We start from the raw sequence: 113,473 nt of genomic DNA, 5'->3' as shown, positions 1-113,473 counted from the left end.
CGCAATATCCAGATTCTCCAGAGCTTTTCTGAAACCTCTTTCCTTCCGGTTTGAACTGTAGGTCTGTCCGGGCTTGACAAAGAGAAATGATCGACGGCCGGACTCATAGAGTTTCCGGACAGCATCTTCAATGCCTTTTCCCTCTTCGCATATAACCGAATATATATTGGGACCCGAAACTTTTTCATTGACGATGATAAGTGGAACGGTTTCCGTCACTTCCCTGATAATGCCTTTCAAATGGGGATTTCTGAAGACGGAACCCACGAGGACCATGGCATCGACCTGTTTCTGCCTGAGCAGGGATATGTAATTTCTCTGATCGTCCAATTCGCCTCCGGTATTGCAGAGAATGACATTGTACTGATAAAGACTCAATTCCTGCTCGAGCGAATGAATTACTGCAGCGAAATACTGGTCACGAATATCTATGGTCAGTATTCCGATCGTCTTGCCGGGAGAGCCGGATAGCCCCCGGGCAAAGGCGCTCGGTACGTAATTCTCCTCTTTCATCAGTTTGTGTATTCGGTCCCGGGTTTTCTCGCTCACTTTGGGGCTGTTATTGAGAACCCTGGAAATGGTTGCTGTTGAAACGCCGGCTTTTTCAGCCAGTTCATAGATGGTCATGCCGTATTATAGCATCAAAATCCCGATGTGGTACCGATTACATAAAAAAAAGAACTTTATCGATAAATGAAGGGAAAGACAGCTTTTGTATCAAATATCTTGCCAAAAATAATGTAACCGCTTACAATATGATGCAAGATATTGGGGTTATCCCGGAGGTAATATGATACTGGAAAAATATTCAATTGGAACGGGCGACCGTTTCGGAAAAGAGGCATCGGCTCAGCTCAGCGCAGTCATGGAGGCGAAAAAGAAAGGGGTCGATCTGGCCATTGTCTGGAATAAATCATTCCGGGAACATGAAATCATTCACACAAAGCCACTTTCCGTCAGAGAGGCCGCCGATCGAGCTGTTGAAGTCGCTGGTTGGGATGGTGCCTATTATGTCGATGCGGATCACATAAATCTTAAATCAGTCGATCTCTTTGTCGATTCTTCCGATTTCTTCACGCTCGATGTGGCCGATTATATCGGGGAAAAAGCAACAGATGAATCTATTGAGGAGTTTGTCAAAAAGAACCGTTCCTATGCAGGCTCACTTGATATTCCCGGACTCGATGGTCCGGTTACCGTTAAAGAAGAAGATATTCGCAGCGTTGCGGAGAAATATCTCTACGCCATTCAGGAAGCGGGTAAAATCTACCGGCACCTTGTCTCGGTAAAAGGGGAGGGTCGTTTCGTAACGGAAGTGTCCATGGATGAAACGGAAAATCCTCAGACTCCCGAAGAGATGATATTTATTCTGGCAGCCATTGCCCGGGAGAGAATCCCGGCGCAGACCATCGCTCCGAAGTTTTCCGGAAGGTTCAATAAAGGCGTCGATTACGTGGGAGATCCCGATGTTTTCGGCAAAGAGTTCCGCGATGATATGGCGGTTATCGCCTGGGCTGTAGAAGAGTTCGGTATGATGCGCAACCTCAAGCTTAGCATCCATTCAGGCAGCGATAAATTCTCCATTTATCCCCATGTGCGAAAAGCCATGGAGGAAATTGGCGGAGGAATCCATATTAAAACGGCCGGCACGACCTGGCTTGAAGAGCTGATCGGGCTGGCTGAAAGCGGCGGAACGGGGTTGGAAATTGCCAAAGAGGTCTATGAGAAAGCCTTCGGACGCTATGACGAACTGGCCGCTCCCTATGCCACGGTTATCGATATAGATAAATCCCGGCTGCCTGCGCCTGTAGACGTCAATAGCTGGACTGGAAGACAGTATGCCGATGCTCTGCGCCATGATCAGAGCTGTTCCGAATATAACCTGAATTTCCGCCAGTTGCTCCACGTGGGATACAAAGTGGCATCGGAAATGGGCGAGCGCTATCTCGATGCCCTGGAAGAGCACAGGGAAGAGGTCGCCAGAAACGTTAAGGAGAATCTTCTGGACAGGCATATCGCACCGCTTTTTCTATAGTCAGCCTCTTAATCGGGAGAATCGTAGGCGATATAAATCGGTTCACAATTCTCCCTTTTCAGGCAGTAATTCCCTTCAATCCTCTTCTTTTTTAAGAGAGACATTTCTATTTCGAGGCAGAACGATTCGATTCCCTCTATGGCAAAAGATGACAGACTGGTTCCCGATCCGGACCAGTCTGTCCTGTTGCTTATTGTGCCGCTTATTATATATCCCCTTCTGCAGAAGGCCTCATATTCGACGGTATTGAGAACCCGGTTGAAACCGGTCAGTTCCGTCCTGTAGGTTATTGTGCCGCCTTCCGCGCCCCGGATCACTTCTGTTCCGGTTTTTCCCAGACGGTTGAACAGGCTCAGTGATTCATCGACAATCTCTTCGATATCGGTGATGAGCTCGCGGTCGCTAATGGCACACAGGGCTCCGCAAAGAGAAAACAGGAATAAAAGAATGATCATTCTTTTCATGCTTTAAAGGTACATTGTTAATTCCGAAATCACAAGTGTTAACCATTTTGACCCTATTCATCGACGGGAGTATAATAACTGTATGAGTCATCAATCAGATAGAGATATAGAAATATTAAAAAACCTTTTCACAGCTGTGGAATCATTTCTCACATCCGATAGGGGAATGCCCTATTCCGACCGGAAGGAACCGGAAGAGCTCAGCGAACTCCTGGAACTTGATCTCGAAAGGGGGATAGAGGATCCGGAGACCTTGAAGCACTGGGTGGAAACGTATTTCCGCTATGCCGTCAAAACCCATCACTTCGGTTTTAATAACCGTATGTGGGCCGGAGCCAATATTTCCTCTATCGTCGGAGAAATAGCCGCTGCCGTATCCCAGACCGATGCGGGCAGTTATGAAGCGGCTCCCGTTTCCGTTCTTATGGAAAAATATATGATCCGGCAGATGCTGGATCTTGCCGGCTTTTCACGGGGCGAGGGACAGATGACCACCGGATCCAGCAACGCCAATATGATTGCCATGATGTCGGCGCGAAATCTCTTATCCGATCATATGAAATCGTCCGGTCTCTTCGGACATCAAAAACTCTATGCCTTTGTCAGCAGCGATGCCCACTATTCTCTCGACAAAGCTGTCAACATTCTGGGAATCGGACTGGATCAGCTTGTGAAAATCCCTGTGGATGATCACGGGAGAATGGATCCGGTCATGCTGCAAAAAGAAATGGATCGAGTCGTTTCCAGCGGAGGAAAACCCTTTTTCGTTACGGCGACCATGGGAACCACGGTCCGCGGTGCTTATGATCCCCTGCCTGAACTGGTGAAATTGAGAGAACAATATCATTTCTGGCTCCATGCCGACGGGGCCTGGGGCGGAGCAGCCATTTTCAGTTACAGATTAAAGGAAAAATACCTTGCCGGGCTGGAACAGGCTGATTCATTTACCATGGATTTTCACAAAATGCCCGGCACATCTCTAATCTGCAATGTCCTGCTTTTTAACAATCGTCCGGGAATCATGGACTTCGTCTGCAATGTGGGAGATAAAAGTTACCTTCACCGGAAGGAGAGGGAAGGGGAAGAGTACAATCCCGGAGCGTACTCCCTCCAGTGCGGCCGGCGGGTCGATAGCCTGAAGTGGTTTCTCGACTGGAAATTCTATAAGAAAGAGGGATTTGCCGGTCGGATTGAAAAATATCACCGTCTGGCGGAACTGGGGGAACAGATTGTAAGAGAAACGGAAGAACTGGAAATGGTGGTTCCCCGTGAATCCTTCAATCTCTGCTTCCGTTATAACGCGGAAGGCGATAAAAACAGTTTCAATGAGTTGCTGAGAAAGGAACTGCACAAAAGGGGCATTACTCTGATTGCCCAGGCTTTCATAGCCGGAGACGTCTCACTCCGCCTCCTGATGACTCATAAGGATATGGAGGAGGAGCATCTCCGCGGTTTATTCAGGAAGATCGTATCAACCGGCCGTAGCCTGGACCGTCTCTCTCAATTGTGAGATCTTGTGATTCAGAATTCTGAATACGATAAAAAGTCCCAGTAGTCCTCCTGATATATTGGCGATGAGAGACGCTGTAAACACACCGCTTTCCATAAGGACCCGTGAACCGATCAAGGCCAGGGGGATATTGATAATAAAGGATTTTGTAATCGTCACTCCCGCTGAGTGGAGCGGTTTGTTCATGGCGTTCAGGCTCTGGCTGGAGATCATCAGTATTCCGAAAAAGCCATACCCCAGGCCCATTATTTTCATGTAGGCCGCTCCGGCGTTTCTCACAACCGGATCGCTGCTGAACAAACCGATAATCGATTCGGATGCGAAAAGGAAAAGGACAAAAACGATGACTCCCCACAGAAGGGAAGCCATGGCGGAAAAACGGACGCCCTCCTTAATTCTTTCAATCTTCTTCGCCCCCCAGTTCTGCCCGGCGAAAGGGGCCATAACCGTACCGAATGCGGCGGGTATGGCCATTATGAGAAATTCAAGTCGACCGGCAGCACCGAACCCGGCCACCACTTTATCACCGAATCCGGCGAGAATACGGGTCAGAACCCCCAGCGTAAGGGGATTTATGGCCTGAACCAAAGCCGCGGGCACGCCGATATAAGCGATCTGCTTCCAGTTTGAAAGAACTTCCGAATGGTGGGGTATTTCAAAAGAAAGAAGCTTTTCTCTGAGTCCCAGAATGCTTAGTGAAAAGAAAAAAGTCGTTAAGCGGGCAATGACTGTTGCCAGCGCCGCGCCGGAAATTCCCATAGCGGGAAAAGGGCCTATTCCGAAGATCATTAATGGATCCAGTATGACATTGATGAACACCGATGTCATCATAATCAGACTCGGGGTGAGCGTGTCTCCCGTCGCGCGGATGACATTGTTGCCGACCATGGGGATGACGACAAAAGGTACCCCGAAATACCAGATGGTCATGTAATCTTTAATCAGGCCGAGAGTTCTGCCTTCTGCTCCCAGGATGGAGAAGAGGGGGACTATGGTCAGAATTCCGGCCATTCCGATAATGATGACAACCAGGACAGCCAGTACCAGCCCGTCTGTTGTCAGCCTTTTGACAAGATGGTTCTTTCCGGCTCCGATCGCCCGGGAAACATTGGAGGACAGGCCCACTCCCAATCCCAGAGCAATGGAATTGAGAATCATGACTACGGGAAAAGTATAGCTCATGGCCGCCAGTTCCATGGCGCCCAGCCGACCCACGAAATAGGTGTCCACGGCGTTGAAGGCCGACATGGCGATGAAGCCGAAGAGCATGCCGGCTGCCATTTTTATCAGAATCGGGGGAATCGGGCCTTCGGTCATAATTCTTCTAGCTTTTTTCAATATTTCCTTCCTTGAGATAGTCGGCCGCGTTTTTCAACATGATCTCCATTGTTTCGAAAAACCCGTCCATCCGTTCCGGAGGAATATTCCGGCTCATCAATTGGGTCCATCTGCCGGTCCGTCTCTTGATTTCCGGCACATTCGCAAGGGCTTTTTCGCTTAATTTTACGATATAGGCTCTTTTGTCATCGGGGTTCACCGATCTCTCGACCATCCCGTTTTGCACCAGGGGGCGGATCATTTTGGAGACAGTCGCCTTGTCCACAATTAATATCCGGGCCAGTTTGTCCTGGGACAGACCTTCGGGATGTTTTGACAGAGTCAGAACGATTTTAATCTGTCCCGAGCCGTGGAGATCCAGATCGGACAGAGTCTCCTTCAGATAGATCTGTGTGTATCGGTAGAGTATGGATACGACATTGCCTACGGATTTAAAGTTAGCCATGCAACTAAAATAGCAGAGAAATAGTTGCATGGTCAACTATTTCTCTGCTTCTTATGACATCTTTTCCTTCAGTTTGAGCAGAATTCCTTCATAGGTTGTTCTGTCGATTGCATAGAGTCGGATGATGCCCATGGACAGAACTATGAAAATGACGGGTATTACCGTCAATGTGCTGAGAATGCCCCTCAGGGTCTGATCGGACTGAACCGGGATATTAGCTGCATAGCCGGACCACTGGAGAACCGAGGCCACCGTTATTCCCGCTACGGCCGTGGCCAGTTTCTGGCTGAAGCTGTAGACCGCATAGGAAATGCCCTCGGCCCTTTTGCCCGTTACCAGTTCACCGTACTCTATCGTATCGGGAATCATGGCCCAGCCGACTGTCGAAATCGCCGCGATCCCGAAACTGCTCAGAGCTCCGAAAAGGAAGATCAACGCCGTCTGATCGTAGGGGATGAAGTGAAAGATGACTGATCCGGCCACGCCTATGGCCGAACCTATCAGATATGTTCCCTTCTTATCCCATTTTTTAGTGGCCAGGGGGATCATAAGATTGGCCGCCAGCATGGAAAGCACGACAATGCCCAGAAAGAACGGGAGCATGCCGCTGTCGCCCATATTGTAGGTGACGTAGTAAATCGCCGAAGTTTCGCGGATGAATACGGCCATATTACCGATCAGAGACGCGGCGGTTACGATGAGCAGCTGCCTGTTTTTCAGAAGCAGGGGCCATATCTCGCCGAGTTTGTAGGACTCATCTTTTTTCCGGCTCTCTGATGCCGCTTTCCCCGTCAGCCTGAAACAGAGAAGAAAAAAGAAAAGGGCCAGCAGGGAGAAGATAGCCGTTACGGAGAAATAGCCCCGGGATGGTGTGGCGAATGACGATACCAGAGGCTCAGTCGCGACCGAAACGATAATGACGCCGATGAGCATGAAGATCATCCTTATGGAGGAGAGGTCTGTCCGCTCCTGGGGGATGTCGGTCAGAGAAGCGGTCAGGGAGGAGTAGGGAATATTGACCAGCGTGAAGAGCATGCCCCAGAGGATGTAGGTGCCCGCGGCATAGGCGACCTTTCCCCCCATCGGCAGATCCGGAGCGTAGAACATGGCGATGGTCGCCAGCCCCAGGGGCAGGGAGCCGTAGAGAAGGTACACTCTGGCTTTTCCGTGTTTCGATCTGGTTCTGTCCATAAGCAGGCCCATGACCGGGTCGTTTACCGCATCCCAGAGCCGGGCGATGAGAAAGATGATACCGGCCGCCATGGCCGATATGCCCAGCACGTCGGTGTAGAAAAAGAGAAGGTAGATGACTGTCATCTGAAAGAGAAGGTTCCCCGCCAGATCACCCATGCCGTAACCGATTTTAGTGGATAATTTCAATTCGCCCATAACTCACTTCCTGTATCCCGGGAGATAGCGGTCCATCATCCCCTGGGTTATTTTTTTGCCGGAGCACAGTTCTCCGTAGAAGCGGCCGCTTTCGCGGATTCTTCTCTCCTGTGTTTCGTAATCCACTTCGATGAGGCCGAAACGCGGGCCGTAGCCGTCATTCCATTCCAGATTGTCGAGCAGCGACCAGTGATAGTACCGCCTGACATCGACTCCCTCATCGAGCAGCTTACGTATCTGGGCCATATGGTCATAGATAAAACGGGCTCTTTTGGCGTCGCGGGCATCGGGAATGCCGTTTTCCGTTATGTAGACGGGGAGGCCGTACTTCTCAAAGGTTTTCCCGACCGTGCGGTACAGCCCCTCGGGGTAGATTTCCCAGCCCAGATCGTTCAGGCGATCATCAGGCAGGTTTTCCTCCACCCGGACTTCTCCGAAAAGCGTCGCCGGATTCAGGCTCGAGTGAATCAGATGGCGTGAGTAGTAATTTATGCCTATGAAATCGCAGAAAAGGCCTTTGCCCCGGGGATGGCCCGAGCCGACGGGAAAAGAGAGCCGTCCCTCGACCATGCCTTTTAAAAACAGGCTGTGGAACGAATAGTCCATGAGCTTCAGGCTCAGTCCGGCCAGAGGATTGCCGTCCCCTTTTTCGAACCATGCCAGATGAATGGCCATGCCCACTCTGGTTCCCTTCCAGCCTCTCTCCTCTCTCATGCGGTGAATCAGTTCATAGGCTTCCAGATGGGCGAGTATCAGATTCCGCGAAGCTTTGAAATAGGACCGGATATCGTCTTTATGCCCCGGCGGGTATTTCCCGTCCATATATGTGTCGTTGACAAAGACATTCGGCTCGTTGATCGTGCAGTACTCCCCGATCAGCTCTCCCAGGGTTTCCACGACTTTCGATGTGAACCGGATAAAGAATCCGACGCTTTCCGTCGAAGCCCAGGCCCCTTTGTCTTCAAACCACTGGGGGTGGGAGAAGTGGTGGAGGGTTACCAGAGGCTCTATGCCCGCCTCTTTCAGCAGGGTCAGTTCTCTGCGGTAGTGCTCTATGCCCTCGTCGGACCAGACGCTTTCATCCGGTTCGATCCGGCTCCACTCCAGGCTCATCCGGTAGATTTCCTGATTCATTTCCTTCATCAGGGCGATATCTTCTTCCACTCTATTCCAGTGGTCCGCCGCAGTGAGGGAGCTGGCTCCCCCCTCGATCTTTCCTTTCAGCGACCAGTGGTACCAGTTGCTGTTTTTATCCCCGCCTTCTATCTGGGTGGCCGCCGTGGCGCTTCCCAGAAGGAAATCCCGGGGCAATTCAATCTCTTTCATCTGTTCTCCTTCAATGCGTCGATGTACAGGCTCACCTGATGGGCGATGAGTTCCACGCCCCGGTATCCCGTCTCTCTTATGATGCGGCTGTCCCGCGCGGCCACTCTCTGGGCAAAGCTCCACAGCACATTTGATATGGTGGCAATTGTCAGGGGTATATCGATCTGGTCCCGTATGGATTTGTCGCCGATCCCCCGTTCGAGCATTTCTCTGAGCAGGTCATCGGATTCCAGAATGACGCCCTCGAATCTCTCCCTCTCCTCCTCCGATGCGACCGATTCCTTTTCCCCTTTGAAATAGAAGTCGAATTCTCCCAGGTATCTCATGACATCGAGACGGTCGGACATATATTCGATCAGTTTTCCGAGAAAGGTTTCCAGCCGGTCCAGACCGGACCCCTGAAGCCCGGAGGCGACCTCCTTCTGGTAGCTGTTCCACTCGTCGATCAGGCCGATGGTCGTCTCGAAAGCCAGGTCCTCCTTGGTGGCGAAATAGCGGTACAGGGTTCTTCTGGTCAGTCCCGCTTCCTCCGCAATATCGTCCATAATCACATCAAAGAGCCCTTTTTTCAGAAAGATCTCCCGGGCTTTCGACAATATTGTCTCTCTGGTTTTCTCTTTCTTTTCCATTATTCCCCCCTCTTCTCCATGACGATTTCAACCCCGCCGTTATGCATCATGAAGATCCTGATGCGGTTCTCCTCTCTTTCTATGGAATAGCTTCCTCTGCCGACGGATATCCGCGGCTCGAAATCTCCGGAACCGGGAATATCCAGATCCAGTACACTCGGCCGGAGAGCATCGAGATCGGGATCGGAGATCAGCTGCGCTATATACCCCTGCAGGTCGAAGCGATTCGTATCGAAGCCACCGATATTCCCGTCGAGAAAAACCTTCAGATCCCAGCTGTCGTCGGTGTAGGACCATATGGATTCATCCGTGTTCACCCGGAAATTATTTACATAGAAAACCAGCTCTCCGTCCATTTCCTCTGTCAGGGCGAAGGCTCCCGGTGAAAGTTCCCCTCCGATTTTCCATTCCTCTCCCTCAATCTCCATGGCAAAGCTTAAAAGAGAGAAACCCGCAAGGTTTATCAGATAAAAGTTCTTTTTCATGCATTCCTCAAGATTAATCTAAATGTCACAGCGTGTGACATTTAGATTAATCCGGTTTGCCCTCTTTGTCAATTCCATTTGTACCGAACAGTATATGGGCTGGTCCGGTGAAGTAAGCTATCTTTGATTTATGAAAAAGCTATTAGTTCTTATTATCGTTTTTGTGCCTTTAAATATCTTCTCTCTGCAGCTGTCGGAAGAACTGGCTGTGGGGTACTACAATGATCTGGGAGTGACTCTCGGGCTTCGCCTCGACGATTCGGAAAGCGATTTTCCACTTTTTATTCAGGTCAGATCCGGGGCGTCCTATCAATTCGAACCGGGTAATGCTGAAGAGGCGAGGAAGATATTTATAAATGACAACCAGGGCGGAAACATTCAGGAGTACGGCCTGTCTCTCATGGTCGCTCTCGACGCCGGCTGGAAGATCCCCGTCAAGGATAACCTGACCGCCGAACTGACCGTCTCGGGACTCATCAACCATTATCAGGCTCATTTTGCTTTTATCGGAAACAATGAAGCTTTTTCGGTTAAATCGACCGGATGGGGCGTCGGATTGGGAGGCGGATTGAGAATGGGCTTTTCCCGGAGCCGCACATCCATAAGCGTCAAGGCGGGGCTGGAGTTTTTCCCGAAAACCCGTATCGACGCTCACGGTACTTTTTACTACAACCCCGACGGACTCGATGACAGCCCCCGGCAGGATTATACATATGATGATGCGGACAGCGCCATCAATCAGCCGTTCTTCAGACCCTATGTCCAGGTGGGGTTCCTCTTCCCCGTTGGATCATGATCAGCGCTGTTTCTAAAGGACTCTCAGAATTCTGGGAGTCTCTTTCACCGAAGTTTTATTCTTTAAGAGCAATATCAGTACTATGGCCAATGAGAACCCTGCGGCTCCGGCTATGATACTGTTGGTTGCTGTCCATTTGAGCAGATGAGCTGCCGGTATGTATAAAAGGGCAAAGAGAAGCGGCGGGAGAAGCAGTATGCGGAAAAAAGCGAGCAAAGCCGCTGAGGAGGGTATCTCCATTTCCACTGTATTTCCTATCCTCAATGAGAGGTTCTCCGGATTTTCAGCCCGGACAAGCCGTGTCTTCCCCTTCTGGCTGCAGTGGTCGCAGCTTCCCGATCCGCAGGAATGGCCTTCTCCGGATTCAGAAGTGAAAGCCTCAACAAAAATATCTTTATCGGAAATGTTCCGGATAATTCCTTTGTTTATCATATAAACCCCGTAATTTACGTTTGTTAAAAAACTACTATTGTTCTACTCTTTAATATAGTAAAATCGATAAAAATTATGAAATTTTCCATACACTAAGGGGGAATAAGTGTTTCAGAAACAGAATATGATGAGGAAGGTGCTGTACTCGCTCATACCGGTCTACCTTTTCTCCATCTATCTCTACGGATGGCGGGCACTGGCCATCGCTGCCGTTGTCTTTCCGCTGGGAATTGCGACGGAATACATCTTTACCAAACGGAATAATAAAAAGGTTTCGGAAGCCGTACTGGTAACCTGTACCCTTTTTACGCTTGCCATGCCGCCGCTCATACCATTGTGGATCGCCGGAATCGGAATAATCTTCGGCGTTATGTTCGGAAAGGCTATTTACGGCGGATTCGGACGGAATGTCTTCAATCCCGCCATTACAGGGCGTCTCTTCATTTACATTACTTTTCCCCTGCTCATGACGACCAGCTGGATGACTCCCGGCCGGTTCGGAACTCTGGGAGCCGATGCCGTTTCGAGCGCAACGTCTCTTGAGCTTATGAGATCGGGACAGATCCCCGAATTGACTGATCTTCTCTTCGGTATAAGGATGGGAACTCTCGGCGGCAGCGCTGTGATTCTGATCGTCCTGGCCGCTATTTATCTACTGGCAACCAAAACCGCGAGCTGGAGATCCATGCTGGCCATGTTGGTCTCTTTTCTGGGGCTTCAGGCCATTCTTTATTATGCCGGCGTTATTCAGGCACCGCCTCTGCAGAGCCTGATGTCGGGAAGCGTTCTCTTCGTCGGAGTTTTTATGGTGACCGACCCCATCTCATCTCCGAAGAAAAATCTGGCGCTCTTTCTCTACGGCATTATCATCGGCGTGTCCGTCGCGCTGATCCGCGATTTCTCTCTCTTCCCTGAAGGAACCAGTTTCGGTATCCTCATGGGGAATATGTTTGCGCCGCTTCTCGATGAACTGGCTTCCAAAACCGGTAAGAAGAAGGTGAAAGCATGAAGAAAGATAGTTTGATTTATACGGTTCTCGTAACCGCCGTCGCAGCCTTTATATTCGTTTTTCTTCTTTCCCTGGCTAATTCTGCAACCAGCGAAAAAGTGGCTGAAAATCAGCGTATCCTGGAGGCTAGAGCCTATCTGACCGCGGCAGGGATCGTCGTCAGTGAAGAAATGGATGTTGAAAAAGAACTTAAATCGGTTTTCCCTCAGTTTGACAGCTCCAAACCCTATCAGGAAACGACTCTGAACGGGAAACAGCTGATCGTTGCGCCTTTCCAGGGCAGCGGTTTGTGGGGAACCATTACGGGTGTCCTGGGGATGGATGCCGATTTTTCACGGATTGTCGGAATGGAAATTCTCTCCCACTCGGAAACTCCCGGACTGGGGGGACGTATCGATGAAGCCTGGTTCAAAGACCAGTTCAAGGGAGAATACGCTGTAGACGGCATCGTCATCCGCAAAGGCGGAGGAAAAGGCGATACGGACAAAGACAACGGAGAAGTGGACGGTATTACCGGAGCTTCGAGAACAAGCGACTCGCTCCAGCAGATAATCAACAATCAGATTGATAAGATGAAGTCCGCTAAAGGAGGTATGAACTGATGAACGGTGACTCTCCATCACAAATACTCAAGGAAAACGTGTGGACCAATAACCCCATATTCATTCAGATTCTGGGGATCTGTTCCACTCTTGCGGTAACCAATAACCTGACCAATACGCTGATCATGACCCTTGGGGTTATGTTCGTGGCGGCTTTTACCAATATTACCGTTTCCCTGCTGAAGCAGGTGATTCCCCGGAAAGTGCGTATGATCGTGCAGACGCTGATCATCGCTTTCTACGTTATCATCGTGGATATTCTGCTCCGGGCTTATCTGCCGGAAATCAGCAAATCACTCGGGCCATATGTCGGTCTGATCATTACCAACTGCATCATCATGGGAAGAGCTGAAGCTTTCGCCCAATCCCACGGGCCGATCATTTCCGCCTGGGACGGACTGACCTCCGGACTGGGATACATGTGGGTGCTTATGCTCATCGCTTTCGTGCGGGAACTTCTCGGTTTCGGAACTGTGTTCGGCTATGCCGTTCTGCCGGAAACCTTTACCCCCTGGACCATCATGGTTATGGCTCCCAGCGCTTTCTTTCTGCTGGGATCGGTTCTCTGGTTCGCCAAAGCGATCATACTGAAAAAGGAAAGGGGGAAATAATATGGCTCCGGAAATACATCCAATAGTACTGCTCTTCGCATCGGTCTTCACAAGCAACATTCTACTGGCCAACTTCCTGGGAATGTGTTCCTTTATCTCCATTTCCAAGGATATGAAGTCGGCTAACGGCCTGGGGCTGGCGGTGACCGTGGTTCTGACCATCACCTCCATGCTCAACTGGGTGCTGTTGAAATTCGTCATCATCCCGCTCGATCTCATCTACCTGCGCTATATCATCTTCATTATCGTTATCGCCGCGACGGTTCAGATTCTGGAAATGGTTATCGACCGCGTTTCGCCGGCACTCTACCTGTCTCTGGGGATCTTCCTCCCTCTGATAACTGTAAACTGCGCTATCCTCGGTGTGGCTCTCTTTATGCAGATACGGGAGTACAACTTCGTCCAGACCGTGGTGTTTTCCTTCGGTTCGGGTATAGGCTGGTGGCTCGCCATAATGGCCCTTTCGGCCATAAATAAAAAGATAGAGAAGGCCCCGGTTCCGCCGGCTCTCAAAGGCCCGGGAATCACCCTTATCACCATCGGCTTCATGGCTATGGCATTCATCGGTTTTTCCGGAATGCTGAGTGTGCAGTAAGGAGGCTTGAGAGATGATGATAATCATAGCACCAGGAGCTGTCGCTCTAATCGCTGCCATACTGGCTGCGGCCATTTCCATCGTCGATAAGGTCGTCAACAACTACGGCGAGGTGGAACTGGATATAAACGACGGCAAAAAGAAAATCAAACTTGACGGAGGGGAGTCTCTCCTCTCTTCTCTGGCGGGACAGGAAATTTTTGTTCCTTCCGCCTGTGGTGGGCGAGGGACCTGCGGAGCCTGCAAATGCCAGGTGACCAGCGATGTGGGGCCTTATCTCCCGACGGAAACTCCCTTTATGACAAAGGAGAATCTCGCCGACAACATCCGCCTGGCCTGCCAGGTGAAGATCAAAAGCGATATTTCCATTAAAATCCCCGACGAGCTGTTTAATATTAAGAAATATGATTCCATCGTAAAATCCATAGTCGATGTGACCCATGATATCAAAGAGGTTACCTTCGATCTTCAGGGAGAGGAGATTAACTTCGAGGCGGGCAAATACGTCCAGCTGGTCGTTCCTCCCCACGGAAAGATAAAAGGGTCGACCCAGAGGGCTTATTCCATGGCTTCGAAGCCCGGAGAAAAAGATATTGTCAGACTGCTTATCAGACTGGTTCCCGGCGGTATCGCAACGACCTGGGTCCATACGGAACTGAAGGAAGGGGACAGGGTTGAACTTGTCGGACCGTTCGGAGACTTTTTCCGGACCCCGACCGATACAACCATGGTCTGCGTAGCCGGAGGATCGGGTATGGCTCCCTTTATGTCTATTCTCTTCGATATGCTCGATACCGGTGAGCTGGACCGCGAGGTTTGGTACTTCTTCGGAGCCCGGACCGTGAAAGATATGTTTTATCTCGATGAGCTGAGAGAGCTTGAGAAAAAAATGCCTAATTTTCACTTCGTTCCCGCACTCTCCGAACCGGAGGAAGGCACGCCCTGGGACGGCGCGACGGGACTGATTACCGATGTCCTGGATAAATATCTGAAAGAGGAAATCGGTACCGATAAGAAACGGGAAGGCTATCTCTGCGGAAGCCCCGGTATGATCAATGCCTGTAACAATGTCTTTACGGCGAACAAAGTATCGCTCGACGATATCTTCTACGATAAATTCTGATGGAGGTCCTGTAGATGAAAATGACACCGGCCATGACAATGGCTCAGGAAAATATGCAGCCGGGAGTAATCACCGAAGAGGGATTTCTCGGAGACGAAACCATTCCCGTCGTGGATATGATTGCCCGGGACGAAGGAGAGATGCGCGATGCCGGGCTTTCCTTTGTCGATACGGCCAAGAGACTGGCTTACTTTATGGAAGAAGGCCAGAAGGGGCTGGGCGAACCGGTTACCATTGATGATAAATGGCTGATCAGGGTCGTCGACCCCCGCGGACAGCTTCCCTGTCCTTTCAAAGACGGCTTCTTTCATAAGATGACAGCTCAGATCACCCGAAAGGAGACCAATGAGTCCGTCGTCGTAACCGATCTTTCCATTCATCTTTTGCGGGAGCACCATTTCATCGAAGGAAAGGGGTCGAGATTCCGCCTGGAGCCTCAGGTCATGAAAAGGGTTCTCTTTGACTGATTTTATGAAGAATATCCGGGGAAATATTGCTCCGGGTATTTTTTTTCTATTTTTTATTGTCAGCCTGCTTCAGGCTGAAGCTCCTGTAAAACTGGATAATCTGGAAAGCAGGACAAGCCTCGACGGAGATTGGGAGACATTGCCGGGAGAGAGCAAAAGGCAAAGGGAAAAATTGTTATTCAGAATAATAGCAATACGCTATTTTATATCGGATTTATGTTCCTTGTTCCATTCATGAAGAAAAACCTGATAAGCCGCTACAGCACCCTGAATTTCTGAATTCTTATATTCGCCGCGACCCGTCCAATCGAGATCTTCATAGCGGTATAGTGATTCAAGTTCTCTTTTAATATCATAAATAGAAAAACCGGAGAGAATACTTCTGTTTCTCAGGTTATTGTACGTATCGGTATAATTGTTTTCATAAATAATAGTTTCCGTATCCATATTATTTTTCCTGTGCTGGTATTGATAACTATTATTACATATCGTTATAAATAATTTCAATAGAGTATTCCTGATTGAGGTGAAAAAACTGATTGGTCCGGTCAGATATTATCTTTCGTTGAATCCCAGTCCGTCGAAGATTTTAGGAATGCATTTTTCAATGCGGGAAATCCTGGTTGCCGCTTGTTTAGCCGAGGCAAAGTGGAGAAGGTAGCTTTTCTGCCGGCCCGGAGTGAGAGCTTCAAAGGCGTCCCTGAAGGCATAATCTTCATTGAATTTTTCCAGGAGTTCTTCGGGGTAAGGAAAGTCTTCCGGTTTACTTTTAGGGATCTGTTTTCCCGATTTTTCAATTTCAACAGCTTCAAGGATGTACTCCTTCAGTATGGGCTTCAGTTCGGCTATCCGGGCTGCCGAGACAAACCGGACCTGACGTGATTCCCTGGAGTTTTTCGTAGGTTGCGTCAGGATTTTATGGTGGTCATTCAACAGCGCGCCTTTGAAGAAGTTCAGCGCGCAGTATTCTTTGAAAGCGCTGACTATCAGTATGTTTTTATTCTGATAAGTATAGCAGGGCTGACTCCATTTCAGTTCTTCTTTCAGGCCGCAGTCAAGAACAATTTCCCTGAGGGCTTTGAGCTCCCCGTTCCATCTGTGCACTTTGCACTGAGGCGTATTGTAATATTTACATCTGCCGCAACCATCCGACAGGTATGCGTCAACTTCCGGTATTTTTATTTCCATTATATAAAAAATCGTTATTTTCACTCCGGCTGTCAATTCAAACCTTGTAAACTTTTTTACCTTATTAATCAGGTATGTGCATTTATACCAGTTCTTCAAGCCATTGTTCTTGCTAAAGGATGAAATACTATATATTTCATTATCTTAAAGGAATATTATAGATTCATAGGGAGGACGCGACTATGGAAGGAAAATTGGAAAAAATCATCCTGCGCGAGCAGCAGAATGAAATTAACGCCTATTATATCTATGGAAAACTGGCTGAAGGTCTGGATGATGCTCATAACAAAGCTATACTGGAAAAAATCAGCAATGACGAGTATAAGCACTATAAATATTTTAACAAAAGGACTGGAGTGGAACTGCGTCCGAATAAATTATTCGTCGGATTCACTATATTCATATGCAAAATTTTCGGACTGACTTTTGGCTTGAAACTTCTGGAAAAAGCTGAGCAGAGAGGACAGGATGCCTACGGGGAAATCCTGGATGATATACCTGAAATCAGGACCTTTATGGAAGATGAAGAGAGGCATGAGATGGAACTCCTCCAGATGATCAACGAGGAGAGGCTGGAATATGTCGGTTCTGTGGTTTTGGGGCTTAACGATGCCCTTGTCGAACTTACGGGGGCTCTGGCCGGATACACTTTCGCCTTCGGGAATTCTAAAATCATTGCGTTGACGGGGTTGATCACGGGCATTTCTGCGTCTTTCTCCATGGCTGCTTCGGAATATCTCTCAAGCATGCATAACGGAGAGGAAAATGCATTAAAATCTTCAGTTTACACAGGAATTTCCTATATCTTTACTGTCGCTTTTCTGACGGCTCCCTATTTTCTGTTCGCCAATCCGTTTTTCAGTCTGGTCGTTACGCTCTCAATCGCAGTCCTGATTATATTAATATTTAATTATTATATTTCAGTGGCCAAGGATACGCCATTCGTTAAACGATTTCTTGAGATGACATTAATCAGTCTCGGCGTTTCGGCTATTTCATTCGGAGTCGGAATCCTTGTAAAAAATGTTTTTGGCCTTGAAATTTAATAGGATTTTTCAGGGTTAATTCTTCTGCCGGTCAATTTCCTGAAACCCAGGAAAAACGAATAGGCTCGTCGTAACCAAATCCTGACGAGATGGGTTGGAAAGGGGAGGTCGTGGTCGACGAAGCGGTCTGGAAGTTTTCAGGCTAAGAGAGTTTCCAGTCTTTAAGCTGATTTTCTATATAGTCTTTCTCCGCTCTTTTTCCGGGACTTGTTCCGTGAATGGCCAGCATGCCAGCCACCTCACCGCCATGTGATTTTACAGCTTCGGCTACAAGAGGGAGCACCGAGTTCTGAGCTTTCTTTCCCGGATCGGCCTGGAGAGAGAGGATATAGACTTTTTTTCCTGAAAAATCGGCTTGATCTATAAAGCTGTTCATCGCCGGATTGCCATTTCCTGCCCACACGGGAGACGCCAGAATGACCGCTTCGGCATCGGATATTCCACTCCAGGGATCGCCTTTCAGTTTCGGAAGCTTTTTTGAAGCGGAGTTGAATCCGCCGAGGATGAAGTTGTTCAGGTACTTACCGGCTTCAAGTTGTACTTTCTTCCCTTTGGTCACGTCCGCCAGGTAATCCGCGGCGATACCGGTGCTGCCGTCTCTTGTGTAATAAACTATTGTGTAATTCATAATATTTCTCCTGTTGGTTTATTCTCTTATGATAATTTGTTTCTCTAATTCAATCCAAAAAAATTGCTTTATCAAAAAAACGGGAAGCCCTATTTCAATGAAATAAACGGCTTCCCGTTCCATGTCAGTTTTTCCCGGGTTCCGGAGACTCTTTCGTTATATCCGGCCGATCGGGAAAAACGGATTCGCTATCCATCATTTTCCGCAGCTCCTTCTTGCGCCGGCGGTCTCCCCGTTTGCCCCCGTCTCCGCCGTTTCCCGAGGGAAAGCCCTTGAACAGTATGGAGCTGAGGATAAGAAGTCCCCAAGCCTGCCAGTAGGTCACCTCGCCCAGGCCGAAAATATCGGGCATCAGCCAGTTCCACAGCAGCATGACAACCCATCCGAAGAGGAAGCCCAGAATCAGAAATCCGATTCCCATCAGCACGCCCAGGAAAACTTTCATTCCCATCCGCCGTTCTTCCCACCAGGAGTCGGCATCGCAGTGTGGGTTGCGTTTTTTTTCTTTTTCCCAGTCTTTCTGCAGTTCCTCGCGGATTCCCTTTCTTATTTCGCCTTTAATTTCGTCTTTGATTTCATCCATCATACTAGTACCTCCGGTTTAATTTTCAATCCAATGTTTCAGAGCCTTTGAGAGGTTTTCCACGGCATAGCGTTTGCGCGCTTTTAGCGTGTCGATGCTCTCTCCTGTAGACTCGGCCAGTTCCTTAAAAGTCATTCCTCCGAAAACCTGGGCTTCCACCACTTTTCTCTGTTTCTCCGGCAGCGTTTTAATCGCCGAATCAAGAGCTTCGACCATACAGCGCCGCACATAGCCGTCCAGGGGATTCAGTCCGACTCCGGTGATAACTTCCCGTATGGTTTCCTCCGCCACATCGGTTTCTCCGGCATATTGCTTCACTTTGTCGTGCCTCCAGGCATCGATCAGCCTCCGGGTCACCAGTGAGTTGAGCCAGGCCGGCAGATTTATAATGCTGTTCAGCCGGTCCAGCCTCCCCCAGGTTTCGGTGTATACGTCATGGATCAGGTCTTCCGTTTCCTCAAGAGATTTTCCCGCGGCCCGGATTCTGGCCATCAATCGGGGCTTTTCGCTTTCATAAGCCCGGGAAAGGCGCTCTTTTGATTCATGTTGTTTCAAATTCTTTTTCTGATCCATTACACTTAATATGACGGACCTAAAGTGTTCCGGGTGTAAATAATTTAATTTTTTGAATTTTTTTGGCTATTGTTCACCAATTTAGTAAATTATATTGCGAGGAGCAGCTATGAGTACATATTATCAAGATCCCGATCCTGCTGAAACGAAAGACTGGATTGATTCGCTTAGAGGTTTGATTGACGCCGAGGGTGAGAGAAAGGCAGATTATCTTCTCAACACGCTCGTTGATGACGCAAGGTCCAGGGGAGTTTCAACCTCTCCGGGTGTAGTTTCTTCCTACGGCAATTCATTACTCCCCGATGAAGAGGAAAAAATACCCGGCGATTCCTTAACCGCCATGAAGGTCGCGGCTTATATCCGCTGGAACGCCATGGCCATGGTGGCCCGCGCCAATAAGGACGGGAAGGGGCTTGGAGGACATATCGCCACCTACGCCTCGGTCGCTTCGCTTTACGAAGTCGGCTTCAACTGGTTTTTTAAAGGCCCCGAATCTCAGTACGGGGCGGATATGGTTTATTTTCAGGGACACAGTTCCCCTGGCGTATACGCCCGTGCTTTTGTTGAAGGGCGTCTCGATGAAGAGCATTTGAAGAATTTCCGTTCCGAAGTGAACGGCCACGGGCTTTCGTCCTATCCCCACCCCTGGCTGATGCCCGATTTCTGGCAGTTCCCAACGGTCTCCATGGGGCTCGGGCCGATGGCCGCTATTTATCAGGCCCGTTTTATGCGTTATATGGATAACCGGGGTCTGAAAGAGGAAGGCGATCGCAAGGTCTGGTGTTTTATGGGTGACGGAGAGTCCGACGAGCCGGAATCGCTCGGGGCTCTTACCCTTGCGGCCCGGGAAAGTCTGGACAACCTTATATTTGTTGTAAACTGCAATCTGCAGCGGCTCGACGGCCCGGTCCGGGGCAACGGCAAGATTATTCAGGAACTGGAAGGCCGATTCCGCGGAGCCGGTTGGCATGTCATTAAAGTGATCTGGGGAACCGAATGGGACAATATTATGAAGCGCGACAAAGAGGGGCTTCTTCTTAAGAAATTCGGATCCATGGTGGACGGCGATTTTCAGACTATCGCCGCCCGGGGGCCGGCCTATCTGCGAGAAAAGATTTTCGGCGAAGATCCGAAGCTGGCCGAACTGGTCAAGGATTTGAGCGATAAAGAACTCTGGCAGATGTCCAGAGGGGGCCACGACCCGAGAAAAGTCTACGCGGCCTTCGCTGCCGCATCGAAACACAAGGGACAGCCGACGGTTATTCTGGTCAACACGATCAAGGGCTTCGGAATGGGGCAGAGCGGCGAATCGGTAATGGTCGCCCATAATGTCAAGAAGATGGATCTGGAATCGCTTAAGACGTTCCGGGACAGATTTCATGTGCCTCTGAAAGATGAGGAGCTGATGGATCTACCCTTTATTAAACCTGAAGAAGGAAGTCCCGAAGATCTGTTCATCAAGAGGCAGAGAAGTCTTCTCGGCGGTCCGGTTCCTTTCCGGGATACGACCCATTACCCGCTAAAGACTCCCAAGGCAGAGAGCTTTAAAGCTCTGATGGAATCGTCGGGAGAAAGAGAGCTGTCGACGACCATGGCATTCGTCCGCCTTCTGGGCAACCTGGTGCGGGACAAGGAGATCGGGAAACGGATTGTTCCCATCATTCCCGATGAAGCAAGAACCTTCGGAATGGAAGGGCTGTTCCGGCAACTGGGAATCTATGCGCCAACAGGACAGTTATATGAACCCCAGGATGCGGAAACCATGTCCTGGTATAAAGAGGACCCGAAAGGGCAGATTCTGGAAGAGGGGATTACCGAAGCCGGGGCCATTTCGTCATGGCTTGCCGCGGCGACGGCCCACAATAATTTCGGCTTTCCCATGATTCCCTTCTACACCTTTTATTCCATGTTCGGATTTCAGAGGATCGGCGATCAGCTCTGGGCCGCAGGCGACAGCCGGGCAAAGGGATTTATTATGGGCGCCACTTCGGGGCGGACGACTCTCAACGGAGAAGGGCTCCAGCATGAGGACGGACAGGGACTGCTGTTCGCATCGGTATATCCTTCCTGCAAAGCCTATGATCCGACTTTCAGTTACGAACTGGCCGTTCTGGTCCGCAAGGGTATAGAGGAGATGTATGAGAAGGGAGAGGATGTTTTCTATTACATCACCCTGCTCAATGAAAATTACAGTCATCCCGCCATGCCCAAAGGTGCGGAAGAGGGAATTGTCAAAGGAATGTACCTCTTTCAAAAAGCCGGTAAGGGCGACCTGAAAGTTCAGCTTATGGGCAGCGGTTCCATCCTCAGGGAAGTGATCGCGGCTGCTGATCTTCTTAAGGAGGATTTTGATGTGCAGGCCGATATATGGTCGGTACCGGGAATCAATCAGCTTCACCGTGACGGTATGGCTGTTGAGGACTGGAACAGAAATCATCCGGAAAAACCTTCGCGCAAATCCTATGTGGAAGAAGTCATGGCAGGCCATGATGGACCGGCTGTTATATCGACAGATTATGTTCAGGCTTACAGCGAACAGATACGGCGTCTTATTCCCAATAAGCTGACGGTTCTGGGAACCGACGGGTACGGACGGAGCGACAGCAGGGAAGCCCTGAGGAACTTTTTCAAGGTGGACCGTTATCATGTGGCGATAGCCGCATTGAAAGCTCTGGCCGATGAGGGAAAAATTCCCCTGAAGAAAGTGAGCGAAGCAATCAAAAAATACAAAGTGAATCCCGATGCGCCCCATGCGGTGGAAAGGTGAGGAGAGGAATATGCCACTGGAAAAAATACGGCTCCCCGACTTCGGCGATGTAAAAGACATTCTCATTGTGGAAATATTCGTCTCTCCCGGCGATGAAGTGGAAAAAGACAGTTCGCTTATGTCGCTGGAAAGTGACAAGGCGGTCATGGATCTGCCCAGTCCGTTCGGCGGAGTTATAAAGGAGATTCATGTCAGCGCGGAAGATCAGGTTAACACCGGGGATCTTATCATGACTCTCGAAGTGACCGGTTCGGCAGAGGCTACTGAAAAATCGGTACCGGAAGAGAAACCGGAAAAAGCACCGGAAAAAGCGGTTGCCGCAGAAACGGCTCCGCCGACGGAACTTCCGCCGGAACCCCGACCTGCTGTTGGCGGTCCTCCCGATAGCGCTTCGTACGGCGAGGAGGGAAAAACATCCCATGCGACCCCCTCTGTCAGAGCGTATGCCAGAGAACTGGAAATCGATCTGACCCGCATCCGGGGTACCGGACCTAAGGGGCGTATTCTGAAAAGCGACGTTCAGGAACTGATCAAAAAGGCTCTGAAGGGCGGAGGTACGGCTTGGCCGGGCGATGATGAACCGCTGGAGGATTTCTCCCGTTACGGCGATATAGAAGAAGTCAAACTGTCCCGGATCAAAAAGATTTCCGGTCCCCATCTCCACAAGAGCTGGGTAACCATTCCCCATGTGACCCATTTCGATGAGGCGGATATCAGCGAACTGGAGGATTTCCGGAAAGAGCTGAACAGCGAGGCTGACAAAACAGGCGTGAAATACAGTCTGCTTGTCTTTGTTATCAAAGCGGTGGTCGCGGCGCTGAAAGAGTATCCCTCCATGAACTCTTCTCTGGTTCCAGGGGGCAGCTCGCTTATTCTCAAGAAATACTACAACATCGGAATCGCCGTGGATACGCCTCAGGGACTCGTTGTTCCGGTTATTAAAAATGCCGATGAGAAGGGCTTGAAAGAGATCAGCGAAGAGCTGAAAGCCCTCAGTTCCAAAGCCCGGGAGGGTAAACTGGCGGTCGATGATCTTCAGGGCGCCACCTTCTCCATCTCCAGTCTCGGAGGCATCGGAGGCACGGCCTTCACCCCCATCGTCAACAAACCGCAGGTCGGGATTCTGGGACTTTCCAGAAGTTCGGTCAAACCGGTCTGGGACGGAGAGGACTTTATTCCCCGACTCATTCTTCCCCTGTCTCTTTCCTATGACCATCGTGTTATTGACGGAGCGGAAGCGGCGCGGTTCAGCAGAAGTCTGGTTCAGTATCTGGAAGACCTTAAACGGATCCTTCTCTGACCGGAAGCACAACAAGGAGATATTATGTCAGAAGATAAAATATATGATGTGGCCGTTCTGGGCGGCGGCCCCGGAGGCTATACGGCGGCATTCCGCGCCGCCGATCTGGGTCTGTCGGTCTGCCTGATCGAGCAGGCCGGGAATCTGGGCGGTACCTGTCTCAATGTGGGATGCATACCTTCCAAAACCCTCCTTCACGGAGCGGCGGTCATAGAAGAAGCGGCGGAGATTGAAAAATACGGAATCTCCTTTCCCAAACCGGAAATCGATGTGGACAAACTGAGGGACCGGAAAAACCAGGTTGTCGGCCAGCTGACCGGCGGTCTCGATCAGCTCTGCAAAGCCCGGAAAATCGACAGAGTCACCGGCTTCGGCGTTTTTAAAGATAAAGGTTCCATAGCCGTCCGATCGGGGGAAGATGAGAGAACCATCCGCTTTGCCCATGCTGTCATCGCAACGGGATCCTATCCCTTCAGAATACCCGGACTGCCCGAAGACGAGAGGATCTGGGATTCGACCGACGGGCTGGAGATCAAATCCATACCGAAGCGTTTTCTCATCATCGGGGGCGGTATCATCGGCCTGGAAATGGCCCAAATCTACCATGCTCTGGGTTCGGAAATTACCATTGTGGAGATGATGGAGCACCTCATTCCTCCGGCGGATAAAGACCTGGTACAACCCCTCTTCCTGAAGCTCAAGAAGAGATACTCGATCTACACTTCCACAAAAGTGACGAAGATTGAGTCGGGTAAAAATGGTATAACTGCCAGCTTCGAGGGAAAGAAAGCGCCGGAACAGGCTGAATTCGATGCGGTCCTTGTCGCCGTCGGCCGTCGTCCGTCTACGGAAGGCTGGGGCCGGGAGAATATCGGGCTGGACCTTGATGAAAGGGGATTTGTCCCCGTGGATAAGCAGATGAGAACTATCGCCGGCAATATATTCGCCATAGGCGATGTGGTCGGCAACCCCATGCTGGCTCACAAAGCCTCCCATGAAGGAAAAGTCGCCGCGGAAGTTATCGCCGGAAAGAAATCGGCTTTTGAAGCCATGACCATTCCATCGGTTGCCTATACCAGTCCGGAAATCGCCTGGATGGGAATGACGGAGAAAGAAGCTAAGGAAAAAGGAATCGAATATAAACTGGGTAAGTTCCCCTGGGGTGCCAGCGGAAGAGCCCTCAGCGCCGACGGAGCATCGGGAACGACAAAAGTCCTTTTCGACAGCGAAAGCGGCCGGATCATCGGAGCGGGAATCTGCGGCTTGAATGCCGGGGAACTCATCCATGAGGCCGTTCTGGCCCTGGAGATGGGGGCTGATTTCGAAGATATCAGCCTGACGGTTCACGCCCATCCGACCCTGGCGGAGACTTTCGCCTTTGCCGCGGAGATCGTGGACGGGTCGATTACCGATATAATGCCTCCCGGAAAGTAATGAAGAAAGAGGCTGATTCAAGTTAGAATGAATCAGCCTTTCCGAATAGTTGTTATCTCCCGAACAGTAGCCAATTTACTGATAATCCGCTTATACTTCCCTTATGTACATACTTATTCCGGGCAGACACCATGTGGTGACCAATTTTCAGTTTCAGTATCTCTACCGGTTCATTCACACTCAGATGGAAGCGGAACAGGACAGAAGAGGGCGGGCGCTTCCCGTCTCTGAAATTGAGGGGATCATTTTCGCCGTAACATCGGCCAACCATGAAGGGACGAGGCGGAACCCCCTGTCCTATGCTCACAGGGCTATGGCCATCCAGGAATTTTCCCACGATCTTACTGTTCCCGTTTACTGCTATCCCATTACCGATATCGGATTCAGAAGCGATTTCGCCTCCTATACGATCAAAAGCATTCTTCATCAGGCCGATGATTTTTTTGACCTGTCTCCGGAAAACTGCATCGTTGCCTGCTCGACAGATGTCGGAGATCTGTATGAAGAGTTGGGATATTCCGTGTTCGGCGCTGAACGGAATGTGGCAGCCAATCCCTGGGAACTGATTGAACGCATTGCGGCAATCCCTCATTGGAGCTCGGACCGGATTATTCTCGATGAAATCCATCCCGCTTCATACCGGATTCTCAAGCAGTATAATCTCGGAGGGAGAATCCAGTTTCTTTTTTCCGATCCCATCGCCTCCGATGACGGAGACATTACCGATACGAGGGATTACGCCAGTTATGTCCGGCAGATGGATGAGAATACCCATATCAAGTGGAAAGATGTCGCCTCTTTTGTCCAGCCCGGGCGGATCGGCGATATCGGCTGCGCCACAGGAAGCTGGCTCAGGCACGCCACCGAGGAGCCGAGGCTCAATGAATCGGATTTTTACGGCGTCGAATTGACAAGACAGCTTCACGATATCTGCATTCAGCGGAAAAACAACGGAGAATTCGCCAATCCCAATATCTGGTTTGCCCGGAAGAACGCCGTAACGGGTCTGGTTTTCACTCCGGGGTCAATGAATACAATTCATTCCAGTTCCCTGACCCATGAAATCGAATCCTACGGTTCCCATGAGGAACTGCTCCGCTTTATCAAGAACAGATTTGATGAGCTGAAGCCCGGCGGCATCTGGATAAACCGCGATGTAGTCGGTCCGGAGGAAAAGGACCGCATCGTGCTTATGAAGCTGAATAGGACAGATCATTCAGGAGATTCTTCTCTGACTGAGCTTTCCACTTACGAGCGCTTTTTCCGTTTTGCCATGGATTTCCGGAAGGAAGAGGGATACTCCCTGTCCTGGGATGAAGTTCCGGTGGGAGATGAGGACTACATCAAACTCCGCTATGAAGATGCCGCCGAATTTCTGCTGACAAAAGATTATACAGACAACTGGGAGAGCGAGATGCATGAGCGCTTCTGCTTCTGGAGCTATTCCCAATGGATCGGGGCTCTGAAAGGGGCGGGTTTTGAAATAGACAGCCGTTCGAAAGTTTTTACCAATCCGTGGATTGCGGAAAACAGGTTCAAAGGTAAAGTTGAACTGTATCGGGAAGATCATGAGCCGATGGATTATCCGCCGACGAATTTTATTGCCGTAGCCAGAAAACCTATGTAGATCTTTTCCCTTTCAGGAATATGAGTATTCCCGCAGTGAAGATCAGAACATATCCTCCCAGACTCATCAGATCGGGTAATTCCGCAAAGAACAATATGCCCAGTAAACTTGCGAAGACAATCTGTGAATACTGATAGATGGATATCTCTCCGGCCGGTGCATACTTGTAAGAAGCTGTCAGCATGAATTGGCCCCCCGCGGCCATGACTCCGGCCCCCAGAAGGTAGAAAAGCTGTTCCAAAGTCGGCACAACTGCTTCAATGAAAAGAACGGGAAGACAAGCCAGAGTGGAGAAGAGTGAAAAAATAAAGACGATAGTGAAACTGCTTTCCCTGCCGCCGAGGTAGCTGACCATTGTGTAAGCCAGACCGGCGAAAACAGCGGATAGAGTTCCGATCAGGGCCGGAACCGTTGAGGAAAATTGAAAACCCGGTTTAATGATCAGAGCCGAACCGCCCAATGCCAGAGCCAGCGCCCCCAGCTGAAAAGCCCGTATTCTGTTTTTAAGAAAGATGCGCGCGAACAGGATAACGAAAAAGGGACTCAGTTTGTTCAGCATCGATGAATCGGCCAGTATGAGATGATCAATGCTGTAGAAATAAAGGATGATGCCTATCGCCCCTGCGAGGATGTTCAACTGACGCCGGAGATAACGCGCTCCAGTTTCGCTTCTATATCTCCGGCGATACCTTTCAGGCCGGGGTTCTCGATCATCGACATGGCTATGGAGGGGCGGATCGCCGAAACAAATGTTTTACCCGCCTTTTCATAGACAATGACATTGCAGGGAAGCATCAGCCCTATTTCGATTTCCGCATTGAGAGCTTTGTCGGCATTGGGCGGATTGCAGGCTCCGAGGATGACATAGTTGTCTCTGTCCACATCCAGCTTTTTCTTCAGGGTCGCTTTTATATCTATTTCGGTCAGGACACCGAACCCTTCTTTCTTCAGTTCTTCTTTTACCTTTTCCAGCGCTTCGGAAAAATCGAGCTTTGTTTCTCTGCTTATACTGTACATAAACTATCTCCTTGTATTAGATTTAATATAATTATAGTTTGCCTATATAGTAAATAATATATGTAATTGTTTTTCCGAAGTCCCGGACCGGCCTGATTCAGATCTCCCCCTACAGGTCGCACTGAAGCTGCTTCGCTTCTCTTTTGAAAATCTTCTTCGTCATGCAGACGATCCAGTTCCAGTGGAGCACGAAATGGAAGAAAACTCCGGCTGCCATGATCAGGCTGGACCAGTTGTGGATCTCTTTCCAGGTGTATTTCCCGAAGAGGATAATAGATTGGTTAAACCGGGGATTCCTTCCCCCCATGTAACCGCTGTCGGCATTAAAGAGGAGTATGGCCCCCGATGCTAACGAGATTATAAACCCTATTGCGATCAGGGCATCGACCAGATAATTCAACTTCGCTTTGTTCGCTTTCATATATCAACCTCCATCATTGATGCTTACAATTTAAAGGAGAAATCTGAATGAACTGAGAATGAAGTGTGTGGTGTTTGTGAATGGGTCAGTCTTTCATAAATTTCAGTGAACAATGAATAAACTGACAGCTCTGGAGATTTTCCTTTTAATTCGACATAATGGAAATGAGAGCAAATATTGTTCTCGATGCCGCCTTGATAAGTGACTGGATTTCCAGACTGATTTTGCTGGACCCCGGTATCATAGATGATGGAAATCCCGAATTTCTCAAATACCTCTTCTTTCCCTTAACGAGAATTTCAGCAAAGCTGTTCAGAGACAGCGATTTCAGAATGGCTTCATTCAAAGGCTCCTACTACAAACCGGAGCAGATTACGCAGGCCGATGTTGACGCCTATATGGTAGCCAGCCGCACGGAAAATTTCGTAAACGCCATGGTGTCCATGCTGAAAAATTATACGGATCCCGATGAGCTGTCTTCCGTCGGGCAGGTCCGTCAGCCCGTTCTGCTGCTCTGGGGGGAGTTTGACAGGGGCAATCCACCGGAAAACGGTTATATTCTGGAAAAAGAGTTTCAGAATGCCGAGCTGCATATAATACCCGGTTCAGGACATTACATTCATGAGGAACAGCCGGAAATGACATCCCGGCTGATCCTCGACTTTCTGAAAAACTAAAAAGAAGGTCAATGTAAAATCTGATACAGAAAACCCGACAGAGCGGCGCTTGCCATCGTCGTTAGCAGGTAAACCGCAAAGACCCTATGGCGGACAATCCCGAAAACCGCTGCCATGGCGGGAATGGTTGTCGTCGCTCCGCCTATCAGAAAAGCCAGTGCGGCACCGGGATTCATCCCCTGTTTCAACAATCCGCCCGTCAGTCCCAGCGCAGATATATTGGTCGTATAAAGCGGTATTCCGATTAAAGTCGAAAGCGGGATGGAATATCTGTTGTGCTGCCCCAGCAAGCCTATTATCCACTGCTGCGGTACATAGAGGACGATAAGAGCCTCCAGAAAAAAAGCCAGAGTCATAAACTTGATGATCATAATAATCGCTTTTCCCGATTCTCCTGCGGCGCTTTTAAGTAAAACCTTCCGGTTCGTTGATTTCGCTTCCGCAGCACAGCTGTTTTCATGGCATGACGGCGCTGATTCAGAGCAGCTTGTAGCTGAACAGTTGCCGGTTGAGCATGAAGTCTCTGAGCAGGTTCCGCCACCAACCGGAGTTGACTCAATAGCGGAAGCTCTGAGAACAGAACGGCTCAGCCAGCCGTTTCTCATGAGAAAATACACTGCATATCCCCCTGCCAGACTCATGGCAAAAGTCGCTCCAAGCCTCCATACTGCCAGGTCCATTCCCAGTCTGGACACGCTGAGAAAGAAAACCTCCGGATCCATGGAAGGAGAGGCAAGCCAGAAGGACATGACAGGTGCCAGAGGAACGCCTCCTATGAGCAGCGAGGTGATTACGGGAATGACTCCGCAGGAACAGAATGGGCTGAACGCTCCGATAGCCGCAGCAAGGAAAATAGCCATTAGCGGTTTTGCTGAGAAAGCTCTGCCGATATAACGGGAAATCCCCGAGACATTGATTATTACGGCCAGAGGTATGGTCAGCAGAAGATATGGCCAGGAATGGGAATAGGCGGAAAGCATGAACGATCCGATATTCTTAATAATTTCAAACATTGTAACTCCTTTAGATCGTAAAAATACGATTAAATAAAATAAAAAAAAACAAAGGGCAATCAGAAAATTTCCCCGATAACTTGTCTGTACCATTTCAGCGTTTCATCATTCAGACTGTAGCAGCTTTTCACTCCCGAGCTTTCCAGGGAAATCAATCCGCACTCTTTCAGAACCTTCAGATGCTGAGATGTCGTTGCCTGGGCTATGGGCAGGCTTTCCACAATATCTCCGGTTATGCATCCGGGGTGAGTGAGAAGGTATTTGAGAATGGCGAACCTGATGGGATTTCCCAGCGCTTTGGAAATGGCTATCAGCCGTTCCTGCTCAGCGCCATCTATATTGAGGGAGCAGCAGGCAGTTGAATTGCTCATTGTTTCAAAATCCATAGAACCTCTAATCTTTTTTAACATCGTAAATATACGATAAATATAATGGTCTATTATATTTTCGTCAATCAATAAAAGAAGGTTTGGAAAAAACTATTTAAACTATATCTTTCGGGGTGTATTCTTAGCATACCCTATATAAAGAAGGAAAACATGTCAGAATTTAAAACCGGACTTACTTATGAAACAAAACGGATTGTCGCGGATTCCGATACAGCGGCTCAGTTCGGCAGCGGAGGCATTGCTGTTTTCGCCACGCCCATGATGGTCGGAATCATGGAAAACGCGGCTATGAATTGCGTCGGTCCTTATCTCGAAGAAGGGCAGACCACCGTCGGAACTCATCTTGATGTGAAACATCTTGCCGCAACCCCTGTGGGAATGGAAGTACGGGCTCGTGCCGAATTACTTGAAATTGATGGAAGAAGACTGCGCTTTAAAGTGGAAGCTTTTGATCAGAAGGAAAAGATCGGGGAAGGCTTTCATGAGCGTTTTATCATAAATACAGATAAATTCTTAAAAAAAATAGCGGAGAAAGCTCAGTCCAGCTGAGCGGATAGCCATTTCCTGGCCGATTCTTCATTGTCAAAAAACCGGAATGTCTCACCGGCTTTCCGGTATATCTCCGAGATGTGATGCTTCCCGAAATCGGCGCTTCCGCTGTCATAAAGGACAAGTGCCGATGCTGTCCGTCCGTTTTTTTTGTCTTTTTTGACAGCTTCGATCAGTACATTTGCGGCATCGGGCGTATGGATAGCCTGGCCGTTCAGCAGAGCCAGTAAACCCCATTTCAAGCCGTATAGTTTTTTATGGCTTCTTGTCGCATCATCGCCTGATTTTATGATGGATTCCATATTCCACGGTCCGGTCCCTGTCATTATCATCAGGTTGCCTTCGACCGAGAAATGAAGCTCGCCATGGGGGTAGAAAATGGCCTTATCATTCATAGAGATATTTTAGTATCAATAGCAGAACAATACAATCCGGTAAAGCCCTTTCTATTTCACCGATTCCCCGCTTTCTTCAACAGTAAAAAAGTTATGGAAAACATAATCAGAAGCAGGACGAGGTAAGCCGGCGCAACGATAAAGGCAACTCTCAGTCCGGCATAGTCACCGATAACACCCATCAGCAGAGTCGCTGTTGAAAAACCGGGCACGCCGAAGCAGGAAAGAAGAATCATCATCATCGTTGGATCGATGGGGATTCTTTTCGCCGCATAGCTTTGAATTGACGGCCATAATGGCGCCATGGAGAAACCCATAAATACCATAAACAGAAAGAGAAGATATATATTTGCAATCTTTACAAATATAAGTCCGAACAAAAGTGATAGAAGCGAAGAAATGACCAGGATTTTTCCCAATCCCAAACGGTCAGCTGCTTTAGCCGCAGTCAGCCGGCCGATTATCATGCCGAGGGCAAAACTGGCCAAACCGAAACCTCCCGATCGGGGGAGAGTCCCGAATTCCAGCTGGATATAACTGGCCGTCCAGTAGGAAAAGCCCCCTTCAGCCCCGCCGGCGAAAAACAGCGCCATACCCATAAACCAGAAAACCGGCGTTTTCAATATGAGCCAAAGCTCTTTCAAATGGGCTCCCGAAGGTTTGAACGGTACGTATTTATTGGATGGATATATAACAGTCAAGGTGAGAAAAAGGATGCCCAGAACGATAAAGGGAGCTCTCCAGCTGATACCCCGGCTAAGCAACTCTCCGATGAGCAGAACCGATATTAACGTCCCTATGGGCCAGAATGCGTGCAGCTGGTTCATCTTTTTCCCGCTGTCTCCGGGATGAAGATCCTCGCAGAGAGGCGTCAGCAATGCTTCATGAAATCCTCCGGCAAAACTCAATGAAAGAAGAACGGCGAGCGCTGTCATGTAGGAATTGACCGTTGAGAAAACGATGAGAGACAGGCCGGAAATAATTACCGCTGTCCGTATCAATGGAATTTTATGAAACCGCGACGCGAAAAGGCTTGATGCCAGCAAAACCAGAAACTGAAGGATCGAGGGAATAAAGCTAAGTGTTCCCGCCTGTGTGAAGGTCAGTCCGAGTTCCTCTTTAATCATTACAAGACTGATGGGGATGATAAAAGTGGATGATGAGTAGATCAGCAAGTTCAGGCGGGATGCCCAATCTGTTCTGACAATAACTTTATTTTGGATATTCATTGTCTTTCTCTATTTCATTTAGAATCTTTTTGCAAGTGGTTTATCCCGATGTATTGGGAGTTTGATTAACAGCTCTTAAACCATGCCGTTGTTAATCACTTTTGCAGCTTTCTTGTAATCAGATAGCTTACAACAAGAAAAATAGCCGATCCTGCCAGGGCCAGGAGAACTCCGCCGAACTGGAAAAGCAGTCCCGACATCAGGGTTCCGATCAGTCTCCCCGTCGCATTGGCCATATAGTAGAATCCCACATTGGCTGCCGCTTTATCCCCATGGGCATAATCGAGAACAAGAAACGAGTGTACCGAAGAGTTAAGGGCGAAGACAAAGCCGAAAATTACCAAACCGATTGTAATAGTCAAAGCCGGACCAATGCTGAAGGCGAAAAGGAAGGTGATTGCGATCATGATAAGGGCAAGGAGCATGGAGACATTGGTCGCCGCTGTTCCCGTGGGGGCCTGACCCTTTGTCCAGAATTTGAGGATAAGCGGAGCGGATCCCTGGATGATCCCATAGCCGATGACCCACAGAGCCATAAATCCCCCGACCTCTACATGGCTCCAGCCGAAAACAGCGGTGAAATAGACGGGGAGCGCCACGACGAACCAGATATCCCGTGAGGCAAAGAGAAAGACTCTGGCACCGGAAAGAAGTTTGAGCTTATCACTGATGTCAAAGAGCTTTTTAAAATCCATCTTGTTTTTTGTCTCGCCGATGCTTTGCGGCAGAGATGTCAGCGAGAGAATGAGAACGATAATGATCAGAGCGGCCAGTATCCACAAGCCATATCGGAATCCGACGGTCTGGAGGAGAAAACCTCCGACGAAAAACCCGAGGCCTTTAATCGTATTCTTCGATCCGGTCAGCAGGGAAACCCATTTGAATAGCGATGAGCTTCTGTCGGCGGGAACCAGAAATTTGACGGCTGTTTTGGAGCTCATTTTCGTCAGGTCTTTGCCGATTCCCGAAAAGGCCTGGATAATCATAACGAAGGGAATGGCAAAAAGGGGAGGCCAGCTGCTCTGCATAAAGGATAGAGTGATCAGGGCTAACGGTTGTATCATCAGCCCCAGGATAAGCGTGTATTTCAATCCCTTCGCCTGGGCCAGCCATCCGCCCATAAGATTGGTGATGATTCCGAAGATCTCATAAAAGAGGAAAAGGAAAGCCAGGGTCACCGGCGAGTAACCCAGCTGGTTGAAGTAGAGGAGGACCAGCATTCGCAGGGCTCCATCTGTCAGCATAAACGCCCAGTAGGACCCTGTTACAATAGCGAAACCGTTAATTAAGACTTTCTTGGCCATGATTTATCCCGAATATTCCCAGTTCTGTGCAATATCATTGAGGATATTTACTTTTCATGGATTTGGCAATTCTGACCAGGCTCAGCATAACGGGCACTTCGACTAGTACTCCCACGACGGTAGCAAGAGTGGCTCCGGAGGACAGACCGAACAAACTGATGGAGACCGCTACTGCCAGCTCAAAGAAATTGGAAGCTCCGATCATCCCGGAAGGAGCCGCGATTCCGTATGGTACCTTCCACAATCTGGACCAGCTGAATCCGATGAAGAAAATGAAATAGGTCTGAATAATCAGAGGAATGGCTATAAGCAATATGGCAAGTGGATTCGACAGTATGGTTTCGCCCTGAAAGGAGAAAATGATAACCAGCGTGAGCAGAAGACCGGCTTCGGTTATGCCGTCAAATTTCCTGCAGAATACATTTTCGAACCAATCCCGCCCCCGGCTTTTTATGAGGATGTTCCGCGTAACAAAACCGGCTGAGAGAGGAATGACAACAAAGAGTACGACTGATATAAACAGCGTGTCCATGGGAACCTGAACATCGCTTACGCCCAGGAGGAACGCCACGATCGGAGCGAATGCCAGAAGAATGATAAGATCGTTGATTGCTACCTGAACGACCGTGTAGCCCGGATCGCCGTCGGAGAGATAACTCCAGACAAAAACCATGGCTGTGCAGGGAGCGGCTCCCAGTAATACGGCGCCGGCGATATAGTCCGTCGCCAGGTCCGCGGGGATAAAAGCTTTGAAGACTATTTTCAGGAAAAACCAGGCAATAAGGTACATGGTGAAGGGTTTGATGAGCCAGTTGACCACCAGGGTTACAATCAATCCCTTCGGTTTTTTTCCCGCGTTCATTATGCTTGTGAAGTCGACTTTCAACATCATGGGAAAAATCATCAGCCAGATAAGAACCGCTACGGGAATCGAGACTCTGGCATATTCGAGCCTGCCGAGAGTCTTCGGCACGGAAGGAAGCAGAACTCCGATAAGAACGCCGAGTCCGATGCAGATAATGACCCAAACCGTCAGGTATTTGGCAAAAAAACCGATTTTCTTTTCAGCCATAATAGCTCCTTGCTGTCTTTATATCCCGAGTTGTTTTCTTCTGTTTGTCAGAACGGTTCCTTCCGCGCAAGCCGCCAGATCCAGTACGCAGGGCGCCGTAAGCGTATATTCCACCCTGGTGCCGGTTTTCGAGTCGTCGACAAGGCCCGCTTCCTTCAGTTGGGAGAGGTGTTTTGAGGCCGCGGATTTGGGAATGCCGGCTTCAGCCGCCAATTCGCAGACGCACCACGGTTTCTCTCTCAGCTTTTCAAGAAAAAAAATTCTCATGGGGTGAGCCAGAGCTTTAAACATATGAGACCGTCTTTCTGCTCTTATCCGCTCATCTTCTGTAATCATTCTATAAATGTTGCCATATTTGGAAACAATGTCAAGGATTGACTTGACAAATATGTTTCAAAGTTTCTAAATTAAGAAACCAATGAAATATTGAGGAGACTGTTGTGAAAATTCAGATATTAGGCGGAGGATGCGCCAAGTGCAAGCTTCTTGAAGAAAAAGCCAGAGAAGCGGTGAGCGAACTGGAAATAGAAGCAGAGATTGTAAAAGTAACCGATATGGATGAAATTATGGAAATGGGTGTAATGATGACGCCGGCGCTGGCCATCGATGACGATGTCAAATCTTCGGGAAAAGTTTTGACCAAAGACCAGGTCATCGAAGTTCTCAAGAGTCATCAGTAATGGCCAATAAGGATATTTCGCCCAATAGAGCTTTAGGGATAACTTTCCTGGTCTTCCTCGGAGCCTATTTTATTCCCTTTGATACGCCAAAGATTTCAGGCGCGGTTCAGGAAGCTTTTCTCATGCTCTCCGATTATGCCAGACAGCATGTGCTTCTCTGTCTGGTTCCCGCTATGTTCATCGCCGGTGCTGTCACTGTTTTTCTCAATCAGCAGGCCGTTATCAGGTATCTCGGTCCGAAGGCACCCAAGAGGGTTTCCTATGGAGTCGCTTCCGTATCGGGGGCCATACTGGCCGTCTGTTCCTGCACGGTTCTGCCGCTTTTTAAAGGCATATACAAGAAAGGGGCCGGACTGGGCCCGGCCATCAGTTTTCTCTATTCGGGCCCGGCCATAAATATCCTGGCCATTGTTCTTTCCTATAAGGTATTCGGCTGGCAGCTGGGTCTGGCGAGAATGGTCGGAGCTGTTTTGTTTTCCATAATAATCGGCCTGCTGATGCATCTGATTTTCAAAAAGGAAGACGAAGCCCGTCTGGCCGATGAACGGATGTTTAAATATCAGGAATCGGGCGATGAGAAATCGCTCGGGCAGATGGCCATCTATATGTTTTCCATGATCGGAATCCTCGTTTTTGTTAACTGGGCCAATTCAGAGGGGGGAAGCGACCTCTGGGATCTCATTTACAGGAGCAAATACTGGATTACCGGAGCCTTTGCTGTTGCGCTTGTTTATTCCCTTATGCGGTGGTTCTCGGGAGATGAACTGAAAACCTGGCTGACCGAAACAAGAGATTTTTCTCTTCAGATTTTTCCCTATCTCTTCTTCGGCGTTCTCGTTGCAGGCTTTCTGCTCGGCCGGCCGGGTCACGATGCCCTGATTCCCACTCAATGGGTCGCTTCCTTAGTCGGAGGGAATTCTCTCCTGTCAAACTTTATCGCTTCCATATCGGGAGCCTTCATGTATTTTGCCACATTGACGGAAGTCCCCATCCTTCAGGGATTGATCGGAGCCGGAATGGGTCAGGGGCCTGCACTGGCTCTTCTGCTGGCGGGACCTTCATTGTCCCTGCCGTCCATGCTTGTCATCGGAGGAGAGCTGGGGCTGAAGAAAACAGCTGTTTATGTTCTTCTCGTCGTATCGCTTTCAACCCTGGCCGGGTTGTTATTCGGAATTCTTATTTAGGAGTAAATGAATTTGAAAGATAAAAGAAATATTATGCTGCTCACTCTGGGAATGCTGGCGTTCCTGACCAATGGAGACAATTATGCGGCGGCTCCCCTGCTGCTGAATATATCCCGGGACCTCGGCCTGGAGATGCAGCAGGCGGCCTTGTCGGTTACAGCTTATATGCTGTCATTCGGGTTTTTCACTCTGATTTTCGGCCCTTTGTCCGACCGGTTCGGCAAGGTCAAGATTATCCGCATCGCCGCATTCGGTACGGCTGTTTTCAGCATAATCGGCGGCTTCGCTTTCAACCTGCCCAGCCTGATCGTCTTCAGAAGTTTCAACGGTGCCTTCGGGGCGGGTATTTTTCCCGTAACGATGGCTCTGGTCGGTCAGTCTTATAATGACAGGGAACGACAGGGAGCTCTGGGAAAAGTCATGGGCCTTATGTTTCTGGGAGGAGCTACCGCGACAGCTCTCGGAGGAATCATATCTTACTTCGGATCCTGGAGACTGGTTTACATCATTTATGGAATCGGAGAGCTGGTTATCGCCTTCCTGATTCTGAAGATTCTTGAAAAAGACAAAGGCGTTGTGGAAAAATTGAATTTTATCAAAGCTTACAGAACACCTTTATCCAATTACCGTTTTATGAGACTGGTTCTTGTTATCTTCTTTGTAGGATTCACAGTTTTCGGCAGCTTTACCTATTCCGGCAAGCTTCTGCAATCCCTGACGGGCTTTACAGTCCTCAAGGTCGGGCTGATTCTTTCTTTCTTCGGATTGGGAACCGTTTTCGGCGGAAGAATTGCTCCGATAGCCAGAGGTCTCTTAAAACACGGATTTCTGGTTACGGCGGGAATTCTCGGTTTTGCCGGATTATATGCTCTGTCTGCCCTGAATAATGTGTATCTCCTATCGATGGCTTTATTCGGTTTCGGTATCGCTTTTATCTTCCTGCAGTCTACACTGGTTGCAACCGCTCAGGCTAAATTGCCGACCATGCGGGGAACGGCCATGTCGCTGGCATCCTTTAATATGTTTGTCGGTGGAGCTGTGGGTACGGCCGTAAACGGAAGAATCATGGCGGCTGGCAGCATCGATTCCATTTTCTTTTATGCTTCATTTATTATTTTTGTCGTTGGAATCATCGCCGCGGTCTTTATCGCCCGTTTTGAAATGAGACAGCGCAAAGCGAAGCAGCAGGAATGAATCCATAACGGCAGCTTGTGATTCCGGAACATCAATAGGCTGCCGGTTTCGCGATAGAATTTGCAGGACTGAATAGTTTTTACTACCATTGAAATCATAGGGAGATCCTTCATGAAACCGGTTCTGATTCTGTTCGTCCTGTTTTTATTGTTAGCCCCCACTGGAGTTTTCGCTGACAAAGACAGAGAGGAGAAAATTCTTATATACTCCACAAATCCATTATACCCCCCATATGACTGGGCTGTTGATGAGAACACTTTTGCCGGGGCGGCCGTAGAACTGCTGGAAAGAGTCATTCCCCCGGGAGTGATGTTGCAACCGGCCGTATTCCCCTGGAAAAGAGCCATGCTTCTCGCAGAAAATGGTGAAATCGATTTGCTTATGCCATTGAGAATCACTCCCGAGAGATCCGAATATCTGAATTTTCTGCCTAATAGAGCTTTCCGCAATCCCATTGTCGTATTCAAATTAAAAAGAAGAGACATTTCCCTGTCAGAGTTTTCAGATTTGAAGCCCTATGTCGGCGGAGTCAGCCGCGGAGACACCTTCGGGGGCGGATTTGATGAATACTGGAGAAGCGAACTGACCATGGAAGTGGCCGACACGATGGCTCAGAATTTCAGAAAGCTCGAATTCGGTAGAATCGATTATTTTGTAACCGGTTATTATACGGGGATGACATATCTGAAGAAAAACAATCTGGACTTAAACATTGAAGCCATGGATTATAAGATATCAGATGTTTTCATTCATTTCGGATTCAGTAAAATGTACAGAGATGAGGCCGTCATGAATTATATTAATGATCAACTGGGAGAGCTCAACTCGACAGGAGAGACAGATAGTCTCTTAATGAAATATATTGACGTCTATAACGAGAATGAAAATGAATATCTGCCGTAATTTCATTAACTCTACAATGTGCTTTTTTCTGATGATGAAATGAGAAATATCCATGATATCAGTCGTCTCAGAGTTCATCTCATACTTACGGTACAGTGATTAAAGGAAACTATGTCGTTCCGGGATAAGATCAGAGTGATTCGAGACGATGGATTTCCGAAATAAACTTTTTGGTCTCTTTAGAAAGTTTTCTCCCGATTGAGAACAGCATTTCGGTTAAAAACCGATAGCCCTCTTTTGAAGATAAGTTGTCGATATCGTCTCTTGTTATTTCATAGAGTTCCGTCTCTCCCTGTGCAACGACAGTCAGTGCAGAAGGGCCTGGATTTAAAAAAGTCGTCTCTCCGAAGTAAGTTCCCGGCGAATACTTTGTAAGTACCTTATAGGACTTCTCCCCATTGTAAAGCCTCTGTTCAGCAAATCCCCTGGTAACAAGAAAAAGAGATCCGCTGTATTCTCCATTACTAATGATGATATCTCTATCAGAATACTTTTTCTGAATGGATATATTTCTTACTGCTTTTTTTTCATGTTCGTTCATCCCATCCCACAAATCATTCTCTTCCAGGTTTACCGGGGAGGAAGAATTATATTCCTGGTCTTTATACTCGGATTTTAAAATTATGTTTTCTGCATATTCAAGGGCCCGGGCTGTTGAATGGAATATCTCAGTTATCTTTTCTTTTTTGCTTTCTACCTGAGCAAAGGCTTTTTTCATCTTCCTTCCAAAACCCAAATGCTTATGAAGGTGTGTAAAAACAATTTCTGTTCCGTTTTTCTCAGCTATATCTACTAACTGCATAAGTAGAACGACTCCGCTCATATCGATAGAGAGGACTCTTCTGAAGTGAAGGATAATGATTTTCTTTCCTTCCATCCTTTTTAAAATACTTCTATATAGGCGGTCTGTTGTCGCAAAAAACAAATCACCCTGAAGCTCGATCAGAAGTCCCTTATCTCCGTGTTCCTGTAGTATCCTTCTGTGTCTCTCGCTCCACTTTCGAGGGGATGGGTATTCCGAGAGAGTGGTCTGCCGTCTGATAAGCGATCTTTTAATACCTTTTCTGAAATAGGTGATGACGGAAAAAGCCATTCCAATAGCAACAGCTTTTGTTACATCGAGAAGAAGAGTCGCCGTAATAACGATAATGGCATTGACTGCATCTGCTCTGGTGTATTTTCCCTTGATCCAATGGATAATATTGAGATTGATCATATTCAGACCGATAAAAATAATCACTCCGGAAAGAGCGGAAAGCGGAAGAAAAACTCCTACACCCCTGCCGAACAATGTCATTAAGAGGATAATCAGTGCTGCGAAGAGAGGACTCCATCGTCTTCCTCCTGCCATGGTATTGGCCAGAGTGGACCCTTTCGTACCTCCTCCTCCGACACCGCCAACGATTCCAATAAGCATTTGTGCAATTCCCTGTGCCACTAGTTCCTTTCTGGCATTATGTCGCATAGTAGTCTGAGAATCTGCAACCAGAGCTGTGAGAAGACAGTCAATCATAACGAGAATAGAAAGAGCCAGGGCAGAAGAAATTATCAGCTCCCAGGGAAGATTCAGAAGATCTATACCATGGAATCGTCCGAGAATCTCGCCAAAGTCCATCGCCGGTAAAGCTCCCATAACCCATTCGGGATCAGGATCTTCTACGAAGAGCATTAAAATATCATAGAATAAAACTCCGGATATAAGACCCATCAGTATGTCCGGTAACCGGGGAGTAAACTTTTTGAAGAGGAAAATCATTAATAGAGTGAGTCCTGCAACAAATAATGGGATAAAATCAACAGGATTACTCATTCCAGTTGGGATTATCTCTTTTATCTGAGATTTTATCATCAGAATGCCGATTGCAGTGATCATACTTGCCACAACGGGAAAGGGGATCAGCTTAATCAGTTCTCCCCCTTTTAGAAGACCGAATGCAACTTGGAAAAGTCCGGTAAAGAAGAGAACTGCACTGAGAATTATCAGCATCTCATGAGGAGCATAGTGGTTTGACTGACCTATGACTAAACCCGAAAGAAGAATGGTGACAGGACCATTGGGGGCGCTGATCATTCCAATCGTAGCTCCAGCTAGTCCCGATGACACCAGTAGTATCAGGGCTCCTATAAGCCCGGCCATTGCTCCGGCTGAAGCATTAAATCCCATTGTGGTAAAAAGAAGAACACTCAAACCAATAGTTTGGGGTAGTACGGCTATAGCACCGGATAGCCCTCCGGAAAAATCCTTAACTAATGAGGAATACTTATCTTTCAATGGATAACTCTCCTTTTCTATAACCGTGTCAAACATATTAAAACATACAAGGGGTAATTATCCTCTTTTCATTTTGATTTTAATATGATGATTTAACATTAACGTTCACTATTGCCTTTTACAAATTATGCAAGAATAATGCCATATTATTTGAGATGGTTTACTTGTTTAATTTGTTATATGGCAATGAAATATTGTCATATTTGCAGTTGTGAATAGCTTTATATCATTTTAGTGCTAATAAATTGTACAAGGTATGTACAGTAACTTTACATTAAGAGCAGGACATCGTGAAGATTCGGCTACGAAAGTGCAAGCCGTTCACACATCTCTCACGACTTCATTTTTCAGTTATTTGCATAATATGTTACATATGTTACAGAAATGAACAGAACCCTCCCATATATTTAAAGCATGAGATTATATGAAAAATTGGCAGCAGAGTATAAAGATATTTTCCCCTCATCCCGGGAGAAGGTGGATTTTATTGAAAATTTCCTGAAAGAGGGAGAGCTCCAGCGAATCCTTGATATCGGGTGCGCCAGTGGAGAATTCGCCTGTCAATTATCCTCAGCTTCAAGAAAGATAACTGGTATTGACCTCGATCCTTTTATGATTGAGGAGGCAAAGGCTCAGTCCCCTCCAGAATCTGATATAACCATTCATTTCGAACAAGCGGAAATGCTCCGGTTTTTATCCGATTCAGCTCCGGACCGATTTGATTTGGTCAGCTGCCTGGGCAATACAATTGTTTATCTCGATGGTGAGCCTGAATTGAATGAATTTCTTTGTTCTGCAAAGAAGGCTCTAAAAAAACAGGGGTCACTGATAATCCAAATTCTGAATTACAGTAATCCGGTGATAGTCCCCGGATTTACATTCCCGAGAGCTGAGACCGGAAATATTGAATTCAAAAGAGAATATGTCTCCCTGGAGGATCCAGGTGAATTGGGATTTAAAACCTATGTTAAAGATAAATCTACCGGGGAGACCGGTACGGATTTACACCGGCACAATCTTTTCTCAAGCAGCAGGATAGCTCAAATGGCAAAGGATATCGGTTTTGTAAATACACATATATTCGGTGGTTATGACGGGAAAGAATGTGAAAAATCAGATTTCTTTCATCTTTTAGTATTAGAGAAATAAAGGAGGATATCCGTGGGAGAAGCTATAGGAAATAATAAAATCAAAGAGGAAAAGCTCAGAGACATTGTGCGGGACCTCAATGAAGGCTCTGATATCCGTAAAGTGAAAAAGCGGTTTGATAAACTGATTCGCCATATCAGTCCTGAAGAGATAGCCAGTGTAGAGCAATCTCTCATAAATGAAGGTGTTCCTGTCGAGCATGTGCAGAAGCTCTGTGATATTCATGTCCAGGTTTTCGACGATGCCCTTAAAAAACAGGGGAAATCCAAAGTTCTTCCCGGTCATCCTGTCCACACTTACCGGCTTGAGAATAAAGAACTGAAGAAGAGATTAAGAGGCCTGAAACAATCAATAAAATCTGATTTTCTGTCAAAGTTAAAAGATGTAAAGTTGATAGAGCTTCATTATGTCAGAAAGGAGAATCAGCTTTTTCCTTTCCTGGAAACGGTCGGTTTTACTGGCCCTTCGAAGGTTATGTGGGGCAAACATGATGAAATAAGAGCTTTATTCAGAAAAATTGAAGAAGACTATAATAAGGGAGACCACTCTGCTGTTAAGAAAGAGACAAGCTCTCTCATCAAGGCTCTAAGAAATATGGTTTTTATGGAAGAGAAAATCCTTTTCCCAACCTCAATCAGAAAACTGCCTCCTCAGGCATGGTCTGCCATAAGAAAAGGCGAATCAGCCATTGGTTACTGCTGGATCGAACCGGGAAATCTCTGGGATGCCAATATTGTCGGCAGCACAGTCTCAGAATCGGCTCCTGTTCAAGTCTCTGAAGAACTGCGGAACGGAGATGATAAGATTTCACTTGATACAGGAGCATTGTCAGCAGCCCAGATAAACCTCCTGCTTAAAAATCTCCCCTTTGATATGACATATGTGGATGAGAATGACAAAGTCGCTTATTACTCAGAAGGCAAGGAGAGAATCTTCCCCAGAAGTCCCGGCATCATCGGGCGGGAAGTGGCTAATTGTCATCCTCCCAAAAGTGTCCATGTGGTTGAGAAGATTGTTGAAGCCCTTAAAAAAGGAGAAAAAGATCAGGCAGAATTCTGGATTAAGATGAATGGAATGTTTATTCATATCCGGTATTTCCCGATTTTTGATGAACTGGGTCAATACAGAGGGATAATTGAAGTCAGTCAGGAAGTTTCCGGGATTCGGGCACTTGAAGGCGAACGCCGGTTATTGGACTGGTAATGGATCCATATAACACTATTGCATTGGTTGAATATATACAGATTCTCCATAAAGGTAAGCTGGATAAATCTCTTTTTGCCGTGTTTGAAGAGGAGCTGAAGAGCTGTTCCGCTCAGGAAGTCAATATTGCTATTGAAAATCTCATAATCCGGTATAAAGATGTTGAAGAAATAGAGAATACGGTTGCCAAATGTATCAGAGCTGCGGCTTTCGGATTGGATAATCAGATAAAACCGGAATATCCTGCTGACTCCATCTTTTATATTCTGGATAGGGAGAATCGAGCTATCGAGGCTCTATTGAGCAATCTGAAAAAAAACTACCTTTCAGCTTTACCGGGTCTGAGAGAAAGCAGACAGGAGATGAAAAAACTATTCGCAACAGAGCTGGAAAAAATTGAAACTATAAAAAAGCATTACCTGAAATTGCAATATGGAGTTTTCTCCGCTTTGGAAGCTGAAGGGGCTCCAACCAGGTGCATCCAATTAATGTGGCATCTGGAAGACACTATCTGGCCCAGGCTAAAAGACAGTCTGGATATGCTATACGGGAAGGATTGGGATTTTAACCGGTTTAACAAAGCATATGGTCAAATGTATTATCTGTTGGGATCTCTGGTTTTCCGGGAGGATAGAATACTCTATCCCGTCGCATTTCAATACTTATCTGAAGACATTCAGAGAAGATTGTTACTCGATGTCGAGTCATTTGGAACGGTCCCGGAGAATTTCTAAAGTGATGAAGAATAACGGGACGGAAACGGCCGGGTTTCTGTCAGTTGAGATGAGTAAGCTTCGGGAAAATTATATAAAATGTGCCAGATGTCACTGTTTTTGAACTCAAAATGGCTTAACCGGAAAAGCAGAGGCCCGAATGAAAGAATAAACATGTTTTATAATCAGGTGGGCAATCGAAATCCTTGCACTTGCTGTTTTATTGTATTGACCATTAACCATAAACTGCAAAATATAAGAATAAATCTCCTGAAATCCTTTCCAATAGATGGAGCAGATATTTTATCCTTGTTCTGTTTCTCTCTGATATGGTCCTGATAATACTATTCCATATCAAAGTAAATCTTCTATATTTTTTCAAATTGAAACTGAAATTCTAGTTCTTTACTTGACTGTGTTGTAACAACACTCCTTATGTTGGTATTAAGGAGTAAATATGCAGCATACACCGGACATGCATAAAGTCTATTTCAAAAAATATGCTAATCCCATGATTGTCAGATCGATTTTGTCACAAATCATGTATACCGCAGACAGATTCATCGCAGGAATTTTTATCGGTGCAGGCGCTTTGGCTGCAACAACCCTGATCAGCCCTCTTTTATTCTTCACAGCGGCTTTAGCGTCTCTTTTCATAGGAGGTTTGGGTGCCTACATCGGGCTGCTTATCGGTAGAGGGGAAAGTGCGAGAGCAGGGCGGCTTGCCAGCGGAACATTAATTCTTATGGCAGCCCTCGGAATACTGCTGATGATGCCGCCCCTGCTGTTTCCCGGAGAGATAGCCCGGTTGCTCGGCGCTTCAGGCAGCTTCTTTCCCATGGCGAAATCCTATTTACAGGTCCTGGCCCTTTCATTTCCCATTATGCTGCTTTCAAGAGGACTTGATGTCCTGATTTTGAACGACGAAAGCCCAAAGTACAGTTTTACTGTTAATATGGTCGGCTCCGTTTCCAATCTGCTGCTCAACTTTACCGCAGTGGCTATTCTTGATGCAGGAGTCGGGGGGCTTGCATGGGCTACTGTCATCAGTTCCGCTCTGGAACTGTCATCAGGAGCGTACTACTTTCTGAAAAAAGCGCGTATCCTGAAATTGAGAAAGCCTGAAATCCAGTTGAAAAGCACTTTGAGAATCCTTTACAACGGATTGAGTGATTTTTCAATGATGATAGTCGAGTCCTTGATGGTATATATTGTTAACAGGGCCTTCATCCTTTATCTTTCAGAAGAACACTTCAAAGCTTTCGCCACTATTAATATCATCGTGACGCTCTTTTACAGCATATATATGGGGGCAACTATGGGGCTGCAGCCCGTGCTCTCCCGCATGACCGGCGAAGGCGATTTCCGGAGTCTGAAAAATGTCCTCCGGTACTCCATTAAAAAGACGACTCTCTACGGCATTGCTGCATACACTCTTATCCTACCGATTATTGTGCCGATACTGAAGCTATTCCTTCAGGGAGATATTCTGCTGGAGTACGGCCGTTTTTTCTACCTGACCATCGGAGGAGCGACTCTATTATCAAATCTGCCTCTTCAGGCGACTATCTTTTATACAGCTATAAATAGACCTCTGGAATCGGCAGCAATCTCCATTATCAGAACACTCATCCTCATTCCTTTGTTTACCATCTTCTTTGTAAAAAACTATTTCGCTCCGGGAGTAGCCCTAGGCTTAGCTGCTTCGGATATCATATTGATCATATTGCTATACATATTTATGAAAAAGCAGGATTTCTCCAGGATTAAAATACTAGATTAGAAAGAAGGGGACATTATGAAACGGACAAAGCTGATTAAAAGTGAAGTAATAAAGATATTCAATACAACTAAAGAAACCCTGCGTCATTATGAAAATCTGGGCTTAATAGAACCGCAGGTGGATGCGCAGAACTACCGTTACTATGATTTTAAGGAAATCCGGAAATTGCGGCAGATTTTCTATCTGAGGGAAATGGAAATACCCCTCGGTCAAATAAAGGCCCTGGAGAGCGGCGATGTTTCCCCTGAGGATTTTACCTCATTGCTTTCGGAACATCACACTATTTTGAAAGAAAAGCTGGATCGGCAACTGCGGCTGCTGAGGGAAACAGAACAACTGATCTATCTCCTTAAGGACCGTTCATTTATGCGGTCCTACAGTATCGGCCATTTCGACGAAAGAAGCTATTACCTTATTGATGTTCCCGAACCAGATGCTGTTCCCTCCATGAAAAAATACTATGATCTGTGCAGTTCCCTCATAGAGAAGGGGATGTATTCTGAGCGAACATTCATATTGATCTATCCCTTCGATAATCTCGCTGATCCGGTTCAGATGGACAGCCGGCAGGGTATGGAAATGTCAGGGCCACATAACCGGGACAGTGATAATATTCTACAATTTCCCGCAGGGGATTATCTCTCCGTTTTTTATATCTACAGGGACGGGGGGCAGTTGGAATTAAGAGAGCTTCACCGTGATATCGAAACTTACCTTGAAGAAAATCAATTTGAGAGGATCGGCGACACTGTGCTTGAGATTGAGCACCCCGAGCTTTCGATTATTCTCGATGAGAGTATGAACATATATGAACTTCAGGTAAAGGTTAGGAGAAAAGGGGGCAAAGATGAGTGAGTCAGTAATTCCGGAACTCTATAAGCGGTATTTCATCGATAAACAGGATGAACGAAGAACGCTGTTTAAAAAACTTGCCGATAAATATAAGCCGGGGAAAGGGATATATCCCGGAAGCTTCACACACATTACCCCCTCTTTCTACATCCCGGATATGACATATGTCGATTCTGATAAAAGAATTGCCCGGTTTTTCCGGGATCCCCATGTTCTGGCATTTCTGGAACAGAACAAAAACTATCAGGGGGCCGTTAAGTTCCATGGAATACAAGCTGATTTCTCGCACCCCCTGAATGTCCCCGATAAAAGTTTTGATATAATGTTCTCATTTTATGCAGGACTCATTTCTCAGGACTGTAAGAGGTATTTAAAAGACGGAGGGATTCTTGTCTGCAACAACAGTCATGGCGACGCCAGCATTGCCTATGTCGATACAGACTATAAGCTTGAGGCTGTCGTAAATCGGCGGGGAGATGACTTTACTATCTCTCAAATGAGTCTTGATCAGTTCTTTCAAAAACGAGATGGAACATCTATCGATCGTGAGAAGGTAAAACAGAAGCTTATAGGAGAGAATTTTACAAAGAAAGCCTATGCCTACATTTTCCGGTATCGAAATCCCTGGACATAGCTTTGTCCGTTTATCGATACCCGGATGGCTGGGAAACAGATCAATCATAGATTTCTGATAGTTTAAATTAAAGGGTTCAAATGGCAAAGGATATCGGCTTTGTAAATGCATATATAATCGATGCGGAGCCTTATGGTAATATCCATGAATAAGATTGGAAGATGGAAGGATGATAAAACTGATTCATTTTGATTCGGCTTGATCCTTCAATCAGGAAAGGTGATGAAAAAAATACTATTAATGACAGTTGGAAATATTTCACTCTCTCTCGGAATTGCCGGTATCTTTTTACCGGTGTTGCCGACGACTCCTTTTCTTCTCCTGTCAGCCGCATGTTATGTCAGGAGCTCAAAAAAGCTTTATTTGTGGTTGATTCATCATAGGTTTCTCGGACTTTATATTCGTTCTTTTATTCAATATAAGGCTATTTCGTTGAGAGCAAAAATTGTATCCGTCTCAGCTTTGTGGATTGTCATGTTATCAACGATTTTTTTCTTTATCAGTTTCCTCTGGTTGAGGGTTCTGTTGTTCTGCATTGGTATCGGCGTGACAGTTTATCTCATGCACTATAGAACGTTAACAGATGAAATGAAGAGCGAAATGAAGAAAGGTGAACCGGGAAATTCCTAGTTATCACACAGGATAAATATTCTCTTCAGAATCATTCTGGCCAGGAATGCCAATCATGTTAATTCATAAATATTTATAAGCATATGCTAAATATATAGGTTATACTTTCATTATATGATCATAATAAGGAGTCTCATGGATTTATGAAGAAATATATCTGTTCAGTCTGCGGTTATATCTATGATGAAGCATCCGGTTATCCTGAAGGAAATATACCTCCGGGAACAGTCTGGGCGGATGTTCCATCTTCATTTGTCTGCCCTCTTTGCGGAGCTTCTAAAGCTGAATTTAATGAAAATGAAAACGAGAAGGCTAAACCGGCGGTCTCATCAACATCAGACAGCCATGCTTCTTTACCCGAAGATATAAGTTATACAGCAGCAGAATTGTCAGCCCTCTTTTCAAATCTGGCAAAGGGCTGTGAAAAACAATATGATTCGGAAATGGCTGATCTGTATAAAGAGTTGGCGGCTTATTACAATTTGAAGTCAGAAAAAATAAACAAACCGGACTTTGAGAGCCTGAAAAGTCTTCTTCAAAATGATCTCTCCACTCATTTCGCAATGGCTAATGATGTCGCGGCCGGGCAACATGACCGCGGGGCTCTGCGGGCTTTGAAATGGGCAGAAAAGGTTTCCCTGATGATCAGGTCCCTTCTGAATAAGGTCGAATCCGGTAAAGCCGATTTTCTGAAAGAGAAAAATGTCTATGTCTGTGATATCTGTGGATTTATTTATGTAGGAGATGAGAAACCGGAGATCTGTCCGGTCTGTAAAGTCCCCGGCATGAAAATGACTCAGGTCGGAAGGAGCGCTTGATATGCATGCAGTGAGAAATATCCGGTTATGTACGAAAGACTGCCTGTGTCTTTATGTCTGCCCTACAGGTGCGACGGATACAGAAACAGGTCAGATTGATGCCCAAAAGTGTTTAAGTGGATGCCGTTTGTGCGTTGATGCCTGTCCTTCCCATGCCATTTCCTTAGTTCCCGAGGAGTATCCCGCTCAGCAGGAGACGTCCGGTGATGTGAAAAAGGCTCTGGGAATTCTTTCGAAAAGCAAGACAGAGCAGGAAATTGCCGCTTATGAGATTGAAGAGGCAGCGGAAACACCCCGGGCAAAACAACTGGCCAAAGCTATCGGTATGTCAAACCGGATTATGGCTGAAGATCTGCTGAGAGAAGCCGGTTTTATGCTCCCCCAGAGCGGAGAAGTCCTTAAACTATTAAATTCTTTAGTGGAATCAGAGACTTCTGAAGACTTTCCTGCAGCAGCCGCTGAAAAACTGATTCAGAAACTCAGGAAAATTAATGCATCCATGAAGGAGAAGACCATGTCTAAAACCACAGATAATTTATTGGAAGCTTTTGCCGGAGAGGCTCAGGCAAACAGAAAGTACCTTGCTTTTTCCAGAAAGGCAGAGCAGGAAGGGCATTTAAACGCAGCGAAATTATTCAGAGCGGCCGCCGATGCTGAGACCATTCACGCACTCAAGCATTTTGAAGTAGCCGGGAAAATAGGTTCCACCATTGAAAACCTGAAATCCGGAGTGGAAGGAGAAACTCACGAATATAAAGAGATGTATCCTCCTTTTGTAGAGCAGGCGGAGGCTGAAGGAAACAATGCCGCGGTCAGAACCTTTACTTTCGCAATGAAAGCGGAAGAGGTTCATGCCGGTTTATATCAGGAGGCCATGGATACTCTGGATAACCAGGAAGAGGTCTTTTATTATCTGTGTCCCGTTTGCGGAAATATCGAAAAAGTTGTTCCCGGGAAATGCCCTATTTGCGGTGTCTCCGGGGAGAAATTCATAAAATATTAAATCTTTGCAGCTTTGTAATATCTGGCTGGCTCATAAATCGTGAGTCGGCCTTTTTTATTTATAATTCAGGTAAGGGATCTCTGCCTCAATTCCAGTCGTATTGATTTCTGAATGGTCAAGGGAGTCATGAAGATTATAATAAAAACTGCATTGAAAGTTTCGGAACCTCACCTCGCTGGCTCGGCGCTCACTACCGATCAAGTCCCTGCATATCAGAAAAAATAAGGGTAGCAACTCTTCGAGTCACTACCCTTATTTTACCGGCGATGGGATCTGGTTTTTGGGTTATATAGGTATATGAGCCCTGATTAGCCATTTTAATCGGGTTCTGGAGTTGTTTTCTGGGGTAGTCAGGGTAAATGATTCAATATAACTGTCAACAAGTTGTCTACAAGTTATAATCCAGGGATGGATGCTAAACTCGGTTCTGATTTGCAAACAAAATAAAACCTTCTTGAATGTTCAATGATTTTTAAACATTCTTTGCCTGAATTCTGAACTGTATTGGCTGCATCTGGAACTTCTTTTTAAAGCACTTGGAAAAATATCCGCCGTTTTCTATTCCCACTTTCCGGGCGACTTCCTGTATGGACAGGTCGCTCGACAGTATGATTATGGACGCTTTATCCAGCCTGTAATTGATCAGAAATGAGTTCAAGGTTTCTCCCACCTCTTTTTTGAAAAGCCGGGAAAAGTAATCGTGGCTCATATTCACGTATTCTGCTATATCCGGGACGCTTATGATTTTGTCGTAGTTCGATTCTATAAATCCAATGGCTTCCTTGACGGGAGTTGAGTATTTATTGCTATTAATAAGATCGTTTTTATCGTCTATTGCCTTAAGGGCCCACTCCGAAAGTTCGCTGAAAGTCTCAAAACCGCTGATACTGGCTCTTATTATGTTCAGTTTGTTGATAACTTCCTTCGATTTGGCATAGTTGTAAATAAAATAGGAATTGAGCAGGAGAAGATAGATATTCATAAGGGATTCCACATCTGTAGGGGTTGCGGTATGAAAGTATTCATTGATTTCCCTGAGGTGCTGCAGAGTCTGTTCCCTGGAAAAGCTGCGGATTCGGGAAATCGTTTTTTCGCAAAGGGAATCTATTTCCGCTGTTTCATATTTTCTGAACCGGTGCATTCCTGAACAATGAGATTCCCCGCTGTAAAAGAGAGATTGGAAGCCTATCCAGCAATTCCGGCATTGGGAAAGGATCTCGTCCACATCCCTGCAGATCTTTCCGCATGAAACTTGGCTCCCCAGTACTTCATAAAGATAAGAGGAGTATTCAAAGTTATAGGTGTGCTGATTCCCCATCGCTTCAATGCTGAAGGCATAAAAGGAGAGCTCTTCGATAGATCCGATCATTCCTTCATACTTTAGTTTGAAAAACTGCGAGGTGTATCCTGGTTTTATTTCTTTCTTTTCCATCTTTACAGCTGCAATGAAGAATAGTTTTCCCGACAGTCTCGCGAAGTTTTTTTTGATAATATCGATCCCTTTTTCCGGGATATTATCTTTTATAACCCTTTCCATGAATTCCTGAGTCATGGTTGAATCGATTTGCTTATTGGATATTTTTTCCTGGCATGAATAGAGAATTTCCGATAATTTCTCCCTGGAGCATTCGTTTTTCAAAATGTATTCTCTGATATTGTATTTCAGAGCTTCCCGTGCGAATTGAAAGTCATCGTGACTGCTCAGGACTATAAGCATCGCGTCAATGGCATCCTGATTGATCTTCTTTAAAAACTCGATGCCATTCATCTTCGGCATGGTCATGTCTACGAATATGAGATCATAGTTTTCCTGACTTAACTTTTCCAACGCTTCCAGCCCATTGGAAGCCGAGTCAATTAGGGATATGTGAAAAGGCAGACTGGAAATGGTGTATTCCAGCCATTCCTTAATCATCCTTTCGTCATCAACCAGCAGAATTTTCATATTCCTCCCCTCTTCTCGGGACGGTAATGTGCACAGAAGTGCCTCTGCCTACTTCTGAATCAATATCCAGTGAGGCTTTTCCATCATAGTAGAGCTGCAATTTCATAAATACATTGAGCAGCCCTATGTGATTATTCTTATCTTCCTTCGGGGAACCGAAGATCCTTTCAATCTGTTCTGCAGACATTCCGCACCCGTTATCCTCAACCGCAATGTGTATATAATCACGGTTTTTTCTTTCGAATGAGATGCCGATAAAAGAGTCTTCGGCGAAACCGTCGGCGAAACCGTGGAATACGCTGTTTTCGACAAGAGGCTGAAGGATAAACTTCAGGATCTTCTCATTTCCGATTCCTTCATCGACTTTGTATTTCAGGGACAGGGCTCCGAATCTCTGTGAGAGGATAAAGCTGTAATCCTCCAGATAGTCGATATTGTCCATTATCGATATCATGGGAGAGTTCAATCGAAGCACCTTCTGAAGCAAATTGGTAAAGCGATCCAGCATTTCCCCGGCTTTGCCGTTATCGCCCATATCCACCATGCATCGTATGGAAAACAATGTGTTGTATATGAAATGGGGATTGATCTGCATCTGAAGAAATTCAAGCTCACTGTTCTGTTTCTGCTGTTCGATCACCTTGATCTCATCAATCAGCGATTTTATGCGATCTATAAAATTCTGGCTGTTCTCCGCCATTTTTATCGATTCCTCATATCCGGACTTCTCGAACCGGGTGGTCAAATCTCCTTTTCCCGCCTTTTCCATGGTCGTGGACAGTTTTTCAAATGGGAGCGCTATTCTTTTAGAAAAGAAAATAGCCACTATGATCGAAAGGGAAAGAAGTATGACCGTCAGAAAATTTATGGAGTTGGCAATTTCCTGAAGAGGATCGGTAATAACGGCTATGGGTATCTCTTCGACGACTATCCACGGGTTCTCCGGAGATCTGTATCTTGAAAACAAGTATTCATTACCAAGCTTCACTATCTGGGCCCAATCCCTCTCCTCAAAAAAAGAGTCGAAGATTTTCATGTCATAGAAAAATCGTCCCACCATGGAAAGAGTCGGGTGGGAGGCTATCTGCCCTTTATTGTCAACAAGGTAGATGGTGCTCTGAAACCCTATGATCTGGGAATAAATCCGGTAGAGTTCCCGCTCATCGAGATTCATTAATATGGCGCCCAGTGTTTTTCCCTCCGAATCCCTGATAAAAGTGACCAGAGAGATAACATTTGTTTTCTTCTCATCTACTTTAAACAGGATATTGGACTGCCACAGGAAATCTTTCTGATACTTAACCGCTTCATAAAACCATAGCGTCTCCGTCAGCTTGAGCAGAGTTTCCAGGTGCGCGGGATCGGAAGAATAGGATAAACCGTTCATGAAGAGGATCTGTATTTCATATTCAATTTCAGGAAAGAAGAAAGATTCGTCGTTTTCTCTTTTTATGCGGTCTATGTTCGCCCTGAAATCATCCTGGTCGATACTGCCGGGGGGCAGTTCCGCCATCTCTTTTATATAGTCTAGGGACGAATAGGACAGGGATAACCGCTCTATTTTCTGGCAGTGTTCGCTGACGCTGTCGCTTATCTGAAGAAGAGTGTCCCGGCGGCTGTCGGCATAGCTCTGTATGGTTCTGGTCTTGAACAAATTCAGGGAGAGAAGACCTACCCCGGGAATAATGCACAATAGGATCAATGAGATAAAAACAGATAAAATTGTATGGAGCTTCAACTTCACAGGTCAATTCTACCACTGTTGATTGAAAGGGCAAGCTTGAACTTGAATCCTTAATTCTTTTGCAAAGATATTCCTCTTTCATATACGGATAAGTTATAAATCAGCACCGGAAATTTACCAGCATGAAAATTCACTTTTCACCTGTATACTGAAATAAGCAAAAAGAGGTCTTCTTTGACCATATGCCTCCCGGAAAAACCGGAGAGATAATGGTTAAAACACATTAAGGAGAATCGAAATGAAAAAGTTTTTAGTGATCTTGCTGACAATGACAATGTTTACATCTCTTTTTGCAGGTGGAGCCCAGGAAGGGAACGAAGCGGGAAGTCAGGATGGTATGGCCAAGCTGGGTGTTATGGTTCAACCCTATTTTAACGGTGTTGTGGCTATGTACATCAGAGATAAAGGATGGGCTGAGGAAGCCGGTCTCGATATCGATCTTCAGGTATACTCCAACGGTTCGACGGCGAACGAAGCCTTGGCGGCCGGTCTCTGGGATCTCGGGTTCCAGGGTGCTGCTTACGTTTTCGGTGTTATCAATAACAATGCGAAACTGGTTGGTAACTATGAAGAGACCAGAGGCGACACTCTTTTCGTAAGAGCAGACAGCGATATTCTTTCGGCAAAAGGTTTCAACCCCACATATCCTGAAGTTTACGGAAGCCCCGACACTGTTACGGGAAAAACAATCATCTATGCTCCGGGAACATCTCTGCATCAGCTGGTTATCGAATATCTTGAAAGAACCGGTGTTTCCATTGACGATGTGAATACCGTTCCCATGGATTACCAGACAGGAGAGCAGGTTTTCGCAACAGGGGAAGGTGACATCGCGGCATTCCCCACACCATGGTCTCTGACAGTTGAAGACAAATACGGATGGAAACCCATTGCCACACTTTCCGATTTCGTAATGTCTACCGGGGATCTGATCGTTTCCAACGATGCCTATGAGAATAAAAGAGAAGCTCTTAAAAAATATATGGGTCTTGTATACAGAGCGGCTGAGGAGCTTGAAGCTGACCACGATCTCAAAGCGAAAATGCTGGTTAAATGGTATGAGGAAAATGGTCGGGAAGGGAACCTTCAGGCTGCAAAACAGGAAGCTGAGCTGAGAATCCTCATCACACCCGAGACTCAGAAATCCATGGAATATGGTAAACCTGAATCTGCTATCGCCGACTTCTATGCCTACATCGGGAACATCGAACCCGCTCAGGCTGATATGTTCAAGAAAAATGTCGTTGACGATCTCTGGAAAGAAGTCCTGAACGCTCAGTAATAATTAAACTTTTATATCACATTTTATTGGGGGCTGTTATCGGCCCCCCTATCTCAAGGAAAAAAAATTGAAAGATAAAACCAAGTATATATTGATTTCAATAGCTTCCTTACTGACCTTTATATTTCTGTGGCAACTCATTTCCACAGCAGGAATAATCTCAGCCAGGAAGCTTCCCACTCCCGTAAAGCTTTTCGATACGTTCGTTTATAAGCTGTTTAATAAAAACCCTGATGGGAATGTGCTGGGAATTCACATCTGGACGAGTTTGAAAGAAGCTTTAATCGGGTTCGGCTTCGGAATTGTCATCGGTGTTCCCCTGGGGATCGGAATGGCATGGTTCGATAAGTTCGACAAGTTTTTCAGACCGCTCTTCGACCTGATCAAACCAATCCCCCCCGTGGGCTGGGTTCCCATAATGATCACTTTCTTTGGTATCGGAATCATGTCCAAAGTATCAGTAATCTTTATCGCTTCATTTATTCCTGCTGTCATCAACTCATACAGCGGAATCAAGCAGACCAAAGATGTGCATAAATGGGTGGCTTCGACGTTCGGAGCTTCTAACAGGCAGGTTCTGTTTTCTGTAGCGATTCCCTCTGCGGCTCCCATGATTTTTACAGGAGCCAGAGTCGCTCTCAACGGTTCCTGGGTGTCTCTCGTAGCGGCGGAACTGCTGGCTTCGACCAGAGGGCTGGGATATATGATCCAGACAGCCCGGCTTGTGGGGCGGATCGATGTGGTCTTTGTCGGCGTTCTGGTCATCGGCGTTTTCGGAGCCATCATGATGGAAGGATTGACCTTTCTTGAGAAGAAGCTCGTTAAAGGGGGAAGGAAATGACGGCCAGATTAACTTTGACTAAAAACTCACGGGAAGCCTGGGTTTACGGCTTTCTGGGAATCCTCGTGTTTCTTTTTATGTGGCACCTCGCCTGTATCTACACCAACTTCGGGAAAATATTCCCCACTCCGGTGTTCTCTTTGAAGGCTTTTCTGGCGGCTTTTGTTAATCCTATTGGAAAATACACTCTTCTGGGACATATAGCCGTCAGCCTGAAAAGGGTTCTGGTCGGTTATATCCTCTCTTCAGTTGCGGGGATAATTATCGGTATGGCCATGGGGCACTGGAAAATGGCCCATGCCATTATATATCCCATTTTCAGTATCATCCGGCCCATTCCCGGAATCGCCTGGATTCCCCTGGCTATTCTATGGATTGGAATAGGTGAGCCTACCATTTATTTCATCATTTTTATGGGAGGATTCTCCCAGATGGTTATGAATACCATGGACGGTGCCCATCATGTGAGCAAAGATCTCATCGGTGTGGCGAAAGTCCTCGGGGCGAAGGAAAACCAGATCTTCGGTAAAATCGTCCTTCCTTACAGCATCCCCTACATTTTTACAGGTCTTCAGACATCACTTTCCACAAGCTGGATGGCCGTTCTGGCCGCTGAAATGATTACCGCGAGGGAAGGAGCCGGCTGGTTGATTCTCGCGGGAATGCAGACCGGGCGAATAGAAAATAATGTAATAGGTATGATTTCGATCGGAGGAGTGGGGCTTATTCTCGCTTCCCTATTGAGAGCGACAGAAAGGAGGCTGTGCAGATGGACCGTACGAAGCCGATAATCGAACTTAAAAATATATCCAAGTCCTTCCAGACCGAAACGGGAGAGGCTCTGATCATTGATGATGTGACTATTGATATTCAGGAAAATGAATTTGTGGTTTTATTCGGTGCCGGACAATGCGGCAAAACCACCATGCTAAAAATGCTGGCTGGCCTGGAATCCATCTCCAAAGGTACGATTTCACTCGAAGGAAAACCGATGAAAGGCTTTGATTCGAGGATCGGTATGGTCTACCAGACAACCGCTCTGTTTCCCTGGCTTTCCGTTATGGGCAACGTGGAATTCGGACCGAAAGCAAGAGGGATCTCCAAAAAGAAGAGGAGGGAAAAAGCCCAGTATTATATCGACCTGGTAGGTCTTAAGGGATTTGAGAAACACTTTCCCTCCATGCTTTCCGGCGGTATGCAGCAGAGGGTCGGCATCGCCCGTGCCTACTGCGACGATCCGGAGATCATCCTCATGGACGAACCCTTCGGTCATCTCGATGCGCAAACGCGGTACATGATGGAGGAAGAAGTCGAAAAGATCTGGGAGAAAGAGAAGAGAACTGTTGTCTTCGTTACGAATAATATCGAAGAAGCTCTCTATCTGGCCGACCGAATTATTATTATGACCGAATGTCCAGCTTCCATTATGAAAGAATATAAAATCGATCTTCCCCGCCCCAGAGATCTGGTTTCCCCGGAATTCCTGGCATTGCGGGAGGAAATAAGTGCTCTTGTTGAGCTGAGGGAGGGGGTAACCAATGCTTAAGGAAAAAGTTCAGGTTCAGAACCTGACAAAAAGTTTCGGGGACCTGCTTGTTCTCGACAATATATCTTTTAATGTGAAGGAAAGCGAATTTCTCGTTATAGTCGGACCTACCGGCTGTGGGAAAACGACATTTTTGAACAGCTTGACCAGAATCATTGATATCAACAGCGGCTCTATCAAGCTGGATGGGGAGAACGTGGATCCCCGAAAACACGATCTGGCTTATATCCTCCAGGAATACTCTACCTTTCCCTGGCTGAATGTAGAACAGAATATTGCTTACGGATTGAAAATCAAAGGCATGAAAAAAGATCTCATTGAGGAGCGGGTCGAAGAGGCTATCGCCATGGTAAACCTCGAGAAGCACAGGAAATATTATCCCGGCGAACTGTCGGCCAGTATGCTTCAGCGCGTTGTTATCGCCCGTGCATTTGCTACGAAGCCGGATCTGCTTCTTATGGATGAACCCTACGGGCAGCTTGATTTGAATCTGAAGTACAAGCTGGAAGATGAGCTTCTCAAACTCTGGGAACAGACTAAAACAACTATTGTTTTTATCACCCACAATATCGAAGAAGCCGTATACCTCAGCGACCGCATACTGGTCATGACCAATAAGCCGACCAAAGTTAAAACCGAATTGATCAATGACCTCCCAAGGCCGAGAAAAGTCTCCAGTCCCGATTTCGTCGAATTGAGAAACAAGGTCACAGAACTGATAAAATGGTGGTAAACAGGTTATGAGTGATAAGAAGCCCAATATTTTATATATAATGTGCGACCAGTTCCGATATGATGCCATAGCGGCACTGGGTAATTCTACTATCAGAACACCCAATCTGGATCGGCTTGTCGAGCGGGGTGTGAGCTACTCCAACGCCTATTCGCCCTGTCCCGTCTGCATTCCCGCCAGATACTCTATCAGGACAGGACGGGATTCCTTCACAACCGGATGCTACAGCAATGAGCTGCCGCGCAATACTTCCGGGCATGAAGTTTATGCAATGGAAGACTGGACGGGAGAATTTCTACCCAGAACCATGTCCCGATTGGGATACAGGACTTTCGGAATCGGAAAGTTTCATACTTACCCCGATCAATATGAGGTCCTGGGTTATGAGACCCATATTCACACGGAGGAGATGTGGGACGACCACGAACTGAGAGACCGTGACGGGTTTGCCCGGTTTCTCACGGAAGAGCATCCTGAATTCAACTATCTGGAACAGCTCCACGGGGAGAGAACCAATATGTATTACGCACCTCAGCTGAGCTCTTTGCCCGCCCATTTGACCGTCGAAGGCTTTGTGGCAGATAAAACGATTGAGCAGTTAAAGGTGGAGGATGATCGACCCTACTTCGGACTTGTCTCTTTTATCGGGCCTCATCCGCCCTGTGCGCCGCCCATTCCCTACAACAGGATGTACGATCCTGACGGCATGAGCAATCCCGTAAAGGGCCGGTTGGAGGACGATCATCTGGATGAGCAGATTCCCTGGATGAACTACATCGTCTATGCCGACGAAATCAATGATGCCTGGGCGAGAAACCTTAAAACACGATATTACGGGGAGATCTCCTATATCGATGATTGCATCGGACGGATACTCGATGAAGTGGAAAAGAGACCCGATGCCGACGATACGCTTATATGTTTCTTCACCGATCACGGGGATATGCTGGGCGATCACCATGCCTGGCAGAAAGAGTGTTTCTACGAAGCCTCTGTAAAGATTCCCTTTCTTCTCAGTTACCCGGGAAGGCTGAAAGGCAATAGTCAATGTGATGATCTGGTGAGTCTGACTGATCTTTTTGGTCTTGCGACGAAGGTTGGAGGAGCCATGGAAACCCGTGATGGTATCGATATCCTTGATGATAAGCGGGACGTCCTTTATGCCTTTCACGGCAGACCGGGAGCAAGGCAGTTTAAACTGATGGTTCGTCATAAGAACTGGAAGTATATATACATGGCGAACGGCGGGCGGGAGCAGTTGTTCGATTTGGAAAGCGATCCCGATGAGATGACGAATCTGGCTGGAGAAGATAGTGAAATATTAAATGCTCTCAGGAGTAAAGCTGTCGAAAAATGCCTTGTAGAAAGAGACTTGAATTGCATGGTTGATCAGGGACGAATGAAAGGACTCCCTTTTGAGGCAAGACCTCTTGGCAGATTGCATCAGTTTGCTTTTTCCAAAGGTATAACCGAGTTTATTGTTCCTTCGGGGAATAATTTTATCAGCGAATCGCTGCCTAATACGACGGAATAATTATTATCTTTTGAGGGCCCGGAAGGGGGCAATCCGGGTCCGACTTTTCAAGACATCAAACCTAAGGTAATATAATCCATATCATCTCAATAATCGGCGTTCAAGTATTTCCTGTAAGTCTCTGCGTCCATCAAAAACACAATGGACAAAAACTTTAACTCCAATAATCTGGAATATTATTCGATACAACTTGAAGTGAATCTCCCGGTATTCAGTTATGCCGATTCTTTCCAGCTCCGGCGGATAGTGTCTTTTTGATGGGAAATCAGATAATCCCAAGGTATTCGCTTTAATGTTTTTATAGACATAATCAGCACTCTCTGTACAATCGGAAGATAAGATATAGTCATATAAATAAAGAATATCTTTTTCGGCATCACCGGTAATAAAAACTTGATATTTCAAGACCGTTCCCTGTCTGCGATCTTACTATCCAGGTCTGAAAAGGTATCATTTGCACTCCTGAAGTTTCCTTCATTGATACTTTTTGTACTAAGAGCCAGTATTTTCAACATAGCCAGACTTTCCTGCATCTGTTCATAGCTACGTATATCCTGTAGAACAACCTTCGCTTCTCCATTTTGAGTGATCACCATGGTATTCTGGTTCTCAACGACATCATTGATTACTTCTGAAGCATGAGCTTTGAAGTAGCTTATAGGTTTAACTCCATTACTTAGTTTCATAAATTATTCCACCTTCTGTTGTGACTATATTATAGTCTGAATTTAGGTCGGCATGAAGATGCTTTATTGCCCTTAGGTTCAATATTGTTTAGTTCCGGCATCGGACCTCACCTTGCTGGCTCGTTACTCACTACCGGTCAAGTCCTATGCGTTATAAAAAAAGGAACAGCTGTTATGCAATTCCTTTAATTTTCCTACCGGCAAAGGGAATCTGATTTTAGGTTATATAGGGTTATTTTCCTTTTCTGTCTTGTATATCTGAGTTTTAGGCGGATTCCCAGGATTGTACTGGTGGATAAGGAAATCGAGCTGTCTACAAATTGTCTACAAGGTTCTGATTCGCTTTAAATTGGATTTGTCTGATATTTGATACCGCCATTTTATATTTAAGCTATTACTGATATAATAGTCTCATGAGTGAACAGGATATATTAAAAGAAGCACTTTCTCTAAAACCTCAGGCAAGATACTTATTAGTTGAGGAAATATTAAAGAGTCTAGATCAACCGGATGAGAAAATCGATCAAATCTGGATGGAAGAAAGTGAACGCCGTGTTCAAGCTGTAAGAGAGGGGCGTCTCGACACAGTTCCTTATAATGAGATTTTCTGATAGTGCAGGTTCGATTTACAAAATTTGCTTATCAGGAACTACTGGACGCTATTGAGTATTATGATTTCCAAGTGGATGGACTTGGTTCCAGGTTTAAAGATTCTGTTGGCCTTGGAATAAAGAGAATTATAAATAATCCTCTAGCTTGGGAAAGATACTCTTAATCGACAAGAAAATATACTATTGGGAAATTTCCTTATAAAATCATTTATAGTTTAGAGGATGACATCATAACGATTATTGCAATAGCGAACTCTCATCGAAAACCTAATTATTGGGTTGATGAGGAGAGGCAATGAATAAAAAATTCTTTCAATTAATCGGGACTTCCTTCCAGTTTCCACTATTGCGGAATCTTCCAGGCCGGCTCCATTCATGGATAGGACGAACCTGCCGGTTCTTTGTTCGGTTCCGGCACCGGAACCTCACCTCGCTGGCTCGGCGCTCAAGGACGAATGCTCTCGCATCCTGTGTTCGATCCTGTCATCAGGATCTCATGGATCAAGTCCCATCTTATTGCCGACAAAAATAGGAGAACAACTCTACGAGTCATTCTCCTTCCTTACCGGCGATGGGACTTCCTTCCAGCTTCCACTAGCGTGGAATCTTCCAGGCCACGTCCGTTCGCTTTAATCCTCGCTGGCTCGGCGCTCACTACCGATCAAGTCCCTGCATTTCAGAAAAAATAAGGGTAGCAACTCTTCGAGTCACTACCCTTATTTTACCGGCGATGGGACTTGAACCCATACGGCCGCGAGGCCAGTAGATTTTGAGTCTACCGTGTATACCAATTTCACCACGCCGGCATTACTCTGAAGAGAATAATGATATTCTCTTCATCTGTCAATCATTTCACTCTTCGATATAGGCACCCAGGATTTCTCCGTAGTAATAGCGGTGGAGATCCGCTTTGGGATAGTGGCGGTCAATCAGATTTTTATCGAGAGCAGCAGCTGTTACATCGTTGTAAAATACGGTGCGGCATTCCAGATGGATCGGGCATTCTTTAATATAAGACACGGATATATTTTCACTTTTTTTTCGGGTAAAGCCGCAGAGAGCCAGTTTGTCTTTATTTCGACCCGACTTCGAACCGCAAATACCAATCTCTTTCTTCATATCATCCGAAGGGACATTTATTGTAAAATCTCCGTTTCTTTCAAGCAATTCAAAACTGTACCGGACCGGACGAACCATTATGGTGAAAACCGGTTTATTCCACATGATTCCGTAACTTCCCCAGCCGATTGTCATGGGGTTGCACTGCTCCCCTGATCCCAGCAGCAGTCCCGGTTTTGCCAGTTTGGCCATAACTTCATTTATAACTGATCCCAGTTCTACTTCCTTTCTCATACTTGGTCTCCTCGGCAGCTATTCTTTACTAATAAGATGCGCCTGTATATATTATACAAACTAAACACATTCGGGAAAGGTCCTATGGTTCTAAGAAAAATATCATTGCTCGCCTTATCGGCATTATCGATTTTTTTTACAGCGATTCTCCACCCCTTATTCATACTTGCTGTTCTGTTTTTTCTGATTCTTTTATTCAACTGGACTGATTTTTTCTATCGGGAAGATCCCCGCTATAGTCAAACCGATCTTTCCCGATTGATGGATGGGGAAGCAGGACCTATCGAACTGGACAACTCATCGGATAAGGCTGTCATTTTTGTTCACGGTTTTCCCTCGACGCCAAAGACCTATAAGTATGTCGCTCCCATTGCTGCGGATTCGGGATATGATGTTTTCGCCCCGCTTCTGCCGGGTTTCGGAACAAATCATGATGATTTTATAAAATCCAATTTTTCCCAATGGTACGCTTATCTCTCCGATTATTACTTGGAAAAGAGAAGGAAATATAAGAAGCTCTACATTATCGGTTTATCCATGGGCGGAGCGTTGACTCTCAAGCTGGCGGAGGAGTTTTCCGGCACGGAATGGGCTCCCGACGGAATTTCCGTTAACGCGGCCCCCGTATCGCTCCGTTTTCCCCGAAAGGGTCCCGGCAGAGGGGCATCGCTTCTATTTATCAGAACCCTGGGGTGGTTCGTCAGACATCAGGGCGGAAAGAGCGATAAATGGAAGAAAATGGAAGACGGTCATAATGAGTGGCTCGGCTACCAGGGGCAATTCCCCAGACAGGTATACAGCCTGAAAATGGCTGTATATAAAATCAGGAAGGATTTGAGTAAGATCTCAGTTCCCGTAATCGCCTTTCAGGCACCGGATGACAGCACTGTGGATTTTACCAATCTCTCCCTTATCGAGAATGGAGTATCTTCGAAAATCAAATCTTTCAACCGCCTCGATTACACCGGATATTACAATACGTCTCACGCTCTATTTCTTTATGAATCCATCCGGGAGAAACTGATTCGCCACATACTCGATTTCTTTGAAGGTCTGGAATAATGGATTACAGAAACTGCCGTCTCTGCCCCCGCATGTGCGGTGTCGACAGAACCGCCGGCATTAAGGGGTTCTGCGGACAGAGCGATGTTCTGCGGATCGGTACGGCGGCCCTACATTTCGGGGAAGAGCCGCCACTTACAGGAGAAGGTGGCAGCGGAACGATATTTTTCAGCGGCTGCACCATGGGGTGTCCTTTTTGTCAGAACTGGCAGATCAGCCGCGGTCAGATCGGAGCGGAGATCTCAGTCGATACGTTGACCGATATAATGCTGGAGCTGGAGAGAAGAGGGGCTGAAAATATCAACTTCGTGACGGGGACGCATTTTCTGCCTTCGATTGTTCCGGCTGTCAAAGCCGCTAAGAAAAGAGGTTTGTCCATACCGCTTCTCTGGAACTGTTCCGGATATGAGACTGAGGAAGCAATTGATCTGCTCGATACCTTTATAGACATTTATCTGCCCGATTACAAAGCCTCGGAGCCTCATCTGACTAAGAGACTCTATCAGGCGGAGGATTATCCCCGAATCGTCGAAAAAGCTCTTATCAGGATGGCTTCCGGCCGGCCCCTCGAATTTTCTGAAGAGGGACTGATGAGAAGAGGCGTTATCATACGGCACCTGGTTCTTCCGGGAGAACTGGAATCGAGCCGGAAGTTTCTCAAGTGGTATGCAGAAGAGTTACTGGAAAAAGCACTTGTTTCTGTGATGGTGCAGTATTCGCCTGTTCATATACCGGGTAATAAAATAAAAATTCCCGAACGATATATTTCTCATGAGGAATATGAGCGGCTTCTCGACTGGATGGATGAATATGGAATTGAAGAGGGATTTTTCCAGGATCTGGAACAGACAAATGACTGGCTGCCGGATTTCAGGAACTCCGTTCCGTTCCCTTCGAAACAGACCCGCGTAATCTGGTCAGCCGTCACAAAAGATTTCATCGATCAGTGATCATTTCCGTCCGATAACAGTTCCGATGAAATCCCCACCGTCAAAGATTTTCTGCAGGTTGTCAAGATCTTTGCCTGCTGCAGCAATGACCTGGAGGTTCAGTTCCGCCGCTTTTTTTGTTGCTACAGGGTCGAAGGGGACGTTCTTGCCGGGAGTCCACTCATCGCCGGCCATTTTTTTATAATCGTCCCAGCTCACATAATCGAGTGGTTTCGCATCGGGGTTTTTCTTCGGATCATCAGTATAGACTTTGGCTATGTTGGACAGGTTGTACACCGTATCGGCGCTGAATTTCTCTGCAAGAACAACAGCATCGTAATCTGTCGACCATCCGGGCTTCCAGCCCGCAGCAACCATAACCCGGCCTTCAAATGACTCGGGTGCCGTCGGGTCGGTAACGACATCCTGCGGACAGTATTCACTGAAAACAGCTTTGATAAGCTGGGCATTGATTCTTGTGGCCATAATGCCGATCCAGTCCGCTTCATTGTCGTCGCTGTCGGAAATAATCTCCCGGTATGCCTGCTGGTATTTTCTGGCGGGAGCTCCGCCTCCTATTACAATGATGGCTTTATTGTCTTTGTCCTCATCGAGCCATTTTGTCAGAAAAACTTTAAACTCTTTGATAAAGGCGGTATCCACTTCATCGGGAGCTACGATTGAGCCTCCGAAATCTAATACTTTAATATTAGGCATGTCTTTTCTCCCACGATAAATCAGCTTGACACTTGAGCGTCTTTAAGTATCTAATATGGAATAGAATAGAGGTAAAAACTGGTTTTGAAAAGAGTAATGAAACATACCCTTCTGATTACAGCCCTGTTGATTCTTCCCGCTTTTTCTCTCTGGTCCCAGGAGACCGCCGAGAAGTTTTTCACATCCGTTTCGGATCAGCACGGAGATGTAACCGATTATAAAGCATATATAACTATCACAAAAGGAAGCGAGGTTCAGTCGGGGACCTTATATTATAAAACTCCCAATTTGCTCAGAATAGATTTTGACGAGCCCGAAGAGCAGGTTCTGGTTGTCAACAACGAACAGCTCGAGCTTTACATCCCTAAATTCCGGGTGTCGTTCAAGCAGACTTTAAAGAAGCATAATTCAGCGACGCTGGCTTCCATGGTGAGCAGCCAGGGGCTCAAGCTCCTTGAGAGGAACTACCGCATCGGTTATCTCGTCGGACCGGAACCTGTTCCTCTTGAAGACGGTTCTCCCGAAATGGTCGTAAAGCTGAAGCTCACATGGATGTCTCAGACAGAGGGATTCCGCGAGCTGGAAATGAGTATAAACGCGGGAGACAAGTCCATAAGACGGATTGTCGGTGTAACCGGTTCTTTTGAAACCATTCAGTTCGATTTCGAGGATATCGATACCTTGACGAAAATCCCCGATGCCCGTTTCGAGTATGAATCTCCCTCCGAAGGGAATGAAATAGAAAACTTTTTGTTTGAGCCGGAAAACTGATACATGAAATCTATAGGTGAACATCTTAGAACTGCAAGAGAAGAGAAGGGTTATTCCTTCGATCAGGTCGTCCATGACACAAATATCTCCAGAGAGTACATACACGCTCTTGAGGAGGATGATTTTGATTTCTTTCCCGCCGAAGCCTATCTCATCGGTTTTCTGAGGAACTACTCGGAATATCTCGGTCTCGATCCCTCTAAAATGGTAGGGATCTATAAAAACTTTAAAATCAGCGAAGAACCGGTCCCAATGGATCTTCTGTTGGGCAAAAAGAAAGCCGCCGCTGTAAAAAAAGAGAAACCCGAGTCTTCTGTTGAGAAAAAAAGCCTTCCCCGGTGGCTGATCCCTGTCCTGGCTGTCGTTGTCGTTGCAGCCGGTGTTGCCGTTCTCTTTATCCCTTCCTTTCTCGATGACGGAGAAAAGACCGACAGCACTATAGAAGAGGAAACGACTTCTGTCTCCGATGAACAAAGCGGACCGAAAGAGTTTTTTCTGACCGAAGATACGCTGGATATCAATGTCTCCAACGGCGATTCAATTAAGGTTTCCACAGGCAGCAGACTTCTGACCTTTTTCGTCAGCATCTCCGATGAGGAGCAGCTTATTAGCTATGCCGATCCATCGGGCAATCCCGGTGAAATCCTTCTCGAACAGGGAGGAGAGCAGGTTGTTCTTATCGGGGATCAGACTGGTGTTTATTTCTTTGTAAAAAAAGTCTCGTCTTCCGGAGCGACAATTATTGCACAGAAGGTTTCAGTAGACGAGCCTCAAGCCGGCGAAGAGCCTGAAGAGGTCGTTGTCTCTGCAATTCCGGCTGCAAGTGCCGATACGAATTTAACCGATAAAATCGTCATAATGACTGAAACATATCCCAAGGCTTACACCATTGATGCTTTATTCCGGGGCGACGGGCTTTTCCGTTACGAAACAGACGGGCAGGGGCGGATTGAACGGTTCTATCAGGCGGGAGAACGCCTCAAGATAGATGTGAACCGCAATCTTCTTCTCTGGGCTTCCAATGCGGGAAGCGTCGACCTCAAGATTTCCGGACAGGAAATTAAAATCGGTGAGAACGGACAGGTTGTCGTCCGTTCGGTCAAATGGGTAAAAAATAATGAAACAGGAAAATACGAACTCGTCATCGTCCCCTACAACTAACACTTTTTATGTAGAGAACCTCGGTTGTTCAAAAAACCAGGTCGATGCCGAAAATATGATCTCCACACTGGTCAACGCGGGATGGACGTCTGAAGAGACTCCGGAAAATGCCGAATTGATCATTGTCAACACATGCGGTTTTATCAAACCGGCTAAAGAAGAATCGATTAATACCATTCTCGATTTCACCAGCGCCTATCCCGGAAAAAAAGTTCTGGCCGCCGGTTGTCTTTCCGAGCGATACAATCAACAGCTGATGGATATGATTCCCGAATTGGCGGGAGTTTTCGGTTCCATGGCTCCCAGCCATATAACAGATGTGGTCGAAGCGGTACAGAAAGGAGAAAAGCCGGTTCTTATTCCGGAAACCGATCTTTCGGTAACACCGAGAAAGAAGTTTTTCTCCTATGACCGTTCCGTTTATGTGAAAATAGCCGAAGGGTGTAACAATAGGTGTACATTTTGCGCTATTCCCATCATAAAAGGGGGATTGAAAAGCCGGCCTCTCGATGAAATTATTGCAGAGATCAAACAGCTTATTGCTGACGGCGCTTTCGAACTCAATCTTATAGCTCAGGATCTGGCCGGTCTGGGAACGGACCGCGGCAGAAAAGAACTTCCCGAACTTCTCAGAGCCATTTCAGCTATCGAAGGGAAATTCTGGATCCGGCTGCTTTATATCCATCCCGACCGCTTTATCGATGAAGTCGTCGAGATTATGGCAGAAGACAAGAGATTTCTTCCCTATTTTGATATTCCCTTTCAGCATGCCTCGGAAAGAATCCTGCGGAAAATGGGAAGACGGGGAACAGCCCGATCTCATCTGGAGATGATCGCTTCCATCAGGGAAAAATTGCCGGACGCGGTCTTCCGGTCCACTTTCATGACCGGATTTCCCGGAGAAAACAAACAGGATTTCCGTGATCTGCTCGATTTTCAGCGTAATGCCAATCTCAACTGGGTCGGTTTTTTCACTTATTCCCGGGAAGAGGATACTCCCGCCTGGAATTACAGAGGGGCACTGGGAACCAAACTTGCGGCGAAATCCGCAGAAAAGCGCAAACAGGAACTGGAAATCCGCCAGAGCGAGATAACCGAAGCTCTGCTCGATGATTTTCTCGGAAAAACCTATGAAGTTCTTATCGAAGAAAAAGTGGAAGAGGAAAACCTCTATATAGGACGGGCATACTTTCAGGCTCCTGAAGTGGACGGTCTGATCGTTCTTCATGGCGAGAACATTCGTCCCGGAGATGTGGTTCAGGCAAAAATCTTCAAAAGAAATGGATTGGATCTGGAAGCCGTTGTTCTGGAGGACTGATAGTGAGCGGTTCTCCTTCCTATCTGAAAGGTCTCAATGAACAGCAGCTCGAAGCCGTAACCCACGGACAGGAACCGCTCCTGATTCTGGCAGGCGCCGGTTCCGGTAAAACAAGAGTCATTACAACCAGGATAGCCTGGCTCATTAATGATATGGGGTTCGAGCCCTCATCTATCCTCGCCGTAACCTTTACAAACAAAGCTGCCGCTGAAATGTCCGACAGAGTCCAGGGAATGGTCAGCGATGCTCAGGGCGTCATGATCAAAACCTTTCACTCATTCGGTGCCTGGCTTTTAAGGCGGAACGCCTCTCTTCTTGATATGAAATCCCACTTCACCATCTATGACGATGACGATGTGCTTTCCCTGTTGAAAACCCTGTTCGACGAGGCTCCCCGAAACGAGCTCCGCCGCTACAGCCGCGATATCTCCCGGGCTAAAGACGATTGCCTGCAGCCCGATGATGATCTGTCCCATATCAATCCCGATCCATCGTTCAATGAAATCTACAGAATTTATGAAACCAGGCTGCGGGATATAGGCAACGCCGATTTCGGCGACCTGATCAGTCTTCCGGTGAAAATGCTCCGGGAGAGCGGCGAGTTGAAGAAGAGGATACATCAGAAGTTCCGGGTCATCCTGGTTGACGAGTATCAGGACTCCAACGGGGCGCAGTTTCAGCTGTTGAAAGAATTGTCCGGACCCGATACCTGGCTCGCTGTCGTCGGCGATGATGATCAGTCTATTTACCGTTTCCGCGGGGCGGAAGTGAAAAATATCCTCACCTTCCATGAATCCTTTCCCGGCACAAAGGTTATCAAGCTGGAGGAAAACTACCGCTCCACGGGTAATATTCTCAGTATCGCCTCATCTGTCGTTTCCAATAATTCGGGGCGCCTGGGCAAAACTCTCTGGACCAGGAAAGGCTCCGGTGTAAAGGCAAAACTTTTCTACTCGGAAAATCAGATTACCGAAGCGCAGGATTGCGCTGAAAATATCATGGCCAATAGCCAATATGGCGAAACAGCCGTTCTTTACAGGACAAACGCCCAGTCCCGGGAGTTCGAAAGCACATTCCGGAAGATGGGAATACCCTACAGGCTTGTGGGGACTCTCAGTTTCTACAGCCGCGAGGAAATCAAGGATACGGTCGCCTTTCTGAGTTTTCTCAGCAACAGCCGGGATGAAGTCGCTTTCCGGCGCATCATTAATAAGCCGGCCCGGGGCCTGGGGAAGGTTTCTCTTGAAAAAGTATTCAGATACATGCTGGATGCGGGAGGAGATCTTCTTGAAGCTTCAAAAGCGGCTCTGGGCGGCATGAAAGGAAAAGGCGCCAAAGGTTTAACCGATTTCTGCCGCATCTGCGATCAGCTGTCCGAAGCCCTGGGAGAGTCAGCGACACTGGCTCCCTACGTGGACCGGGTCATCCGGGAATCGGGACTTTTGGAGTATCACAGAGCCCAGGATGAGGTAGACCACTCCCAGAAGGTGCGAAACCTTGAAGAATTGGTGACCGCAGCCGATCAGTACGATGGAACGATGGAGGGGCTTTCCGAATTTCTGGAGCTCATTGAACTCGACCAGACTATGCTGGAGGAAGAGGATAATGATCCCGATCGCGTCACCCTCATAACCATGCATAATACGAAAGGATTGGAGTTCGACCGTGTTTTTATCACCGGTATGGAAGAGGGGCTTTTCCCCCGCGGTGACGAATACGCCGATGATGATGATATAGAAGAGGAACGCCGGCTTTTTTATGTGAGCATCACGCGGGCCAGAAAGGAACTGTTTTTCACATCGACGCGCAGGCGAATGCTTTACGGCAGAACGGAAGACCGCTATCCGTCCCGCTTTATCGATGAGCTTCCCTCGGAACTGGTCGATACTATAGGAGAGGACAGCGGTCCCTCGGGGGATTTTAAGCCGGGAACCCGTCTTTATCATGAAGATTACGGCGTTGGCGTAGTCAACAAGAATCTATTCAATAACGGGCACACTGTTCTTCATGTCATTTTTGAATCGGGGAGAACAGCCGTTCTCATGCCTGAGTTCTGCGCCCATAAACTGGAAAAGCTCGGCCGTGCCGAATGGGACAGCTGAAGGGGAAAACAATGTCAGATGATTTAATGCGGATGATTACGCCTATAAAAAGAGCCAGAGGATTTTATCTCTATGATGATAAAGGCCGCCGTTTTCTCGATCTATTTCTGGACGGAGGGCGCGCTCTTTGCGGCCATCGGCCCAACGGACTCTCCAATGTCCTGAAAAATACGCTTTCAAGAGGGTTGTATGCACCTTATCCCTCTGTCTATGATAGCAGGCTCTATAAAGTTCTGAAAAAAGGATTTCCCCGATTTTCCCGCAGGGCCGTTTACAGCAGCCTTGATTCATTTGAAAAAGCCTGCGGTGAAGCAGTCTCTTTCGATGATCCCGCCCTCTCGGCTCAAACGGGAAGGAATGTCATCTGGAGACCTTATCTTCCTGTTCCGGAAAACGCGGATCGGCTCCTCGTAAACCTGCCTTACCCCGGTATCGACGCGGTGGCTATTCTTTCCGATCAGAAAGACCTGCCTCAGTCGGATAGGCTCTCGCCGGTCATTCAGGCGGGGTTGGTCCGGTCCTGGTTTGATCTTCAGCTCAGAATGAAAGAGTTGGACACAGAGGGCTGGAGCCTTCTTGATGATACCGGACACTGGGAAAGAACCGGACCCTATCTAAGGCCCCTCTGCGCAAAAGAGGACTATCCGGATCTGTTTAAGCTTTATCTTGAGAATGGAATCCTCATATCACCTCTTTATGATAAACCGTCGGTGATTGCTGTCGATATTAAAGAGGGGAGCCTGAAAAAACTCAAACAGGCTTTAAAGAGGTAAGGTCATGTCCAACAGCCCTGAAATTATTCTGCTGCTCGTAAAGCTTCTGGCAGGTTTCGCCGCCACGGTTACGGCTGTTCTTCTCTGGTCCAGGACGCGCGAAGCTTCATGGCTTCTCGTTGTCGTCGGAACGGTTTTTCTCTACGGAGAGGTCATTGCAGAGACGCTGCAGGTTTTCGGCCTTACGGATTTGCAGAAATTTACATTTTTCGGGATTCCTGTGATTGAAGCTCTGTTCGCTCTGCTTCCCTTTCTTTTCTTTACCGCCGGTTTCATTTCCTTCCTTACGGCCCGGCGAAAACGACTGTAGAATTCAACTTATTAATCCCGAATTTAACCCTTTACCCTTATTGACTTTATTTTTCAATGATGTGAATATTAAGATCCCGTTACATAAGTCGAGAATTATCTATTATTGATAAGGTTAGAGGAAGATGAAAACTATATTTGAAAAACCTGCAAGTATAGAGAGAAAATGGTACGTCATCGATGCAGAAGGCGTTTCTCTCGGTCGTGTTGCAGTAAAAGCGGCGAATATTCTCCGCGGTAAAAACAAGCCCTATTACACACCTCACCAGGAAATTGGTGATTATGTCATTATTGTAAACGCTGAAAAAGCAGCTGTTACCGGTAGAAAGAAAACTGACAAGATGTATTACCGTCACTCCGGGTATCTCGGTGGTCTGAAAGCTGAAACTTATGAAAAAGTTCTGGCAAAAAAGCCCACAATGCCCATGGAGAAAGCTGTCAGAGGCATGCTCCCCAAAGGGCCCCTCGGGAACAAGCTTTATACTAACGTGAAAATCTACGCTGGGGCTAATCATCCCCATGCCGCACAGCAGCCCGTTGCTGTGGAAGTGTAAGGTCAGGAGAATCTAAATGGTAAAAAATCTTGCAAACGGAACAGGAAGAAGAAAGACTTCTGTTGCACGTGTATACCTCAGAAAAGGTACCGGTGTAATTAAAGTCAACGGTAAAGAACTGAAAGAATACTTCACAATCGGTATTCATTCGGATACGGTTATAAGACCCCTCGATGTTACAGACAGCCTGGGTAAATACGATGTCGTAATCAACGTGAAGGGCGGTGGTATCACCGGTCAGGCAGGTGCTTGTCTTCACGGACTGTCAAGAGCTCTCGTTGCTCTTGATGAGGCAAACAGACCGGCTCTTAAAGCTAACGGATATCTTACAAGAGACTCCAGAATGGTTGAAAGAAAGAAATACGGTCAGCCCGGTGCGAGAAGAAAGTTCCAGTTCTCAAAACGTTAAATTGTATATCGCATCGATTACAGAAAGAGGATCATCGGGAGAGGGCTTTACAGTCCGTCTCTCCGACGGGTCCTCTTTTTTTGTCTCTTCAACTTTCTTTGAACGCCATGGCTTCGCCGAAGGCATGGTTCTTGAAGAGAATGAGATGGATATTCTCGAAGAGGAAGAGCAGCGGGTTCTGGCATTGCGAAAGGCCGGCGATCTGCTCAGCAGAGCCGAACAGAGTTCAGGCGGCCTCTTTCTCAAGCTCAAAAAAAAGGGTTTCAGTGATGCAGTATGCCGTCAAGCCGTTGATCGCGTCGTCGAGCTGGGGCTTCTGGACGATGAAAGATTCGCAACGTTCTGGCTGGAATCCCGCCTCAGACAGCATCCTGAAGGCAGAAATATTCTCTATCAGGGCCTTCTGGCCAGAGGTGTCGCTGCTGAAAGCGCTAAAGAAGCTTTAAGCCGGGTCGTAAAGGAAGATGTCATGCTTCAGGCTGTCCTTAAAGCGGGAAGCAAACTTTCCCGCCGGTACGGTTCCGATGAAGGCAAACTCCGTCGGGCCCTCCTGCGCCGCGGTTTCTCCCAGGGGGAAATCCGTTACTTTTTTGAACATAATTGACAACCCCATTCAATTGACTACAATAAAATAAGGATCTTCCTCATAGCTTTATGGTACGGGAGCGATCCAAGGAGTTGTATTGTATGGGAAAATCCCTGTTAATAGTTGAAGATGAAGATGCTATCCGCTTAACGCTAAGAGAATTTCTGACAAGAAAAGGTTATGATGTCCATGTCGCATCCGATGGTGTCGGCGCCATCAGGCAGCTTCTCGATAATAATATCGATATGATCGTATCAGATTACCGGATGCCTTCACTGGGAGGCGATTACTGGATCCGTTTCCTTCAGCATTTCTGCGCTGAGATTCCCGTTCTCATTACAAGCGGATTTCTAAGCCCTGAAATACCTATACCCTTTACTGTTATTTACAAGCCCTTCGATTACGGTGAGCTGGAAGAGCGCATCGCTTCGGAGATTGGCCGTGATTAAATCGGGAATCGCTATAGTGCGGGGGCGGGTGCAGGGTGTGGGCTTCCGTTATTCCGCGCTCAATAAAGCAAGATCCCTCGGACTTCGGGGATGGGTCCGTAACGAAATGGACGGGTCTGTAACGGCTCGGTTTGAAGGAGATGAGCAGGATTTTCTCACCTATCTCGAGTGGCTGCACACCGGTCCGTCTTCCGCATCGGTCTCTCATGTCGATTTCAGAGAGCTGAATCCCGAAAACGATCTCGGTCAGTTTCAGGTCTCATTCTAAATAAAAAAAAGCCGTCCCCTTTCAGGGACAGCTCTTCTGAATACTTAATATATCCAATTATTTGATCGAGTAGAAAGCGTCCCGTCCGGCGTACTCGCTGCGGTTGCCCAGTTCGTCCTCGATTCTCATCAGCTGGTTGTATTTAGCGACTCTGTCAGATCTGGACATGGATCCTGTTTTGATCTGTCCTGTCTGGAGACCCACTACCAGGTCAGCGATGAATGTATCGGAAGTTTCTCCTGATCTGTGGGAGATGATAGCTGTGTATCCGGCTTTTTTAGCCATTTCAACAGCTTCGAAAGTTTCAGTCAGTGTTCCGATCTGGTTAACTTTAATCAGGATGGAGTTGGCGATTCCCTTCTCGATTCCCGTTGCCAGTCTTTTTGTGTTGGTTACGAACAGGTCGTCACCTACAAGCTGTACTTTGTCTCCGATTTTGTCTGTCAGGGTTTTCCATCCGTCCCAGTCATCTTCGTTCATACCGTCTTCGATAGAGACGATGGGATATCTTTCGGCCCAGTCAGCCCAGAAATCAGCCATCTGCGCGCTAGTCAGTTTTTCTCCTGTAGACCATTTGAGTTCGTAGATATAGGAACCGTCAGCCTGTTTTTCAGAGAACTCGGAAGCGGCGGGGTCGAGGGCGATCATAACATCGTCTCCGGCTTTGAGTCCGGCTTTCTCGATTGCGTCCATGATGAATTTGAGAGCTTCTTCGTTGGATTTGAAGTTGGGAGCGAATCCCCCTTCGTCACCTACAGCTGTGGAAAGACCGGCAGCTTTGAGCAGGCTTTTCAGGTTGTGGAAGATTTCTGCAATCCAGCGGACTGCTTCTCTGATGGAATCTGCTCCGACGGGCATAACCATAAACTCCTGAAAGTCAACAGAGTTGTCTGCGTGGCTTCCTCCGTTGATGATGTTTGCCATGGGCACGGGAAGCAGGTTTGATTTGTAGGCACCGAGGTAACGGTAGAGGTCTATTTCCAGGTGCTGCGCGGCAGCTCTGGCAACGGCCATGGAAACACCGAGGATCGCGTTGGCTCCCAGTTTTCCTTTGTTGTCTGTTCCGTCAAGTTCGATCATTGTTCTGTCTACATCGACCTGATCGAGAGCGCTGAGTCCGATTACGGCATCGGCTATGATGTTGTTTACATTTTCAACAGCTTTCTGAACACCTTTTCCAAGGTAGCGGCCTTTGTCTCCGTCTCTGAGCTCAACCGCTTCATGTACTCCGGTAGAAGCTCCTGAAGGCACAGCGGCACGGCCGAAAGAACCATCAGCCAGCATAACATCAACTTCTACAGTCGGGTTTCCTCTTGAATCGAGGATTTCTCTTGCCTCAACGTATTCAATAGTATCCATTTATATATTCTCCTTCCAAAGTAATGATTCAATAATAATATAAAGATTATTCCTCATCAATCTCAGAAAGGCCTCAACAGTCAATTCTCTTGACCATGCTGTGAGCTTGTAATTAGAATAAGGTGTAATGAGATATACCAGGCTCTTCGGGAAAACAGTCAAAGAAGCTCAGAACGAACTTTTTCAGGAGAGTTATTCTCTCCTGTTCAAGGGCGGGTTCGCCCGTCCTCTCGGGCAGGGGCTTTACTGTTATCTGCCGATGGGAATGAAAGTCCTGAGGAATATCAAGCGTATTATCAGCGAAGAGATGGAATACCTGGGAGGTGCGGAGATTCAGGCCCCCCTGGTGAATCCCGCAGATTTGTGGGAGGAGAGCAGCCGACTCGAAATCATGGGCAATTCTCTGATCCGGTTCAAAGATATCCGCAATGCCGAAATGGTGCTGGCCCCGACCCATGAGGAAGCTGTGGTTTCTCTCGTAAAACAGTCTCTTCATTCCTACAGGGACTTCCCGATTTTTCTCTTTCAGTTTCAGACGAAATTCAGAAATGAATACCGGACCAGAGGCGGCATGATCCGCACCAGGGAATTCGAGATGAACGATGCCTATTCCTTTCACAGGTCTTATTCCGATCTCAATAATTTTTTCCCTCAGGTCTTTGCCGCCTACGAGAGAATCTTTCAGCGCTGTGATGTTCCCTATATAACCGCTGAATCGGAAGTCGGGGTAATGCAGGGGTCCCGCGCATATGAATTCCTTACGGAAGACCCTCAGGGAAAAGATACTGTTGTTCTTTGCAGGAACTGCGGATACCGCGCCAGAGAGGAAGTGGCCCTGGCTGTCAAAAAGAATAATGCCGGAGCGTTAAAGCCTCTTGAGAAAGTGGAAACCGGTAATCTGAAAACCATGGCTAAAATTTCGCGGCATCTGGATCTGCCTCTGGAACGGCTGGGCAAGTGTATGGTTTATTCCTGTCCTTCCGGCCTTGTTATGGCGGTTGTTCGCGCCGATTACGATGTGAGCCGGGAAAAGCTCATGCGTTACCTCGGAGAGCCATGGCTAAATTCAGCTTCGAAGGAAGAACTGGACCGCATTGGTCTTGTTCCGGGCTTTATGTCCCCTGTGAATCCTCCCGGACAAATAGCCATTGTTATCGACGATACAGTTGTAAACTCCTCGAATCTGGCAATAGCTTCGAATGATGTCGGTTTCTATTATCTGAATGCCAATTTCGGACGGGATTTTGACAGTTTTCATGTAACGGACATATCCCGGATAAAAGCCGGCGATCTCTGTCTTTCCTGCGGATCCGAACTTGAGGAAATACACGCTCTTGAACTGGGAAATCTCTTTAAGCTGGACGATTATTTTACCCAGAAAAGAATCTTCAGTTTCAGGACGAAGAGGGGCGGAAGCGCTATCCGTTCATGGGGTCTTACGGCATCGGGCTGGGAAGACTCATTGTCGCGGTCGTAGAGGCCAACCATGATGACCGGGGCATTCTCTGGCCCTATGATCTGGCGCCTTTCAAATATTTTCTTATGGGAATCGGAAAATCCAAGACGATAAAGCGCTATGTCGATGAGATAGAGGAAATGCTCGGTCCGGATGTTCTGGTCGATGACAGAACCGAATCAATCAGCAAGAAATTCCGGGACGCCGAGCTTCTGGGGATACCTCTGAGAATTGTAGTCTCCACACGGTATATTGAGGATGAACAGGTGGAGCTCTGCGACCGGAGGACCCGGATCAAATGGCTGGTGCATAAAAACGATATCAAAAAAGAGATAAGAAAATGGAGAAAAGCCTTTGGCAAATGAATCTTTTGAGCTGACCAATGAATTAATAGAGCAGATTATCTTCGCCATGGAAAACCAGAAAGAAAAATTCTTCCTGGATCCGGCTGTTCCTTCCATTGTATCAAAATCAGCTGAGGGGACGGGGAACCGTATAAGCCCTCTCTATGATCTGCCCGACTGGGAGCCTTCCGACGGATACCGGTTGATGGAGCAGTTTGTTCTCAATCTCCGCAATCCTGTTTACCGGGAACATCTCTCCTCTATTCTTCATTGCGGTAGCGGCGTATTCCGGAAATTCAAAGATGCCCTCAATCAGCGTCCTGATATAGAGCGCAAGTGGTTCAGCTTCAAAGAGCTCAATATGAAACGGCGCGTTCTGGATTGGTATAATATTCTCAGGCTGGAGTGGGGCCTGGATGTCTGGGAAGAGGATTTTAATGGCGAATACAGTCCCGTTTTAACGGATTTTTCCATTGATCTCTGCCGGGAGGAACAGCTGCCCCGGATAAACAGAATGGACAGGGATGCTTTCTCGGAGATATATCAATCCTGTCCATCGGATTATATTTCTGATTTATTCAGGCGGTTCCGCGACGGTTTCGAGCCGGAAATATCCGAAGAATCCCGTATCTTTCTGGCTGAATCCCCCGACGGGGAAATCGTCGGGTTCGTCTGGATTACTGCTGAAGTTCTCGAAAAAGGTACCGTTCTGGGAAGAATCCGACAGATCTATGTCCTTCCCGAATACAGAGGTCTCGGCCTGGCGGAGAAACTAAAAGAGAAAGCTCTGGAAGATTCCATGCTGAAAAGCTGTTCCTTTCTGGAAATCGATGTTCCTGCGGGTGCCGAGTTTATCATGAATAATCTCATTCAGTATGGATTCAAAAAAAACAGCACCATGCTGGTGCTGAGTCAGAATGCAGATTGATTTCTCTTAGCCGGCCAATTCCTTTTCACGGATTTTTTCAGTATTTCTGTGAATCCTGTCCAGTTCGGCCATGACCTGGTCAACGACAAACTGTTTGCTGTCTTCTCCCTCGGGAGTTTTGGCAATGACTTCCTTGCGGAACTCTTTGCCTTTGATGACCGGTGAAGCGGTGAGAATGATCAGATCTTCTTCGATCGCTTTGATATCGGCGTTCATGTCATCCGATTGATGAGGTTTCATTATATTGCCGTTAATGCCCAGGAAGAGAATGTTCTCAAAGGATTTGAGATAAGTGAAGATCTCCCGGACACCTTTCTTTGATTCGGGATCCCAGGGGCGGTATCTTGTGCCCGAAGGGAAGACAAGGATCATCTGGCCATGGTATTTCCTGTCAGTCAGCTCTCGCATGGCTGCGTGATTGATCGGAGTGCTGACCTTCCGTATTTCCGCCTTTTTGTCTGGATCTTTAACATTATCTATGGATCGGCTCGGATAAATGACAATGGTGGCATAGGAATGGGTGAATGCTGATGTAACCCATTCTTCATCGCTGAGTTTCATGCCCTGAATGGGAATAAGGGAGCGGGCCACATCCTGTCCTAGAAGCGGATCGTTTTCCAGAAAACGGAATATAACCGGATAATCAAAATTGCTGTAATGCTCAACAAGAAGAAGACAGGATTCTCCCTGCCGGGACCGTTCGTAGAGATCCCTTATGTTTTCGCTTCCGATTATGCGGCTGCCGGGAAGAACGATTTTATCAACCAGCGAGCCGATCAGCGCCTGGCATTCGTGGTTTCCCTCCTGGTAGACATTGTCGGGACGGATTTCGTAATCGCCATCCAGTTTGGTCTGGAGGATTGAGAAAACCGTTTTCAACTGATTATAATAGTCTGACATCACTTTTCCTATCTGTGTTATTTTGAGTTACTTTTTATAATAATGACTGTTCTTTTCTGTATTAGCAAGAAGGAACATTCTTTTATATTCGGAATTCGGGATCTCGTCCACCTCCAGGCCCGGCGGGGAAAAATATTCTTAAATTTATTTGACATGGAACAGTATATAAGGGATTATATATGTTGATAAAAAAGTAAAGGAGTATTTAATGAAAAAGGCTTTTTTAGCTTTACTGGCCGCTCTTATGGCATTTGCTTTCGTTTCCTGTGGCGGGAAAGAAGAAGCTGCTGAAGTTGCTATGGTAAAAGAACCTGTAGAGTTCAGACTTAACAATGGTGCAGAGCCCGAGTCTCTTGACCCACATCTGATTCAGGGTGTTCCCGAACACAGAATCTACGAAGCTCTCTTCGAAGGTCTCATCACTTACAACCCCGAAGATGCAAGTCCTCTTCCCGGTGTTGCTGAGAGTTGGGAAGCTTCCAACGGCGGAACTACTTACACATTCAAGATCAGAGAAGGTCTGGTCTGGACTGACGGTGTAAAAATCGACGCTAATACTGTTGTTGATTCATGGATCAGAATGCTCGATCCCGCAACCGGTTCGAACTATGCATGGTTCCCCAACATGTTCATCAAAGGTGCTGAAGCATTCAACTCCGGTGAAGCCGGTGCAGACTCTGTACAGATCAGAGCTCTTGATGACATGACTTTCCAGATGGACCTCCTCGGACCTCTTCCCTACGTAATCGGTGCCCTCGCGCACTACTCTTTCGGTATTGTTCCTATGCACGCAATTGAAAAATTCGGCAATGACTGGACAAAACCCGAGAACTTCGTAGGAAACGGACCTTACGTTCTTGAAAGCTGGGTTCCCCAGGACAAGATCACTGTTGTTCCCAACGACAAATACTGGGATGCAGAAGCAGTTAAACTCGACAGAGTTGTTTATCTCCCCATCGAAGATCAGAATACATCTCACAACATGTACCTGAACGGAGAAATTGACTGGGATACTACAGCTCCTCAGGACCAGATCGAACAGATCCAGTTCAGAGATGACTACCATGCAACTCCCCAGCTCGGTACTTACTACTATGTATTCCAGAACGAGAAGAAACCCTTTGATGACCCCAGAGTCAGAAAAGCTCTCTCCATGGGATTCAACAGAAAGAACCTTGTTGAGAAAATCACAAAAGCCGGACAGATCCCCGCATATTCAATGGTTCCCGATATGGCAGGATACCCCGCAATTTCCGGCAACTTTGAAGATTTCGACGAAGCTAAAAAACTTCTCGCTGAAGCCGGATACCCCGGTGGAGAAGGTTTCCCCGCATTCGAAATCCTCTACAACACTTCCGAAGGTCACAAGAAAATTGCTGAGTACATTCAGTCTGAATGGAAAAACAACCTTGGAATCGATGTTTCTCTCCTCAACCAGGAGTGGGCAACTTACCTTTCCACAAGAAATATGGGTGACTTCCAGGTCGCAAGAGCTGGATGGATCGGAGACTATCAGGATCCCAACACTTTCCTCGATATGTTCATTACCGGAACTCCTATGAACGGTGGAAAATATTCTAACCCCAAATATGATGAACTGATTTCCAAAGCAGCGACAATGCCTGACGGACCTGAAAGAATGTCTGTTCTTGCAGATGCTGAAAAAATCTTCATCCTGGAAGACATGGGTGTTATGCCGATTTACTACTATGTTACTATCAACATGATCGACCTGAACAAATGGGGTGGATTCAACTTCAATGTTCTCGATACTCACCCACCCAAAGATATTTACCTGAAATAATTCATGTAATATAATGTTTGCAGGAAAGCCCTTAAAAAGGCTTTCCTGTTTTTCTCTCCGGATATAAATTTAAAAAAAAGCACCAATAACTGATTCTTTATTTCTTTTTTACGAAATCCGTGCTTTAATATAATTAAATTGAGTAATTACTGATTTCTTTTCGATTTAAAAACAGAATATTTATTACTCGAATGATGAGCCTGAGTTCTCAGGTTACAAAAATCGTCAATGAGGTTTTTCAATGACAAAATATATCATAAAACGTTTTCTCGGTATGATTCCGACGTTGCTCATTATTACGACAGTCGCCTTTATAATAATGAGAATTGCACCCGGTGGACCTTTCGATAGAGAAAGAGCTATCCCGGAAGCTGTTAGAGAGAACATCGAAAAAAGGTACAACCTTGATAAGTCGCTGCCAGAGCAGTATCTGATTTATCTGGGCGGTATAATCAGAGGAGACTTCGGTCCTTCGTACAAATACAGAGACCAGACAGTAACCGACTTGATTTTCAACAGTCTGCCCCATTCGCTAATTCTGGGAACGCTGGCTTTGCTGGTCGCGACTTTCTTCGGAGTTCTGGCCGGAATCATCGCTGCTTTGAATCAGAACACCTGGATTGATTACACGGCCATGTCCATAGCCGTTTTCGGGGTGTCGGTCCCGGCCTTTGTTATAGGACCGGTGCTTATGCTGATCTTTGCTATGAAGCTGAAAATACTTCCGACTTCCGGTTGGATTACAGGACCTGACGGCTGGGTCACTGTCATAATGCCGCTAATTGCGCTTTCCATGTCTTACTTCGCCAGTATTGCCCGACTGTCACGATCCAGTGTTCTGGAAGTCGTCAGGTCGGATTATGTCAGAACGGCGAAAGCAAAAGGATTATCTCCGACAATGATTATTCTGAAGCATGTTCTGAAAGGAGCCATGCTTCCTGTAGTAAGTTATCTCGGTATCGCTTATTCGGGAATTATCACCGGCTCCGTCGTTATCGAACAGATTTTCAGAATCCCCGGTCTTGGACGATTCTTCGTTCAATCATCACTTAACAGGGACTATACAATGATTATGGGTGTTATCATCGTTTATTCGACTATCGTAATTCTTATGAACTTTCTGGTCGACATCCTCTATTCATTCCTTGATCCCAGAATTTCCTATCAATAATCGGGGGCCTTTAGATGAGTGACAACAAAGTCAAAAATACAAATACGAATGAAGCAGTAAATGAGTTCAACCAGACTCTGAAAGGTGAGAGCCTCACTGCAGATGCCTGGAAAAGACTCAGGAAAAATCATATGGCCATGTTCGGTCTGGTAATGGTTGGATTCTATGCTCTTATGGCGACATTGGCTCCGATCCTGCCGATTCACGCCTATGACAGACAGGTTCTGGATCATCAGTATCTTCCTCCTTCTCTGACGAAAACAGCCGGCGAGCTGATGATTGAGAGACAGATCGACCTGATCGGCCGTCTGATGGCAAAAGAAAAAAGAACTGAAATGAACCAGGCTGAGAAAGATAGAATCGCCGATATGGAATATCGGGTCGATCATGAAATCTGGGAAATCGACGGAAAAGAAGTTCTGGTTCACAAAAGAAGATATCTTCTCGGAACAGATGACCTCGGCCGTGATTTGCTTTCCCGTATTATCTACGGCGGTCAGGTTTCCATGGCAATCGGTCTGATCGGAACCATAACATCAGTTATCATTGGTATCGTTATCGGGGCAATCGCCGGATATGTAGGCGGTAAAGTCGACTATTTCATTTCCCGCTTTATCGAGGTTATGTACGGACTGCCGTATATGCTTCTAGTCATTATCCTGATGGCTATATTCGGTAAGAACATATTCAACCTGTTCATTGCTCTTTCCGTCGTCAGCTGGCTAACAACGGCCAGGGTTATGAGAGGGCAGATCATGTCTTTGAAAAACTCCATATTCGTTGAAGCGGCCCGTTCCATGGGAGCCAGTCCTGCCCGTATCATTTTCAAGCATCTTGTTCCCAATACTCTCGGAATCATTATTGTTTATGCGACTCTGAGAGTTCCGGCTTTCATCATGCTTGAGTCTTTCCTTTCCTTCCTCGGACTGGGAGTTTCCGCGCCTTACGCATCATGGGGATCTCTGATTCAGGATTCCATGCAGGGTATGACCAACTTCCCCTGGAGACTGATTGCTCCGGCATTTGCAATGGCTCTGTTCCTCTTCAGTATGAACTTTCTTGGAGACGGACTCAGAGATGCTTTCGATCCTCAGAGTAAAAACAGAGTTTAAGGGGAGATAAGTGGAAAACAAAACTATTTTAGAGGTAAAAGACCTTAAAACATATTTCAGAACTGACGCCGGTATTGTCAAAGCAGTCGATGGTGTCAGCTTCAGACTGGACAAGGGAGAAACTCTCGGTCTTGTAGGGGAGTCCGGTTCCGGAAAATCCGTAACCAACATGTCTATCATGAAATTGATTCCCATGCCTCCCGGGAAAATCGTCGGAGGTGAAGTCCTCCTTGACGGTGAAGATATTCTCAAAATGACTGAGAAAGAGATGAGCCGTATCAGGGGAAACAGAATTTCCATGATTTTTCAGGATCCCATGACGGCCCTCAACCCTTACCTGAGAATCTCTACACAGTTGATCGAAACAGTAAGACTTCACCAGGGACTTGATAAAGCCGAAGCGAGAAAAAAAGCTATCGAAATGCTCAAGCTCGTTGGTATTCCCGCCGCCGAAAGAAGAATCGATGCTTATCCCCATCAGTTCTCCGGAGGTATGAGACAGAGGGTAATGATCGCTATCGCTCTCAGTTGTAACCCCGAAATCCTCATCGCCGACGAGCCTACGACCGCACTGGACGTGACAATTCAGGCGCAGATCCTCGATCTGATAAAAGAGCTTTCTGAAAAACTCAACACAGCTGTTATCATGATTACCCACGATCTGGGAGTTGTCGCCGGAATGTGCGACAATGTCTGCGTAATGTATGCGGGCCGGATCGTTGAAAGAGCACCCGTTGATGATCTCTTCGAATCTCCCAAACATCCTTATACGAACGGTCTGATTCAGTCTATTCCCCGCCTCGACGAAAAAGGCACAGGAAGACTTTACTCAATTGACGGCCAGCCGCCGAACGTGATCGATCTGCCTGAATGCTGTCCTTTCCATCCCCGCTGTGAGAAGGCCATGGATATCTGTACGAAAAAGTATCCGCCTGTTGTAGAACTGGAAGGAAAGAGAGAAGTCGCCTGCTGGCTCTATGAGGAGAATAAGTAATGTCAAAAGAAAATAAAGAAGTACTGCTCCAGGTTCAGGGATTGAAGCAGCACTTTCCCATTAAAGGTTCCCGCAATGTTATCAGAGCTGTTGACGGCGTTTCCTTTGACTTGTACAAAGGGGAGACTCTCGGTCTCGTAGGAGAATCGGGATGCGGTAAGTCAACTACCGTAAGAGCTATTGATCAGCTTTACCGTCCCACTGCCGGAAATGTTATCTTTGAAGGTGTGGATCTCGCTGAACTGAAACAGAAGCCGCTTATCGCTGCCAGAAAAAATATGCAGATGGTATTTCAGGATCCCTACGGTTCTCTGAATCCCAGAATGACAGTTTCGCAGATTCTTTCAGAGCCTCTTCAGATCTATTCCCAGAGAAAAATCATCAATATGACGAAAGAGGAAATCTCCCGTCGTGTAGACGAGCTGATGGAGATTGTCGGGTTGTCCAGATTCTTCAAGAACAGATATCCCCACGAGTTCTCCGGCGGTCAGAAACAGAGAATCGGTATCGGAAGAGCCCTGGCTCTCAATCCGAAACTTCTGCTTCTCGACGAGCCCGTATCGGCTCTTGATGTGTCTATTCAGGCTCAGGTTCTCAATCTCCTGGACGACCTCCAGAAGGAATTCGATCTGACATACCTGTTCATAGCCCATGACCTGGCCGTTGTAGAGCATATCAGTGACAGAGTCGCCGTAATGTATCTCGGTATTATTGCCGAGCTCTCGCCTGCAAGCGATTTGTATATTGAACCTCTTCATCCTTACACTCAGGCTCTTCTTTCCGCTGTTCCCATACCGGATCCGAAAATTGAAAGAAATCGAGAGAGAATCGTACTGGAAGGAGATGTTCCATCACCCGATACGGAGCGTCACGGTTGTTACTTCTACGACAGATGTCCCAAGAGAATGGAAAAATGTAAAGGAAATATCCCTGAGCTCAAAGCAGTTAAGGGAGACCATCAAGTGGCTTGTTTCCTTTATGAATAAAATGTTTGATATAGAAAAACCGCAGCCTGCAGCTGCGGTTTTTTTTATAGCAATGAGATTCTCGGTTCAAGAAGTGAATATTATTCTTCGATCAGTTTTACCCCGCATAAACTGGCAATCTGACGACTGTTTTCCAGAAGAATCTCTTTTTGTTTCCCCTTTACCGTATTAATGGTCAGCTCACCATAAATGCTATTATTGAGAGAGAGTTTCCAGAATTCCGACCGTAGTTTCGGCTTTTTGGATAAAGGGTTTTCTTCTCCCTTGTTCGGTCTGGCAGACATGGATCCCTTAACGAAACCTTCCAGTTTGAATTCTTCGATGGAATGAAAAGGAACGACTGTCTTCTTGTAAAGGATGAGAAGTCCGAAGCCGTATATAACTTTCCGCTCTTTTTTGTCGAATACCCAGGACTCTTTATAGAGAGTCGTGGCCAGGAGAACGAAAAGGAAAAAAGCGGGCAGGAGAGAGAAGCCGGGATCGAGAACAAAGGTATAGGCTACGGCGATAGTGAATAAGCCCATAATTATCCTGGTGTAAAGCGGAACAGTCAGAATGATTTTATCATCCGATTTATGAATTAGTTTTAAATTGAAAAAAGACATGGCTTTCCTTCATTTATCTCATTCGTCGAGGTATAATCCTGTTATGAATAAGTATAAAGTTGTTGTTACAGATAATTTAAATGGAAATTGCCATATAGAAAAGAAAATTCTCCAGTCCATTAATGCGGAAGTCCATATATATAAAGAACTTCACGGCGAAGAATTGTGCCTCGCTGTTGAAGACGCCGATGCGGTTCTCGTCGATATGGCCGAAATTACTGCCGAAGTTATAAACCGCATGAAAAAATGCCGTGTTATTTCAAGATATGGAGTCGGATACGATAATGTCGATGTTAAAGCGGCTTTCGAGGCGGGAATCAAGGTAGCCATTGTTCCGGATTATTGTGTTCATGAAGTGGCGGAACACGCTTTTGCTCTTTTGCTCTCTTTTGAGCGGCAGATAGCCCAGCGGGCCGCTGCTGTCAGAAGCGGGCGTTGGCGCGACGTGCAGACTCCGGGAATCAGAAGAATACAGGGATCCGTACTGGGTATAATCGGATATGGAAAAACCGGCCTGGCTTTAAAAAGAATGGCTGAAGGTTTCGGTTTCTCGCGTATACTGGTTCATAGCAGGGGCCTGGAGCCGGGACTGGAGATAGACCAGTCTGTTTATTCGGTGACCATGGAGGAGCTTCTCGTGCAATCTGACTATATTTCAATTCATCTTCCCCTCACTGAGGAAACGCGTTCATTTATCGATGAAGAATCTTTTAAAAAGATGAAAAATAATGCGGTTCTGATAAATACGGCCAGAGGGGCTATTGTCGATGAACCGGCCTTGAAGGACGCTATTCTGAAAGGAGAAATCCGCGGAGCCGCCCTGGATGTTCTCTCTCATGAGCCGCCTGGATCTGAAATCAATCTTGCAGAATTGGATAAGGTCATCATCACCGATCACAGAGCGTACTACAGTGAGGATTCCATTGCCCTTTTAAAAGAAAAATGTGCACAAAATGTTGTTTCCGCTCTCAAAACCGGCTCGCCCATATATGAGGTGAACTATAGGTAATCAGCTTCTGTCGATATCGATCCGACAGACCTCTTCGCCTTCAACATTTCTGGCTCGTAAAAAGTTCTGGGGGTCCATTGCCTTTTTGCCATCGACGATGAAATAATAAAAATAAGATCCTTCCCGGAGTTTCAGCTCGGTCGTGTAGACGCCCGATGATGTTTCGATCATGGGAGTCATGTAGGGATCCCAGCCGTTGAAAGTCCCGACAATGGATACCGTGGCATCAGGACGGCTTCTGAGAGAGAACACTGTTTTTCCCGAGGAATCGTTTACCGGACCGGTTACTTTTACATAACTCTGCGAGGGGACGGTCAACCTTGATACTTCTATTCCGTATTTATCTTTTCTGTTCTCTTTATTCAGGGGATCGGCCATCCAGAGCCCGTCCATGATAAGACGGTAATGAATCTCCTCTCTTTCCGGTACAGGGGCTGTATAGACATAGATCCCTTTTTCGTTGATTTCAAAAGGATGGATTGTATTGTATGATTCATAATCAAAGGCAACGCCGATAAAGCGAACCGATCTTTCAGGTCTGGCTGTAAGAAAAATCATGCCGTTCCATATTTGCGGTTCCTCTGTGCGGGAAAGGCCCATGATTTTCAGATGGAGAGGCAGGTTACTCTGCCCCCAGAGAACTGAACCGGCGGAAAATATAAGAATTATGATAAATAAAGCTGTTTTTTTCATATGTCTCTTTTATATTTCGGCCTATTTTATTGGTACTTTATTATTAAATGACGGTAAAGGATGCCGATCATTATACAGAACCCCTTTTAAAGATTATAATGGGATTTGAATAACGAGAGGTTGAAACACAGAACAGCATGCCCGATCTCGGAATTATAGAAGATTTCAAATTACTGGTTAACTCATTGGGAAAAGAGCCTTCAATTGTCGCCAAAGAAGGCGGCTCTATTGAAGACGTTCCCGCTGTTCCCGCAGAAGGTTCGGAAGACGCTTTCTTCGGAGCCGCCTCTTCTCCCGATGATTTTAATCTCGACGATAGATTGAATCAGGCTCTTGCCGAGGATGAACCCGATGAACTGGTTCCCGATCTCGGCGGCTTTGATTTTGCAGAAGATGACGATGATAACCCCTTTGGTGATTTAGGTGATTTTACACTGGATGATGAGATCCTTGATGACTCGGCAGATTCCGGCGAATCCATGGATGATTTCTTCCCCGCCGGAGAAGATGCTCTTTCCGGTGAATCCGGTAGGGAGGATTTGTCCGGTGAATTCGATGATATGGACGGGCTTTTTGACGTAGATTCCGAAGTGGATAATTCGGCACCTGATGATATGGACGGCCTGTTTGATATCGATGCTGAGCCGGATGATTCAGGTCTCGAAGAGATGGATGCTCTTTTTTCTGAAGAAGCGGATGGCATGGATTCGGATTTCGGCGATATGGAAGAACTCTTTGAAGAAGAAGAAGAAGAGGACACTGTCGAAGAGCTGGATGGTTCGGAACTGGAAGATCTTCCCGCGGAAGAAGATGAGTTTGCCTATTCCGGCGATGCATCTCTCGATGATTTCTCCTTTTCCGACGAGGAGCCTCATATAGAGGATTCATCCGGTCTTCCTTCGACTATGGGAGACCTGTTTGAAGATGGATCGGAAGAAGCCATTCCCGATTTTGTCGCTCAGGAAACAGAGGAAGAAGAGCTCTCATTTGATGATTTCACCCTGGATATTGCGGATTCTGACGATTCTCTGCCATCGGAACTCGATGAAGCGGAAGACCTTCTGCCTCTTGAAGATGTGGAAGATCAGCCGGAAGAAGTAATCGAGGAAATTGCTGAAGAACTGCCGGCTTTCGATGATGATTTTGATCTCAGTGATGAGCCGGAGATCTCTCTGGGCGATGATATCGAAGAAGTCGAAGAGATAGGTGATCTGGAACTGGAAACCGGAGATATTGAAGATTTTGATATGTCTCCGGGAGATTTCGGAGATATGGATGATGTCGGGGACTATTCCTTCGGCGATGAGCTGGACGCGATCGATGAAATGAAAGAGGAAGTTCAGGAGGAGGAAGACTTTTCTCTGACTGAAGAACAGTTCCGCGCTCTGAAAATCACCATGTCGACTCTCCCCCGGAATCTGAAGCTCGCTGTTGAAGAAGTAATCGCAGAGCAGAAGCTGAAAAAAGAGAAGTACGAGAAGTTCATAATGCTTCTTGTTAACGGCGCCAGTCCAAAAGAGATTGCCGATTACCTTCTTAAAACGATAAACAGGAAAATCAAACTCCCCTCGGGGTATATGAAGAAAAGCGGTCAGGCGCTCGAAAAAAGCAAGTCCGGTTTCCGCTATATATTTGTTCACCAGACATGGCCGGTTCTCCGCTGGGTTCTTCTGGGAATTACAGCGACGTGGATTGTCGGCATGCTCTCGCTTTTATTTCTCTATAGACCGATAAAAGCTGACAGTCTCTACTCGAAGGGATACGAAAAAATCTATTCCGATCAATACGATGAGGCTAATAATCTTTTTGAGACAGCCTGGAAAGGTTGGGAGCTGGGACCGTTTTTTATAGATGGTTGGAGAAACAAGAACTGGTTCTACAAGTACGCCGATGCCTATCGGGACAGAAGGCAGTTTATTGAGGCGGCCCGAAAATACGATCAGCTTATGAGATTTTATCCCGATGACATAAAAGGGATGATGGAATACGCTCATATGGAAACCTATGATACGGCGAATTACAGTCATGCGGAAGAGATTCTCAGGCAGGTTCTCAGTGTAAAAGTCAATGATTACGAAGCCATGCTGGCCTTCGGAGACAATTATTTTGAGTGGTCCGATGAAGATCCCGCCAAACTTGAAGACGCCCGTTTTGTCTATGCCACCATTCTCGATTCCGTAGGGGGAAGGGACGAAATCCTTCTCCGTATGCTCCGCTATTTCCTCAAGAGAAAAGATGATGTCAATATTCGCCAGTTGAAGGAAACCTTTGCCGAATCTAAGGAAACCGGCGCAGATCCGGCTTATTTCTCCAAGGTCTTTTCCGAACTCGGAGGCTATCTTCTCGATGAGGGAGAACCGGCTGAAGCGCTTTCCATATTGTTCCGCGCCGAAGAAGTCTATGATGAAATCCCCGATGTGCACTATCAGCTGGCCCGGTATTTCAGGGTCAATGAAGATGACAATATGGAAGAGCTGGCTCTCAGAAAAGTTCTTTTCTATCTGGACAGACAGACTCCTTTAAAAAAGGATAAGATTTTCATGAAGCTGGATACTCATCGGAGAAGAGGCGAGCTCAAATTCCGTCATCGCGATTATCTCGATGCTGAAAATGAATACAGGCAGGGCATCGCTCTCTATGAGAACAGTATCAACAGGAATCTGATCGGAGCCTCTTCAACCGGCGGAAAGCTCTATGCCGATCTCGGAAGCCTCTACTATGGCAACCAGGACTACATGGCGGCTCTCAATATGTACGATCAGGCTGAAAAGAACCGCTACATCACACCGGAGATTGAGTACCATCGCGGGTACTGCACGTACATTACAGGGAACTACGAGAGAGCTCTCGTCGAGTTTTACAATGCCGAGCAGGGGTTGCCGGGAAACAGGAATATTCTCTATGCCCTGGGTAATACCATGTTGAAACGAGGTAACTATTTCGGAGCCCAAAGCGCTTTTACCCGTGTTATTCATCAGCTGGAAGAGGTGGAGAAAAATATCGGATATCTTCAGATAGAAGAGAAAGATGAACACCGGGCTCTCATCGAAATGTACAGCAAAGCCTATAATAACCTGGGAGTGGCTTATTTCAACCTGGCCAGAAGCAGTGCTGATGTAGATAAGATTTCACAGGCGATGGTGAGTTTCACCCGGGCGTCCGATTACTCGGATTTGCTGACCAGAGATCAGGAGACAAAGGTCAGGGCCAATCGTCCGGAAACGTTCGATTCTGCCGGTGAATATCTTTCCCGGGATAATGATAATGTTCTTGACGCCGGTGGTTACCGAGTGGAAATGGATGAAACAATCCACCTCAATGTCGATGATGTTCTGTTCTGATTTTCAGTTTCTCTGATCTACAGGAAAACTTATTGTAAAGAGTGCGCCTTCTCCTGTCCGGCTTTCGCAGCTGATGGTGCCGTTCAGTTCTTCTTCGATAATATCTCTGATGATATTCAATCCCAATCCGGTTCCCCCCTCTCCCGGTTTGGTAGTAAAAAAGGGTTTGTATATCTGGGATATATTTTCCTGACTGATACCGTTGCCATCGTCCTTGTACTTCAGAATCAGGTTGCTTTCCGAAATTGAGACGTCAATTGATATTTCCCCGTGGTTGCGCCCTTCGAAACCATGAAGAAGGCTGTTGTTAATGAGGTTCGTGATTGTCTGGTACAGGACTGAAGGTGTCACCTCCACTTCCAGATCTTCGCTGCAGATCAATTCTATTGTATAAGGTGTATTTTTCAATTTGTAGGAGTAGCTGTTTATAATTTCTTTGATGTAATTGGCAATGCGGATGACTTTTTTGTCTTCCCTGGTCTGGTCAGAAGTGAACTCCTTGAAACCCATGATCAGACTGGAAGCCTGTCTCAGATTCCTGTGTACAAGGTCGGAAACTTCGGCGGAGATGGCGAGAAGTTTATCAAAGTCACTTTTTGTCAGTTTACCTGCCGTAAACTTCTTCCGGATTTCCAGAACTGTCGATTCGAGATGAGTCGACGCCGTAATGGCAACGCTGATGGGATTGTTTATCTCGTGGGCGATTTTGGCTCCCTGCCGGCCCATTATGGCCATTTTTTCCGAATGAATAAGGCTCTGCCTGGTCATGTGCAGTTCTTCCAGAGAATTGCGCAGTTCTTCGGTTCTTTCCTGTACCTTGTGTTCCAGATTCAAACGGCTGCTTTTCACTTCATCGGCCAATTGGGCGATTGAAGCTGTGAGAACAGCGCTCTCTTTTATCTGAAGGCGGCTTGCCGGTAGATCGATGTCATTTTTTCCGGCGCCGATCTGACTAACAGCTTCAATCAGGATATGTATCTGTCTGGTGAAGAGCTGGACGAATAGAAATCCGGCGACAATGGAAATAAGTCCGAGCAGGATTAGAGAGAGCACCGTGGTTCTCACTATGGTTTCGAAACCCCTAATGAGGTTTTTTTCCGGTGTAATGGTGATAAGCGAATAATCATATGCAGGATCCGTATAGGTTTGGATAATTATTTTTTCTTCGCCATTTTCTGTTTTCCGGCTGTCATAGGTGACATAAAAGCGACCGCTCATTTTGTTATTCTGAAGAGGCTCTGAAAAGTTTTTCAGATTGAAATCGGACTGTTCGGGAAAACTTTTTCCTTCGGATGTGAAAAGGAACACTTCCGACCTCAGCGTTGTTGCAATGTCAGTGAGGAGTTTTAACAGTTCTTCCCGGTTGAAGGAAGCCGCCACAAGATATTTCTGTCTGTCCATTTGGATTGTCATATAAAGCCACAGGGAAGATTCTGCATTAGTCAGGCCTTCTGGAGATTCTCCTCTCCAGGTATAGGCTGCGGGATCATTGTTTAAGAACCGACCTGTTTCTGATTGAGTAAAAAGATCTGTTATCTTTTCCGATACGGGAAACTGCCTTCCGTATGTCAGATCGAAAAAAACGGATTCTTTTTCATAATCGGTGGAAAAGATTACCAGATTGCCAATAAGACCGGTCATTATCCCGATATCGCGAATATCATCTACAATCAGCTTGGAAGGACCCGAATCATTCAGCCTGCCGATTAATTGACTGTTCATCTCCATATTTTGAATGAGGCTTTTTGTTTCCATAAAAAACCTGTTCAGATATAGTCGGGAGCGCTCGATTATTCCCTGAGTGAGAACTGTTGAATTGTGGAGTATATTCAGCTGTACCGTTCTCGTAACGATTGTCTGCATCAGGAAAAGCGGAACTATCGTTAAGACTATTACGAAAATAAGGAGAAGGAGTTTCATGGATACGGTTCGATTTTGTCGCTCCATAATTTAATGATAGTCAATGAATGAGCGGATGGAAAGAATAATGTTAGCTCATCTTCCGTATTTCGCTGATAACCCGATTCATCTCATCGGCCTGACGGATTTGGCTTTCCACTAGCTTGAATTGAGTCCGGCATCTGTCCAGATTGTGTTCTTCTCTATGTATTCGGAAATATCTATCGCCGTCGAGAAAATCGGTCAGAAAGCGAAGACCTATGGTAAAAGTTACTACCTGTCCGGAGAAGGCGAGATTATCAAGCTCTGTCTTGTTGAGAATATGGCTTGTCTCCTTGAGAAAGCCCCGGGCAAAACCGCTGAAAATCGATAAATCCATGTTCACTTTCGACAGATCACGCTCGTCTTCAGCCGCGGTATTGGTAGCTGTTCGGATCGTATCTCCGAAATCGTAATGGATGAAGCCCGGCATAACTGTATCCAGGTCGATAACACAGAGTCCCTTGCCGGCACTGTCGAGCAGGACATTGTTGAATTTTGTGTCGTTGTGAGTGACTCGTTCGGGAATGGCTCCCGAATCGCCCAGCTCCAGTATGCGAAACATTTCTCTATGATGTTTTTCTACAAAATCGAGCTCTTTTTTTACCAGAGATATTCTGTTGCACCGGTCTTTTTCCAATGTCTTGTAAAAGATTTCCAGACGGCGGCCGAGGTGGTGAAAATCAGGAATGGTTTCTACAAGTTCATGGCCTGGGAGATCGGATAATAAGCGTTGAAAGCGCCCGAACATCTTCCCCCCCTCATAAGCGACCTTCCCATCCGGAACGATATCATAGCTTTTATTCGGCCAGATATAGATATATAGCCGCCAGAAGTCTCCCCGCTCATCGAGATGATAGGGTTTTCCGCACGTTGTGGGAATTAATGTCAGAATCTCCTTCGAAGGGTCGCCTTTTCCCTCTTCTTCCATTTTTCTGTGGAGATGAGACGTCACTTTGCGGATGTTTTCCATAAGCCCGGGAATATCTTTAAAGACAGTTTTGTTTATTTTCTGGAGAATATAATCGGGACTGTCATTCTCATGGGTTCTCAGCAGGTAGGTTTCATTTATATGGCCGCTTCCGTAGGGTATGCAACTCTCCAGTTTACCCTCCATAGCGAAAGCCCGGCTTATTTTATCAAAATTATATGTCATTTTCAGTCTCTTTCTGTCATTGTGAAATCAATATTGTCTGGTGGTGTTTCCACTTTTCTTATTTCTCTGAGCAGTCTGTCATCTTCTGGAACACCCCGTCTTTCAGCTTCCAAACGGGTCCGATAGAGAAACCATAAGTCGGCCAGAGCTGTTTCCCCTTCTTTTATATTGGCAAAAGGATGGAGAAAAACTTTTTCTAGAAAATCCCTTATATCCTTGTGGAATGCAGCTATGGCAGCGGGTATCATGACCCTCTCGTCTCCGGCTTCATCATCTGGTAGGGTTTTGAAATATTTCCAGGCTTCATCGTAATATCTGTTTTCAATAAGCATATCCATCAGTTCCCGGATCAGATAAACCCGTTCAGTTTTATTGCTGAGGGCGACAGCACGCCTCATAGCATCAAGCGCCTGGTCCGGTTTTTTCCAGTCCAGCAGGGCTATTGCCAAATTTCTCCAGGCAAGCGCCGTGGGTTGGACCGAAAGTGAGTCCTGCCAGTTTTTAACAGCTTCTTCCGCATCGCCTCTCTCAAAATTGAGTACACCCAGAAGAATAAGCGGGCGGGGGTCTTTTTGAGATTTCCCCGCCCAATTGCGCAGGAGAGGTTCCCATCGGGGATCCACCATCCAAGAGGTTATTTCCATACCGTCTGCTCCCCCGGAAGATCCAGTTGCCAGTAGATCAAGCCATAACTGCTGTTCCCTTCCCATAGAGGATTCCGGAAAAGCCATTCCAACGGGTATGGATTTGTTAATGCCGGCAGATTTTCGGAATGCCAGTTCCAGAGCACCCCAACCTGAACCCTTATGGATGATCTTTTCAGGTTTCAAAAGAGCGCAGGCCCGATAGATTTCATCTCTCTTTTTCACTTCACCTGAATCAAGCTCTCTGTCGAGTTCTTTTCTGACATTATCCCGTGATCTTTTCCAGTCGCCGTAGGCATCCGCCGGTTCAATCTGTGCCGATCCGAATATCTGGGTAAATTGCCATTCTGTCTCCCCGGGCATCTCCAGTCCGTGAAGCTGAGTCGGTGCCAGACCGGCCTGTACTTCCAGATAATCACCTTTTCCCGGTTCAGACAGGAAGTCGCACCAGTTCCTTCCTCCTTTATGGGTGCCCCAGCAGAACATCTTTCTGTAGAGTAACAGGTCGGTGGACCGTTCATAAAAAATATATCCGTCGTTATATACCGCCGCCTCCCAGGGCGAGGAAAGCCCTTCGGGATTCTGAAAAAAATATTCACTTGAAAAAGTAAAATTCATAGGCCGGGAAGCGTCTTTTCCCGGAAGAGAGGGGAGATCGGTAAGACTCGCTCTCCCGAACCGGTGGATATTCTTCTCGCTGATATTGGATTCCGGTTTTATGTAGATCACCTGATCAGTTTCGGAAAATACCCGGATATCTTTCTCTTCTGGAAGAGCGATGTTTGTCCACCAGTACATGGGAACTTTGTAGCTGTTATCGTTGACGATTCTCACGTGGGCACCAAGTTGCCGGGCACCGGGAGGAAGATGGAAATCTACGGAGAAAAATATGCCCCTGTTTCTCTCATACTCATACATTCTGAGGAATTCATTTTCTTCTCTGTCGGTTACGGAGGCGAAAAACACAGGCTCACAGGTAAGATAGGAGTGGCCGAACTGGCTTATATTCCATTCAATACCTCCGGAGAACCAGGCGTCGCGGGTCGCCAGATTGGCAGGCTGAAACACGGGATTGGAAAAGAGTAGTTCTTTTCCCTTATGTTTGTCAAAAAGAGATATGAGTCTTCCTCCGAAATCCGGCAGGAATCGGGCTCTCAGGTGTTCATTTTCCAGATCGATTACCTTCAGCTCCAGCTCTTTTTTTTCCCGGGTGTAGCTGTCCTGCATCGCATAGGGGAGGACTCGGAAACCTGTCTCCCAGGCAAAAAGTTTTTTATCTTTTTCCAGAAACGAATTGTCATAGGCGCTCGGTCTGTTTCTCTCCCTGTGCCTGAACATGGGCAGGGGATTAGTCTTTCCGGGCAGACTTCCCGGAATTTTTATCTTATCAATGTTAACGCTCATTTATTATTCCTTGATGGCTCCACCCGTCACTCCGGCGATAATCCGCTTCGACAGAAATATATAGAGAAGGAAAGTCGGGACGAAGACTATAATAACCGCCGCGAACATTCCCGCCCAGTCGCCGATATAGCGCATAGACTGAACCATTGTGTAGAGTCCCACTGCCAAGGGTCTCAGCTCCGAAGTATTGGCAAAGATAAGGGCAATGAAAAACTCATTCCACAGAACGATAAAGTTGAAAATCCCAACTGTTATTATTCCCGGCTGGGCAAGGGGAAAGATTATCTTCCAGAATGTCCCGATAGGGGTGCAGCCGTCGATTGCAGCAGCCTCTTCAAAAGAGCCTGGGATCGTTGCGAAGAAGCTCAGAAGGAAGAAGACCGTAAACGGTACGTTGAGACAGATATAGAGGATGATGAGAAGGGAACGTGAGTTGGTCATTCTCATTATGGACGCCAGATAGAAAAGGGGTAGGATAATCATAATCTGGGGAATCCCCAGGGATCCGACAAAAAGACTCTGAATCAGTTTGTTCCCCCTGAATCTAAATCTGGCCAGAATGTAGGAAGCGGGCGCGGAAATGACGATAATGCCGAAACTCGCCGCAAAAGTGTAGATCATGCTGTTGATGAAATACATACCCACGTTGTGGTTCACAATAGCCTTAATGTAATTGTCGAAGTGTAAACCCGACTGCAGAAGCGTATTGGTGAATATCTCTCTTGTCGTGGACAGGGACGCCAGCACGATCCAGCCCACAAGAACAATGGTAAAGAGAACCCATAAATTGAGTACTGCATATCCGGGGAGTCTCCCCAGCGTTTGTTTTCTGTTCATGAATTTTCCCCTAATACTGCAGTTTTTTATCGCGGATCAGAAAATTGACCAGGCCGAATACGCCGATGATCATCAAAGTCATCAGGACACCGACAGCCGCTCCCGCTCCGGCATTGAGTAAACGTGGATCCGTCGGGGTCAGGTTCCGTCCGAAAACAAGATTGTACATGTAGACCATGGGTGTGATAGTTCCCACATCGGGATCGAGAGGTGAAAACATCATGGACCAGATAAAAAAGGCGATAGAGGTTACTGACCACATGACAATGCTGCTTTTTATAACACCGCGCATCAGCGGCATGGTTATTTTGGTGAACTGTTTAAATAGATTGGCACCCTCCAGGCGGGCCGCTTCAAAATAATCTACCGGGATTTTCTCGATTCCCGCCATGAAGATAAGCACGTAATAGCCGACCATGCCAAAGCAGTAGGCTAGAGTCATGGCGAAGAATTGATTGTCCGGAGAAGTCCACTGGAAGGCAGCTGCCTTCTCCAGGCCGAGAAAAGTAAAAACGCTGTGAAACAAACCGTATTTGCTGCTGAAAGCGTACTGGATCCACATGGTGGCCATGGCTACGGCTGAAACCACATTGGGTAGATAGATCGCGGCTCTGTAAAAAGACTTGCCTTTATATCCCGAAGTGAGGATAACGGAAAAGACCAGAGCTACCAGGAATACGGCGATGCCTCCCCAGAACCAGATATTGAAGATATTGACCAGAGACTGACGGAACATGGGGCTGGAGAACAGCTTGATATAGTTCCCGATACCTACAAATTCCCATTTGCCTAGATTATCCGTGACGGTGCGAACATAGAAAAAACTCATAAAGAGGGTCCGTATCGTCGGATAGAGAAACACCAGACAAAAAGAGAGAAGCGCCGGTGTCAAAAAAATAACAGTCATTTTATTATCGCGTTTCATTGATAAAATCCTGAAAGCGGGGCGCCTTACGGCACCCCTGTTTTAATTATTTTAGTGCCGACTTAACATTCCTGACGAACTGATCAGCTGTGATCTGTCCGGCAAGCAGTCTTGTGTATTCCGCTTTAATAACGGGGAAGGCATCTGTATCAGCTGCCAGTCCTCCGCTCCAGGGAATCCAGGAATCCAGGCTTTCGAATATGGGTCTGCACTCCTCTATCTGGGAAGGCCAGGGCATGCTTGTATCCATGGGTGCGCCATATGTTTTGGCTGCCAGTTCCTTGTCCCATTTTCCGGAAGTCAAGTGAGCCAGAAGAGCGAAGGCTAATTCAGGGTTCTCGCAGTTTTTATTGATCTGGAATCCCTGCGCTCCGTAAGTTCCGCCGTTATTGTTAACGCCGCCGGTAACCGCGGGATAAGGGAACTGCCCCCAGCGAAAATCAGGACCGGTTGTCCCCATAACCTCATTGGGAAGCCATGTCCCGTTCATAAGATATATGGAAACCTGATCAGTGGCCACTTCCTGCTGTCCTGCAGGCCATTTGTTTGTTGCGACCTGTGGAGACATAAAAGGAGCCAGTGCTTCGAAATCTTTTGCGGTCTGCATCACTTCAGGTGCATCCCAGAGGTTACCTGTTTTATCTTTGACCAGAGCTTCAACAGATTCAGGATTGCCGTACATTCTGTTAAGATGCATGCCTAGTGGAAGATCAATGTAAGCGTCATCGATGGTAATGGGGGTATAGCCGGCTGCCTGTAGCTTGGAACAGGCCTGAAGCAATTCGTCCCAGGTCCGGGGAGTGGATGTTATACCTGCTTTATCGAAATGATCTTTGTTGTAGAAAACAACGACTACCATGGGCTGATAAGGGACAGCATAGAGAGAGCCGTCAGATGAAAAAGAACGGAGAAGGGTCTGAAGCGATCCCATAACCGTGTCGGTAAAAGTCTTTCCATTTGTTGAAGGATAAGCTTTTCCGTAGAAATCATCGAGGCTGAGCGCATAGCTCTGCCAGGTTTTAACGATTCTTTCCAGGTCTTCGTCCCAGATGTCAATTTTCGTCCCTGCATCAAGAGCCGGCTGAAGCGTTTTCCGTATCTCCCGGCCGTTCCACTGAACATCAATCTTCACTCCGGGATTCATTTTTTCGAAATCCTTAATTGCATCTTTGAGAACCATAGCCTGGGGCTCTGTTTCATTCCACATGGACCAGTAAACAAGATTGACAGAATCGCTGTTTGCCGCTTCCTGCTGACCTGTTGCAAATGCCGGTGAAAGGGCTGTGATGAGGACCAGTGTCGACATCAGAATCATCTTAACTTTTTTCACTTTTTTCTCCTTTTCAGGTTTTCGTATTAATCAAATCCTATCACGGTTTTTTTATTAGTATTTGCTTATAAGTTGCTAAATATTGTTTGTATGTATCCAATATCAGATATAGAATTAGTTGATATGGAGATTCAGGGTTTTTTTTCTACGCCTGTTAAAGAGGAAATTCGAATAGAGGAAATTTTCACAATTCACTATTTCGAGTACACCAAGGACTTCTATTTCGGGGGAGAGAAGCATGACTTCTGGGAGTTCCTCTATGTTGATGGCGGCGTCGTTGAAGTCGTTGCGGGAAAGACCCAGCACACTCTTTTCAAAGGGGATATAATCTTTCACCGTCCCGGAGAATTCCACAGTCTCTGGGCCAACGGCAAGACAGCTCCTAATCTCGTCGTCATCACTTTTTCCAGTTCCAGCGTGGTAATGAAGTGGTTTATTGGTAAAATTCTCAGAATAAAAGGAGAGGAGAGGAATCTTCTGGGCAGTATCATTCACGAAGCTCAGCGAACCTTTTCGACTCGACTTGACGATCCTGCGACGAAGGGGATGATCAAGAGAGAGGAGGTCCCCTTCGGTTGTGAGCATATGATAAAGCTCCATCTGGAGGAACTGCTTATCCGCCTTATCCGCAGGGATTCGGATGTCTCAGGACCCGACCGCCTGACCGGGACAATTGAACAGAGAACGAAAGAAGTGGCTTTTAATAAAGTTGTCAATTTTATGGAAGATAACCTTGCCTCTTCCTTTGAAATCTGTGATCTTTGCCGGTCAGTCGGATACAGCCGCTCTTATCTACACAGAATTTTTAAAGAAAGGACCGGGCAGAGCGTTATGGAGTATTACAAAAGGGTCAAGATTGAGCGGGTGAAACAAATGATCCGTGAGGGTTCCAACAATTTTACACAGATCTGCGATGAACTGGATTTTACATCGCTTCAGCATTTCTCCCGTGTCTTTAAACGCTATGTGGGAATGACTCCTTCGGAATACAGCCAGTCTGTCAAACTCAAATCGGGCTTCGCTCCGGGGAAAAACTGATCATAATTTCTCTAGAGCCAATCCTGCAATTGGACCTAATATCACGGCCATAGACAGCATGGGAAGAAAATCTTTTGGATTTACGGTGTATACCGTCATCACTACGGGCAGCATTATAAGAACTGCAACAATCAAACCGTTGAGAAGAGAGTTCTTTACCAGCTTTGTCTCGGAAATAAATATTGCCGTGACAATCCAGAAACAGACGATAGCAATCATATTGAGCATCGGGGCCTTGACCATGACCAGGGGGATCAGATCCAAAGCTCCAGCAATAACGCCAACTGTTCCGATTTTTAAAGCTTTATTCATGTTTGTCTTCCTTATACTTTATCAATTTTGTGTATATCTGAAATTCTCTGTCTTTTGAAAAGAAATTACAAGCTATTGAAGCATTACTCTTAAATTTCCAGTGATTAAAAGTAGATAAAATCAAGGAGTGTCATATGAATTCATTAAATTCGATTCTACTGGAAGGGAATCTGGTCCGCGATCCCGAATCGGGAGAAACCCCCAAGGGAACAAAATTCTGCAGGTTTTCCATAGCGTCCAACCGATTTTACAAACAGGAGGGAAACCGGGTCGATGAAGTTTCCTATTTTGATGTGGAAGTCTGGTCCAAGCTCGCGGAAAACTGCTACACCAATTTGGAAAAGGGACGCGGTGTACGTGTCGTCGGACGGCTGAAACAGGACCGTTGGCAGGACGAAGAGGGACGGGGGAGAACCAAAGTTAAGATCGTAGGGGAGCATGTGGAGTTCAAGCCGCAGTTCAGGAAGAATGAAGAAGAGAAGATAGAGGAAGCTGAACCGGCTTTCTGATTAAATCATCTTGCCGTAGAATCCCTATAATCTCTGCGGCAGGTTTTCTTTGCCCCTGTAATCATTAAAAGCCATTCCGCCGATATTAATGTGATGGCAGTTATAAATCCTTTCTCCCGGCGCAAACAGAAACTTTCAGAAAAAGAAATTCATGCGGTACTTTCCAAAATCCGCGCCGAATATGACAAATATATCGTTACATTCCACAAATCGGCCTCCCTGAAGGAGGAATTTGAACGTCGTTACCGCAATGCCAGGATTGAGTCCCGCGATCTGGAGAGCTTTCTGAAAGAGGAGATAGCCGCGGTTCAGGCCATTTTCAATCATCAGAAGCAATTGAAAAAAGAACAAATGGCGGAAGCGGAAAAAGCCCGTCTCAAGGATAGGCGAAAAGGTCAGCCGGACTTTGCTGACAAAGTCCTCGAGCAGTTTAAAAAGAAAATATCAGCTTATCCCCGTCTCAGGATTCATCCTGAGGCTTCATATGAGATAGAACATCTCTATGGTGCAATCAGTCAGTTTGAAAAGCTCTACTGGCCGGCTCTCGATAAATTTATCTCTGAGAACCGGACATGGGCACTCCGGGGTGAGTTCCGGGACTTCAACAATGAGTTATGGCGCTTTACCCCTTCGGGAGATAAGGGGATTCCCATTGTCCTGGAAAAATACTGCCTGTTACTCGATTCTCCGTCGATAACTCTGAAAGAAAAATCCATAGAAGCCCAGCAGTGCATAAAAGAAGCGGCGTTTATACTCAACGACATAGTCTGGAGCTGTAAAGAGATTATGAAAAAAGGAATCGATGGCGCCAATATTGAAAAAAGTCTCGATTTTGTCCAGAATATCATTAGTGACTTTAGAATTAAGGAATTGAAAAACCGGTAGAAGACGGTTTGGATCCATTTATAAAGGAGTGATATTTATGGCATATGTTAAACTGACTGATGAGAACTTCGAACAGGAAGTTCTAAAATCGGATATACCAGTTCTCGTTGATTTCTGGGCGGAATGGTGCGTTCCCTGTAAGATGCTCGGCCCGGTGATCGAGGAATTAGCTGATGAGTACGCCGGCAAGTTAAAAGTCTGTAAGCTCGATGTCGATGATGCTCCCTCAACAGCGGGGAAATTCGGCGTTCAGAGCATTCCGACCGTTATGGTTTTTAATAAAGGCGAACAGGTGACCCAGACTCTGGGAGCCCAGCCCAAACCCAATATAGTAAAACTGTTTGAGGACCTGATCTAGTCAGATCCGAATTATGCGCCCGGTCAGGGCGCGTAAACATTGTCGGAATTGACTTCTCCGAAACTTTTTTCTCCTGTCGGGACAATATGCCAGTCTGTGCGCATGTCACTGTCTGTCGATACGCTGTCCCGGCAGATCGACCTCGTTCCGGTCGTCCCTTCCGAATACACGGCATCTTCCGGCCTGATAAATCCATCTGTTCCATTCCAGACCTCCAGAAAAGACAGTTCTTCAATCATATCGAATGTAGCGGCGGTCCAGCCTCTGTATTCTTCACTATCCGCTGTTACCCTGTTTGAATAGGGAACGGCATCGATTATACTCCCGAATGGATTGGTATAGAGGCTTATCAGTCCGTTGCTTCCCGATAAGGGCATGTCTTCATCGGCCCAGATATCCCAGGCGAGATCGGACGCCAGTTTCCCTCCCGACACGCTTTTGCTCCCGCTTTCGTTAATCTCTTCGGGAAGACCTTCCGGCCGGAGATGGACAATTATGAAGTCACCCGGGGAGACTTCCAGCGATGGAAGAACAAAGTAACTGGTGAAATGCTTTGAAGTTCCGAGAAAAAGAGCCGCTCCTGCGGTGTTTCCCTCTCCGGCGACATACAGTTCCACCGTGTCGGGATTATTGCCGCTCCCTTCGGGGTTGAATTCATTTATGATCATATCGGGAAGATTCTGGTTCCAGCCGTAAAACCGAATCAGGAATGAAAGCCTGTTCCCCTTTTCATCCAATACGTCGCTCCGGCATTTATACATTTTTCCCGGTATCTGCTCATCAGAAAAATGTATGGTCAGACGGTTCCCGGCTGAATCCCAGCTTTCCAGAGACAAGTCCGGTTCCGAAAAAAAAGTGCTGTCATCAAAAGAGACCGGCTCGCTGAAATCCAGAGTGAGGGTCCGGTTGTCTGTCAGTTCTATTTTATTCAGCTCCGGCGGTTTCAGATCGGGAAGCAAATCCCCATTGTTATTAAAAGGTTCGCTGCAGGAAATGAGCATAGATATGAGCAGGAATAAAAATAGAATCATCGGACCCTCCATTTCTTTTTACACTTAATAAAGAACAGCTGTGCTTCAATTCCCGGAAAATGTAGTCCTGATACGGGTCGGCTTGGATTTTTTAGCCGGACCATACTTTATCCCTTGATGGAGGCCCCGAATATTCTATAATTATAATTGTGAGTTCCGGAAAAAAAATAAATAAAGCTGATAGAGCCTTTTTTCTAAACAGCGATATCCGATATCATCTGTTCCGGGCATATATTGTCATTTCCTCTTTTCTGGCACTCACGTTCAGTATCATTCACCTTCTAAACAGAAGACCGGCGGTCAATTATATTACCGCCATGGCCGCATTCGTTCTATGCGTTTTCTGGTATTTCATGTCTTCCGATTACAAAAGGTACGGTTTTGCCAGAATCTCATTTCTCTTCGTGTTCTCTCTTGTATGGCTGCCTCTGGGCTATATAACATCTCCCGGTTCCTTCAGCGCTATGCCTTATCTTGTCATCATGGTGGCTTTCATTCTATCTGTCGTCGTCCGCAATACCTGGGAGTATATATTCCCGGTTCTGATGATTGTTGAAATGCCCATCCTTTTTCGCCTCGAGATATGGTACCCCGAGGTTTTTGTAAAGTACTCCGATCCCCTTTACCGGATAAATGATCTGACAATGAATTTCACAGTAGCAATCAGTGCTGTTATTTTTACGGTTATCTTTATGATGAGCCAATATAATAAAATTAATCTCCAGCTTTATAATTTAAGCGTTCTCGATGATCTGACAGGGTTGTACAATAAGCGATATCTTATGAAGTTTATTGAAATGGAGAAGAACCGCTCGGAGAGACACGGCCGACAGTTTTCGCTTGTCTTCATCGATCTGGACAATTTCAAGCGCATAAATGATATCATGGGCCATCTGGCCGGCGACCGGGTTCTTAAAGGATTGTCAGATATTCTATTGGAGAATACCAGAAGTTATGATATAGCCGCCCGTTACGGAGGGGATGAGTTTATCGTCATCTTTCCCGAAACCGATCATGAGGAAGCCAGGCTCAGGATGGATGAACTGGATAGGAAATTCCGGAACTTTGTGGAACAATATAAAAAACTGGGTCTGTCCGTCAGCTGGGGTATTTCCGAAAGCGGATCGAAAACAGCTGAAGAGATTCTGTCCCTGGCCGATAGAAACCTCTATGACAAGAAGAAACGTTAAGGTAAAAACTCTTTCTAGCCGCTTATTCTTTTTTTCATGGCTCCGATAATCTATGTATGAAAGCTTTGCATTTTTTTCCGGTACTATTTCTGTTGGCAGTTCTCTCCGCATCGGCTCAGGATGCTCTTCAGATCGTCCCCGGTGACGCCTATATCGAACTGGCTCCCGAAGGCGGTTTTTCTCTTTGGATAAAAGCCAGAGAAGGCCTCGGTTCCATCATGCTGACCGATTCATCCAAGGATCCCGACGGGAAGGAGGATTCTTTCTCACTCCGCGCCTTTGATTACAATGAAGTGAACGGAGATGAAAAACGGCTTCTCAACGGCGAATTCCTCGATAGCGATAAGGGGTACTATTTCCTCATTGACTCCACCACGGAGATGAGCACAGTTTTCGATGATGAAGCATTCCGCATTTATGTGCCCGAAACGGTAACTTACGGGTATCCCTGGAGCCGGGAAGGGCAGCTGGCAATCGGCCGGGGCTCGTGGTTGAATATCAGAGCCTTTGAAAAGCCATACGGTGATTATGACGGCCTATATCGGGATAATCCATTTATTCTGAGTATGAAAGAACTGCCGCCTCTCCCTCCCGTTCCGATGGAAGTGGAAGAGGAAGAGGGCGTTTTTGATGAAATGGCATCGGAGACCGAGGGAGAGTTCAATATCGCAAAAGACGGAGATGACGCCGTCGATAAAATCGCTGATCTTCTGGACAGGACACCCGGGCCCGATATAGATCTGGTGCTGGTCGTCGATACGACTGTCAGCATGAAAGATGATGTCAGCTTTATCCGCAACAAGCTCGTTCCCATCGTTAAGACGAAGATAGCTTCTTTTGAAGAATTCAGAATCGGTCTTGTGCTATACCGCGATTACAAAGAGGAGTATCTGACCAGACGGTTCCAGTTCGAATCGGATCTGAGCATTATACAGGGGCGTTTGAATCGCATTACTGTCGCCGGGGGAAGAGATCTCCCTGAAGCAGTCTACGAGGGACTGTACGACGCGGTTGAAAATTTCGAATGGAAAGCCTCATCCAGGCTGATCATTCAGGTGGGTGATGCGCTTCCCCATGACATTCCGAGGGGCGATGTGACAAAAGATATGGTATTCGAAGAGGCCAGGTCCCGGGGAATTTCGATCTTTCCCATTCTGCTTCCCGCGGAATGACAAAAAAAGAGCTGCTTATTTGGAGCAGCTCTTTTTTTTATTCTGTTTCAGAGGTCTTTTCCTCTTGGCTTTTTTTCGGCGGATTTTGAATCTCGTCGATTTTGTCCAGAATCTTCCGGCTCAGGATTTTGTATCTTTCGGGATACATCACCGCGAAGGGACTGTTCTCGTACTTATCGAGAATGAGTTCGAAGAGGGCTTTTGAATAATCGTATTCTTTCATCTTATAGTAGATGAGGGCTCTTTCGTATTCGGCGCCGATTGTCTTGTGATGGTTCTCCGGGTAGCGCACCAGGTAAACTTCGTAATAATAGAGAGCCAGGTTGTAATAATTCTGGTCCATCGCCTCCTGGGCGTTTTTGAAAAACATCTCTTCATTCATATCCGGATCGATCTCTGCGGGGACAGAGGCGCAGGATATAAAAAGAGAAGCCGCAGCAGCCAATATAGCAAATAATATCAAGTTTCTTTTCATGTTGCTTCCTTATCTAGTAAACACCGGACCTGAACCGGAGTTTCAAAAAAAATAGCCGGATACCGTTTATCCGCAACAGATAAAATGGTATCCGGCAATCTTTGTAAATTCAAGTCTAAAATCTATTCAAATGAAGCTTGGGGGCTTCAAACATAAACTTCGTCTTTTATAGGGAGGTTTTTCTTGAGCTCCTTGATGTACTGCTTTGTTTCTCCCATGGGCTCATAGGCATCGCACTCGTCCAGGCTTCTCCTGGCTACGGTGAAATACTTGTAGTATTTTTCGTCACCGAGTTTCTTTTTCCATTTGCCGGCCGTACATCTTACCCTTAACTGGTATTGATTTTCGTTCCCATTGTTGACTCTTATTAATTTACAATTAATACAGTTGGCGCAATATATTTTGTCCTCGTCTGAAGGCAAATCTACATCGTCAAGGATATCTGCCATGCGGTCCTCCTTACGTTTTTTAGATTGATTTACTAATTTCCGCGTCCTTAAAGGTACTATAACAGAGAGACGGGGAGGCATGGAAGAGCCTCCCCGTGAGTGTTTCGCTATTTTCTGGGTTTAATATCCCATATTTCGGAAGCGTATTCTTTAATAGTCCGGTCGGAAGAAAATTTACCGCTGCTGGCAATGTTCATAAAAGCCATTCTGTTCCATTTGTCCCTGTCTTTATAGGCTTCGGAAGCTCTGGCCTGGGCTTCCACATATGACCTGAAATCTTTAAGAACAAAATATGTGTCAGGTTTGTTTCCTTCAATTCCGTATACCAGAGAATCGTAAATCTCTCTGTAAATATCGTATGAGCCGAATGTTCCGTCGATCAGCATGTTGAGAATCATCTTCAGTTCGTTGTCAGCCGCCAGTATTTCATGAGGCCTGTAGGAGTGCTCGGTTCTGATCCGGCTGATTTCTTCGGAGGTTAGTCCGAAGATAAAAGCGTTCTCCTCTCCCGCTTCCTCGACGATTTCGATGTTCGCTCCGTCCAGAGTTCCCAGAGTCAGGGCGCCGTTCATCATGAACTTCATATTTCCCGTACCGGACGCTTCCTTTCCGGCTGTGGAAATCTGCTCGGAGATATCGGAAGCGGGGAACAGTTTTTCTGCAACCGAAACACGGTAGTTCTCGATAAATACGACCTTGATCTTCCCGGAAACGATAGAGTCGTTGTTTACGAGGTCGGCTACGTCATTGATCAGCTTGATGATCTGTTTCGCCATTCTGTAGCCCGAAGCGGCTTTAGCTCCGAAAATAAAAGTTCTGGGAACCATTTCGACAGAAGGATCTTCTTTGATCTTTCTGTAGAGATAGAGTATATGGAGAATATTGAGAAGCTGTCTTTTGTACTCGTGGAGACGTTTGATCTGCACATCGAAAATGGAATCGGTGTTAACTTCAATCCCGTTGTGCTCCTTAATGTATTTCGCCAGCGCTTCCTTGTTGTTGTTCTTGATCTTCTCAATTTTTTTCAAATCGGTTTTGTTGTCGGCGAACTTCTTCAGCTTCTCCAGCTCGCTCAGATCGGCAATCCATTTATTCCCGATTTTGGATGTGATGAAATCCGCCAGTTCCGGGTTGGATTTGAGAAGCCATCGCCTCTGGGTTACGCCGTTCGTCTTGTTGTTGAATTTTTCGGGGAACAGGTCGTACCAGTCTTTCAGAGCTTCGTGCTTGAGGATCTCAGTGTGAAGAGCCGCAACTCCGTTGACCGAGTGGGAGCCGGTGATGGCGAGCCAGGCCATTTTTATCATGCCGTTGTGGATAATCGCCATGCGGCTCTGTTTTTCCCAGTCCCCTGGATATATGCCGCGGACAAATTCGAGAAATCTTCTGTTTATTTCTTCTATTATCTGATAGATCCGGGGCAGAAGGTTCTGAAAGATGTCGATAGGCCATTTTTCAAGAGCTTCCGCAAGGATTGTATGGTTTGTGTATGCAAAGGTTTTGGTTGTCAGTCCCCAGGCTTCCGTCCAGCTCATTCCTTCATTATCGAGGAGGATGCGCATCAGTTCGGGAATAGCCACTACGGGATGTGTATCGTTGAGCTGGATTGCCACCAGTTCGGGAAATCGGGAGAAATCATCGCCCATTTTGACTTTGTATTTGCGAATGATATCATGAAGCGAAGCGGAAACAAAGAAATACTGCTGTTTCAACCTTAAGGTCTTACCGAGGGGACCCATGTCGTTGGGGTAGAGAACTCGGGAAATGTCTTCAGCCGAATTGGCTTTTTCCACGGCTTTGAGGTACTGCTCATTGTTAAAGAGCTGAAGATCAAAACCGTCGGGAGACTGGGCTTCCCAGAGTCTCAGATTGTTGATTGTATCGGTTCCGTAACCGATAATAGGCATATCGTAAGGGATGGCGAGAACATCTTCCGTGTTAACCCTCTTGTAGTTTATCCGTCCTTCTTCGTCCCGCTCGGCAACAATATCGCCACCGAATTTAACGGTAACGGAATAATCCGGTCTTTTTATTGACCAGGGGTTGTCATGCTCCAGCCAGGCATCGGGCTTTTCAATCTGGTAACCGTCCTGAATTATCTGTTTGAACATGCCGTACTTGTAGCGAATTCCGTATCCAGTGGCGGGGAGATCCAACGTGGACAGGGAGTCGAGGAAACAGGCGGCAAGCCGTCCCAGGCCGCCGTTACCCAGACCGGCATCGGGTTCCGTATCTTCAATCAGGTTGTAATCCAGCCCCAGGGAATCGAGAACTTCTTTAATTTCATTTTCAATACCCAGGTTAACCAGATTGTTGCTCATGGCGCGCCCCATGAGGAACTCTGCGGAAAGGTAGTAGGCTTCTTTTATGTCTTTGGTTTTGTAGGCTTCCCGGGTGTTTTCCCAATGGTGCCAGATTGAGCCCAGAACAGCTTTTGAAATAGCAAAGTAAAGCTGATAGTTTGAAGCTTCAGAGAGCTCCTTGTCAAAACTCTGGCTTAAGGAACGCTTTACTTCCTGTATAAACTTTTCCTTATCTATCGTCATTCTGATCTCCTTATTTTATGCAATCGTTTGCATGAAAATTATATTAATAGCATAGGAATAAAAAAGTTGACTGTCAATAGGCCAAATTGCTGGAAAAGAAAGGACAATAGGCTAGAATAGTTATATATAGATTTAATAAGAACTGAATAAAGGAGTTTCACATTGAAAAGGACAACAATATTACTGATCATAACGGCTTTAATTCTGAGCATTTCAGGATGTGCCACAACAACTGTATCCCGTAAGGCGACTGATGAAGTCATTGATTTGAGCGGCCGTTGGAACGATACTGATGCCAGGCTTACAGCTGAAGTGCTGATTAACGATGTTCTGGCCCGCCCCTGGCTGATCAATTTTGTTGAAGAAGAAGGCGCCAAGCCCGTTGTCATCATCGGTTCCGTCAGAAACAAAAGTTCAGAGCATATCGACCTTCTCTCCCTGACGAAAAGCTTCCAGATGGAGCTGATCAATAGCGGAAAAGTCAAATTTGTCGCAGACTCCCAAGCAAGGGAAGAGGTCCGGACCGAAAGGGAGGACCAGCAGTCCAATGCCTCTGAAGATACGGCGACCAAATTAGCTGATGAAACAGGAGCAGATTTCATGCTTCAGGGTGTTTTAACTACTATAGTGGACGCGGTTGACGGAAAGAGAGTGGTTCTCTATCAGACCAATATGGAATTGATTGACCTGAGATCCAATGAAATTGTCTGGCTCGGTGAGCACCAGATCAAAAAACTGGTTGAACAGGCTAAAGCGAGCTGGTAATGAAAAAAGCAGTCAGCCTGATATTTTTCACTCTTCTTCTGGGGTCCTGTGCCAGTATGATGACCATGAATGATCATTATAAAGAGATGGATGATCTTTTGTTGAAAAGAGATTTCCCCCGGGCGGAAATGATAATTAAAGAAGCAAAGGAAGAGGGGAAATATGTTGAGAAGGATAAAGTGCTTTATTATCTCGATATAGGCATGCTTAATTATTACAACGGTTCGTACAGCGAAAGCATCGAGAATCTCAGCGCCGCGGAATACGGGATTGAGGAGCTCTATACCAAAAGTGTGGGAAAAGCTATCGCTTCTGGCCTTCTCAACGATAACGCTCTTGATTATTTCGGAGAGGATTACGAAGACATATACCTCAATATCTTTAAAGCCCTCTCCTTCCTTCATCTGGGTAACTATGATGAAGCTATGGTTGAATTGCGAAGAATTAACATCAAACTCAATCTGCTTGAAGACAAATACCGGAAGATCATTGATGAATACAATAATTCCGATGAAGCCGAGTCAAAGCTGGAGCCGCTTGAAAGCCGTTTTCACAACGACGTTCTGGCGCGTTATCTCAGTCTGCTCCTCTTCCGGGAAGAGGGGGACTTTGACGGTGCCAGAATCGATAGCGAAAAGATCGATGACGCCTTTGTTCAACAGACGCAGTTATATGAGTTTGAAAAGCCGCCGCTTCCGGTTCTCGAGTACAGTGAAGATACGGCACAGATGAATTTCGTCGCCTTTACCGGGCGTTCTCCAGCGAAGCTTGCCCATACGATTTTCATAGACAGCGGAAACAGCGTGGTGCGGTTGACTTACCAGGGAGAAGGGGAAGATTACGTAAACAGGCTCATCGGATTTAATACTATCTTTATGCCCGGAGTCAGGCCGGGGTTCCACTTCAAGTTCGAGCTCCCCTATCTGTCGCTGAGAGGTTCGGACATCACATCGATTGCTGTTCTTATCGATGGAGTAGAAGCCGGTCAGCTTTATTTGACGGAAAACATGGAGCGCATTGCTGAAGAGACTTTCAAGCTGAAGCAGCCGTTGATCGTCGGAAAAACCGTTACAAGGACTGTGACGAAAGGCATCCTGAAGGAAGTCGGCAAAGATGTGGCCAATGATCAATTGGGGTTTTTCGGAGGACTTCTGGTGGGGATCGCCGCCGATGTAGCGGTAGATGCTACGGAAAATGCCGATACCAGACTGTCGCAATTTTTCCCCGCCCATGCCTATACCGGTGAGATCGGTGTGACACCGGGACTGCATGATATTCAGCTTGTCTATTACTCCAACGGTATGGAGGTTTTCAGAGATTACAAAGGTATGGTTGACGTTCAGTCTCAGTCTCTGAATCTGATACAGAGTTTTGTTTTTCAATAGGAATGTTATATGAAATTATTAAAAATTGCAGGTATTCTGACAATCGTGCTTCTTCTCTTCTCCTGTGTTACCACATCGGGTTCTTCAACCCGGCGACCGGGTTGGATGGACGATAAGCACAGTCTTTATCCGGAAAAAGATTATATGGTTGAAATCGGTCAGGGCGCCTCTCTGAAGGATGCAAAGCGCAATGCCGCGGCTTCTCTGGCCCAGATTTTCAAAACCAGCATTAAGGTCGAAACTACAGTACAGACCCGTTACAAGGAATTCTCCTCAGGCGGTTCGGTCCAGACTTCTGAAGAAACCAATTTTGATGAAAACATCACACAGTTGGCGGATCAGGAGCTGATAAATGTCAATTTCGGTGAATCCTGGACCAATGAACTGGGCCAGGTCCATGTCATCGCTTATATAGACAGACAGGAAACGGCACAGATTTATCGGGGAAGGATTATGGAAAATGATCAGACAGTGCGCTCCTTTCTTTCCCGATCCGGCGAGCAGAGTTCGCTGCTGCGAAAATATGCTTATCTCGATGCCGCCTATGTTGTCGCTCAGGCGAATAGGGGCCTCAGAGAGCAACTGGAAATTATCAATATGATGATGAGCCGTACCGTTATGATGTCCTATGATCTGGATGATATCCGCAACAGCAGAAGGGAACTGGCTCAATCCATGACCTTCCGGGTCTTTGTGGAAAATGACGTAACGGGTAACGTCAGTGCTGTTATTGCCGATGAACTCACTTCTCTGGGATTTGTCATCGATCCGGCAGGCCTCTTATCGGTAAGCGGCTCTGTTTCTCTGGAAACGGTTAAGCTCGATAACAAGTATGAAAATATGAAGTATTATCTGAATATTGATATTGCAGATGAGCAGGGTCTTCCGGTTGTTTCTCTGGAAGAAAATGATCGAGTTTCTGCTATGTCCCTGTCCGATGTAGAGAACAGAGCGTATCTGGAAATCGAAAAAGTAGTGAAGAAAGAGCTGGTTGGAAAGCTGATCGATTATTTTGACAGTTTTGTTCAATAATTTTTAGAGAATTAAAAAAAAGCAGCCTTAACCGCTTCCGGTTTCTGGCTGCTTTTTTTTGCTAACTGCATTTTCTTATTTCGGAGGAATGATCAGCTTCTGTCCAGGATAAATAAGATCCGGATTTTCGATAATCAGGCTGTTTCTTCTCCAGATTTTCGTCCAGAGGAAGGGATCTCCGAGGTTCTCTTTCATAGCCGAAATGGCCCAGAGAGTGTCTCTCTTTTTGACAATGTACTCATTGGCAATCGCATTGGCCGAGTAGGCTTCCGAATAAGCTTTTGACTGTTTGAAGTATTCATCGGCTATATCGTATTTGCCTTCGGCTCTGGCTTTCACTCCCTGTTTCCACAATTCTATGGCCTGCTCCAGAAGAGTCATCTGCTGTTCGTCACCGAGAACAGTTGTCTTCCCGTCGATAATCATGGCGTTTTCATCACTCTGCTGTGCATCGGGATCAAAATCTTTAAGGGAGGATCCTTCTTCTTCATAGTTATCGGCTTTCGTGTCTTCAGCGGGATTTTCTTCGATAAACTCATTACCTTCCCAGGGGGAGGCTTCGCGGATTGTTCCGTCATTTTCCATAACGCGGTTTCTCGATGCTTTTTCAAGCTCTTCGAGAGCGGACATCATCAATTCGTCAGTCTGGCTCAGTCTTTTGCGTCTCTCGCTAAGGCGAATAGCTGTAAATGCCCAGTATTTCGCTTCCTTAAGAGCTTTCTCACTGTCTGACAGTTTGTAGTTATTGAAGTAGGAAATACCATCGGAGTAGTAGTAATTGGCTTTTTCCAGTTCTTCAGGAGCCCAGAGAAAAGCTTCCTTTTCCTCTGCGTCACTCATGTAAGCATTGGTATCGCGGTCGAGAATTTTGATCCAACGGATATTATTATCAATCGTATCATAGAGGTTCTGCATGGCTCGCAGAGTCGAGCCATACTGTCTGTCAGCCCGGGCATAATCTTCTTCATCGAGATAGGTAATCAGCAGATCCGCCCGGTCTTTGACAATTTTATAGTCTTCCGGAGCGTACTTTTCCGCTTCTATTTCAATCAGCTGTTTTTCCAGAAGTCTCAGTTTCGTCACTTTTTCCGAAACCTGACTGTCAATGGATAGGCGGTAGGCTTCATCAGCCTTTGAAGCGGCCTGGGCCAGAAGTTCTCTTGAGCGGTCCGGATCTGTCTCTGCAAGAGATTTCGCTTCTTCAAGCTTTTCGTTGGCTTCGAGGAACAGATCCGCAGCGTACGTGCGGGCACCTGCCTGGTCGGCTCTTTCAACAGCTTCTTCGACAGCCTTTATCTCTTCCGGATTGACTGACTCAACAGTTTCAACCGGTTCTTCGGGAGGAGGAGTTTCTTCCGGCTCCTCTACCACTGGTTCAGGCTCTTCTATAACGGTTTCCTCAACCGGTTCCTCCGGTGGAGTTTCAGGATCGGATGCACATCCGGTAATCATGAGAAGCAATAAAATAAGGGTCACATATATCAAGGTCTTTTTCATTTTGCCCTCCGTTGGAAGTCTATCATGTTCAATTTCCCTCGTCAAATATAGTGAAAAATTAAAAGAATGTCACTTCTCCGCTCTCGGCAGCTTCTTCTGCCTCTACTGCAGTTCCGGCGAGATCGGAAGCTGTTTTCTTATGGGTGAAAATAGTGAATTTATTAATAATATTTGCCAGTCTTTCGTTCTGAATCGTCCAGTTTTCAATATCGGTATTTCCCCCGAGTAAAGCGTAACCTTCGTTTGCATTATTTCTAATAGTGTTCAAGAGAGTTTCCATATGGGAAATCCCCTCTTCAAGCTCTTTCAGCTTTTTCCGGTTTCTTTCAGTTTCTCCGTATAGAGTGAAAAAGCGCGGCGTGAACAATCGGAAAGACCGGAGGTTTTCAATCAGAGTATCGGTAATTTCGCTTAACTGAGCCTGGTTATCAGCTGTTCTGGATGTCAGATTTTTTAATTCGGGCATCTCTTTGCGGATAACAAGAGAATACTCTCCAATCGTTTTTTCTGTGGTCTTCAGAAAATGCTTAATCGTATCGAGAGCCCGTGAAATGTCGTTATCGATACCCTCTGTCAGATCCGTCATATTGGAGACAGTTCCTTTCATATCGCCCAGGGCGGCCTGTTTGGCAACTTCAATTTTCGAGGCGACGATGATGTTGTGAAAGCGGGTTATAATCGGCTCGAAGGAGAGGAATTGCCTTTGAAGTATCAGAAGGTCGCG

At 46.6% G+C, this 113,473-nt stretch carries 116 protein-coding genes and 1 tRNA gene (2 of these 117 cut by a window edge); 68 read left to right on the top strand and 49 right to left on the bottom strand.

Features of this window, described 5'->3' with window-relative positions:
- On the bottom strand, positions 1-627 hold the 5' portion of the coding sequence (locus tag HNR50_RS14345; RefSeq protein ID WP_184747459.1) for a LacI family DNA-binding transcriptional regulator. Its footprint begins 369 nt before the window's first position; 627 of the gene's 996 nt are visible here — the first part of the coding sequence; the start codon lies at positions 625-627; the stop codon falls past the left edge of the window.
- Positions 628-790: 163 nt separating this feature from the next.
- On the opposite strand from HNR50_RS14345, the gene HNR50_RS14340 reads away from it, so the two are divergent.
- Positions 791-2,035 carry a tagaturonate epimerase family protein gene (locus HNR50_RS14340; protein WP_184747458.1) on the top strand — a complete coding sequence of 415 codons (1,245 nt, stop codon included), beginning with the start codon at positions 791-793 and terminating at the stop codon, positions 2,033-2,035.
- Between the two features lie 8 nt (positions 2,036-2,043).
- Here HNR50_RS14340 and HNR50_RS14335 read toward each other — a convergent pair whose 3' ends face one another.
- Positions 2,044-2,499, bottom strand: coding sequence for a hypothetical protein (locus HNR50_RS14335; RefSeq protein WP_184747457.1), 456 nt, complete (start codon positions 2,497-2,499; stop codon positions 2,044-2,046).
- Positions 2,500-2,581: 82 nt separating this feature from the next.
- Between HNR50_RS14335 and HNR50_RS14330 the strand changes: the two genes are divergently transcribed.
- Positions 2,582-4,009, top strand: a complete 1,428-nt coding sequence (locus HNR50_RS14330) for a pyridoxal phosphate-dependent decarboxylase family protein (protein ID WP_184747456.1) — start codon at positions 2,582-2,584, stop codon at positions 4,007-4,009.
- Here HNR50_RS14330 and HNR50_RS14325 read toward each other — a convergent pair.
- Genes HNR50_RS14325 through HNR50_RS14300 form a run of 6 tightly spaced genes read right to left on the bottom strand, consistent with a single transcriptional unit; the run spans position 3,971 to position 9,621 of the window.
- Positions 3,971-5,347 carry an MATE family efflux transporter gene (locus HNR50_RS14325; RefSeq protein WP_184747455.1) on the bottom strand — a complete coding sequence of 459 codons (1,377 nt, stop codon included), beginning with the start codon at positions 5,345-5,347 and terminating at the stop codon, positions 3,971-3,973. The two genes, HNR50_RS14330 and HNR50_RS14325, sit on opposite strands and share 39 nt — an antisense overlap.
- Positions 5,334-5,792 (bottom strand): MarR family winged helix-turn-helix transcriptional regulator, encoded by a 459-nt coding sequence (locus HNR50_RS14320; protein ID WP_184747454.1) that lies wholly within the window; start codon positions 5,790-5,792, stop codon positions 5,334-5,336. Before HNR50_RS14320 ends, HNR50_RS14325 begins: the two co-directional genes overlap by 14 nt.
- A gap of 51 nt (positions 5,793-5,843) precedes the next feature.
- On the bottom strand, positions 5,844-7,181 hold the full coding sequence (locus HNR50_RS14315) for an MFS transporter (RefSeq protein WP_184747453.1): 1,338 nt from the start codon (positions 7,179-7,181) through the stop codon (positions 5,844-5,846).
- A 3-nt stretch (positions 7,182-7,184) separates the two neighbouring features.
- The gene (locus tag HNR50_RS14310) at positions 7,185-8,507 is read right to left on the bottom strand and encodes a glycoside hydrolase family 1 protein (RefSeq protein ID WP_184747452.1); all 1,323 of its coding nucleotides are present in this window, start codon (positions 8,505-8,507) and stop codon (positions 7,185-7,187) included.
- The gene (locus tag HNR50_RS14305; protein WP_184747451.1) at positions 8,504-9,136 is read right to left on the bottom strand and encodes a TetR/AcrR family transcriptional regulator; all 633 of its coding nucleotides are present in this window, start codon (positions 9,134-9,136) and stop codon (positions 8,504-8,506) included. Before HNR50_RS14305 ends, HNR50_RS14310 begins: the two co-directional genes overlap by 4 nt.
- Complete coding sequence (locus tag HNR50_RS14300; RefSeq protein ID WP_184747450.1) at positions 9,136-9,621, bottom strand: hypothetical protein; 486 nt, start codon at positions 9,619-9,621, stop codon at positions 9,136-9,138. Before HNR50_RS14300 ends, HNR50_RS14305 begins: the two co-directional genes overlap by 1 nt.
- Before the next feature lie 130 nt (positions 9,622-9,751).
- Here HNR50_RS14300 and HNR50_RS14295 point away from each other — a divergent pair, with 130 nt between their 5' ends.
- On the top strand, positions 9,752-10,417 hold the full coding sequence (locus tag HNR50_RS14295) for a hypothetical protein (protein WP_184747449.1): 666 nt from the start codon (positions 9,752-9,754) through the stop codon (positions 10,415-10,417).
- A 12-nt stretch (positions 10,418-10,429) separates the two neighbouring features.
- Here HNR50_RS14295 and HNR50_RS14290 read toward each other — a convergent pair whose 3' ends face one another.
- Positions 10,430-10,849, bottom strand: a complete 420-nt coding sequence (locus tag HNR50_RS14290) for a SoxR reducing system RseC family protein (protein WP_184747448.1) — start codon at positions 10,847-10,849, stop codon at positions 10,430-10,432.
- 106 nt (positions 10,850-10,955) lie between these two features.
- Between HNR50_RS14290 and HNR50_RS14285 the strand changes: the two genes are divergently transcribed.
- From HNR50_RS14285 to HNR50_RS14260, 6 genes are read left to right on the top strand one after another with little or no spacing between them, the layout of a single operon-like run.
- Positions 10,956-11,858: an RnfABCDGE type electron transport complex subunit D gene (locus HNR50_RS14285; RefSeq protein WP_343060195.1), complete on the top strand. Its 903-nt coding sequence runs from the start codon at positions 10,956-10,958 to the stop codon at positions 11,856-11,858.
- On the top strand, positions 11,855-12,460 hold the full coding sequence (locus tag HNR50_RS14280; protein ID WP_184747447.1) for an FMN-binding protein: 606 nt from the start codon (positions 11,855-11,857) through the stop codon (positions 12,458-12,460). Before HNR50_RS14285 ends, HNR50_RS14280 begins: the two co-directional genes overlap by 4 nt.
- Positions 12,460-13,071 carry an NADH:ubiquinone reductase (Na(+)-transporting) subunit D gene (locus HNR50_RS14275; protein WP_184747446.1) on the top strand — a complete coding sequence of 204 codons (612 nt, stop codon included), beginning with the start codon at positions 12,460-12,462 and terminating at the stop codon, positions 13,069-13,071. Before HNR50_RS14280 ends, HNR50_RS14275 begins: the two co-directional genes overlap by 1 nt.
- A 1-nt stretch (position 13,072) precedes the next feature.
- Complete coding sequence (locus tag HNR50_RS14270) at positions 13,073-13,666, top strand: NADH:ubiquinone reductase (Na(+)-transporting) subunit E (RefSeq protein ID WP_184747445.1); 594 nt, start codon at positions 13,073-13,075, stop codon at positions 13,664-13,666.
- A 13-nt stretch (positions 13,667-13,679) separates the two neighbouring features.
- Positions 13,680-14,789, top strand: a complete 1,110-nt coding sequence (locus HNR50_RS14265) for an NADH:ubiquinone reductase (Na(+)-transporting) subunit F (protein ID WP_184747444.1) — start codon at positions 13,680-13,682, stop codon at positions 14,787-14,789.
- 14 nt (positions 14,790-14,803) lie between these two features.
- On the top strand, positions 14,804-15,256 hold the full coding sequence (locus HNR50_RS14260; protein ID WP_184747443.1) for a hypothetical protein: 453 nt from the start codon (positions 14,804-14,806) through the stop codon (positions 15,254-15,256).
- A gap of 198 nt (positions 15,257-15,454) precedes the next feature.
- Here HNR50_RS14260 and HNR50_RS14255 read toward each other — a convergent pair whose 3' ends face one another.
- Positions 15,455-15,703, bottom strand: a complete 249-nt coding sequence (locus HNR50_RS14255) for a hypothetical protein (RefSeq protein WP_184747442.1) — start codon at positions 15,701-15,703, stop codon at positions 15,455-15,457.
- A gap of 108 nt (positions 15,704-15,811) precedes the next feature.
- Positions 15,812-16,444: a YdeI/OmpD-associated family protein gene (locus tag HNR50_RS14250; RefSeq protein WP_184747441.1), complete on the bottom strand. Its 633-nt coding sequence runs from the start codon at positions 16,442-16,444 to the stop codon at positions 15,812-15,814.
- 182 nt (positions 16,445-16,626) lie between these two features.
- On the opposite strand from HNR50_RS14250, the gene HNR50_RS14245 reads away from it, so the two are divergent.
- Entirely contained in the window at positions 16,627-17,490 is an 864-nt protein-coding gene (locus HNR50_RS14245) for a VIT1/CCC1 transporter family protein (RefSeq protein ID WP_184747440.1), read from the top strand.
- A 142-nt stretch (positions 17,491-17,632) separates the two neighbouring features.
- Here the strand turns inward: HNR50_RS14245 and HNR50_RS14240 are convergent, their stop codons facing one another.
- The 3 genes from HNR50_RS14240 to HNR50_RS14230 form a co-directional block, all read right to left on the bottom strand.
- Positions 17,633-18,118: a flavodoxin family protein gene (locus tag HNR50_RS14240; protein WP_184747439.1), complete on the bottom strand. Its 486-nt coding sequence runs from the start codon at positions 18,116-18,118 to the stop codon at positions 17,633-17,635.
- Positions 18,119-18,242: 124 nt separating this feature from the next.
- Positions 18,243-18,704 carry an Asp23/Gls24 family envelope stress response protein gene (locus HNR50_RS14235; protein ID WP_184747438.1) on the bottom strand — a complete coding sequence of 154 codons (462 nt, stop codon included), beginning with the start codon at positions 18,702-18,704 and terminating at the stop codon, positions 18,243-18,245.
- Positions 18,705-18,719: 15 nt separating this feature from the next.
- Positions 18,720-19,274: an RNA polymerase sigma factor gene (locus HNR50_RS14230; protein ID WP_184747437.1), complete on the bottom strand. Its 555-nt coding sequence runs from the start codon at positions 19,272-19,274 to the stop codon at positions 18,720-18,722.
- Between the two features lie 109 nt (positions 19,275-19,383).
- Between HNR50_RS14230 and aceE the strand changes: the two genes are divergently transcribed.
- The 4 genes from aceE to HNR50_RS14210 all read left to right on the top strand — a co-directional run bounded on the left by aceE (position 19,384) and on the right by HNR50_RS14210 (position 26,402).
- Positions 19,384-22,041: a pyruvate dehydrogenase (acetyl-transferring), homodimeric type gene (aceE, locus tag HNR50_RS14225; RefSeq protein ID WP_184747436.1), complete on the top strand. Its 2,658-nt coding sequence runs from the start codon at positions 19,384-19,386 to the stop codon at positions 22,039-22,041.
- 10 nt (positions 22,042-22,051) lie between these two features.
- Positions 22,052-23,341 (top strand): 2-oxo acid dehydrogenase subunit E2, encoded by a 1,290-nt coding sequence (locus tag HNR50_RS14220; protein ID WP_184747435.1) that lies wholly within the window; start codon positions 22,052-22,054, stop codon positions 23,339-23,341.
- Positions 23,342-23,365: 24 nt separating this feature from the next.
- Positions 23,366-24,775 (top strand): dihydrolipoyl dehydrogenase, encoded by a 1,410-nt coding sequence (gene lpdA, locus HNR50_RS14215; RefSeq protein WP_184747434.1) that lies wholly within the window; start codon positions 23,366-23,368, stop codon positions 24,773-24,775.
- A gap of 103 nt (positions 24,776-24,878) precedes the next feature.
- On the top strand, positions 24,879-26,402 hold the full coding sequence (locus HNR50_RS14210) for a class I SAM-dependent methyltransferase (RefSeq protein WP_184747433.1): 1,524 nt from the start codon (positions 24,879-24,881) through the stop codon (positions 26,400-26,402).
- On the opposite strand, the gene HNR50_RS14205 is transcribed toward HNR50_RS14210, so the two are convergent.
- The 3 genes from HNR50_RS14205 to HNR50_RS14195 all read right to left on the bottom strand — a co-directional run bounded on the left by HNR50_RS14205 (position 26,395) and on the right by HNR50_RS14195 (position 27,840).
- The gene (locus tag HNR50_RS14205; protein WP_184747432.1) at positions 26,395-27,039 is read right to left on the bottom strand and encodes a DMT family transporter; all 645 of its coding nucleotides are present in this window, start codon (positions 27,037-27,039) and stop codon (positions 26,395-26,397) included. The genes HNR50_RS14210 and HNR50_RS14205 overlap by 8 nt on opposite strands.
- A complete protein-coding gene (locus tag HNR50_RS14200) occupies positions 27,036-27,419 on the bottom strand; it encodes a DUF302 domain-containing protein (protein WP_184747431.1) in 384 nt (127 codons plus the stop codon). The genes HNR50_RS14205 and HNR50_RS14200 overlap by 4 nt, the downstream gene beginning before the upstream one ends.
- Positions 27,420-27,528: 109 nt before the next feature.
- Positions 27,529-27,840 (bottom strand): DUF4405 domain-containing protein, encoded by a 312-nt coding sequence (locus HNR50_RS14195; protein WP_184747430.1) that lies wholly within the window; start codon positions 27,838-27,840, stop codon positions 27,529-27,531.
- 158 nt (positions 27,841-27,998) lie between these two features.
- Here HNR50_RS14195 and HNR50_RS14190 point away from each other — a divergent pair, with 158 nt between their 5' ends.
- Positions 27,999-28,517: an alpha/beta fold hydrolase gene (locus HNR50_RS14190; RefSeq protein ID WP_184747429.1), complete on the top strand. Its 519-nt coding sequence runs from the start codon at positions 27,999-28,001 to the stop codon at positions 28,515-28,517.
- An 8-nt stretch (positions 28,518-28,525) separates the two neighbouring features.
- On the opposite strand, the gene HNR50_RS14185 is transcribed toward HNR50_RS14190, so the two are convergent.
- Together HNR50_RS14185 and HNR50_RS14180 are read right to left on the bottom strand one after the other, a co-directional pair.
- The gene (locus tag HNR50_RS14185; RefSeq protein WP_184747428.1) at positions 28,526-29,530 is read right to left on the bottom strand and encodes a permease; all 1,005 of its coding nucleotides are present in this window, start codon (positions 29,528-29,530) and stop codon (positions 28,526-28,528) included.
- 59 nt (positions 29,531-29,589) lie between these two features.
- Positions 29,590-29,916, bottom strand: coding sequence for an ArsR/SmtB family transcription factor (locus HNR50_RS14180; protein WP_221439887.1), 327 nt, complete (start codon positions 29,914-29,916; stop codon positions 29,590-29,592).
- A 153-nt stretch (positions 29,917-30,069) separates the two neighbouring features.
- Here HNR50_RS14180 and HNR50_RS14175 point away from each other — a divergent pair, with 153 nt between their 5' ends.
- Positions 30,070-30,468, top strand: a complete 399-nt coding sequence (locus HNR50_RS14175) for a thioesterase family protein (protein WP_184747427.1) — start codon at positions 30,070-30,072, stop codon at positions 30,466-30,468.
- Here the strand turns inward: HNR50_RS14175 and HNR50_RS14170 are convergent.
- From HNR50_RS14170 to HNR50_RS14150, 5 genes are all read right to left on the bottom strand, one after another.
- The gene (locus HNR50_RS14170) at positions 30,456-30,863 is read right to left on the bottom strand and encodes a hypothetical protein (RefSeq protein ID WP_184747426.1); all 408 of its coding nucleotides are present in this window, start codon (positions 30,861-30,863) and stop codon (positions 30,456-30,458) included. The two genes, HNR50_RS14175 and HNR50_RS14170, sit on opposite strands and share 13 nt — an antisense overlap.
- Before the next feature lie 56 nt (positions 30,864-30,919).
- Positions 30,920-32,092 carry an MFS transporter gene (locus HNR50_RS14165; RefSeq protein ID WP_184747425.1) on the bottom strand — a complete coding sequence of 391 codons (1,173 nt, stop codon included), beginning with the start codon at positions 32,090-32,092 and terminating at the stop codon, positions 30,920-30,922.
- A 95-nt stretch (positions 32,093-32,187) separates the two neighbouring features.
- Positions 32,188-33,396 carry an organoarsenical effux MFS transporter ArsJ gene (arsJ, locus tag HNR50_RS14160; protein WP_184747424.1) on the bottom strand — a complete coding sequence of 403 codons (1,209 nt, stop codon included), beginning with the start codon at positions 33,394-33,396 and terminating at the stop codon, positions 32,188-32,190.
- A gap of 34 nt (positions 33,397-33,430) precedes the next feature.
- Positions 33,431-34,468 carry an ACR3 family arsenite efflux transporter gene (gene arsB, locus HNR50_RS14155; RefSeq protein WP_184747423.1) on the bottom strand — a complete coding sequence of 346 codons (1,038 nt, stop codon included), beginning with the start codon at positions 34,466-34,468 and terminating at the stop codon, positions 33,431-33,433.
- Between the two features lie 18 nt (positions 34,469-34,486).
- Positions 34,487-34,804, bottom strand: coding sequence for an ArsR/SmtB family transcription factor (locus HNR50_RS14150; protein WP_184747422.1), 318 nt, complete (start codon positions 34,802-34,804; stop codon positions 34,487-34,489).
- Positions 34,805-34,908: 104 nt separating this feature from the next.
- Here HNR50_RS14150 and HNR50_RS14145 point away from each other — a divergent pair, with 104 nt between their 5' ends.
- From HNR50_RS14145 to HNR50_RS14130, 4 genes are all read left to right on the top strand, one after another.
- Positions 34,909-35,148: an MTH895/ArsE family thioredoxin-like protein gene (locus HNR50_RS14145; RefSeq protein ID WP_184747421.1), complete on the top strand. Its 240-nt coding sequence runs from the start codon at positions 34,909-34,911 to the stop codon at positions 35,146-35,148.
- On the top strand, positions 35,148-36,332 hold the full coding sequence (locus tag HNR50_RS14140; protein ID WP_184747420.1) for a permease: 1,185 nt from the start codon (positions 35,148-35,150) through the stop codon (positions 36,330-36,332). The genes HNR50_RS14145 and HNR50_RS14140 overlap by 1 nt, the downstream gene beginning before the upstream one ends.
- A gap of 12 nt (positions 36,333-36,344) precedes the next feature.
- Entirely contained in the window at positions 36,345-37,526 is a 1,182-nt protein-coding gene (locus tag HNR50_RS14135; RefSeq protein WP_184747419.1) for an MFS transporter, read from the top strand.
- A 111-nt stretch (positions 37,527-37,637) separates the two neighbouring features.
- Positions 37,638-38,429 (top strand): substrate-binding periplasmic protein, encoded by a 792-nt coding sequence (locus HNR50_RS14130; protein WP_184747418.1) that lies wholly within the window; start codon positions 37,638-37,640, stop codon positions 38,427-38,429.
- 130 nt (positions 38,430-38,559) lie between these two features.
- Here the strand turns inward: HNR50_RS14130 and HNR50_RS14125 are convergent, their stop codons facing one another.
- Complete coding sequence (locus HNR50_RS14125; protein WP_184747417.1) at positions 38,560-40,701, bottom strand: SLC26A/SulP transporter family protein; 2,142 nt, start codon at positions 40,699-40,701, stop codon at positions 38,560-38,562.
- Positions 40,702-41,115: 414 nt separating this feature from the next.
- On the opposite strand from HNR50_RS14125, the gene HNR50_RS14120 reads away from it, so the two are divergent.
- The 9 genes from HNR50_RS14120 (at position 41,116) to HNR50_RS22190 (ending at position 49,486) form a co-directional block, all read left to right on the top strand.
- Positions 41,116-41,850 carry a class I SAM-dependent methyltransferase gene (locus HNR50_RS14120; RefSeq protein WP_184747416.1) on the top strand — a complete coding sequence of 245 codons (735 nt, stop codon included), beginning with the start codon at positions 41,116-41,118 and terminating at the stop codon, positions 41,848-41,850.
- A 12-nt stretch (positions 41,851-41,862) separates the two neighbouring features.
- Positions 41,863-43,053 carry a DUF438 domain-containing protein gene (locus HNR50_RS22750; protein WP_184747415.1) on the top strand — a complete coding sequence of 397 codons (1,191 nt, stop codon included), beginning with the start codon at positions 41,863-41,865 and terminating at the stop codon, positions 43,051-43,053.
- Entirely contained in the window at positions 43,053-43,787 is a 735-nt protein-coding gene (locus HNR50_RS14110; RefSeq protein WP_184747414.1) for a hypothetical protein, read from the top strand. Before HNR50_RS22750 ends, HNR50_RS14110 begins: the two co-directional genes overlap by 1 nt.
- Before the next feature lie 436 nt (positions 43,788-44,223).
- Positions 44,224-45,549, top strand: a complete 1,326-nt coding sequence (locus tag HNR50_RS14105; protein ID WP_184747413.1) for an MATE family efflux transporter — start codon at positions 44,224-44,226, stop codon at positions 45,547-45,549.
- Positions 45,550-45,564: 15 nt separating this feature from the next.
- Positions 45,565-46,404 carry a MerR family transcriptional regulator gene (locus HNR50_RS14100; RefSeq protein ID WP_184747412.1) on the top strand — a complete coding sequence of 280 codons (840 nt, stop codon included), beginning with the start codon at positions 45,565-45,567 and terminating at the stop codon, positions 46,402-46,404.
- Complete coding sequence (locus HNR50_RS14095) at positions 46,397-47,035, top strand: class I SAM-dependent methyltransferase (protein ID WP_184747411.1); 639 nt, start codon at positions 46,397-46,399, stop codon at positions 47,033-47,035. Before HNR50_RS14100 ends, HNR50_RS14095 begins: the two co-directional genes overlap by 8 nt.
- Positions 47,036-47,257: 222 nt before the next feature.
- Positions 47,258-47,665, top strand: a complete 408-nt coding sequence (locus HNR50_RS14090) for a YbaN family protein (protein ID WP_184747410.1) — start codon at positions 47,258-47,260, stop codon at positions 47,663-47,665.
- Positions 47,666-47,808: 143 nt separating this feature from the next.
- Complete coding sequence (locus HNR50_RS22845) at positions 47,809-48,483, top strand: rubredoxin (protein WP_184747409.1); 675 nt, start codon at positions 47,809-47,811, stop codon at positions 48,481-48,483.
- Position 48,484: 1 nt separating this feature from the next.
- Complete coding sequence (locus tag HNR50_RS22190; RefSeq protein ID WP_221439886.1) at positions 48,485-49,486, top strand: ferritin family protein; 1,002 nt, start codon at positions 48,485-48,487, stop codon at positions 49,484-49,486.
- 472 nt (positions 49,487-49,958) lie between these two features.
- On the opposite strand, the gene HNR50_RS14075 is transcribed toward HNR50_RS22190, so the two are convergent.
- Together HNR50_RS14075 and HNR50_RS14070 are read right to left on the bottom strand one after the other, a co-directional pair.
- Positions 49,959-51,431 carry a response regulator gene (locus tag HNR50_RS14075; protein ID WP_184747408.1) on the bottom strand — a complete coding sequence of 491 codons (1,473 nt, stop codon included), beginning with the start codon at positions 51,429-51,431 and terminating at the stop codon, positions 49,959-49,961.
- A complete protein-coding gene (locus tag HNR50_RS14070; protein ID WP_184747407.1) occupies positions 51,412-53,175 on the bottom strand; it encodes a histidine kinase in 1,764 nt (587 codons plus the stop codon). The genes HNR50_RS14075 and HNR50_RS14070 overlap by 20 nt, the downstream gene beginning before the upstream one ends.
- Before the next feature lie 238 nt (positions 53,176-53,413).
- Here HNR50_RS14070 and HNR50_RS14065 point away from each other — a divergent pair, with 238 nt between their 5' ends.
- The 6 genes from HNR50_RS14065 to HNR50_RS14040 all read left to right on the top strand — a co-directional run bounded on the left by HNR50_RS14065 (position 53,414) and on the right by HNR50_RS14040 (position 59,111).
- A complete protein-coding gene (locus HNR50_RS14065; protein ID WP_184747406.1) occupies positions 53,414-54,457 on the top strand; it encodes an ABC transporter substrate-binding protein in 1,044 nt (347 codons plus the stop codon).
- A gap of 67 nt (positions 54,458-54,524) precedes the next feature.
- Positions 54,525-55,298 (top strand): ABC transporter permease, encoded by a 774-nt coding sequence (locus tag HNR50_RS14060; protein WP_221439885.1) that lies wholly within the window; start codon positions 54,525-54,527, stop codon positions 55,296-55,298.
- Positions 55,295-56,089 (top strand): ABC transporter permease, encoded by a 795-nt coding sequence (locus HNR50_RS14055; protein ID WP_184747405.1) that lies wholly within the window; start codon positions 55,295-55,297, stop codon positions 56,087-56,089. Before HNR50_RS14060 ends, HNR50_RS14055 begins: the two co-directional genes overlap by 4 nt.
- Positions 56,068-56,844: an ABC transporter ATP-binding protein gene (locus tag HNR50_RS14050; RefSeq protein WP_184747404.1), complete on the top strand. Its 777-nt coding sequence runs from the start codon at positions 56,068-56,070 to the stop codon at positions 56,842-56,844. Before HNR50_RS14055 ends, HNR50_RS14050 begins: the two co-directional genes overlap by 22 nt.
- Positions 56,837-57,577, top strand: coding sequence for an ABC transporter ATP-binding protein (locus HNR50_RS14045; RefSeq protein ID WP_184747403.1), 741 nt, complete (start codon positions 56,837-56,839; stop codon positions 57,575-57,577). Before HNR50_RS14050 ends, HNR50_RS14045 begins: the two co-directional genes overlap by 8 nt.
- Before the next feature lie 7 nt (positions 57,578-57,584).
- The gene (locus HNR50_RS14040) at positions 57,585-59,111 is read left to right on the top strand and encodes a sulfatase family protein (RefSeq protein WP_184747402.1); all 1,527 of its coding nucleotides are present in this window, start codon (positions 57,585-57,587) and stop codon (positions 59,109-59,111) included.
- An 81-nt stretch (positions 59,112-59,192) separates the two neighbouring features.
- Here HNR50_RS14040 and HNR50_RS14035 read toward each other — a convergent pair whose 3' ends face one another.
- Together HNR50_RS14035 and HNR50_RS14030 are read right to left on the bottom strand one after the other, a co-directional pair.
- Positions 59,193-59,516 (bottom strand): type II toxin-antitoxin system RelE/ParE family toxin, encoded by a 324-nt coding sequence (locus HNR50_RS14035; protein WP_184747401.1) that lies wholly within the window; start codon positions 59,514-59,516, stop codon positions 59,193-59,195.
- Positions 59,513-59,797, bottom strand: coding sequence for a type II toxin-antitoxin system Phd/YefM family antitoxin (locus HNR50_RS14030; RefSeq protein WP_184747400.1), 285 nt, complete (start codon positions 59,795-59,797; stop codon positions 59,513-59,515). The genes HNR50_RS14035 and HNR50_RS14030 overlap by 4 nt, the downstream gene beginning before the upstream one ends.
- Positions 59,798-60,210: 413 nt before the next feature.
- Here HNR50_RS14030 and HNR50_RS14025 point away from each other — a divergent pair, with 413 nt between their 5' ends.
- Positions 60,211-60,408, top strand: coding sequence for an addiction module protein (locus HNR50_RS14025; protein WP_184747399.1), 198 nt, complete (start codon positions 60,211-60,213; stop codon positions 60,406-60,408).
- A gap of 722 nt (positions 60,409-61,130) precedes the next feature.
- Here HNR50_RS14025 and HNR50_RS14020 read toward each other — a convergent pair.
- Positions 61,131-61,214 (bottom strand) — tRNA-Leu (locus tag HNR50_RS14020).
- 46 nt (positions 61,215-61,260) lie between these two features.
- Complete coding sequence (locus tag HNR50_RS14015; protein ID WP_184747398.1) at positions 61,261-61,761, bottom strand: flavin reductase family protein; 501 nt, start codon at positions 61,759-61,761, stop codon at positions 61,261-61,263.
- A gap of 84 nt (positions 61,762-61,845) precedes the next feature.
- Here HNR50_RS14015 and HNR50_RS14010 point away from each other — a divergent pair, with 84 nt between their 5' ends.
- Positions 61,846-62,823, top strand: a complete 978-nt coding sequence (locus HNR50_RS14010; protein ID WP_184747397.1) for an alpha/beta hydrolase — start codon at positions 61,846-61,848, stop codon at positions 62,821-62,823.
- Positions 62,823-63,773 (top strand): radical SAM protein, encoded by a 951-nt coding sequence (locus HNR50_RS14005; RefSeq protein ID WP_184747396.1) that lies wholly within the window; start codon positions 62,823-62,825, stop codon positions 63,771-63,773. Before HNR50_RS14010 ends, HNR50_RS14005 begins: the two co-directional genes overlap by 1 nt.
- Here HNR50_RS14005 and pyrH read toward each other — a convergent pair whose 3' ends face one another.
- Positions 63,774-64,469 carry a UMP kinase gene (gene pyrH / locus HNR50_RS14000; protein WP_184747395.1) on the bottom strand — a complete coding sequence of 232 codons (696 nt, stop codon included), beginning with the start codon at positions 64,467-64,469 and terminating at the stop codon, positions 63,774-63,776.
- A gap of 96 nt (positions 64,470-64,565) precedes the next feature.
- Here pyrH and HNR50_RS13995 point away from each other — a divergent pair, with 96 nt between their 5' ends.
- The 11 genes from HNR50_RS13995 (at position 64,566) to HNR50_RS13945 (ending at position 73,169) form a co-directional block, all read left to right on the top strand.
- Complete coding sequence (locus HNR50_RS13995) at positions 64,566-65,240, top strand: LolA family protein (RefSeq protein WP_184747394.1); 675 nt, start codon at positions 64,566-64,568, stop codon at positions 65,238-65,240.
- Positions 65,241-65,243: 3 nt separating this feature from the next.
- On the top strand, positions 65,244-66,401 hold the full coding sequence (locus tag HNR50_RS13990) for a helix-turn-helix domain-containing protein (RefSeq protein ID WP_184747393.1): 1,158 nt from the start codon (positions 65,244-65,246) through the stop codon (positions 66,399-66,401).
- Positions 66,358-67,719 carry a 30S ribosomal protein S12 methylthiotransferase RimO gene (gene rimO, locus HNR50_RS13985; protein ID WP_184747392.1) on the top strand — a complete coding sequence of 454 codons (1,362 nt, stop codon included), beginning with the start codon at positions 66,358-66,360 and terminating at the stop codon, positions 67,717-67,719. Before HNR50_RS13990 ends, rimO begins: the two co-directional genes overlap by 44 nt.
- A gap of 2 nt (positions 67,720-67,721) precedes the next feature.
- The gene (locus tag HNR50_RS13980) at positions 67,722-69,821 is read left to right on the top strand and encodes a UvrD-helicase domain-containing protein (RefSeq protein ID WP_184747391.1); all 2,100 of its coding nucleotides are present in this window, start codon (positions 67,722-67,724) and stop codon (positions 69,819-69,821) included.
- An 11-nt stretch (positions 69,822-69,832) separates the two neighbouring features.
- Positions 69,833-70,594, top strand: a complete 762-nt coding sequence (locus HNR50_RS13975) for a hypothetical protein (RefSeq protein WP_184747390.1) — start codon at positions 69,833-69,835, stop codon at positions 70,592-70,594.
- A gap of 4 nt (positions 70,595-70,598) precedes the next feature.
- A complete protein-coding gene (locus HNR50_RS13970) occupies positions 70,599-70,904 on the top strand; it encodes a hypothetical protein (protein WP_184747389.1) in 306 nt (101 codons plus the stop codon).
- Positions 70,905-71,028: 124 nt separating this feature from the next.
- A complete protein-coding gene (rplM, locus tag HNR50_RS13965; RefSeq protein ID WP_184747388.1) occupies positions 71,029-71,457 on the top strand; it encodes a 50S ribosomal protein L13 in 429 nt (142 codons plus the stop codon).
- Between the two features lie 16 nt (positions 71,458-71,473).
- Entirely contained in the window at positions 71,474-71,866 is a 393-nt protein-coding gene (gene rpsI, locus HNR50_RS13960; protein WP_184747387.1) for a 30S ribosomal protein S9, read from the top strand.
- Complete coding sequence (locus HNR50_RS13955) at positions 71,805-72,470, top strand: regulatory protein RecX (protein ID WP_184747386.1); 666 nt, start codon at positions 71,805-71,807, stop codon at positions 72,468-72,470. The genes rpsI and HNR50_RS13955 overlap by 62 nt, the downstream gene beginning before the upstream one ends.
- A gap of 83 nt (positions 72,471-72,553) precedes the next feature.
- Complete coding sequence (locus tag HNR50_RS13950; RefSeq protein WP_184747385.1) at positions 72,554-72,901, top strand: response regulator; 348 nt, start codon at positions 72,554-72,556, stop codon at positions 72,899-72,901.
- Entirely contained in the window at positions 72,894-73,169 is a 276-nt protein-coding gene (locus HNR50_RS13945; RefSeq protein WP_221439884.1) for an acylphosphatase, read from the top strand. Before HNR50_RS13950 ends, HNR50_RS13945 begins: the two co-directional genes overlap by 8 nt.
- 57 nt (positions 73,170-73,226) lie before the next feature.
- Here HNR50_RS13945 and eno read toward each other — a convergent pair whose 3' ends face one another.
- A complete protein-coding gene (gene eno / locus HNR50_RS13940) occupies positions 73,227-74,528 on the bottom strand; it encodes a phosphopyruvate hydratase (RefSeq protein WP_184747383.1) in 1,302 nt (433 codons plus the stop codon).
- Positions 74,529-74,655: 127 nt separating this feature from the next.
- Between eno and proS the strand changes: the two genes are divergently transcribed.
- The 3 genes from proS to HNR50_RS13925 are packed head-to-tail and all read left to right on the top strand — an operon-like array spanning position 74,656 to position 77,256.
- A complete protein-coding gene (proS, locus tag HNR50_RS13935; RefSeq protein WP_184747382.1) occupies positions 74,656-76,005 on the top strand; it encodes a proline--tRNA ligase in 1,350 nt (449 codons plus the stop codon).
- On the top strand, positions 75,957-76,349 hold the full coding sequence (locus HNR50_RS13930) for a His/Gly/Thr/Pro-type tRNA ligase C-terminal domain-containing protein (protein WP_184747381.1): 393 nt from the start codon (positions 75,957-75,959) through the stop codon (positions 76,347-76,349). The genes proS and HNR50_RS13930 overlap by 49 nt, the downstream gene beginning before the upstream one ends.
- Positions 76,339-77,256, top strand: a complete 918-nt coding sequence (locus HNR50_RS13925) for a GNAT family N-acetyltransferase (RefSeq protein ID WP_184747380.1) — start codon at positions 76,339-76,341, stop codon at positions 77,254-77,256. Before HNR50_RS13930 ends, HNR50_RS13925 begins: the two co-directional genes overlap by 11 nt.
- Positions 77,257-77,262: 6 nt before the next feature.
- On the opposite strand, the gene HNR50_RS13920 is transcribed toward HNR50_RS13925, so the two are convergent.
- Positions 77,263-78,156: a 1-acyl-sn-glycerol-3-phosphate acyltransferase gene (locus tag HNR50_RS13920; protein WP_184747379.1), complete on the bottom strand. Its 894-nt coding sequence runs from the start codon at positions 78,154-78,156 to the stop codon at positions 77,263-77,265.
- A 208-nt stretch (positions 78,157-78,364) separates the two neighbouring features.
- On the opposite strand from HNR50_RS13920, the gene HNR50_RS13915 reads away from it, so the two are divergent.
- The 5 genes from HNR50_RS13915 (at position 78,365) to HNR50_RS13895 (ending at position 84,223) form a co-directional block, all read left to right on the top strand.
- Positions 78,365-79,960 (top strand): peptide ABC transporter substrate-binding protein, encoded by a 1,596-nt coding sequence (locus tag HNR50_RS13915; protein WP_184747378.1) that lies wholly within the window; start codon positions 78,365-78,367, stop codon positions 79,958-79,960.
- A gap of 241 nt (positions 79,961-80,201) precedes the next feature.
- Complete coding sequence (locus HNR50_RS13910) at positions 80,202-81,131, top strand: ABC transporter permease (RefSeq protein ID WP_184747377.1); 930 nt, start codon at positions 80,202-80,204, stop codon at positions 81,129-81,131.
- A gap of 14 nt (positions 81,132-81,145) precedes the next feature.
- A complete protein-coding gene (locus HNR50_RS13905) occupies positions 81,146-82,243 on the top strand; it encodes an ABC transporter permease (RefSeq protein ID WP_184747376.1) in 1,098 nt (365 codons plus the stop codon).
- A 10-nt stretch (positions 82,244-82,253) separates the two neighbouring features.
- A complete protein-coding gene (locus HNR50_RS13900; RefSeq protein WP_184747375.1) occupies positions 82,254-83,237 on the top strand; it encodes an oligopeptide/dipeptide ABC transporter ATP-binding protein in 984 nt (327 codons plus the stop codon).
- On the top strand, positions 83,237-84,223 hold the full coding sequence (locus HNR50_RS13895; RefSeq protein ID WP_184747374.1) for an ABC transporter ATP-binding protein: 987 nt from the start codon (positions 83,237-83,239) through the stop codon (positions 84,221-84,223). The genes HNR50_RS13900 and HNR50_RS13895 overlap by 1 nt, the downstream gene beginning before the upstream one ends.
- An 80-nt stretch (positions 84,224-84,303) precedes the next feature.
- Here the strand turns inward: HNR50_RS13895 and HNR50_RS13890 are convergent, their stop codons facing one another.
- A complete protein-coding gene (locus HNR50_RS13890) occupies positions 84,304-84,828 on the bottom strand; it encodes a hypothetical protein (RefSeq protein ID WP_184747373.1) in 525 nt (174 codons plus the stop codon).
- A 43-nt stretch (positions 84,829-84,871) separates the two neighbouring features.
- Between HNR50_RS13890 and HNR50_RS13885 the strand changes: the two genes are divergently transcribed.
- Complete coding sequence (locus HNR50_RS13885) at positions 84,872-85,837, top strand: C-terminal binding protein (RefSeq protein ID WP_184747372.1); 966 nt, start codon at positions 84,872-84,874, stop codon at positions 85,835-85,837.
- Here HNR50_RS13885 and HNR50_RS13880 read toward each other — a convergent pair whose 3' ends face one another.
- On the bottom strand, positions 85,838-86,530 hold the full coding sequence (locus tag HNR50_RS13880; protein WP_184747371.1) for an early set domain-containing protein: 693 nt from the start codon (positions 86,528-86,530) through the stop codon (positions 85,838-85,840). It abuts the gene before it with no gap.
- Between the two features lie 137 nt (positions 86,531-86,667).
- On the opposite strand from HNR50_RS13880, the gene flcA reads away from it, so the two are divergent.
- Positions 86,668-89,871, top strand: coding sequence for a periplasmic flagellar collar protein FlcA (gene flcA, locus HNR50_RS13875; RefSeq protein ID WP_184747370.1), 3,204 nt, complete (start codon positions 86,668-86,670; stop codon positions 89,869-89,871).
- Positions 89,872-89,874: 3 nt separating this feature from the next.
- Here the strand turns inward: flcA and HNR50_RS13870 are convergent, their stop codons facing one another.
- The 6 genes from HNR50_RS13870 to HNR50_RS13845 are packed head-to-tail and all read right to left on the bottom strand — an operon-like array spanning position 89,875 to position 98,105.
- Positions 89,875-91,818, bottom strand: coding sequence for a sensor histidine kinase (locus HNR50_RS13870; RefSeq protein WP_184747369.1), 1,944 nt, complete (start codon positions 91,816-91,818; stop codon positions 89,875-89,877).
- Between the two features lie 43 nt (positions 91,819-91,861).
- Positions 91,862-92,965 carry a phosphotransferase enzyme family protein gene (locus HNR50_RS13865; RefSeq protein WP_221439883.1) on the bottom strand — a complete coding sequence of 368 codons (1,104 nt, stop codon included), beginning with the start codon at positions 92,963-92,965 and terminating at the stop codon, positions 91,862-91,864.
- 2 nt (positions 92,966-92,967) lie between these two features.
- On the bottom strand, positions 92,968-95,013 hold the full coding sequence (locus tag HNR50_RS13860) for a DUF5107 domain-containing protein (RefSeq protein ID WP_184747368.1): 2,046 nt from the start codon (positions 95,011-95,013) through the stop codon (positions 92,968-92,970).
- A 3-nt stretch (positions 95,014-95,016) separates the two neighbouring features.
- Positions 95,017-95,850, bottom strand: coding sequence for a carbohydrate ABC transporter permease (locus HNR50_RS13855; RefSeq protein ID WP_184747367.1), 834 nt, complete (start codon positions 95,848-95,850; stop codon positions 95,017-95,019).
- Positions 95,851-95,860: 10 nt separating this feature from the next.
- Positions 95,861-96,775 carry a carbohydrate ABC transporter permease gene (locus HNR50_RS13850; protein ID WP_184747366.1) on the bottom strand — a complete coding sequence of 305 codons (915 nt, stop codon included), beginning with the start codon at positions 96,773-96,775 and terminating at the stop codon, positions 95,861-95,863.
- A gap of 46 nt (positions 96,776-96,821) precedes the next feature.
- Positions 96,822-98,105 carry an extracellular solute-binding protein gene (locus tag HNR50_RS13845; RefSeq protein ID WP_184747365.1) on the bottom strand — a complete coding sequence of 428 codons (1,284 nt, stop codon included), beginning with the start codon at positions 98,103-98,105 and terminating at the stop codon, positions 96,822-96,824.
- Positions 98,106-98,195: 90 nt separating this feature from the next.
- Between HNR50_RS13845 and HNR50_RS13840 the strand changes: the two genes are divergently transcribed.
- Entirely contained in the window at positions 98,196-99,143 is a 948-nt protein-coding gene (locus HNR50_RS13840) for a helix-turn-helix domain-containing protein (protein WP_184747364.1), read from the top strand.
- Here HNR50_RS13840 and HNR50_RS13835 read toward each other — a convergent pair whose 3' ends face one another.
- Complete coding sequence (locus HNR50_RS13835; protein ID WP_184747363.1) at positions 99,144-99,455, bottom strand: hypothetical protein; 312 nt, start codon at positions 99,453-99,455, stop codon at positions 99,144-99,146. It abuts the gene before it with no gap.
- Between the two features lie 134 nt (positions 99,456-99,589).
- Between HNR50_RS13835 and HNR50_RS13830 the strand changes: the two genes are divergently transcribed.
- The 3 genes from HNR50_RS13830 (at position 99,590) to trxA (ending at position 101,207) form a co-directional block, all read left to right on the top strand.
- The gene (locus HNR50_RS13830) at positions 99,590-99,964 is read left to right on the top strand and encodes a single-stranded DNA-binding protein (RefSeq protein WP_184747362.1); all 375 of its coding nucleotides are present in this window, start codon (positions 99,590-99,592) and stop codon (positions 99,962-99,964) included.
- A gap of 93 nt (positions 99,965-100,057) precedes the next feature.
- On the top strand, positions 100,058-100,849 hold the full coding sequence (locus HNR50_RS13825) for a hypothetical protein (RefSeq protein ID WP_184747361.1): 792 nt from the start codon (positions 100,058-100,060) through the stop codon (positions 100,847-100,849).
- Positions 100,850-100,886: 37 nt separating this feature from the next.
- Positions 100,887-101,207, top strand: coding sequence for a thioredoxin (trxA, locus tag HNR50_RS13820; RefSeq protein ID WP_184747360.1), 321 nt, complete (start codon positions 100,887-100,889; stop codon positions 101,205-101,207).
- Between the two features lie 23 nt (positions 101,208-101,230).
- Here the strand turns inward: trxA and HNR50_RS13815 are convergent, their stop codons facing one another.
- A complete protein-coding gene (locus HNR50_RS13815) occupies positions 101,231-102,238 on the bottom strand; it encodes a lipoprotein TP_1001-related protein (RefSeq protein WP_184747359.1) in 1,008 nt (335 codons plus the stop codon).
- 149 nt (positions 102,239-102,387) lie between these two features.
- Here HNR50_RS13815 and HNR50_RS22740 point away from each other — a divergent pair, with 149 nt between their 5' ends.
- Positions 102,388-103,428 carry a diguanylate cyclase gene (locus HNR50_RS22740; protein WP_184747358.1) on the top strand — a complete coding sequence of 347 codons (1,041 nt, stop codon included), beginning with the start codon at positions 102,388-102,390 and terminating at the stop codon, positions 103,426-103,428.
- Between the two features lie 56 nt (positions 103,429-103,484).
- A complete protein-coding gene (locus HNR50_RS13805) occupies positions 103,485-104,600 on the top strand; it encodes a vWA domain-containing protein (protein WP_184747357.1) in 1,116 nt (371 codons plus the stop codon).
- Positions 104,601-104,637: 37 nt separating this feature from the next.
- On the opposite strand, the gene HNR50_RS13800 is transcribed toward HNR50_RS13805, so the two are convergent.
- The 3 genes from HNR50_RS13800 to HNR50_RS13790 all read right to left on the bottom strand — a co-directional run bounded on the left by HNR50_RS13800 (position 104,638) and on the right by HNR50_RS13790 (position 108,070).
- Entirely contained in the window at positions 104,638-105,075 is a 438-nt protein-coding gene (locus HNR50_RS13800; RefSeq protein ID WP_184747356.1) for a tetratricopeptide repeat protein, read from the bottom strand.
- Positions 105,076-105,221: 146 nt separating this feature from the next.
- A complete protein-coding gene (locus tag HNR50_RS13795; protein ID WP_184747355.1) occupies positions 105,222-105,524 on the bottom strand; it encodes a hypothetical protein in 303 nt (100 codons plus the stop codon).
- A gap of 107 nt (positions 105,525-105,631) precedes the next feature.
- The gene (locus HNR50_RS13790; RefSeq protein ID WP_184747354.1) at positions 105,632-108,070 is read right to left on the bottom strand and encodes a glycogen/starch/alpha-glucan phosphorylase; all 2,439 of its coding nucleotides are present in this window, start codon (positions 108,068-108,070) and stop codon (positions 105,632-105,634) included.
- 162 nt (positions 108,071-108,232) lie between these two features.
- Between HNR50_RS13790 and lpoB the strand changes: the two genes are divergently transcribed.
- The 3 genes from lpoB to HNR50_RS13775 are packed head-to-tail and all read left to right on the top strand — an operon-like array spanning position 108,233 to position 111,252.
- A complete protein-coding gene (lpoB, locus tag HNR50_RS13785) occupies positions 108,233-108,835 on the top strand; it encodes a penicillin-binding protein activator LpoB (RefSeq protein WP_184747353.1) in 603 nt (200 codons plus the stop codon).
- Positions 108,835-110,220, top strand: coding sequence for a COG3014 family protein (locus tag HNR50_RS13780; protein ID WP_184747352.1), 1,386 nt, complete (start codon positions 108,835-108,837; stop codon positions 110,218-110,220). The genes lpoB and HNR50_RS13780 overlap by 1 nt, the downstream gene beginning before the upstream one ends.
- Before the next feature lie 9 nt (positions 110,221-110,229).
- Entirely contained in the window at positions 110,230-111,252 is a 1,023-nt protein-coding gene (locus HNR50_RS13775; RefSeq protein WP_184747351.1) for an LPP20 family lipoprotein, read from the top strand.
- A 75-nt stretch (positions 111,253-111,327) separates the two neighbouring features.
- Here HNR50_RS13775 and HNR50_RS13770 read toward each other — a convergent pair whose 3' ends face one another.
- Both HNR50_RS13770 and HNR50_RS13765 read right to left on the bottom strand, forming a co-directional pair.
- Complete coding sequence (locus HNR50_RS13770) at positions 111,328-112,749, bottom strand: LysM peptidoglycan-binding domain-containing protein (RefSeq protein WP_184747350.1); 1,422 nt, start codon at positions 112,747-112,749, stop codon at positions 111,328-111,330.
- 58 nt (positions 112,750-112,807) lie between these two features.
- Positions 112,808-113,473: the final stretch of a methyl-accepting chemotaxis domain-containing protein gene (locus HNR50_RS13765; protein WP_184747349.1), read on the bottom strand. Its footprint extends 1,119 nt past the window's final position; 666 of the gene's 1,785 nt are visible here — the last part of the coding sequence; its start codon lies beyond the right edge, outside the window — the gene reads right to left on this strand; it ends in the stop codon at positions 112,808-112,810.

This window comes from Spirochaeta isovalerica, assembly GCF_014207565.1.
In the GTDB taxonomy this organism is placed as follows: Bacteria; Spirochaetota; Spirochaetia; order DSM-2461; family DSM-2461; genus Spirochaeta_F; species Spirochaeta_F isovalerica.
Note: the sequence above shows the minus strand (reverse complement) of the source record. Positions and strands in the feature narration are given on the sequence as shown.

Excerpts from the sequence above, each read along its gene's own strand:
- HNR50_RS14340 (WP_184747458.1), top strand. The coding sequence starts at position 791 with ATGATACTGGAAAAATATTCAATTGGAACGGGCGACCGTTTCGGAAAA.
- HNR50_RS14335 (WP_184747457.1), bottom strand. The coding sequence starts at position 2,499 with ATGAAAAGAATGATCATTCTTTTATTCCTGTTTTCTCTTTGCGGAGCC.
- HNR50_RS14330 (WP_184747456.1), top strand. The coding sequence starts at position 2,582 with ATGAGTCATCAATCAGATAGAGATATAGAAATATTAAAAAACCTTTTC.
- HNR50_RS14320 (WP_184747454.1), bottom strand. The coding sequence starts at position 5,792 with ATGGCTAACTTTAAATCCGTAGGCAATGTCGTATCCATACTCTACCGA.
- HNR50_RS14315 (WP_184747453.1), bottom strand. The coding sequence starts at position 7,181 with ATGGGCGAATTGAAATTATCCACTAAAATCGGTTACGGCATGGGTGAT.
- HNR50_RS14310 (WP_184747452.1), bottom strand. The coding sequence starts at position 8,507 with ATGAAAGAGATTGAATTGCCCCGGGATTTCCTTCTGGGAAGCGCCACG.
- HNR50_RS14305 (WP_184747451.1), bottom strand. The coding sequence starts at position 9,136 with ATGGAAAAGAAAGAGAAAACCAGAGAGACAATATTGTCGAAAGCCCGG.
- HNR50_RS14300 (WP_184747450.1), bottom strand. The coding sequence starts at position 9,621 with ATGAAAAAGAACTTTTATCTGATAAACCTTGCGGGTTTCTCTCTTTTA.
- HNR50_RS14295 (WP_184747449.1), top strand. The coding sequence starts at position 9,752 with ATGAAAAAGCTATTAGTTCTTATTATCGTTTTTGTGCCTTTAAATATC.
- HNR50_RS14290 (WP_184747448.1), bottom strand. The coding sequence starts at position 10,849 with ATGATAAACAAAGGAATTATCCGGAACATTTCCGATAAAGATATTTTT.
- HNR50_RS14280 (WP_184747447.1), top strand. The coding sequence starts at position 11,855 with ATGAAGAAAGATAGTTTGATTTATACGGTTCTCGTAACCGCCGTCGCA.
- HNR50_RS14275 (WP_184747446.1), top strand. The coding sequence starts at position 12,460 with ATGAACGGTGACTCTCCATCACAAATACTCAAGGAAAACGTGTGGACC.
- HNR50_RS14270 (WP_184747445.1), top strand. The coding sequence starts at position 13,073 with ATGGCTCCGGAAATACATCCAATAGTACTGCTCTTCGCATCGGTCTTC.
- HNR50_RS14265 (WP_184747444.1), top strand. The coding sequence starts at position 13,680 with ATGATGATAATCATAGCACCAGGAGCTGTCGCTCTAATCGCTGCCATA.
- HNR50_RS14260 (WP_184747443.1), top strand. The coding sequence starts at position 14,804 with ATGAAAATGACACCGGCCATGACAATGGCTCAGGAAAATATGCAGCCG.
- HNR50_RS14255 (WP_184747442.1), bottom strand. The coding sequence starts at position 15,703 with ATGGATACGGAAACTATTATTTATGAAAACAATTATACCGATACGTAC.
- HNR50_RS14250 (WP_184747441.1), bottom strand. The coding sequence starts at position 16,444 with ATGGAAATAAAAATACCGGAAGTTGACGCATACCTGTCGGATGGTTGC.
- HNR50_RS14245 (WP_184747440.1), top strand. The coding sequence starts at position 16,627 with ATGGAAGGAAAATTGGAAAAAATCATCCTGCGCGAGCAGCAGAATGAA.
- HNR50_RS14240 (WP_184747439.1), bottom strand. The coding sequence starts at position 18,118 with ATGAATTACACAATAGTTTATTACACAAGAGACGGCAGCACCGGTATC.
- HNR50_RS14235 (WP_184747438.1), bottom strand. The coding sequence starts at position 18,704 with ATGATGGATGAAATCAAAGACGAAATTAAAGGCGAAATAAGAAAGGGA.
- HNR50_RS14230 (WP_184747437.1), bottom strand. The coding sequence starts at position 19,274 with ATGGATCAGAAAAAGAATTTGAAACAACATGAATCAAAAGAGCGCCTT.
- aceE (WP_184747436.1), top strand. The coding sequence starts at position 19,384 with ATGAGTACATATTATCAAGATCCCGATCCTGCTGAAACGAAAGACTGG.
- HNR50_RS14220 (WP_184747435.1), top strand. The coding sequence starts at position 22,052 with ATGCCACTGGAAAAAATACGGCTCCCCGACTTCGGCGATGTAAAAGAC.
- lpdA (WP_184747434.1), top strand. The coding sequence starts at position 23,366 with ATGTCAGAAGATAAAATATATGATGTGGCCGTTCTGGGCGGCGGCCCC.
- HNR50_RS14210 (WP_184747433.1), top strand. The coding sequence starts at position 24,879 with ATGTACATACTTATTCCGGGCAGACACCATGTGGTGACCAATTTTCAG.
- HNR50_RS14200 (WP_184747431.1), bottom strand. The coding sequence starts at position 27,419 with ATGTACAGTATAAGCAGAGAAACAAAGCTCGATTTTTCCGAAGCGCTG.
- HNR50_RS14195 (WP_184747430.1), bottom strand. The coding sequence starts at position 27,840 with ATGAAAGCGAACAAAGCGAAGTTGAATTATCTGGTCGATGCCCTGATC.
- HNR50_RS14190 (WP_184747429.1), top strand. The coding sequence starts at position 27,999 with ATGGAAATGAGAGCAAATATTGTTCTCGATGCCGCCTTGATAAGTGAC.
- HNR50_RS14185 (WP_184747428.1), bottom strand. The coding sequence starts at position 29,530 with ATGTTTGAAATTATTAAGAATATCGGATCGTTCATGCTTTCCGCCTAT.
- HNR50_RS14180 (WP_221439887.1), bottom strand. The coding sequence starts at position 29,916 with ATGGATTTTGAAACAATGAGCAATTCAACTGCCTGCTGCTCCCTCAAT.
- HNR50_RS14175 (WP_184747427.1), top strand. The coding sequence starts at position 30,070 with ATGTCAGAATTTAAAACCGGACTTACTTATGAAACAAAACGGATTGTC.
- HNR50_RS14170 (WP_184747426.1), bottom strand. The coding sequence starts at position 30,863 with ATGAATGATAAGGCCATTTTCTACCCCCATGGCGAGCTTCATTTCTCG.
- HNR50_RS14165 (WP_184747425.1), bottom strand. The coding sequence starts at position 32,092 with ATGAATATCCAAAATAAAGTTATTGTCAGAACAGATTGGGCATCCCGC.
- arsJ (WP_184747424.1), bottom strand. The coding sequence starts at position 33,396 with ATGGCCAAGAAAGTCTTAATTAACGGTTTCGCTATTGTAACAGGGTCC.
- arsB (WP_184747423.1), bottom strand. The coding sequence starts at position 34,468 with ATGGCTGAAAAGAAAATCGGTTTTTTTGCCAAATACCTGACGGTTTGG.
- HNR50_RS14150 (WP_184747422.1), bottom strand. The coding sequence starts at position 34,804 with ATGATTACAGAAGATGAGCGGATAAGAGCAGAAAGACGGTCTCATATG.
- HNR50_RS14140 (WP_184747420.1), top strand. The coding sequence starts at position 35,148 with ATGGCCAATAAGGATATTTCGCCCAATAGAGCTTTAGGGATAACTTTC.
- HNR50_RS14130 (WP_184747418.1), top strand. The coding sequence starts at position 37,638 with ATGAAACCGGTTCTGATTCTGTTCGTCCTGTTTTTATTGTTAGCCCCC.
- HNR50_RS14120 (WP_184747416.1), top strand. The coding sequence starts at position 41,116 with ATGAGATTATATGAAAAATTGGCAGCAGAGTATAAAGATATTTTCCCC.
- HNR50_RS14110 (WP_184747414.1), top strand. The coding sequence starts at position 43,053 with ATGGATCCATATAACACTATTGCATTGGTTGAATATATACAGATTCTC.
- HNR50_RS14105 (WP_184747413.1), top strand. The coding sequence starts at position 44,224 with ATGCAGCATACACCGGACATGCATAAAGTCTATTTCAAAAAATATGCT.
- HNR50_RS14100 (WP_184747412.1), top strand. The coding sequence starts at position 45,565 with ATGAAACGGACAAAGCTGATTAAAAGTGAAGTAATAAAGATATTCAAT.
- HNR50_RS14095 (WP_184747411.1), top strand. The coding sequence starts at position 46,397 with ATGAGTGAGTCAGTAATTCCGGAACTCTATAAGCGGTATTTCATCGAT.
- HNR50_RS14090 (WP_184747410.1), top strand. The coding sequence starts at position 47,258 with ATGAAAAAAATACTATTAATGACAGTTGGAAATATTTCACTCTCTCTC.
- HNR50_RS22845 (WP_184747409.1), top strand. The coding sequence starts at position 47,809 with ATGAAGAAATATATCTGTTCAGTCTGCGGTTATATCTATGATGAAGCA.
- HNR50_RS22190 (WP_221439886.1), top strand. The coding sequence starts at position 48,485 with ATGCATGCAGTGAGAAATATCCGGTTATGTACGAAAGACTGCCTGTGT.
- HNR50_RS14075 (WP_184747408.1), bottom strand. The coding sequence starts at position 51,431 with ATGAAAATTCTGCTGGTTGATGACGAAAGGATGATTAAGGAATGGCTG.
- HNR50_RS14065 (WP_184747406.1), top strand. The coding sequence starts at position 53,414 with ATGAAAAAGTTTTTAGTGATCTTGCTGACAATGACAATGTTTACATCT.
- HNR50_RS14055 (WP_184747405.1), top strand. The coding sequence starts at position 55,295 with ATGACGGCCAGATTAACTTTGACTAAAAACTCACGGGAAGCCTGGGTT.
- HNR50_RS14050 (WP_184747404.1), top strand. The coding sequence starts at position 56,068 with ATGGACCGTACGAAGCCGATAATCGAACTTAAAAATATATCCAAGTCC.
- HNR50_RS14045 (WP_184747403.1), top strand. The coding sequence starts at position 56,837 with ATGCTTAAGGAAAAAGTTCAGGTTCAGAACCTGACAAAAAGTTTCGGG.
- HNR50_RS14040 (WP_184747402.1), top strand. The coding sequence starts at position 57,585 with ATGAGTGATAAGAAGCCCAATATTTTATATATAATGTGCGACCAGTTC.
- HNR50_RS14030 (WP_184747400.1), bottom strand. The coding sequence starts at position 59,797 with ATGAAACTAAGTAATGGAGTTAAACCTATAAGCTACTTCAAAGCTCAT.
- HNR50_RS14025 (WP_184747399.1), top strand. The coding sequence starts at position 60,211 with ATGAGTGAACAGGATATATTAAAAGAAGCACTTTCTCTAAAACCTCAG.
- HNR50_RS14015 (WP_184747398.1), bottom strand. The coding sequence starts at position 61,761 with ATGAGAAAGGAAGTAGAACTGGGATCAGTTATAAATGAAGTTATGGCC.
- HNR50_RS14010 (WP_184747397.1), top strand. The coding sequence starts at position 61,846 with ATGGTTCTAAGAAAAATATCATTGCTCGCCTTATCGGCATTATCGATT.
- HNR50_RS14005 (WP_184747396.1), top strand. The coding sequence starts at position 62,823 with ATGGATTACAGAAACTGCCGTCTCTGCCCCCGCATGTGCGGTGTCGAC.
- pyrH (WP_184747395.1), bottom strand. The coding sequence starts at position 64,469 with ATGCCTAATATTAAAGTATTAGATTTCGGAGGCTCAATCGTAGCTCCC.
- HNR50_RS13995 (WP_184747394.1), top strand. The coding sequence starts at position 64,566 with ATGAAACATACCCTTCTGATTACAGCCCTGTTGATTCTTCCCGCTTTT.
- HNR50_RS13990 (WP_184747393.1), top strand. The coding sequence starts at position 65,244 with ATGAAATCTATAGGTGAACATCTTAGAACTGCAAGAGAAGAGAAGGGT.
- rimO (WP_184747392.1), top strand. The coding sequence starts at position 66,358 with ATGAAACAGGAAAATACGAACTCGTCATCGTCCCCTACAACTAACACT.
- HNR50_RS13975 (WP_184747390.1), top strand. The coding sequence starts at position 69,833 with ATGTCAGATGATTTAATGCGGATGATTACGCCTATAAAAAGAGCCAGA.
- HNR50_RS13970 (WP_184747389.1), top strand. The coding sequence starts at position 70,599 with ATGTCCAACAGCCCTGAAATTATTCTGCTGCTCGTAAAGCTTCTGGCA.
- rplM (WP_184747388.1), top strand. The coding sequence starts at position 71,029 with ATGAAAACTATATTTGAAAAACCTGCAAGTATAGAGAGAAAATGGTAC.
- rpsI (WP_184747387.1), top strand. The coding sequence starts at position 71,474 with ATGGTAAAAAATCTTGCAAACGGAACAGGAAGAAGAAAGACTTCTGTT.
- HNR50_RS13950 (WP_184747385.1), top strand. The coding sequence starts at position 72,554 with ATGGGAAAATCCCTGTTAATAGTTGAAGATGAAGATGCTATCCGCTTA.
- eno (WP_184747383.1), bottom strand. The coding sequence starts at position 74,528 with ATGGATACTATTGAATACGTTGAGGCAAGAGAAATCCTCGATTCAAGA.
- proS (WP_184747382.1), top strand. The coding sequence starts at position 74,656 with ATGAGATATACCAGGCTCTTCGGGAAAACAGTCAAAGAAGCTCAGAAC.
- HNR50_RS13930 (WP_184747381.1), top strand. The coding sequence starts at position 75,957 with ATGGGGTCTTACGGCATCGGGCTGGGAAGACTCATTGTCGCGGTCGTA.
- HNR50_RS13920 (WP_184747379.1), bottom strand. The coding sequence starts at position 78,156 with ATGTCAGACTATTATAATCAGTTGAAAACGGTTTTCTCAATCCTCCAG.
- HNR50_RS13915 (WP_184747378.1), top strand. The coding sequence starts at position 78,365 with ATGAAAAAGGCTTTTTTAGCTTTACTGGCCGCTCTTATGGCATTTGCT.
- HNR50_RS13910 (WP_184747377.1), top strand. The coding sequence starts at position 80,202 with ATGACAAAATATATCATAAAACGTTTTCTCGGTATGATTCCGACGTTG.
- HNR50_RS13905 (WP_184747376.1), top strand. The coding sequence starts at position 81,146 with ATGAGTGACAACAAAGTCAAAAATACAAATACGAATGAAGCAGTAAAT.
- HNR50_RS13895 (WP_184747374.1), top strand. The coding sequence starts at position 83,237 with ATGTCAAAAGAAAATAAAGAAGTACTGCTCCAGGTTCAGGGATTGAAG.
- HNR50_RS13890 (WP_184747373.1), bottom strand. The coding sequence starts at position 84,828 with ATGTCTTTTTTCAATTTAAAACTAATTCATAAATCGGATGATAAAATC.
- HNR50_RS13885 (WP_184747372.1), top strand. The coding sequence starts at position 84,872 with ATGAATAAGTATAAAGTTGTTGTTACAGATAATTTAAATGGAAATTGC.
- HNR50_RS13880 (WP_184747371.1), bottom strand. The coding sequence starts at position 86,530 with ATGAAAAAAACAGCTTTATTTATCATAATTCTTATATTTTCCGCCGGT.
- flcA (WP_184747370.1), top strand. The coding sequence starts at position 86,668 with ATGCCCGATCTCGGAATTATAGAAGATTTCAAATTACTGGTTAACTCA.
- HNR50_RS13870 (WP_184747369.1), bottom strand. The coding sequence starts at position 91,818 with ATGGAGCGACAAAATCGAACCGTATCCATGAAACTCCTTCTCCTTATT.
- HNR50_RS13865 (WP_221439883.1), bottom strand. The coding sequence starts at position 92,965 with ATGACATATAATTTTGATAAAATAAGCCGGGCTTTCGCTATGGAGGGT.
- HNR50_RS13860 (WP_184747368.1), bottom strand. The coding sequence starts at position 95,013 with ATGAGCGTTAACATTGATAAGATAAAAATTCCGGGAAGTCTGCCCGGA.
- HNR50_RS13855 (WP_184747367.1), bottom strand. The coding sequence starts at position 95,850 with ATGAACAGAAAACAAACGCTGGGGAGACTCCCCGGATATGCAGTACTC.
- HNR50_RS13850 (WP_184747366.1), bottom strand. The coding sequence starts at position 96,775 with ATGAAACGCGATAATAAAATGACTGTTATTTTTTTGACACCGGCGCTT.
- HNR50_RS13840 (WP_184747364.1), top strand. The coding sequence starts at position 98,196 with ATGTATCCAATATCAGATATAGAATTAGTTGATATGGAGATTCAGGGT.
- HNR50_RS13835 (WP_184747363.1), bottom strand. The coding sequence starts at position 99,455 with ATGAATAAAGCTTTAAAAATCGGAACAGTTGGCGTTATTGCTGGAGCT.
- HNR50_RS13830 (WP_184747362.1), top strand. The coding sequence starts at position 99,590 with ATGAATTCATTAAATTCGATTCTACTGGAAGGGAATCTGGTCCGCGAT.
- HNR50_RS13825 (WP_184747361.1), top strand. The coding sequence starts at position 100,058 with ATGGCAGTTATAAATCCTTTCTCCCGGCGCAAACAGAAACTTTCAGAA.
- trxA (WP_184747360.1), top strand. The coding sequence starts at position 100,887 with ATGGCATATGTTAAACTGACTGATGAGAACTTCGAACAGGAAGTTCTA.
- HNR50_RS13815 (WP_184747359.1), bottom strand. The coding sequence starts at position 102,238 with ATGATTCTATTTTTATTCCTGCTCATATCTATGCTCATTTCCTGCAGC.
- HNR50_RS13805 (WP_184747357.1), top strand. The coding sequence starts at position 103,485 with ATGAAAGCTTTGCATTTTTTTCCGGTACTATTTCTGTTGGCAGTTCTC.
- HNR50_RS13800 (WP_184747356.1), bottom strand. The coding sequence starts at position 105,075 with ATGAAAAGAAACTTGATATTATTTGCTATATTGGCTGCTGCGGCTTCT.
- HNR50_RS13795 (WP_184747355.1), bottom strand. The coding sequence starts at position 105,524 with ATGGCAGATATCCTTGACGATGTAGATTTGCCTTCAGACGAGGACAAA.
- HNR50_RS13790 (WP_184747354.1), bottom strand. The coding sequence starts at position 108,070 with ATGACGATAGATAAGGAAAAGTTTATACAGGAAGTAAAGCGTTCCTTA.
- HNR50_RS13780 (WP_184747352.1), top strand. The coding sequence starts at position 108,835 with ATGAAAAAAGCAGTCAGCCTGATATTTTTCACTCTTCTTCTGGGGTCC.
- HNR50_RS13775 (WP_184747351.1), top strand. The coding sequence starts at position 110,230 with ATGAAATTATTAAAAATTGCAGGTATTCTGACAATCGTGCTTCTTCTC.
- HNR50_RS13770 (WP_184747350.1), bottom strand. The coding sequence starts at position 112,749 with ATGAAAAAGACCTTGATATATGTGACCCTTATTTTATTGCTTCTCATG.